Below are 115,343 nucleotides of genomic sequence, written 5' to 3' on the forward strand. Positions count from 1 at the left end.
AAACAAGATCTTGTCAATATTACAGAAGAACTCAGAACAGGGATAAGAGTCGAACAATTAGATGAAAATGGTAACGCGCAACAATCTTTCATTAAAGCTCAACCAGAAGCGACAGCACTTGATGCATTGTTAGAAATGGCAACATTGCATCATATTCCTAATCATATCAATGCAGGTCCATCAGATTGGCAAACATACAGTGTTAAGAAAGGGAGAGGTTGGTTAGTACCGATTCCAGTTGGTTATCAAGCAATTTCACCTTTGTTTGACGCGGTCAAAGTGCAACATTGTCGAACACAACAGTACCCAAGCCAGTATGTAGAGACAATTTATAGTTTAGGAAAATGGGTGTTCCCTCTTAGCTTACCGAAAGATCTTTCCCAATGTTTTTGGCGTTATAACGCCCCACAAAATAATCTTTATTTAATTTCACAAGGAGAATAATAATGAGCAAATTAGTTACCCCAAGTGTATTAGCGTTTGAACGCAATCTTGATATTTCAGATGCGATTTTTACGCAAAAAGATAGTCAAAATGACAAGGATGAGCCTATTGCATTACGAATTCGTGAAAAATCAGTTCGAGGCACTATTTCTAATCGCCTTAAAAATGCAATTACCAATGACCCAGCAAAACTCGATGCAGAAACAGAAAAAGCGAACTTACAACGTGTTGATGTAGTGACGTTAGATAATGATAAAGATACCTTAATCGCAACTTTTAGTATCAAAGTATTACCTTTCACAGGTCGTCCAAATGTATGTAATGAGCAAGATTATCAACAAAAAGTAATGGAGACAGTACAACAATATTTGAATGAGAGTGGGGTAGATGAGCTCGCTAAACGTTATGCAGCGAATATTGCTAATGCGCGTTGGTTATGGCGTAACCGTATGGGGGCGGAAACGATCAAAATTGATGTGAAGTGCGGTGAAAAATTAGTAACTTTTGATAATGCAAAACAGTTTTCTTTAAATCACTTTGATTATAGTGATAGTAAAATTGATGAAATTGCGTCAGAAATTAAACAAGGTTTATTAGGCGAAAAATTTGTGATTTTATATGTGACAGCCTATGCCAATATGGGGTATGGTCAAGAAGTCTATCCATCACAAGAATTAGTATTAGATAGTTCTAGCAATAATCGTAAAAGTAAAGTCCTATATGAAATCAACCAAAAAGCAGGTATGCACTCACAAAAAGTGGGGAATGCAATTCGTACCATTGATACGTGGTATGCCGATGAGGTCGCATTCCCAATTGCGGCTGAGCCTTATGGTGCAGTGACTACATTAGGTACAGCATTCCGTCAGCCAAAAGTAAAAAATGATTTTTATACTTTATTTGATAATTGGCTCTTAAAAGATGAAGTCCCCCCAGTGGAACAACAACATTATATTATGAGTATATTAATTCGCGGTGGTGTCTTTGGCGCTAGTGGTAAGGAATAATTATGACAACCCATTACATTGAACTGAAAGCGATTCCTCAAATGGATATGCTGCAAAGTGAAGTCGTGGGGCATTGCATGCAAACTTTGCATAAATTCTTACCGCACTTTGAGGGCAGAATAGGTATCGCATTTCCTGCTTATGGTTTAGGCAGAACACTTGGCGGTATCTTACGCGCATTTGGGAATGAAGCAGATTGCAATGCGTTATATCAGCAATTATTGCAAAGTGGACTAGAGGATTATGCTTTGATTAGTCAGGTCAAAGTAACTCCAACTAGCACTGAGCATCGTTGTTATAGTCGTGTTCATCGTAAAGGACAAAGTTGCATCCGACGCACAGAAGCATTTCTCAAAAGCATTAATAAATGGAATGAGGGTATTCGAGAGGAAATGCAGAATCGTCATCAAAGTACAGCCTTTTTTCCTCATATTCACTTAAAAAGTGCAAGCACAAGCCAACGTTTTATCTTAGCAGTGAAAGAACGAAAAATGTTAAAAGCTTGCGAGGGCCAGTTTGGTAGTTATGGTTTAAGTAAAATAGCAACAGTACCTCATTTCTAAATGAGTTTATAACCCTTTTTTCTTATTGAAATTTTTATCAAATAAGATCAAAGGGTTATAAATATTCTTGTAAAAAGGGTGATAAACCAAAATGTTCTTTAACAATTTGAAGAATAAACTTATTTTCGTTACACTAACATAGTTCACTGCCGCACAGGCAGCTTAGAAAGTTCGCTCCATCAAAACTTTTATAGAGTTCAAGTTCACTGCCGCACAGGCAGCTTAGAAAGCGAATCGCGTCCATTTTGCTAGAATTGAAGCGTTCACTGCCGCACAGGCAGCTTAGAAAATTTTGAATCTGATTTATAAAACAAGAGACAAGTTCACTGCCGCACAGGCAGCTTAGAAAGCTGGTGGAATTGCGCAAATGCTAACTAAACCGTTCACTGCCGCACAGGCAGCTTAGAAATTTTTGTTTTAGAACAAACCTCACAAAACACTGTTCACTGCCGCACAGGCAGCTTAGAAAAAAATATTATATTTGCTCAAGCACAATAAAGTGTTCACTGCCGCACAGGCAGCTTAGAAAACGATACCACCGACGCCCGCGCCGATTTTTATGTTCACTGCCGCACAGGCAGCTTAGAAAATAATAGCACCTCATAATAGATTAGATTAATAGTTCACTGCCGCACAGGCAGCTTAGAAAAGCGATCTTGGGCTTATTGGGAAAGTGGAGAGGTTCACTGCCGCACAGGCAGCTTAGAAAGGTGATGTTGCGCAATGGTTGTAAAGCGTTCGGTTCACTGCCGCACAGGCAGCTTAGAAATGCGTGAGACAGTTCTCTTAAGTGTTGAATGAGTTCACTGCCGCACAGGCAGCTTAGAAAATATAATAATTAAAGGTCAACACTTTTTTATTGTTCACTGCCGCACAGGCAGCTTAGAAAAAATGATTTAAACGAAATCTTCAGGGGGTAAAGTTCACTGCCGCACAGGCAGCTTAGAAATGAAGATAAACAGCTTGAAGTTAAGCGTAGTTGTTCACTGCCGCACAGGCAGCTTAGAAAGCAGCGATGAAGCTGCTTGTCAAATAGTCAAAGTTCACTGCCGCACAGGCAGCTTAGAAATCAGGTGGAATCATGCCGTCTGACATATCACCGTTCACTGCCGCACAGGCAGCTTAGAAAACAATCTCAAAGTTGCTTTTTGTTCACCTTGAGTTCACTGCCGCACAGGCAGCTTAGAAATTGCTGCTGTGGGCTACCCGCGGCGCTGATTGTGTTCACTGCCGCACAGGCAGCTTAGAAAGTTTTGGATGGACAAAGGGGAATTAAATAAAAGTTCACTGCCGCACAGGCAGCTTAGAAATTTTTAGTTTGTAGAACTTAAGGGCTTATCCCGTTCACTGCCGCACAGGCAGCTTAGAAATTGCACCGCGCCGATCAGCTTATTGAACTGTTGTTCACTGCCGCACAGGCAGCTTAGAAATCAAAATTTTAATTTCGCGGTTGTAAAAATTGGTTCACTGCCGCACAGGCAGCTTAGAAAGTCCAGCGCGACTAATGTGTAAAAAAACGGATGTTCACTGCCGCACAGGCAGCTTAGAAAAACTTTAACAATTAACACTAGCGGATTCAATAAGTTCACTGCCGCACAGGCAGCTTAGAAATTGTTCTGATTGTGGTTGTGCTTGTGGTGCTTGTTCACTGCCGCACAGGCAGCTTAGAAATTTAACGTTTGATAACTCTTGAATAGACCCTTGTTCACTGCCGCACAGGCAGCTTAGAAAGTGAGCAGTTAAATGCGGGGTGATAAATGACTGTTCACTGCCGCACATGCAGCTTAGAAAGTTTTTACGAGGGATCTCTGTGTAAACCTCACGTTCACTGCCGCACAGGCAGCTTAGAAATTTCTCATCTTTGACCCCCGTATAATAACTTAGTTCACTGCCGCACAGGCAGCTTAGAAATACGCCATTTTGTTGAGCATCGGGCGATATACGTTCACTGCCGCACAGGCAGCTTAGAAAATATACGCATCGCAAATTTTCCAAACCCACACGTTCACTGCCGCACAGGCAGCTTAGAAAAGCTTGCCGCGTTGGAACGCGTTAACATACGGGTTCACTGCCGCACAGGCAGCTTAGAAACAATCCGGATATATCAGTCTTGTGTATGTATCGTTCACTGCCGCACAGGCAGCTTAGAAACACGAAAGAAGCTACTGCTAGACTTGGTTTGGGTTCACTGCCGCACAGGCAGCTTAGAAACATAAAACTCAATTGTACCGTTTGCATTATCAGTTCACTGCCGCACAGGCAGTGCAGGAGTTTAACTTGTTAGTAGTGTGGTTTAACAGTAGAAATTCATTTAAAAATTATTTAAACAGTGTTTGAATATTATTCATTACTTATCAAGGGGGAAATATGCTTAAAACACCTTATATTACGTCTTCTGATTTAAAAACTATTTTGCATTCTAAACGAGCGAATATTTATTATTTGGAGCATTGCCGAGTGTTACTAAATGGTGGGCGTGTTGAGTATGTGACAAATCAAGGTAAGGAGTCGTTATATTGGAATATTCCCATTGCCAATACAAGCTGCTTGCTTTTGAGTAGTGGAACATCAATCACTCAAGCGGCAATGCGTGAATTATCGAAAGCAGGCGTAATGGTTGGATTTTGCAGTGGTGGCGGTACGCCATTATTTAATGCAACGGAAACCGAGATAGGTTGTGAGTTTTTTAGTCCACAAAGTGAATATCGTCCGGTTGAATATTTACAACAATGGTGCAGATTTTGGTTTGATGATGAAAAGCGTTTGAATGTAGCGAAATCATTACAACAGAAGAGATTATCATTGCTAAATACGATTTGGTCTAAATTTGAGTGGGTTTATTCTTGCGAAAAATTGACCGCACTTGTTGCACAATATCAGCAAGAATTTGCGAATGCATCGCATAGTCAAGCGTTATTGGCTGCAGAAGGGCGTTTAACAACAAAATTATATGCGTTAGCCAATCAGGCAACGATGAATGATCCTGATTTTAAACGTAGCGAACGTGGAAATAGTATTGATAGTGTTAATCAATTTTTGGATCACGGTAACTATTTAGCTTATGGTTTGGGGGCGACGGCTTGTTGGGTATTAGGTTTACCACACGGTTTGGCTGTACTGCATGGTAAAACACGCAGAGGAGGGTTAGTGTTTGATGCAGCTGATATTATTAAAGACAGCATTATTTTGCCACAAGCTTTTATTTCTGCTCAAAATGGAGATTCTGAAAAAGAGTTTCGCCAAGCTTGTATTCAGAATTTACTGCGTTTTGGTGCATTGGATATTATTATTGATACGTTGAAACAGCTGGCTTTACAGGGAGCATCAGATGAATATTTTGCTAGTTAGTCAATGTCAGAAAAATGCGTTAACAGAAACTCGCCGTATTTTAGATCAGTTTGCAGAGCGTTGTGGCGATCGAATATGGCAAACCGTGATCACGCAAGCAGGCTTAGAAACTTTGTATAAAATGTTACGCCAAACTGCACGCAAAAATACGGCAGTCGCGTGTTATTGGATGCACCGTAAAAATGGTAATGAATTGTTGTGGGTAGTTGGGGATAAAAGCCAATTTAACACTCAGGGGCGTGTACCCACTAATCGTACGATGCGTAATATTTTGCGTGCTGAAGATGAAGTAAATTGGAAAGATGCCTATTCTTTGCAAATTTTGACCGCACTTTCTGCGTTATTACATGATTTAGGTAAATCAAATATTGCTTTCCAAAATAAATTAGATAAGCATAAGAATGTCCCAAAAGTGGCTGACTGTTATCGTCATGAGTGGATTTCAGCACGCTTATTTGAAGCGATGATTGCTGGCTGTAAAACAGATCAAGAGTGGCTTCGTCGTTTAGCAAATTGGAGCGAATTTGAACAGAAGAACCCAAAATGGTTTGAGCAAATTATTCAAGATAAACCCAATGCAAAGACGTTTTCTGGTTTTGAACAGTTACCATCGATAGCTCGCACATTAATTTGGTTAATTACCTCACATCACCGATTACCTTTTACTGATACTTTTTCTCGATCGCTCGACTATACAAGAAATGTGCGTTTGTATTGTCAGAGAACTTTCCAAATGTTCTTTAAAGAATACCGACCACAGGAACGCTGGGTGTTTAATTCTTCAGATCATCCAACGCCTGAACTCTTTTGGAAATTTGACCATATTGCGACACAAAGCAAGGCGTGGCAAAAGCAAATGACGAGATGGGCAAATAAAGCATTAAATCATCCACCGTTATTTGCCTTGAATGAGATTGAAGATCCTTTTTTATTGTTGTTATCACGCTTATGTTTAATGACAGGAGATCACTATTATTCTGCACAAGATAAAAATGACAAATTAGGAGATGCTGCCTTTCCTTTATTGGCAAATACTTATCGCGGGTCAGGGGAAGTTAAGCAGCGATTAGATGAGCATTTGATTGGTGTGTGCCAAAGTGCGGTACGTTTTGCACGATTATTGCCAAAATTCAGCACAGAATTACCTCGCATTAAGCAGCATAAGCCATTTGCAAAACTGGCTAAAGATCGTTTTGTATGGCAAAACAAAGCGGTAAATATGGCAAAAATATTGCAAAAAAGCAGCGAAACACAAGGCTTTTTTGGGGTGAATATGGCAAGTACTGGCTGTGGTAAAACCCTTGCTAATGCCAAAATGATGTACGCATTAAGTGATGCTAAACAAGGTGCGAGATTAACAATTGCGTTAGGTTTACGAGTATTAACGTTACAAACAGGCACTGCATTGCAAGCACGTTTAGATTTATCCGAACGTGATTTGGCTGTTTTAGTGGGAGGAAGTGCGGTCAAAAAATTATATGAATTACAACAAGAAAACGCATTAGAACTGGCGGAAAATGGCAGTGAAAGTGTTGAAAATTGGTTTGATGAAATGGCAGTTTACGGTGCTTCTTTCATTGAAAGTGCGGTCGAAAATGATGAAATTTCGAGTTTCTTAACAAAAGATCCGAAAGCGAAAAAGTTATTTTATGCTCCAATAGTGACTTGTACACTTGACCATTTAGTTTCAGCTTCAGAAAGTGTTCGAGGCGGTCACCACATTGTGCCAATATTGCGTTTATTGACCTCTGATTTGATTTTGGATGAGCCTGATGATTTTTCTCAAGAAGATTTGCCTGCGCTTAGTCGTTTGGTGCATTTGGCTGGATTGTTTGGTAGTCGAGTGTTACTTTCTTCGGCAACATTGACCCCAGATTTTATTACAGGGCTGTTCAATGCTTATCAAGCTGGGCGGAAGGTTTATAATCAGCAAAAAGGCATTTCAGCAGATTTACCGATTTGTTGTGCTTGGGTTGATGAATTTCAACAAGTGCAAGCAAAGGTAGAGAATCCAGATATATTTATGCAACAACATCGTGAGTTTGTTACTAAGCGAGCTGGATGTCTTGAGAAAAGCCCTGTGCGCCGTAAAGCTGAAATTTTAACGTTACCGATTTTAAAACCCATTGAAAATCAACTGTTCAACTATGAATTGTTAGCGCAGCATTTATTACAAAGTGCGGTTAAATTGCATCAATTTCACGGAGAAACTGACTCTAAAAGTCAAAAAAAGGTCAGTATAGGTTTAATTCGGTTTTCAAACATTAAACCGATGATTCCAGTTGCACAAGCGTTGTTAGAAATGCAAGAAACAAGTGAATTTGAAGACTATTGTTTTCATTTATGTTGTTACCATTCTAAACAATTGTTGTTGTTACGTTCTAATCTCGAAGAAAAATTGGATCGTATTTTAGATCGCCATCATCCAGAACAGTTTTTCAAACAACCTGAAGTTGCATTAGCATTGAATAGACATAACGCTAAAAATCATGTATTCATCGTGCTAGGTAGCCCAGTTACTGAAGTCGGGCGTGATCACGATTATGATTGGGCGATTGTTGATCCCTCTTCTATGCGTTCTATTATTCAGCTTGCTGGGCGTGTTTGGCGACATCGAGCAGATAAAGTGCTTGAAAATCCAAATATTTATTTACTACCAACGCATTGGCGTGGACTTGGTGTTGCAAATTACAATTCAGGTAAAGTGATATATACTCACCCAGGTTTTGAAAGTGAAATGTATAAATTAACTACGCATAAATTGGAGCAATTAATTCCTTTGGAAGATTTATCACATATTCAAGCGACACCAAGAATTGTGAAGTCTGAGCAATTACAAGCTACAACAAAATTAGCAGATTTAGAGCATAAAGTGATTGGTGATTTGTTAAATAATACAAGAGCTAATCATGTAAATTTATATTGGGATAATCGTTATACCAATCGTTTATTGGCTAATTTACCGATGATGACACGCTTTCGTAAGAGTGTAAAAGAATTGGATATTGTGTGTTGGCCTAATGATGATACTGACTGGGGTTTTCGCTTTTTAAGCGCAGAAAATGCTTATAAAAATGAAGAAAGCTATTTGCCGAATATTCAATATCAGAAGTTAGAATGTGCTAAAGCGGGGATTGTGAAACCTTGGCTTATGCAGTCTTTGGCTTCTGCGTTGGATCAGCTTGCAGAAAAACTAGGCACAGAAAATATTCGTTCTGTTGCAACGACTTATGCGAGCAGTGCCTTACCGCAATATGATTCAAATAAATTAGATTGGTACTATAATGAATTTTTAGGATTTTGGTAAATTTTGACCGCACTTTACTGTTAACTGTAAGAGAACAGTATGTATAAAGTGCGGTTTTTTATTTTCTGAATTCTGCGAATGGAAGAATGTTAGTGATACAATATCGCCGTTTTTAAGCAAAGTTAGGTTTTTTATGAAAAATATTCGATATTTTACCCAGAAGTATGTGGATTGGGTGATTCGTTTAGGGCGTTTGCGTTTCTCTTTATTGGGGGTTGCTCTCCTTGCAGTATTGGCTTTATGTACACAAGCGCTGTTAAGTATCTTTATTATTGGGAAAATTAACTGGGCGGATATGATTCGTTCGATTGTGTTCGGGCTGATTTCTGCACCGTTTGTGATTTATTTTTTCACTTTATTAGTGGAGAAATTAGAGCGTTCTCGCCAAGACTTAAAAAAATTAGTTGATAACTTGCGTAATGAAGTTTCAGAGCGCGTGTTGGCAGAGAAGAAATTGTCTATTGCCCTCGATAATATTGAAAAAACGAGTCGAGATAAGACGCAGCTTATGGCTACAATTAGCCACGAATTACGCACTCCATTAAATGGGATTATTGGTTTAAGTCGTATTTTGCTTGATAGTGAATTAACGGATAAACAACGTGATTATTTAAAAACAATTCATATTAGTGCAATTTCGTTAGGTCATATTTTTAGCGATATTATCGATTTAGAAAAAATTGATGCTCGTCGTATAGAATTAAGTCCAAAAGAAGTCGAATTGCAGCATTTACTAGCAGATATTTCGAATTTTGGCACATTGATGGCTGCGGATAAGAAATTGTGTTTTCAACTTATTGAAAGCTCGCCATTACCTCAATGGTTAATGCTAGACTACGCACGAGTGAGTCAAATTTTATGGAATTTGATTGGAAACGCAGTGAAATTTACTTCTAAAGGTAGTGTTCAGTTGAATGTATCAACAAATGAAAACAATATTTATTTTATTGTTTCTGATACGGGAGTTGGTATTCCTCAAGAAGAATTACATCGAGTGTTTGAAATGTATTATCAAGTTAAATCGAGTGGACAAAAGCCATTAGGAAGTGGTATTGGACTTGCGGTATCCAAAACAATTGCTCAATTAATGGGAGGGGATTTAACTGTTGAAAGTGAGCTTGGCAAAGGAGCGAGTTTTACGTTGACTTTACCGTTAAAAGAAGTCAATAAACCAACAACACGTCAAAATCAATTACCTGAAATACTATCGATTCTCTTAGTTGAAGATATTGAAGTGAATGTGGTGGTGGCAAAATCGGTATTAGAAAAACTAGGTTATACAGTTGATGTTGCAATGACGGGAGCTGATGCCATCGCAAAATTTGAACAACATTATTATGATCTTGTGCTTTTGGATATTCAGTTGCCTGATATGCTAGGTTTTGATGTTGCTCAAAAATTACGAGAAGGCTATGAAGAGGGTATTTATGACTTTTTACCACCTTTAGTAGCGTTAACTGCAAACGTGATGCAAAGCAAACAAGAATATCAAAGTAAAGGTATGGATGATGTGCTACGTAAACCATTGGTACTTGATGAACTCACAACTTGTTTATCGGAATTTTTTGGAGATATGGTAATGCCAATGCAGGTCTCTAAACCAGTTCAGCTAGAAACACAAAAGAGTGTGTTTGATGTAAATATGTTAAGTGAATTGATTGATATGTTAGGTGTGAATTTTGTGAAAAATAATCTGCAATTATTTCAGCAAACAATGCCTGAATATATGAATGAATTATTAACAAATTATCAAGCTTATCAAAACGATCCTACACAGAAAGATAAAGTGCTTTCAGCTGCACATAAAATGAAAGGCGCTGCAGCATCAGTTGGATTAAAACGGATTCAACAAATTGCAGCGCAAGCTCAAAATCCTGAAGTAAAAAATTGGGAGTCGAATATTGGTGATTGGATCGCTCAAATTGAGCAAGTGTGGCAGCAAGATGTCGCAGAATTGTTTAATTGGTTAGACAGTCAAACACAATAAAATTCAGATAAAAATAACCGCACTTTTATGTGATTGAAAAGCAAGAGCCTGATAATTCTCAGGCTCTTTTATACTTAGTGATGATTATTTTAAAAGATCTTCATTTTTAGCGTGGACCCATTTACCTCGTTTTTTATCCATATATTGGAAATATTCGTTAGTAAATGTTCCTTGCGAGCAAGTCAGTTTATCTAGGCGTGAATTGACCTCTTTATTTTCTAAGGCTTTGATCAATGTTTTAGGACCTGTTAATGAAAATACGCCCCCATCAATACGCTTTTCTTCAATATTTTCAATAATAATATCTAGCGTTTCTTTTAAAAATGCATTGCCTTTGGCACTGGCTAAAAAGAAATTAGTATATAGACCACGACGGGTAATCACGACTTCAGTATCTTCTTCATCGATAATACTGTCTAAATTCCAGACAAGATGACCATCGATATCCATATAAATTCCTCCTTCATTATATAAGGTGAAAATACGCCAAAAGTCAGCTTGTGCAGCTCCATCAGTTAATTTGCTATATGCATTGTATGTGCGCTCATCGGCATTAGTTTTGATATATTCGTCACGAGCTTCGGTGCTTACATAGCGATATTCATAACTTGGAGATAATAAACGGTTAAATAAATAGTTACAGTAGACCGGTAAGGTCACTTTATTGCTGTAATTAGTCTGCCAAATCATACGGTTAATTTTGAGCTTTTTATTTGAGTGGCTTCTAGCAGGATCGAATTCGGGAATAGTGAAGCGTTTGCTTGGAAAGAGAGCGTGAAAAGGATAACTTAAGGTTTTGACAATATTACCTAATAAGCGAGTTGCGCCATTGGCAACAAGAATGAGATTTTTATTTGTAACTGGCTTTTGCATTGTGAAATTCCATTCCATTGTAATAAAGGATAATCAGTGCTACTTTATCATTTTATCAATGAAAGAACAAAATACTTATGCCCGATTTGACCAGATGTTTTATTAGAATTGGTGGGCGATACCGGTCTCGAACCAGTGACCCCCTCCTTGTAAGGGAGGTGCTCTCCCAACTGAGCTAATCGCCCTTCAGACTTTGCATACTTAATAGGTATAGCAAGTTACGAAGTGTTGTTTTGAGTCTAAGTGGTGGGCGATACCGGTCTCGAACCAGTGACCCCCTCCTTGTAAGGGAGGTGCTCTCCCAACTGAGCTAATCGCCCACTTGAGACTTAAAACATTGGGGGAACTTTATGAAATGGAATACTTAAAAGTGGTGGGCGATACCGGTCTCGAACCAGTGACCCCCTCCTTGTAAGGGAGGTGCTCTCCCAACTGAGCTAATCGCCCCTCATAAAATTCAATTACAACGTGGAATACTTTATTAAAAAGTGGTGGGCGATACCGGTCTCGAACCAGTGACCCCCTCCTTGTAAGGGAGGTGCTCTCCCAACTGAGCTAATCGCCCTGACGTTGTGAGGTGGCATTATAAATATTAGTTCTTTTCAGTCAACTAATTTTTTCAAAAAAATGTGTGTTTGTTTTAAAAGTAAGCATTAAATCACAAAAAACATTCGGAATTAGATGAACTCATAGTACAATACGACACAAATTTTTCGCAAAAATGAAATATGAGATAAAGGTTATATTATGAACTTAGAAGCATTATTTGATTTAGACCCGAATGTTAAAGTGCGTACTCGTTTTGCACCGAGTCCAACGGGCTATTTACACGTAGGTGGTGCAAGAACAGCATTATATTCTTGGTTATATGCAAAGCACCACAAAGGCGAATTTGTATTACGTATTGAAGATACTGATTTAGAACGTTCAACGCCAGAGGCAACAGCTGCAATTTTAGAAGGAATGGAATGGTTAAATTTAGGCTGGGAACATGGTCCTTACTTTCAAACTAAACGTTTTGAACGCTATAACCAAGTGATCGATCAAATGATCGAACAGGGTTTAGCATATCGTTGCTATTGCTCAAAAGAACGTTTAGAAGAGTTACGTCATACACAAGAACAAAATAAACAAAAGCCACGTTATGATCGTTATTGTTTACAAGATCACAATAACACACCTGATCAACCACATGTTGTCCGTTTTAAAAATCCAACTGAAGGTTCAGTTATCTTTGAAGATGCAGTGCGTGGACGTATTGAAATTAGTAATAGCGAATTAGATGATTTGATTATTCGTCGTACTGATGGTTCACCAACGTATAACTTTTGTGTGGTGGTGGACGACTGGGATATGGGGATTACACACGTTGTGCGTGGTGAAGATCATATCAATAATACTCCTCGTCAAATTAATATTTTGAAAGCATTAGGTGCGCCGATTCCAACTTATGCGCACGTTTCCATGATTAATGGTGATGATGGTCAGAAATTATCTAAGCGTCACGGCGCAGTAAGCGTAATGCAATATCGTGATGACGGTTATTTACCAGAAGCGTTATTAAACTATTTAGTTCGTTTAGGTTGGGGTCATGGTGACCAAGAAATTTTCTCTATTGAAGAAATGATTAACTTATTTGAGCTTGAAAGCGTAAGTAAGTCAGCAAGTGCGTTCAATACAGAAAAATTACTTTGGTTAAACCACCACTATATGCGTGAATTACCAGCAGAATATGTGGCTAAACATTTAGCATGGCATTATCAAAATCAAGGTATTGATACGTCAAATGGTCCAGCATTAGAAGAAATCGTGAAAATGTTGGCAGAACGTTGCAAAACATTAAAAGAAATGGCAACTGCAAGCCGTTATTTCTTTGAAGAGTTCGATAACTTTGACGAAGCAGCAGTGAAAAAACATTTCAAAGCGGTTGCAGTTGAGCCACTTGAAAAAGTGAAAGAAAAATTGACCGCACTTGAAAGCTGGGATCTACACAGTACGCATCAAGCAATTGAAGATACTGCGGCTGAGTTAGAGCTTGGTATGGGGAAAGTGGGAATGCCATTGCGTGTTGCTGTAACTGGTTCGGGCCAATCTCCATCAATGGATGTTACATTGGTAGGTATCGGCAGAGAACGCACACTTGCACGTATTCAAAAAGCGATTGATTTTATTAAAAATCAAGCTGTTTAATATTTGAACTTGTGGCGTAATATCATTAATTTGATATTGACAGCTAGCGTGGCGGAATTTATTATTACCGCCACGACATTTCTAATTTTGGGGATATAGCTCAGTTGGGAGAGCGCTTGAATGGCATTCAAGAGGTCGTCGGTTCGATCCCGATTATCTCCACCATCTTTTAAGCCTTAATTTTTGATTTAAAGCTTATTCTTTGATATTTCTGAAAATAAATTACCATTCATTTAGAAAAGCCTGTATAATGAAAAAGTTTTATTTTCTGTATTAGCGTGCGGCTATCAAAAGTAATTTTCCTCTTTTGAACACGTTTTCGGATGAAAAGTGCGGTAGAAAAAAGATTATTTTTGCTAGTCGCAATTTGGAAAGTAAAACAGCGTTTTTATTTTTAAGTTAATGAGTTTTTTGAATTTATTAGCTTGATTTATTTAATAAGGAAAACATTGTGAATCCAATTGTAAAACAATTTAAATATGGTCAGCATACCGTAACTTTAGAAACTGGTGCTATCGCACGTCAAGCAACAGCAGCAGTAATGGCGAGTATGGATGACACTACTGTTTTTGTCACAGTAGTTGCAAAAAAAGACGTGAAAGAAGGTCAAGACTTCTTCCCATTAACTGTTAATTATCAAGAGCGTACTTACGCAGCAGGTCGTATTCCCGGTGGTTTCTTCAAACGTGAAGGGCGTCCCTCTGAAGGTGAAACTTTAATCGCTCGTTTAATTGACCGTCCAATTCGTCCACTTTTCCCAGAAGGTTTCTATAACGAAATACAAATCGTTGCAACAGTGGTTTCTGTTAACCCACAAATTTGTCCTGACTTAGTGGCTATGATTGGTGCATCAGCTGCACTTTCATTATCAGGCGTGCCATTTAATGGTCCAATCGGTGCAGCACGTGTTGGTTTCATTGATAATCAATTTGTTCTTAACCCAACAATGAACGAGCAAAAACAAAGCCGTTTAGACTTAGTGGTTGCAGGTACAGATAAAGCAGTATTAATGGTTGAATCTGAAGCAGACGTATTAACTGAAGAACAAATGTTAGCTGCGGTTGTATTTGGTCATGAGCAACAACAAGTTGTGATTGAAGCAATTAAAGAATTTACAGCACAAGCTGGTAAACCACGTTGGGATTGGGTTGCTCCGGAGCCAAATACTGCATTAATTGAGAAAGTTAAAGCAATAGCTGAATCACGTTTAGGCGAAGCATATCGTATTACTGAAAAACAATCTCGCTATGAACAAATCGATGCAATCAAAGCTGATGTGATCGCACAAATCACTGCTGAAGTTGCAGAAGGCGAAGAAGTGAGTGAAGGTAAAATTATTGATATTTTCACCGCACTTGAAAGCCAAATCGTACGTGGTCGTATCTTAAATGGCGAACCTCGTATTGATGGTCGTACTGTTGATACAGTACGTGCATTAGATATTTGTACGGGCGTATTACCTCGTACTCACGGTTCTGCAATTTTTACTCGTGGTGAAACACAAGCTTTAGCTGTAGCGACTTTAGGTACTGAGCGTGACGCACAAATTATTGATGAATTAACTGGTGAGCGTTCAGATCATTTCTTATTCCATTACAATTTCCCTCCATATTCTGTTGGTGAAACTGGTATGATCGGTTCACCAAAACGCCGTGAGATTGGTCACGGTCGTTTAGCAAAACGTGGTGTAGCAGCGGTAATGCCAACATTGGCTGAGTTTCCATATGTTGTACGTGTCGTGTCTGAAATTACTGAGTCAAATGGTTCATCTTCTATGGCGTCAGTATGCGGTGCATCATTAGCATTAATGGATGCAGGTGTACCAATTAAAGCTGCTGTTGCAGGTATCGCAATGGGATTGGTGAAAGAAGATGAAAAATTCGTTGTACTTTCAGATATCTTAGGTGATGAAGACCACTTGGGTGATATGGACTTTAAAGTTGCAGGAACACGTCAAGGTGTTACCGCACTTCAAATGGATATCAAAATTGAAGGTATTACAGCAGAAATTATGCAAATAGCATTGAATCAAGCGAAAAGTGCTCGCTTACATATTTTAGGTGTAATGGAACAAGCAATTCCAGCACCTCGTGCAGATATTTCTGATTTTGCTCCACGTATTTACACAATGAAGATCGATCCTAAGAAAATCAAAGATGTGATTGGTAAAGGTGGTGCAACCATTCGTGCATTAACCGAAGAAACAGGTACTTCAATTGATATTGATGATGACGGCACAGTGAAAATTGCTGCAGTAGATGCAAACTCAGCGAAAGATGTAATGGCTCGTATTGAAGACATTACAGCTGAAGTTGAAGCAGGTGCTGTGTACAAAGGTAAAGTAACACGTTTAGCTGATTTTGGTGCCTTTGTTTCTATTGTTGGGAATAAAGAAGGTTTAGTTCATATTTCACAAATTGCAGAAGAACGTGTTGAAAAAGTGAGTGACTATCTTGCAGTTGGTCAAGAAGTGAGTGTGAAAGTGGTCGAAATTGATCGCCAAGGTCGTATCCGCTTAACAATGAAAGAGATTGCGCCAAAACAGGAGCCGGCTACTGAAGTTGCAGAAGATGTAGTAGCAGAAGAACAGGCGTAGTTTTAGAGAGAGTTACAGTACTCAATGATTGGGTACTGTAATTTTTTACTCTGACAAGCACAAGACTGTGCTTTAAGGCTATTCTGAGATGATACAACGTCGAAAGTTGTTTAATTTCATCGTATTTTTACCTTGTTTGATTTTATGTCTTGCAGGTTGCGTGAATGAGAATCACGTCTTTATGAAAGACAATAAAATTATAGTCGGTGAAACAAGTCCTAATGATCACATCGATCATGAAATGATGATTGCCCAGATTAGCGATGTTTTACTTGTCAGTAAGTTGAAAAAAGAAGAGCGTGCGATTTTACATTTTGAGCGCGGTGTACTTTACGATAGCTTAGGTTTATGGACTTTAGCACGTTTTAATTTTCAACAAGCATTGGCGCTGTATCCTAAATTGGCATCAGCGTTTAATTATTTAGGCTTATATTTATTATTGGATCAAGATTATGAAACTTCATTAGAAGCCTTTAATATGGTCTTTGAACTTGATCCGAAGTATGAATATGCCTTTCTCAATCGAGGATTGAACTTTCATTACGTTGAACGTTATGAATTAGCTCATCAGGATTTTCTTCAATTTTATCAATTAGATAAATCAGATCCTTATCGTGTTTTATGGTTATATTTCAATGAGCTAAAACGTAACCCAAAAGAGGCTAAGCAAAATTTAGCTTTGCGTGCTAACTTGCTCAATCACGAACTGTGGGGGACGTATATTGTTCAATATTATTTGGGAAATTTGTCAGTCGAAGAATTGTTAACTAAAGCACAACAATTTACGCAATCTAGCTCAGCAAAGAGTGCTGAAGTTTTGACTGAAACTTATTTTTATCTAGCAAAACAACAACTCAATTTAGGTCAAGTTGATAAAGCGGAAACGCTATTTAAACTGGCCGTCGCAAACCAAGTGTATAACTTCGTTGAGTACCGTTTTGCGTTGTTTGAACTAATGAAATTGAAGCAAGGTTCAAACCAAAAATAGCGTGATACGCTATTGGCTGTTGTGAAACGTGCAGACGAACAACATAATTACACTAGCTCACGGCTGAGTGAGCTTTTCTTTTTTACTTTAGAGTATTTTTAATGACTGAAACAACAATAACTTTCAATGATTTAGGCTTGCCTGAATTTTTACTTGATGCTGTATCTGATCTCGGTTTCGAGACCCCATCTCCAATCCAACAAACCTGTATTCCATATCTTTTAGATGGTAACGATGTGCTTGGTATGGCACAGACAGGTAGTGGTAAAACAGCAGCGTTTTCTCTTCCTTTATTAGCACAAATTGATTTAGATAAGAAATATCCACAAATGTTGGTAATGGCACCAACGCGAGAGCTTGCTATTCAAGTAGCCGATGCTTGTGAGCAATTCTGCAAATATGCGAAAAATACAAGAATAGTGACTCTTTATGGCGGTCAACGCTATGACATTCAATTACGAGCTTTAAAACAAGGCGCACAGGTGGTTGTAGGAACCCCTGGTCGTATTTTAGATCATATTCGTCGTGGCACATTAGATCTATCTAATTTGCGTTTTATGGTGTTAGATGAAGCAGATGAAATGTTACGTATGGGCTTTATTGACGATGTTGAAACGGTAATGGCTGAATTACCAGAAGAACATCAAACAGCGCTTTTCTCGGCAACAATGCCAGAGCCAATTCGCCGCATCACAAAACGTTTTATGAAAGATCCTAAAGAGATCAAAATTAAATCAACTCAAACAACTAATCCTGATATCACACAAAGCTGTTGGTATGTTCACGGTTTCCGTAAAAATGATGCATTATTACGTTTCTTAGAGGTAGAAAACTTCGATGCGGCAATTATTTTTACTCGTACCAAAACAGGTACACTTGATGTGACTGAATTGCTTGAAAAACACGGTTTCCGTGCAGCTGCATTAAACGGTGATATGACACAGCAATTACGTGAGCAAACATTAGAGCGTTTAAGAAATGGCAGCTTAGATATTCTTGTTGCAACAGATGTTGCAGCACGTGGTTTAGATGTTGAGCGTATTAGCTTAGTTGTGAACTATGATATTCCATTAGATGCAGAATCTTACGTTCACCGTATTGGGCGTACAGGTCGTGCGGGCCGTACAGGTCGTGCATTGTTATTTGTTGAACCAAGAGAGCGTCGTTTATTGCGTAATATTGAGCATTTGACCAAGAAACCAATTACTGAGGTTGAAGTACCAAACCACGAAGTGTTACAAGCTTGTCGTCGTGAGAAATTCAAAGCAAAAATTACCGTGCAACTTGAACATCACGATTTAGAACTCTATCGTAGTTTATTGGAAGATATGTTTACCGCAGATCAAGATCAAGAAGATATTGCAGCGGCAATGTTGATGCTTTTACAAGGTAAACAAAAGTTAATTCTTCCACCAGATCCAATTATTGATCGTAAAACCTCACGTGAGCGAAATGATCGTCGTGAGCGTGGTGGCCGTGAAAACCCTCGTTCCGCTGAGCGTCGTGGTTATGGCAATCCACAACCAATGGACTTATACCGTATTGAAGTGGGCCGTTTAGATGGTGTTGAAGTACGACATATCGTTGGTGCAATTGCGAATGAAGGTGATATCAATAGCCGTTATATTGGTCATATTAAGCTTTATGATGATCACTCAACCATTGAGTTACCACAAGGTATGCCAAAAGAATTATTAAATATTTTTGGAAAGGCTCGTGTGATGAACAAACAAATGCAAATGTCATTTGTAAGTGCAGTAAATGGTGGTGGAAACCGAGAACGTGATGATTTTGGTGGTGACCGTCGTGGCAGTAAACGTAAAGGTCGTGGCGAAGAGCCTCGCTTCGGTCGTGAAGATCGTAAATTCAAAGAGAAAGGTAACCGTTCATTTAATGAGCGTCCACGTAGAGAGCGTCGAGAACGTAAAAAATAGCGTGTTTAGTTTTATTCTAGACAGATAGCACTAGTTAAGTGCGGTCGATTTTTCAGAAATTTAGAAAAATTGGCCGCACTTTTTTAATTTGTGTATTTTTTATTTAGTCGTTAAAATGCCCTAAATTTGTAGTTAGGTAATATTAGAGAGGTCATTTGAAAGGATTATTTCTACGTATTATTGCAATCTTCGCCTTATTCCTATGGGCGATAGATATGGTGTTCCCTTGGCAATCTATTATGCAATCGGAAGAAAACCGATATACTGCGATTCAATCAAGAGGTAAACTCGTGGTCGGGACGATCAATAACCCGATTTCTTATTTTATTGATCATTCAGGACAAGCTGCTGGCTTAGAATATGAATTGAGTAAAGCATTTGCTGATTACCTCAATGTTGAGTTGGAGATTTTACCAATGTCGAATGGGGATGAACTATTCAAAGCGTTGGGTAATAACGAAATTGATATTGCAGCAGCTAACTTATTGTATCAACCGAAAAAGCTTGAGCAGTTTCAAGTTGGGCCAACTTACTATTCAGCCTCTTGGCAACTAGTTTATCGTAAAGGTACTGAACGCCCACGCCATTTAGGTCAGTTGAAAGGCAAGCTAGGCATTACTTCTGGTTCAGAATTGACCGCACTTTTACAGGAAGCAAAAGAAAAATATCCAGAGTTGGTTTGGTCAGTGAATGACAAGCTAACTCCTGAAGAATTACTTATCCAAATGGCAAATGGCAAAATTGATTATGTGATTGCCAATTCTATTGATGTATCTGCTGTGCAGCAGATTAAGCCAAATGTGGCGGTAGCATTTGATTTAACTGATGAGTCAACGGTGCATTGGTATTTACCAAGCAATTCATATAGCGAGCTTCAAGCTTCTTTATTGGATTTCATGAATAAGGCTATCGAAACAGGATTGGTTGCACGTATTGAAGAAAAATACTTTAATCATTTAACTCAATTTGACTATGTGGACACTCGTAGCTATCTAAAGGCAATTGATACTGTATTACCCAAGTATGCTCCGATTTTTGAAAAATATAAAGGGGATTTAGATTGGCGTTTATTAGCTGCAATTGCGTATCAAGAATCTCACTGGAACCCTGATGCGACATCGCCCACAGGCGTACGTGGTATGATGATGCTGACTAAAGCTACTGCAGAGCGAATGAAAATTGCAGATCGAACTGATCCAGAACAAAGTATTAAAGCAGGTTCTGATTATTTACATTGGCTTATTACGCAAATGCCTGATACTATCAATCATGAAGAACGTATTTGGTTTGCTTTAGCTGCTTATAATATGGGACTTGGGCATTTGCTTGATGCTCGTCGTTTGACAAAAAATTTAGGCGGTGATCCAGATAATTGGTTAGATGTGAAAAAGAACCTTCCATTATTGGCAGAAAAACGTTATTACACTAATTTGAAATATGGGTATGCACGAGGTTATGAAGCGTTCCATTATGTTGAGAATATTCGCCGCTATATGAATAGCATTGTGAATTATTACCGTATTCAACAAAATAAGCCAGAAGACTCTGAGGAAATCAATAGCGTGGAACAATCGCAAAATACTCAGAAGCAAGAGGCTGCTACATTACAATAAAAATAAAGAGGGAAGTATGGCAAGAAGGAAAACTTTTTTAAAGACAACAAAAAAATTGTATCGTTTATCACAAGGTCGAGCATTACGATTAAAACGTGTGAAACAACGTAAAGCACGTTTACTAGCAAGACACGCACTACAATTTGTAGTACAAGATATTTAATATTTATATTGAAACACAAGCAGATAAACATGGAGAAGGATGTAATTTCTTCTCCATGTTTTTTATCTGATTAGTGGAATAATCTACGTTGTTTGGGCCTTAAACGTTTAAATTGGCTTAGAGTGATAACGGCTAGTATGAGTGTATAAAGCACAAATACCACAACAATCCATTGTACCATTGAGAAACCTAAAAAGTGCCAGCTTACCTCTGTGCAAGAACCTGTAGGGTGAAACATGGCAGGAATCCATTTATCTAATGGTAAGGTTTGAGGAAACTCTGCAAAGGCAGAGCATTGTTTCCAAGGTGCGGGATAAAGTTGGATATCTAAATGCTCTAATGCCAGTAATAAACCTTTTATTGCTCCCCACAATCCAATCGCTAATGCGAATAAACGTAATAACATTGACTGTGGGTAAATCATTCCAATTAAACCTGCGAAAATAATGCCTAAAAGCGCAACGCGCTCATAAATACACATCACACAAGGTTGTAAACCCATTCCATATTGAAAGTAAAGTGCGGTTGCTTCTAGTAATATTCCTGATAGGCTTAACAGGAACCATCCGCCTCGTTGAGTTGAGAGTATTTTGAAATAAGTCAGCATTATTTTCCCTCTTTGCTTAGACCACTTTGATTAAGCCTAATTGAGTCAGTATAACAGTTAGCTCGGGTAAAAAGAATTCCACTGCAAATAAACCGACTAATGACAAAACAATTGTGTAAGGTAATGCCATAACTACCATTCTACCGTAAGATAGGCGAATTAATGGTGCCAATGAGGAGGTCAATAAGAATAAGAATGCAGCTTGTCCATTTGGTGTTGCAACTGATGGCAAGTTAGTACCTGTATTAATTGCCACTGCAAGTAATTCATATTGATTTTGTGAAATTAAACCTGCTTGTAATGCTGCTTTGGTTTCATTGATATACACTGTTGCAACAAATACATTATCTGAAATCGCAGAAAGTAAACCATTAAATACATAGAACAACATTAATTGTGTGCTTTCTGATGCTGCTAATACAAATTGGATAATTGGACCAAAAAGATGTTGATCTATAATTACAGCCACTACTGAGAAGAAAACCACTAACAATGCTGTAAATGGCAAAGATTCTTGGAACGCTTTACCAAGAGCATGTTCGCTCGTGATACCACATAACGATGTTGTCAAAATTATTACAGTTAAACCAATGATCCCCACTGCTGCTAAGTGGAAGGCTAAACCTATGATTAGCCAAATTCCGACTAATGCTTGCACTACTAATTTTAAGCGGTCTTGTTTCGTCATTTTTTGTTGGTTATTGCGATCAAATTTTGCTAATACACCCCATACTTTACGAGGAAGTTTAGCGCCATAACCGAAAATGGCGAATTTTTCTAATAATACACAAGTCAATAAGCCACAGACTAACGTTGGTAATGTAACAGGCAACATACGCAAGAAAAATTCGACAAATCCCCATTGCGCTTGTTCTGCAATAATTAAGTTTTGTGGCTCACCTACCATTGTCATTACGCCACCTAAAGCCGTACCAACACCTGCGTGCATCATTAGACTACGTAAAAAGGCACGGAATTGCTCTAACGTTTCTTTATTACTACCAATGCGCTCATCGCTTGTAATATCTGTTGAGTCAGTAAATGAGCTACCTGATGCGACTTTATGATAAACACCATAAAAACCCATCCCTACGCTAATAATTACCGCAACAACAGTTAATGCATCAAGGAAGGCGGATAAGAAGGCTGCACTTAAACAGAAAGAGAATGAGAGGATTATCTTAGAACGAATAGAAAGGAGTAGTTTTGTAAACACAAATAGCAATAATTGTTTCATGAAATAGATACCTGCCACCATAAAGATTAATAGCAGGATTACCTCGAAATTTGCCAAAATTTCAGCTTTTACATGATCCGGATGTGTCATTCCGATCGCAACAGCTTCAAGTGCTAATAAGCCACCAGGTTGTAATGGGTAACATTTTAGTGCCATTGCGAGAGTGAGAATAAATTCAGCAACTAATAACCAACCAGCTAAAAAGGGACTTACGAAAAAGAAAATAATTGGATTGATAATTAAAAATACAACAATTGCAATTTTGTACCAATCAGGGCTTGTTCCTAAAAAGTTTTTTAGGAATGCTTGAGAATAACTCATTTGTACTACCACCTTAAGTTAATATTAATTTTTAGAAAATTTTAAATATAATTATGGAATAATTGTAATATATACTGCTTTGAACGATAATACCTAATGTAACTATTTTGTTAGCTACATCACATTTTAAATTTTTAAATTAGAAGAAACGTATGAATAACGATCAACCAATCTTAAAAGCACAGAGTCCGGCTGGTTTAGCGGAAGAGTATATCGTCAGAAGTATCTGGAATAACCATTTTCCGCCAGGTTCCGATTTACCTGCTGAACGAGAATTAGCGGAAAAAATTGGTGTAACACGCACAACATTGCGTGAGGTATTGCAGCGTTTAGCTCGTGATGGCTGGTTAAATATCCAACATGGTAAGCCAACAAAAGTAAACGATATTTGGGAAACATCGGGCTTGAACATTTTAGAAGTGCTAATTCGCTTAGATAGCACCAAACTGCCAAGCTTGATTTCGAATGTGTTATCAGCAAGAACAAACATTTCTGCAATTTATATTCAAAAAGCTTTTAAATTAGAGCCTGAAAAGTCTTTAGTGCTATTTGATAATTTAGATTCATTGGAAGATACAGCAGAAGCTTATACAGAGTTTGACTATGATTTATTCCGTAAATTAGCCTTTACTTCTGATAATCCAGTTTATGGTTTAATTTTAAACAGCCTAAAAAAATTATATACTCGTGTGGGGGTGTTTTATTTCTCTAACCCAGAAGCACGTATATTAGCGAAGAACTTTTATAGCGCATTAAGAGAGCTTTGCAAAACGCAACGTTTAGATGAGGTGAAAGACTGTATCCGTCAATACGGAAAAGACAGTGGCGTTATTTGGGTGAATATGCAAGCGTTTTTACCAGAGAATTTTGTTCAGTAATATTGGCAAAATTTTCGAAAAAGTGACCGCACTTTAAACGGTCTTAAGGTCTGCACTTAAGTATTTTACAAATATATAAGTGCAGATTTTTTATTGCTCTAAATCCTAAATAAAGTGGGGTATTCACATTTGTAATTCAAGCGTACTAGGGTTTTTATAGGGAAATTTTTCGGGCTTTGTACGCTAAAGAGTTCATCGCCAATTTGAACTTGATATTGGCAATACGGCCCTAAAAAGCGTTTTTTCACAATAATACAGCTACTATTATCGTCCTGATGAATTTGGAAACTCTGTGGGCGGACAAGCCAATGAACAGTTGAGCCAACCGGGATTGGGTCACCGTCGGAAAACGTTAAGGATTGAGTAAATTGATAATCGCCAATCGGTGACGTAAAGCCGTACTCTGAAGTGGCTTTGCAAGTTAAGTAATTTACATTTCCTAAAAATTCAGCTACGAATTTATTCACTGGTATTTGATAAAGACTAGCGGCATCGCCAACTTGGACGATCTTTCCTTTATCCATAATCGCAAGTTTGTCTGCGAAGGCAAATGCCTCTTCTTTACTATGTGTCACAAAAATAGCTGGGATTTGTTGGCTAGTTAGGATCTCTTTAATCTCATCTATCATTTGATAACGCACTTGGCTATCAATATTTGAAAATGGCTCATCGAGTAAAAGTAAGCGAGGTTTACAAGCCAGTGCTCTAGCAATAGCCACACGTTGTTGCTGACCTCCAGATAATTCGTAAGGATAGCGATCTAATAACCCAGTTAAACGAACAAGTGCGGTCATTCTTTCGATAATTTTTTGTTTCTCGACGGCACTTTTTTGATGTAAGCCAAAGGCGATGTTTTCTCTGACAGTTAAATGTGGGAAAAGTGCATAGTCTTGAAAAATCACTCCAATTTGACGTTTTTCAACTGGTAGTTTGGCAAGGTTTTGGTTACCAAATAAAATTTCACCTTGCTGAATTTCCTGTAAACCTGCAATGGCTTTTAATAATGTTGTTTTGCCACAACCACTGGCTCCGAGCAGACATAAAACTTCATTGCGCTCCATCTGTAAGTCTAAATTTTGTAGGACGTTTTCGCTATTATAACCACAGCTAAGTTGAGAGATTTGTAATATATTCATAATTAACGTTCTTTTTCAGAATTAAGCACTAAAGAGCGAGTTAGCCAAATCACAGGTAATAGACCTACCAACACTAAAACGATAGCAGGTAATGCAGCTTGTTCTAATTGTTCATCCGAGGTGAATGTAAAAACGTGTGTCGCGAGGGTATCAAAGTTAAATGGTCTTAATAACAACGATGCATTCAGTTCTTTCATTGTTTCGATAAAAACCATCATTAATGCGGTAAAGATACCTTTTGATAATAATGGCATATGCACACGGCGTAACATATTTAATCCATTATGTCCTAGTGTCCGACTTGCCATATCTAATGATGGCGAGATTTTTTGGAATGAGGTTTCAATTCCACCGATTGCCATTGCTGAGAAACGTATAGTGTAAGCTGAAATTAAGGCAAACATTGAACCTGAGAAAATTAAGCCAACAGGCGATATACCAAAGGACTTCAGAATGTCATTAACTAAATGATCTGCTCCGGTATAAGGGATCAAAATTCCGATAGCTAATACAGTTCCTGGAATAGCATAGCCTTGTGCAGAAAGTTGTAATCCATATTGGGCTATATGTTGTTGAGAAACAGATTTTTGCAATGAAAGACGGTTAAAAAAGTGTAAAAATAACGCAAGTAACACACAAATCACAGCTGCAATACTTGAGCTAGAAAGACTATGATATGCGTATTTTAGAAAATTATCTGTTTGTGTCATATCAAAATAAGACACTGACCAATAAATTAATTTGAGGAACGGAATGAAGAATGCAACACTCACTAAGCCCCAACAATATATTTGTGCGAGCCATAATTTTATACCTAAAAGTGGTTTTAACGTATGTTTCTTTTCATAGCCTCGTTGGTAAGTTTTTTGTTTATAACGACTATAACGTTCTAGCCAAATCAAGCTGAAAATCATAAATAGCATCAGTAGTGAAATTTGGCTTGCTGAACCTAAATCACCATAACCTAGCCAAGTATCATAAATAGCGGTGGTTAGTGTTGGAATAGCGAAATAGTATACAGTACCAAAATCCCCTAATGTTTCCATTGCTACAAGTGATGCGCCAATTGCCATCGCAGGACGAATGAGTGGTAGAGTAACTTTTTTGAATAAATAGAAGGCGTTTGCGCCTAATGTTTTTGCACTGTGTATAAGATTTTCAGATTGTTCAAGTAAGGCGACACGAACAAGTAAGAAAATATAAGGATAAAGCACAAATGCAAGCACAAAACAAGCACCACCTAGTGAGCGAATTGTCGGAAACCAATAATCTTGTGGTGTGGTCCAGCCAAATAATTGGCGTAAGAAAGACTGAAGCGGACCCGCATAATCGAGTAAATCAGTATATAAATAGCCTACTAAATAAGCCGGCATTGCGAGGGGTAAACAAAGTACCCACTGTAAGGTTTTTTGTCCTTTAAATTGGTAAGTCGAAATAATCCAAGCCGCAGGAATAGCAAAAGCTAAGCTTAAAAAGACAGTACCTAACACAAGAAGAAGAGAATTTAAACTGTAATCGGTAAGAACTGTTTTCCAAAGGTGTTGGATATTGTGCCAATCAGCCAGCCAAGACTGATAAAAAATAGAGAGTAAAGGAAGAAGGAAGTACAGCACAATGAAAAGTGCGGTCAAATTCCAAAGCGTTTTCTTGAAGCTAAACATCTTATAATCGTAGGTTACTATAATATCTTAAGGGCGACTTGATAGCCGCCCTTAAATTTAATAATTAGAACAATAAATTAAAGATCAAATTTTACTTCGTCAATTAATTTTAATGCTTTGTCATAGTTTTCTGCTATTTTTTCTAATGCAATACTGTCAGCCTTGAAATCTCCCCAAGAAGCAACCAGTTTAGAACGTTCAACACCCGGTTTAACAGGGAATTCGTGGTTTAATTCAGCATATAAATGTTGTGCTTTGTCACCGCTTAGGTATTCAAGTAATTTCACTGCATTAGCTTTATTTGGTGCGTGTTTTGCAACAACCACACCACTAATGTTGACGTGGGTACCGTGAGCTTTTTGGTTAGGGAAGTTTAAATAAACCGCTTCTGCCCAACTACGTTGTTTTTCATCGTCTAACATTTTACCGAAGTAGTAGCTGTTACCTAATGAGTAGTCACAGATACCTTCTTTGATTGCTTTTACTTGGTCTCGGTCTCCACCTTGTGGCTTTTGCGCCAAATTAGCTTTTAAACCTGTTAAAAATTCTTTTGCTTTTTCTTCACCATCGTGTGCAATGATTGAGGCAACTAATGAAACGTTATAAGCATTTTTACCAGAACGTACACATACTTTACCTTTGTATTCTGGTTTTGCTAAATCATAGTATGAAAAATCAGCTGGTAATTTACCCACGCGATCTTTAGAGGTATAAATTACACGAGCACGAGATGTTAATGCAAACCACTCATCTTTTGAATCACGGAATTGTGCTGGAATATTTTTCTCAAGAACTTCACTATGAATTGGTTGTGCTAAACCTGATTTGACAAGTTCCATCACTCGGCTAATATCAACAGTTAATAGCACGTCTGCTGGACTTAATTCTCCTTCGCGTTTTACGCGATCGACTAAACCTTTATCAGCAAAAATCACGTTTACTTTAATGCCAGTATCTTTTTCGAAGTCTTTTAACATTGGCTCGATCAAGTATGGTTGGCGGTAAGAATAAACATTGACTTCATTTGCAGCTAGAGCTGAAGTAGAAATAACAGCGGATAAAGCTAATGCAAGTGTTGAGATTTTTTTCATAATCACATTCCTCTGATGAGCGATTTTGGGTTAAAAGTGCGGTCAATTTAACCAATAATTTGATTTAAGTCAATGAGAATTATTTTTATTTATCTTATTGATAGCGATTTTATGCCCATCCCATGTAAGATGTTTACCTTTGCAATAGTTTTAATTCCTACAGGAATAAACTTCTTTAAGCGCTGAATCTGCAGTGTTGTGTATACTTGAAATATAATGTTCTGTAGCTTGAGGGATAAAAATGGTATGACCTCGGTACAAATGGGACTTTTTAGCATCACATAGACATCATGCTCACCTTGAGACCCTTTATGCAGTATTTACCAATTGTCTTTAATACAGTATTGAATATTAATTTTTCTCGGTATTTGGGAAAGTTGAATAGGTTTGTTTAAATAATCCATTAGTTAGCTCTTTTCATAATAAAACGATACCGCTTATAATCGTTCATTATCATCTTAATATAGGTAATGCTATGGAAATGACATTAATTTCAAATTTGGGGCGCATTTTAGGTTCTCTTTTTTACAGCGCTCCCACTTCAAAGCAGAATTTACCGCTACTTTCTTTTTTCAAATTAGGGGATTGGCAAGCTGATTGCGTTTTTTTGTCACGAGAAACTACACAGCAAATTCAGGAATATTTTTCAGAATTTGAACTTGAGCAATTAGAAGAAGAATATCAACGCCTTTTTATTGGTCCTCACGCACTTGCTGTCGCCCCTTGGGGATCTGTGTATTTAGATAAAGAAGAGGTGATTTTTGGTGATTCTTTGCTTGCGATGCGTACTTTCTTACAAGAAAACGGTATTGAGTTTACATCAGATAATCATGAGCCAGAAGATCATTTTGGTCTGATGTTAATGTTATCTGCTTATTTAGCTGAACAATATCCTGATAAATTAGCCTTTTTTTGGGGGGAGCATTTCTTAACTTGGGGTTACCGTTTTTTAACTCTTTTACAGGCACAGCCAAAAAGTTTCTATGTTGGATTGGCGATTTTAACAGAGCAGTTTTTATTACATTATCATAGACAATTGTCTGTTGTTGTGGCTGAAGTTCAACTTTATCGGTAGAAGGCCTAGTTTTCTCAATAAATAGTAATAAAAAAAGCAGATATTTTTGATATCCGCTTTTTTTGTCAAAAAAATCATTATTGATGATAATGCTCTAAGAAGCGAGCTAATCGATTTAAAGCATCTTCAATTTGGTGAGCATAAGGTAATGTTACAATACGGAAATGATCGGGAGAGTGCCAATTAAAGCCACGACCGTGAACTAATAATACTTTTTCTTGACTCAATAAATCAAATACCATTTTTTCATCGTCGTAGATATTAAATTTCTTAATATCAATTTTCGGGAACATATACATTGCGCCTTGTGGTTTCACGCAACTTATCCCAGGAATTTGATTAATAAGCTCATATGCTTTATTACGCTGTTCTAACAAGCGACCACCTGGTAGAATAAACTCGTTAATGCTTTGGTAGCCACCTAATGCAGTTTGAATGGCGTGTTGCATTGGTACGTTAGCACATAAACGCATTGAAGCTAGCATATCTAAACCTTCAATATAGCCAGCTGCTGCACGTTTTGGACCATTTAAAATCATCCAACCTTGACGGAAACCTGCCACACGGTAAGCTTTTGATAAGCCGTTAAAAGTTACTGTCAATAAATCAGGTGCTAATGCTGCAATGTGGTGGTGGATTGCATCATCATATAAAATCTTGTCGTAAATTTCGTCCGCAAAAATAATCAATTCATTTTGGCGTGCTACTTCAATAATATCTAAAAGCAATTCTTTGCTATATACCGCACCCGTTGGGTTATTTGGGTTGATGATCACAATTGCTTTAGTGCGACTTGAGATTTTACTTTTAATATCACTCACATCAGGGAACCAGTTGGCTTCTTCATCACATAAGTAATGTACTGGTTTGCCACCAGCTAATGTCGCAGCTGCTGTCCAAAGCGGGTAGTCTGGCATTGGAATTAATACTTCATCTCCGTCATTTAATAAGGCTTGTAATGACATTGTAATTAATTCAGACACTCCATTACCGATGTAAACATCATTTACTGTTGCCCCATGAATACCTTTTGATTGGTAATATTGCACAATAGCTTTACGTGCTGAATATAAACCTTTTGAGTCACAATAACCTTGTGCAGTTGGTAGATTACGGATAACGTCAACTAGAATTTCATCAGGTGCTTCGAAACCAAAGGGCGCAGGGTTACCGATATTTAATTTTAAAATTTTATGCCCTTCTTCTTCAAGGCGAAGTGCTTCTTTGTGAACAGGTCCACGAATATCGTAGCAAACGTGTTCTAATTTATCTGATTTTGGAAAATGAGCCATAGGAAGACCTTATGTTTGCGTGCTAAAAATAATGATTTTGAACAAAATAACGACACTTTACGCTTATTTTTTTAAGGAGAAAAGATTTTGTAAAAATTTCTATTAAAGTGCGGTAGAATTAGCACTTATTTTTAACTTATTTTTTAGTCAAAGACAACGCTTTTTAAATATGGATAACTTGCAATTAATTAAAGCGAAACTTATTGAGCAACTTGAGGCTTATCAACCAAATGGACAAGATGATATTGCGGTATTTGAGTATCAGATGAATACGGATATTGTTTTGTTGTCTTGGTTGAAATCGCAGCAAGTTTATCCACAATTTTATTTGAATATTCGAAATAATTCAGCAAAATGGGCATGTGTTGGAAAGGTGCGATCGTTTTCTGAAGTCAGCCAAGCCCAGCAATTTGTTGAAAAATATGATTTACCTTTAGTTGGTGGTTTACAATTTTACGGAAAAACCTTGTTTATTTTGCCTCGTTTATTGTTACAACAAACACAAACTGGAATTTTCGTATCACTTTATTTGAATGCGAAACATTTTGTCGAAGAAAAAGCACAAGCATTAGCTTGTTTAGACACTTTTGAAAAATTGACCGCACTTAATGAGATTAAGCAGTCAATTAAATTGATTTCACAAAAAGCAAATCAAGCACAATGGTGTGAATGGGTAGAGCTTGGGCTTGCTAAAATTAAGCAAGGTGAATTGAGTAAAATTGTTTTGGCAAATGAAAATTGTTTTGAAACCTCAAACCTATTAAATGAAAAAGATTTTCTTGCTCAAAGTGAACGTTATAATTTGGGTTGTTATCATTTCTTATTTGCAGAAGAACCAAATAAGGCATTTATTGGTTCAAGTCCCGAGTTATTATATCGTCGTCAAGGTAATTTACTCAAAACAGAAGCTCTTGCGGGCACTGCATTTATGAGCGATGATGAAGAACAAAATCAGCAGCAGAGCGATTGGTTGTTACACGATCCAAAAAATGAATATGAAAATCGTCTTGTTGTAGATGGAATTTGTCAGAATTTAGAACCATTTGTACAGCATATTGAAGTGGAAAAAGTGGAGCTGAAAAAACTACGTAAAGTACAACATTTGCGTCGTAAAATTTCAGCAGTATTAAATCCAGATTGTGGCGATACACAATTGTTACACGCAATGCATCCAACCGCAGCAATCGCAGGTTTGCCTCAATTAGAAGCGAAACAAGCGCTACGAAAATTGGAAAATTTTGACCGCGCTTGGTATGCCGGCACGCTTGGTTTTATGAGTAAAATGCAAGCAGATTTTTGCGTGACGATTCGCTCCGCCTTTATTGAACAAATGGATAATCAAAGTAAACTTTGTGTTTTTGCTGGGGCAGGGATTGTAGAAGGCTCGATACCTTTATTAGAATGGCGAGAAATAGAACGAAAAGCGATAGGCCTTGTTTCATTGTTACAACAAAATAAATCAGAATAGGGAACAGATATGTCAGTAAGCGTATTTAATCGTTGTTGGTCAAAAGTGATTTTAGAAACCTTGCTACGTCAAGGTGTTTCGCATTTTTGTATTGCGCCAGGTTCTCGTTCGACACCTTTGACTTTAGAAGCCGTGCGTTTACAAGAAAGCGGACGTGCTGTTTGCCACACGCATTTTGATGAGCGTGGGTTAGGTTTTTTTGCACTGGGTTTAGCTAAAGTCACCAAAAAGCCAGTGACGGTAATTGTGACCTCGGGCACCGCAGCTGCGAATTTATATCCTGCGGTGATTGAAGCTCGCCAAACCGGCATTAATTTAATTTTATTAACCGCAGATCGCCCACCAGAATTGTTAGAGTGCGGTGCGAATCAAGCGATTTTACAGCAAGATATGTTTGCACATTATCCCGTGGCAAACGTGAATTTACCTCGACCAAGCCAAGATTATTCTGCAAATTGGTTAATTTCAATCTTAGATCAAGCGTGCTATCAACAAAAACGTGAAGCGGGTGTTGTGCATATCAATGTACCATTTGCCGAGCCACTTTATGATGCTAAACCAGAAGAGGTGGATTTACATCCTTGGCTTGCCAATATTCAACGTTGGTTGAGCCAATCTAAACCTTGGGTTGAGCATCAACCGCAACACACAGAAGTGGTAATGCACGCAAATTGGGATCATTGGCGTACAAAACATGGTGTGATTGTCGTTGGACGTTTACCAACAGAGCAATCAATGGGCATTATTGCTTGGGCAAATACAATGGGCTGGGTTGTGTTGACTGATATTCAATCTGGCACAGAAGCTAGCTTGCCTTATGCGGATATTTGGTTAGCAAACCAAACAGTAAAACAAAAGTTGTTACAAGCTGATATTGTGATTCAATTTGGTTCGGGCTTTATCAGCAAACGTGTTAATCAGTTTTTAGCTGAATTTAAAAATGAATATTGGATTGTGGAACAAACCCATAAATTAGTGGATCCTGTTCATCATTTACATACTCGTTTTAATGCCAAAGTGCATCATTGGTTGCGAGCGCATCCGCCACTTCGTCAAAAACCTTGGTTACTTGAACCTCTTGCTTTATCGAAGTTTTGTGCAAGTTTTATTGAGCAACAAGTCGGAGGGAACTTAAATGAAGCATCATTAGCACATCATGTTGACCGCATTTTGCCACATAATGGCATTCTGTTTTTAGGTAACAGCTTGTTTGTACGTTTAGTTGATGCATTGGCAAAATTACCAGAAGGCTATCCAATTTATACCAACCGTGGTGCAAGTGGAATTGATGGATTACTTGCAACAGCAGCCGGTATTGGTATTGGCGCCAATCAACCTGTGGTAGCAATGATTGGTGATTTATCTGCGCTCTATGACATAAATTCATTAGCATTGTTTAAGAAAGTCAGCCAACCTACAATCATTTTTGTGATTAATAATAATGGGGGGGCTATTTTCGATATGTTGCCAGTGGAGTCGGGTGTGAAAGATAAATATTATCGTATGCCCCATCATTTAGAGTTCTCACAATTAGCTTCTACGTTTGACTTGAAATATGCTCGTCCTTACACTTGGGCGGACTTAGGCTCTGTTTTAAAAGTGGCTTATTCACGCCGTGAAACAACTTTAATTGAAATTAAAGTGAGTGCGAGTGATGGTAGCAATATTTATAAACGTTTAATCGAACAGATTAGTTACGCAGTGATTGGTGATAACTAATTGCATACTTAAATTAAAATGCTCGCTTAGCGGGCATTTTTATCGGAAAAATTATGCCAATACTCGTTTTTTTACATGGTTTACTCGGCTCAAAAGATGACTGGCAAAAAGTCATTGAAAAGCTACCGCACTTTTCTTGTATCACATTAGATCTGCCTTTTCATGGCGAGGCTAGCCATTATTGTGTTGATGATTTTCAACAAACTTGTCACTATCTTGAGTCTCAAATTCAGCAAAAAGTTGGTAATCAACCTTATTATTTGGTTGGCTATTCATTGGGGGGGCGGATTGCCCTTTATTATGCACTGTGCTATCTAAAGCAAACTGCGCAGATAGAAGCTCTCATTCTTGAAGGGGCTAATTTAGGATTAGAAACAGAGCAAGAAAAACAACAGCGCTGGATGAATGATATCAGATGGGCAGCACGCTTTGCAGAAGAACCTATCAGTCAAGTTTTACAAGACTGGTATTCACAACCTGTTTTTGCTGATTTAACAGATACTCAAAAACAAAGTTTAATTAAAAAACGCTCACTTAATGATGGGAAAAAAATAGCTATAATGCTTAAAGCAACAAGTTTGGCTAAACAACCTAATTTTAGAAAAAAAATAGATGACACAGATTTTCCAATTTATTATTTCTGTGGTGAAAGAGATTATAAATTTAAAAAAATGGCATTAGATGCGAATCTAAATATTATTTCAATTAAAGATGCTGGTCATAATTCACACGTTGAAAATGCGAACCTATTTTCTGAATTAATAAATAAATTGTGTTGTGCTTAATGTTCATTAAAACACTATGTTGTAGAGAAGGAGCAAGAGGTTATAGTGTTTTCAGCTTGAATGAATTTTAGTATTAGCATTTATTTTCAAATAGGTAGAATAAGTTAAAATTATTTTAAATTTGTTCTAAATTTGTTCTAAACTTATTATTAAGTGTATTTCTATAGATGTCTATTTGTTGTATTTTTGTACACTTGCCCAATGTGTAGTTACTTTACTTTGGTATATTTCTCTCTTTTATAGTAAAATTTTATCCCTCGTTAAAATAGGGAGATTTTATGAGAAAATATACAAAATTAAATTATCTATTTTTGAGTTGTACAACAACTCTTCTTCTCGGACACTCTGCTATCACGTATGCGAATGAAGCAAATCCATTAACTCAAGAATTATTGAGATTAAAACATAAAGAACGATTTGAAAGCGTAGACAAAAATTTCGAAAAAGCGGAACAGTTTTTAGAAAATCAAAAAAAACTTGAAGAAAAAGCAACTTTACCTTTAGACAATTCTGTCGCAACAAATCAAGTAATCAAAAGTGTAACAATCGATCTTGCTGATGAAAGCGTAAAGCTTAATTTTGATCAAGTCATCAAAGCCTATCAAGGTCAACCATTATCAACAAAAGTCGTTTTTCAATTAGTTAAAGAGCTCTCGGAAGTATTATATCGTGCAGGTTATGTTACTAGTGCTATCGGTTTGAAAAACTCAAAAATTCAAAGTGGTGATCTTGAGTTTATTGTACTTTGGGGCAAAGTAAATGAAATTTTAGTAGATGGTGAATCAGCTAAAACCTTTAAAGACAAAGCAATGGTTTCAGTATTGCCAAATCTTAAAGGTAAACTATTGAGTATTTACGATGTTGACCAAATGGTTGAAACATTAAATACAACAAACAAAACTGCAAAAGTGAATGTTGTTGCCAGCGACCAAAAAAGTATTTCAAACTTAAATATTGAAAGACAGCGTTCACTTTATCCAGATTTCAGTATTGGAGTGAATAATTCTGGTACAGAAAATAATGCTAACGGCCGTAATCAAGCGACATTAAATGTGTCTTGGAGCGACTTATTAGGAACGAATGATCGTTGGAATTTTTCCACTGGTTACCGTTTTTATAAGCATAGTAGAGCAAACAAACAACAAAACTATTCTTTGTCTTACACTCAACCTTTTGCTTTTTCAACGTTAGATATCAAGCTATCTGAGTCAGCTTATGAGAAAGAACTAAGAGGTTTTGGGACTTTTTCTTCTGAAGGTAAGACTAAGACCGCAAATATTAAATTATCAAACGTATTACTAAGAGATAAAGATACTATTCTGACTGTGTATGGTGAACTTGAGTTCAAAAAACGTATCAGTTACTTCTCTGATATTTTGATTGGTAATTATCATAATAATAAATTTAACTTGGGTGTCTCTTATGTCACAAACTTTGGTTATGGCAAATTGTACACCGATCTTTCTTATACGAATGGATTGAGGTGGTTTAATGCAAATTATTCAGCTTTCGATTCAAATCGTGAAAAAACATTAAAATTATTGTCAGGAAGTGTCAACTGGAGCCGTCAAATATCTATATCTGAGCGTGTGGCAAATTACCAGTTACGCGTTGGTGCTCAATATGGTTTTGACAGTATCTATTCCGAAAACCAATTTTCAATTGGTGACGAGTACACTGTAAGAGGTTTTAAAGGAGGTGCAGCATCAGGAGATAGCGGTATTTACTTGTCACAAACTCTTACCATGCCGTTCTATCCACAAAAGGTATATCTGTCTCAAATATCTCCTTTTATTGGATTTGATATTGGTAAAGTTCATACAAAGCAAACGCATAAAACCGACACTTTAGCTGGTTTTGCGTTTGGAGTGAAAGCTCAAGTGAATGCACTGGCATTGTCATTGACTTATGCCAAACCAATCAACGGCGTTCGTGGTGTTGATATCCGTAATAAAAAATCAGTTTATTACTTCAGTGGTTCAATTTCTTTTTAATATTTTAAGTTGAAGGATTAACTTAGTATGAATAAAAATCGTTATAAACTTATTTTTAGTAAATCTAAATCTTGTCTTGTACCTGTTGCTGAATGTATTAAATCAGCGGTAGGTAATGGTTCATCGGATAATATTTCTGAAAAGGATTCGGAATCAGAGGAACCTCCCCATTTTGAGCAACATCCTTTCTCAACCGTTTCTTTATTAATCAAAACTGCATTAAATCCAGTTTCTTCGGTGATGAGGCTCACTTGGAAACAATTCTCTATTGTGTTTTTGACTGTAGCATCAGTACCTGTATTGGCGGATTCGACTAATTCACCATCTAACTTACCTTCTCCAGCTGATAAAGTTATTTTGAAAGATATCAATGGTAAAGCACTTCTGACAGCTATTGATAAAACAAATAATACGAATATCGAGTTGTCGGAAGATAATAAAAATAATACTAAAATATATCAAACTGAGAATAAGGTAATAGTCATTGATATTGCTAAACCAAATGATAAACATATTTCCGATAACCGTTTCAATAAATTTAATATCACTAATGGTGCTGTATTTAATAATAATAAGGACGTTGCGGAGAAAAAATCTCTATTAGTGGGTTATATTCCTAAAAATAAAAATTTAGAGAATGGTTCTGAAGCAAAAGTAATTTTAAATCAAGTTACTGGCTCAGAAATAAGTAAAATTGAAGGTGCTCTTGAAGTTTTAGGTGGAAAAGCAGATCTTGTTATTGCAAACCCAAATGGCCTTATCTTAAATGGTGTACAAACGATTAATTCAGACCGCTTTGTTGCGACAACGAGTAAGGAAATAAACCCTTCACAAATGCTACTAAACGTTACTAATGGTACAGTAACAATTGATGTTGATGGTTTTGCTACAGACGGGTTGCAGTATTTAGATATTATTGCAAAGAAAATTGAGCAGAAAGAAGTTATTGCCAATAAAAATAAAAAAAGTACACAGCGTGCAAATATCACATTTATTGCAGGCCAAAGTGAATATAATCTCACTAACCATACATTAGTAGAGAGTTCAAAAGGTAAAGCAAGTTCAAATGAAATTGCAATTACAGGTGCAAGCACGGGGGCTATGCACGGTCAAAATATTAAATTAGTTGTTACAGATAAAGGGGCAGGTGTAAAACACGATGGTATCATTTTGTCTGAAAGTGATGTCCGTATTGAGTTAAACGATGGTGACCTAGATTTAGGTAATGCTCAAAAAAGTACGACGGTTGAAAGTGATCGTACTGTGAGAGCGAAAAAGAAATTTGAAGTTACAAATAGTAAACGCACTACTATTGGTAGTGAAGTTGATGCGAAGCAAATTGATGTAGCTGCACAAGAAACTATTTTAAGAAAAGATGCAAAAATTACAGCTAGAGAGTCAGCTTCTATTAACTCTACAAAATCTATTACGATTGAGGAAAATGCAAAATTAGTTTCACCAAAAGTTAATGTAACAACTGAAACATTGAAAAATGATGGTCGTATTCTAGGTAGTGATGTTGTTATTGATGCGAATGATTTAGTTAACCAAAATGAAATTTATGCTGATAAGAACCTAGATATTAAGACTAAAGGTAAAGAGCATTATTCTGTTTTCTCTCATGACAATCATGCAGTTAGTTTAGTTAAAGAAGTTGCAAGCTTAAAAACAGGTTTTGTCAATAAAGGCAAAATCGAAAGTAATGGTACAGCGACATTAACATTTAAAGATAATACAAGTTATCTGACAAATGGTAATAAGTTTGTCCGAGCAAAAGATAAGCTAACTATTAATGCTGATGGCGTAGAAATTGATAAAACACAAAATATTCAGTCAACAGCCCATATTACAATCAATACTAATCATAGTTTTGTAAATAGAGGTACTTTAGCGAGTTCCAAAGGGATCAATATTACTTCAGATAAAGGCAATATTTATAATGATATGGGGCTTTTAGGATCTGGAGAAACCATTCAATTAACAGCTAAAAGTGGGAACATCATTAATCATGCTGGTTCTTTACTACACAGTGAAGGCAATATTAATTTAGATGCGAATCACTTAGTCTATAATTTAGGTGAAATTAATACGAAAAAAGATGTTGTCGTGAATGCTAGCGCACTTGTTAATGATGTTCAATTAACAGGTAAGCCTATCTATAAAAGACTGTCAAAAGATCGTCGTTATGAAATGACTACTATTGCAGATCATGGATGGCATAACAATGTTTATGAGCTAGAGCTTAATTTGCAAGAGTTAGATAGAAATGAGGTTAAACTTGATAAATTAGGGGCAATTCGTGTTGGTGGAAACTTTACGTTTAATACGAAGAAACCGGCTTCTCCTAGTGACCTAGATGGGCAAGATCTTTCAGGTAAATTAATTAATCACGGTTTAATTAATGTGAAGGGTACTTTTAAAACTGATGCTGATAAGATCATTAATGAAATGAAAGCGCAGGAAATCAATGCATTAGATGTATTTAAAAATAATGCAGATATTGCAATTTATTATCAGCCTTTAGCTCGTTTTATTTGGACATCCTTGTCAGGAAAAACACATACTAGATTTAATACATTAGAATCTTTCTTTGATTCATTATTTGGATCAAATCCAGTTGCTATAACTAGCCTTTATGCTTCTGAAAACTGGAAGGCTTATCAAATATTAAGACATGTTAAACATTCTCCAATATTCCAAAAAGCGATGGAACATGCATTTGGAAGTAATTGGCAAGCAATGTCATATCAGGCTATGTCAGCTAAATGGAAAGAGTTTAAAAAGAATCCAACTAGCTTTAAATATTATCCAAGTGAAAAAGCAAGAATTTTCGCAGGTACTTTTGATGCTAGTACAAAAAACATACAAAATGGTGAATTGTCAGAGAAAGGTAATTTCGATAGTAAGTTAACAATTGGTAAGCACTCTTTAACTGTACCTAATGCAGATTTCCGTTCTGAAGTTAATAAAGAGATTTTAGAACTTAATAAAGATGGGGTTGATCTTTCTGCATTATCAGACTTATTAGATATTCCAAACTTATTTATTGATAATAGTGTTCAGTTAGAAAAAACTACAACTGAAATTGATGCAGAGGATCAGGCTATCCTTGATAAAGAACCAGACTATCTTAATCCTAACCTTCTAAGACAAAATAAAGAGTTTCTTGATAAATTATTAATTGATCTTAACGAAGAAAAATATGTTAAAGACGATGCATACTATGATGCAAGACGTACAAACAATGAACGATTTGAGAATTTACCAAGAGACCTTCAGCGCAGGTTACATGAAGAGTTTTCTAGAAGAAAAGAAGAGCAAAACGCTAAACGTTTAGAGTTACTAAGAAAAGCTAAAGAGGAAAAAGAAGCTAAAAATCAACAACGTAATGATAATTACAAAGTTGAAGAAAAGCGTCTAGAAAATGACAAAATCATCAAGCAAAAAGAGCTTGAAGCTCAAGCTAATGAAGAGAAACTCATTAAAGAGACTGAAGCTAAACGAGAAGTTGAAATTGCTGAAAAAGAAAGAAAGCAAAAAGAAGCTGAGATTTTAGCAAAAGAACAAGAAAAAATTGAACAAGAAAAGAAAGAAGAAGAACTTAAAGCACTAGAAAGACAGCGTGAGGAATATCGCAAACTTGCAGAAGAACACTTTAAGGTAGAGGCCGAGAAATCTAAGAAAAAATTCTTGAAAACTATCGATGATAATCGTCCTAAAGTAGAGACAGATCCGCTTTATCGCACTAAATTATCTTATATTAAACAAGACGAATATGCTGGGGCTGATTATTTCTTCAATAAAGTTGCATCAGATACCGAAGGTAAAAAGAAAGTGAATGTGTTAGGTGATAACTATTTTGATCACCAATTAATTACACGCACAATTGAGAAAAAAGCTGACAATCAATTAGAGCAAAAGTATAACTTAAGTGGTGTTGAACTTGTGAAGAAACTGATGGAAAACTCAAGCTTACAAGCAAAAGAGCTCGGGTTGAAATTAGGCGCTGTATTGACTCAGGAGCAACAAGCTAATTTAACTCAGGACATTGTTTGGTATGTAAAAACCAATGTGAAAGGTAAAGAAGTTTTTGTTCCACAAGTGTATTTAGCTCAGAAAACTACCAATGATATTGAAAAACTAAGAGGTTTAGGTACAGGTACTATCCAAGCTAGAAACTTAAATATTCAAGCCGAAAATGTGAAAAATACAGGTACATTATCGGGTCAACAAGTGAATATTACCGCAAGTGAGAAAATTCAAAACAGAGGGAGTATTCTCAGTACTGAAGAAACTCGTTTAATAGGTCGTAAAGGTATTGAGAATGAATCTCGTGTATTTGCAAATGACGAATTAGGTGTAACTAACCAGCGTTCTGAAATTAAAACAGAAGGCCACTTACACCTTGAAACAGATAAAGATGCAAGCGTTGATGTTAGAGCTTCAGATATCAAAGCGAAATCTGCGTATGTGAAAACAGGTGATCTGAATCTGAAAGATGCTCACGATACTAAACACTCTTATGAAGAACACTTCCAAGGAAGTGCGATAAATGTTGATTTTGGATCTAAAAATCGAAACTCAAGTTTAGGTATTGGTACAAGCAGCAAATCAGAAAATAAGAGTGAGGCAACTTCAGTTGGTTCAAAATTATCGACCGAACAGCTACATTTGGCTATTGAGAAAGATGTAAATCAAGTTGGTAGTGTTATTGAAACCAAACGGATTGGCGGTATTGTAAAAGGTAACTACAACACTAAAGCTGGTGAGAATATTAAACACGCTGAAAGTGAAGAGTATGGTTCACAAGTTTATTTTTCTGGACACGCAAGTGGTGGCGGTACTTCAGTTCGTTATGACTATAACAGTAAAGATGGTGGTAAGGGTTCAGCTAATGCTCCAACCACACAAACTGGTTTAGGTGTAGGAATAGGTATGGCTTTTACTCATGAAAAAAATAAAGAAACTTTATTGACTCATACAAATAGTGAGTTGCAAGCTGAAAGCGGTAAATTACATGTTTTAAACACTGCGGATATCGGTGGTGTTGATATTAATACTAAATTACCAGAAAAAGTAGAACCAAAAGGCGCACAGCCAAAAGCAGTACAACCTGAAACTAATGTAAATACTAATAAGTCGACTACATCTGATCGTAAGTCAAGTGAAGCTCCAAACTTAGGTCAACTGTCCGATGCTGAAATTGAAAAATTAATGGCAGAGAAGTCGAAAGAAGACTTCAAGAAAGATGCGGAGAAACCAGCGAGTTCAGGTTTTGAATTATCAGCGAAAGACATTAAATCAACCAAGCAAAAAGACCAATATGATTCAGAGTCTCAGCGTACCTCATTTAAGGTTGGTCCAGAAGTGGAAGCACATTCAGCTGTTGCGGATATGGTAAGTAATTTAGTGAGACAGTACCGTGATGCGCAAAATGGTATCAAAACAGATGGTACAGCAGTTCTACAACATGCAAGTGACGCCCTAAATATCATTACTGGTGATTTAGCAGGTACTTCTTTGAAAGTTGCAGTTGAAAGAAATAAAGAAACCAAGACGACAAAAGAAACAGGTGATATTGTGACTAAACTTGGCGGTAATGTCACACTGTCTGCACGTGATGGTAGTATTGAACTGAAAAATATCCAAAGTGATGAAAATACAAATCTTGCTTTGAAAGCAAAAGAAAATGTCAATATTCTTGCTGGTGAAAAAACACGTGAAACAGAAGAAACTGTATCAAGACAAAAGCTTGCACATGGTGTGCATGCTGGTTGTAGCTTGATGTCAGGTGCCTGTACTGCTGGTGTAAGCACATCAATTGAAGGTAACCAGAGCTATACTTCAGAACGTGCATTAACTCACAATAATAGCGTATTAAAAGGTCAAAGTATCAAAGTTGAAGCGGGTAAAGATCTTAATTTAGTAAGCTCAAATATTGATGCGAATAATGTAGATCTGAATGTAGAAGGAAAAACAAATATCATATCAAAACAAGATACTCTTGATAAGAAGACACATGGTTTTGATTTCAACCTTTCAGCAGGTGTAGCCGTTTCAAGTGCAACGATTGCAACGCCAACAGGTACTATTGGTGGAGGTTATACAAATGAATCTGAAAGCAGTCGTAAAGTGAATAAACAAGCGGGTATTAAAGCGAATAAACTGACTGGTCAAATTCAAGATTTGAATCTTGAAGCAGGTTATATTGCAAGTAAGGATAAGAGTGACTTAAATCTTAAAGGTAATGTAACTAGTAAAGAACTTCGTGATAAACACGATAAAGATGGTGGTTCATTTGGTTTATCTGTGGGTATTAGTGAACGTGGTACAACTGCATTTAACATTCGCGGTGGTCGTGCTGAACAGAAACACTATAATGCAACACAGAAATCAACAATTTCTGGTGTAAATACCACATCGGGTCAAGTTTCAGGGCGTGTAAATAAGGACTTATCGAAAGCGACAGATGTTACACGTAATGATACTTATGCAAGTACACAATTCAGTTTTGAAGTTGCTGATATCGTTGAAGTTGGTCAAAGGGCAAAAAATAAATTAAGCACATCGAAACTGAATTATACGTCGGATGCAGGTGTACCAAAATCAAGATCTCGTACAGATGGAGATGATGGCCAATCAGGCTTTGTGAAAAATTCAATTTATGAAAGCATTGATAACTTACCGCAAACACCTAAAGCAAGAAATGCAGAAGCAGCAGAAATGGTGGATAACCCACTTTATGGTTCTGTAACACCTCGTACTAAATCTGCGGATACTGAAGGTAATGTTGCGAAAAAACACGATTATGAAGAAATCCCTGGTTCTGTATATAACAAACTAGGTGATGACAGTTCTGATATCGCACGTAATAAAGCAGGTAAAGCTGATGAGCATATTTATGAAGAAATTAATGGTACTTACAGTAAACTTGGCGATGCAGATGCAAATAAAGGTCGAGTAGCACCAAAAGCAGCATCAGATGATACTTACAGCACAGTAGGTGATGCTAATGCGAATCAAGGTACAGGTTTCAAACGTGCAGGAAATACCGATGGTATTTATAGCACAGTTGAAGCACCAAGCGCAGATGTAGCACGTAAAGGCTCAACGGTAACCACTGAATATGCTGAATTAGGTCAATCAGGCAGAAGAAATGCAAATGACCCATTACCACCGGTACCAGGTCAAGGTAAAGCTAAAACAAATGTTGATACATCAGAGCATATTTATGATGTGATTGCGGATAATTCAAGCAAAGCGAAACGCCCATTACCAGCAACACCAGACGCTCAGCAACCGAAAGCATCTGTGAATAATGGTGATGGAGAATACTCAACGATCAATGCACCGAAATCAAGAAATGTAAATGATCCGTTGCCAGAGTTACCAGGTCAAAGCAGAGCGAAAAGAAATCTTGACTCTGTAGATCATATTTATGATGAGATCAATGACAGTGCAAGTAAAGCGAAGCGTGCGTTACCAGCGACACCAAATGCGAAAGTAAAAGCAGCTGATACTAGTGACGTTGAATATACAACGATTAATACTTCATCATCTAAAGTGAAAAATGTTGATAATGATGGTATTTATTCAGAAGTAGCTGACGTGACTACCGTTCAACCAAGATCAAAATCTATTAAGGGTGAATCAGATTATGAAGCAATTCCTGATAGTGATTTAGGTGAACAGCCTCGCTCACTTTCAAAACGCTCAAGCATTGCAGAAAACAATGTTGAGTCAAAAGTGCGGTCAAATTCTGAAGAAAATTCAGCGGAATTAGGCAAAGCCAAAGTATCAGATGATCTTTATGCGAAACTTGATAAATCTGAAGCAGGTCGTGCAAAAGCAAATGCGAAAGCAGATGAAGTTGCGCAAAATGCTACTGCGAAAGTAAAAGTAGACAATGATGAAGCGCCAGAATTGCCAAAACGTCCTTCTGATTTAACTAGTGATACGCAATCAACTAATGCGAAAGCAAACCGCGTATTACCAGAAGTTCCAGAGAAACCACAAGTACGTAACCGTATTGTTGGTGATGGCGATTATGCTGAAATTACAGAAACAGCACCAAAAGCAAATCCAAAAGCTCAACGTGAGTTACCAGAGTTGCCAAATGTAGCTAAACCACGTAGTGATGGAGATCCTGATTATGCAGAAATTGGTCCAAATGCTGTAGGCAAAGCAGTTCGTCCTCAAACTGAGACTGTAGCAGAAAATGTTGTTGCTAAAATAAAACCTGAAGAATTAAACAGCAATAATAATAGTAATAAAGATACGAATGCTAAGTCTGAAGTAGTGAACTCTGATAAAGCAGAGAAATCTTTCTTCCGAAAAGTGAAAGATTTCTTCACTGGTAGCTCAAGCAAAGAAAAAGCAAAAGAGAAATCTAAAGCAACGAAAGCTCAAGCAGAAGAAACAGCAAATACGAAGCCGAACTACGATGGTTTAGAAGACAGCGTGAACTTGAAAAATCTTTTAGCTTTAGAAGGTAAACGTAACGAAGCATTTGAAACAAATGTATTGAAAAACGCAGAATTCTTAGCAGAAGCGAGAGAAGCAGCGAAGAAATACATTCCAGAAGCGACTATCAAGCAAATGGGTAACTCCCCAGAGTTTGATGACATTCTGACAGAAGGTGCACGTAAGGTCGAAAAACGTATCAATGATGCGGTGACGTTTAAACCGACGGTAGAAGAGTTCACAGAGATTCAAGGCTTAGTGAAACAATTACCGAAAGGTGCAGTGATTGAAGATGTGAATGTGAAAACACAAAGCATTACAGAAGCGTTAGCGGAGACTTCAAAAACTATCCAGCGTAATCCTAAATTAAAAGAGGAAGTGCAAGGAGCGATTGAAGACTTCTTGAAGAGCAGCCAAGGTAAAGACTTAACAGTTGAAATGATTGAGAAGTTAAACCACGGTTTACGCCCAGATGAAGGAGCAGACCGTCAGCTTTATAAGAAAGAAACGCTCACAAAAGAAAATGCGGTGTTCTCAAGCCCAGAAGCATCGAAAATCCAGTTAAGCGAAACAGTGGATTTCATTAACAAGGCGAGAAGCCAAGGTGTAGAGCCGAGTGTGTTAGCAGGATTAGTGTATCAACGCTTAATTGCTTACCATCCATTTGCGGAAGGTAATGGTCGTATGGCACGAGTTATTGTGAATAAATTATTATTAGATGCAGGTTATCCTCCGTTTACGAAGTTTAACTCTGAATTTGAGACACAAATTATTCCGCAAACAAATACAACGGCGAAGTCAGCGACAAGTAGTGAAGTGGTGAAAGAGTTCTTAACTGAGTTAGGTAAAAAACCATTACCTGAAGTTACTGAGCAACCACGCGTGAAAGCGACAATTGAAGCAGAAGGTGATTACTCTGAAATCCCTGCTGTAACTTCACCGTTAAAACCACGAAGCACATCAACTTCTGCTGAAGGCGATTATGCAACGATCCCTGCAAATGATGTAGTGGATACACCTCGTCCACGTTCAAATAGCGTGTCTGAGGAAAGTGTGGATGTTTCAGTTAAAACAAAACAAGTTGAAGATATCTACGCCACAGTAAATAAAAGCCCTGAAGCGCTTGCTAAAGCGAAAGAAAGAGGTGATGCAGCTGCAGCAAATAACCCTGTTGTGAAAGTGAAAGTAGAAGATGACGATGTACCTCCAGCATTGCCAATTCGTCCAGAATTGAAAGATGCAGCAGGTATCAATTCGAAATCAAAAGTGAAAAGTGAAGATGCTGCGAGCAGCACTGAGAAAACATCACTCTTTGGCAAAATTAAGCAGTTATTTACTGGTAGTGAGTCTTCTAAAGCAACGAAAGCTCAAGCAGAAGAAACAGCAAATACGAAGCCGAACTATGACGGTTTAGAGGACAGCGTGAACTTGAAAAATCTTTTAGCTTTAGAAGGTAAACGTAACGAAGCATTTGAAACGAATGTATTGAAAAATGCAGAATTCTTAGCAGAAGCGAGAGAAGCGGCGAAGAAATACATTCCAGAAGCGACTATCAAGCAAATGGGTAACTCCCCAGAGTTTGATGACATTCTGACAGAAGGTGCACGTAAGGTCGAAAAACGTATCAATGATGCGGTGACGTTTAAACCGACGGTAGAAGAGTTCACAGAGATTCAAGGCTTAGTGAAACAATTACCGAAAGGTGCAGTGATTGAAGATGTGAATGTGAAAACACAAAGCATTACAGAAGCGTTAGCGGAGACTTCAAAAACTATCCAGCGTAATCCTAAATTAAAAGAGGAAGTGCAAGGAGCGATTGAAGATTTCTTGAAGAGCAGCCAAGGTAAAGACTTAACAGTTGAAATGATTGAGAAGTTAAACCACGGTTTACGCCCAGATGAAGGAGCAGACCGTCAGCTTTATAAGAAAGAAACGCTCACAAAAGAAAATGCGGTGTTCTCAAGCCCAGAAGCATCGAAAATCCAGTTAAGCGAAACAGTGGACTTCATTAACAAGGCGAGAAGCCAAGGTGTAGAGCCGAGTGTGTTAGCAGGATTAGTGTATCAACGCTTAATTGCTTACCATCCATTTGCGGAAGGTAATGGTCGTATGGCACGAGTTATTGTGAATAAATTATTATTAGATGCAGGTTATCCTCCGTTTACGAAGTTTAACTCTGAATTTGAGACACAAATTATTCCGCAAACAAATACAACGGCGAAGTCAGCGACAAGTAGTGAAGTGGTGAAAGAGTTCTTAACTGAGTTAGGTAAAAAAGGTGATGCTATTCAAAAACCAGTGGCAAAACCGGCTGAACAAAACTCTGTAGAAACTAACCGCACTTTAGATCAAGTTGTTGGTGCAACAGCCTTTAGAAGAGCAAATGTAGAAACAGAGCAACCAAAAGCGGCAGTTCCTACAGCAGAGGTTAAAGCTCAAGTGAACAAACCAGTGAGTGAACGTGTTCAACAGAAAGAATTAGTTGAGAAATCTCGTGGTGTATTAAAACAAGTTCAAGATCAGTTCCAACCTTTGAAAGTGAAGCACAAAATTGATGATGTTCGCTCTTCAGTTGAACAATACGGTGGTGAAGTAACCTTCAAATATGCACAGTCAAAAGGTGAAGTGTATAAAGAGATCGTGAAACACGCTGAAACGGAACATGGTGTTTGTGAGTCTACTTGTGCACACTGGATCGCAAATAAAGTAAGTAACCAAGGTGAAGACTTCTGGAATACCCTTTATGAAGGCGGTAAAAAAGGTCACTTAAAACAAGACGCTATTGATTCAATCAAGAAATTACAAACCGAATTTATGAATAGTGGTAGTGCAACACAACAATTCAAATTAACGGATAGTTGGTTGCAAGAACAAGGTGTTGTACCTAAAGAGAAGAAAGTCGGTAGCTCAAGTCGTCGTGATGAGGTCGCTGGAACTGTATCAAAAACTGATATTTCAGCATTAACGAAAGCAATTTTAGATACTGGTAGTGATAGCTCTGGTGTGAAGAAAATCTCAATTAACCTTGAAGGTGGTTCGCACACTGTTTCAGCAGCAATTCAAGGACAAAAAGTAGTATTCTTCGATCCTAACTTCGGAGAAATGACTTTCCCAAGCCATAAACAATTTGAGTCTTGGTTAAAAGGTGCATTCTGGGAGAAAAGTGGTTACGCAGGTAAAAAAGAAGGAAAACGCTTCTTTAACGTTGTGAATTATGAATTACCAGCAAATGCAGATAAACCAAAAACAGTGACTAAACCTGTTGTTGCGAATGAGCAAGATGTTCAAAGCAAAAAACATGGATTATCTAATCCATTTAGATCGAAAGGAAAAGACAGCGCTGAAGGTCCAAAAATTGAGCACTTGGGTGGAAGCGCGGATAAAGACGCATTTTATTTCCCATTAGATAAAATTGTGACTAAAGGATCTATTTCTAAGGATATGAAGGTGAATCTTGAAAATATCAAGAAAGCATTTAATCCAAAAGATAAACATTACAATAGTCCTGAAGCGAAAAGCTTAAGAACTATGTATGAGCAAGATCCAACAATGTCCTCTACTCGATTTGTGATTGGTAATCAAGTGATTGAAAATCCATTCAAGTCACAGGATTTACAAGACTACATTCAGAAAAATCGCACAGTAGAGCCTGTTGTGAAAAAAGCAAAACAGGAAAAGCAAGCGGAAGTCGCTGCTAAAAAACCAGTAGTACCAGCGAAGCCAAAAGCACAAGCTGAAACAGTTGCAGATCAAAATGCAATTTATGCGAAAGTTAATAAGCAAGCGAAATCAGCACAGGTTGATGGTTTCTATTCTGAGTCAGAGCTGAAAACCAGAAGTGATAAAATTGTCGATCAGGTGAGTCGTGTACCAAACACTGACCCAGTTTATGCGGATTTACAATTTTCTCAAGTGAAAGGTAAAAGTGCTCATAAAGCATCAAGTGAAGTAGTGTATGACGAGGTGAAAACTCAGACTAAAGCGAAACCAAAAGCGCCGAAAAAAGCAGAAAAACCTGCAGTAGCACCAAGAGCTAATCAACAATTAGATAGTGGAATCATTCCTGATTCACAACTGAAAACCAGAAGTGACAAGATTGTAGACCATATCAGCCGGGTGCCAAACACTGAGCCAGTTTATGCGGATTTACAATTCCCTGAACAAGGTAACGCGAAAAAAGTCACTTCTTCTCAAGAAACTATCTATGAAGAAGTAGGCAAAAAAACGCAGGAAGAGCCTATTTATCAAAACGTGATTAGAAAGACACGCTAAATAAATAGTATCTGAGAAGATGATAAAGCATAGGGTTCCGTAAGTGGAACCCTATTTTTTTATATTGAAATAACAGTGGTGATAGAGAAGGATTATCTAGGGAAAATCTAAATTCATAAAAAAGCCCGTATCTTGTTAGAGATACAGGCTTTTATTTATCTATTTTAGAGAAAGCTTTTATTCATCCATATAGCCTAAGCTACGTAATGCACGCTCATCGTCAGCCCAGCCAGATTTCACTTTCACCCATAATTCTAGGTGAACTTTATTATCAAACAAACGTTCCATATCTGAACGAGCTTCAATACCAATTTGTTTGATCTTCTGCCCTTTATTGCCGATGACCATTTTTTTCTGACCTTCACGTTCAACAAGAATTAACCCGTTGATTTCGTAAGTGCCACGTTCATTTAACTTGAACTGTTCAATTTCTACTGTCACAGAATATGGCAATTCATCACCTGTGAAGCGCATAAGTTTTTCACGAATGATTTCAGACGCCATAAAACGTTGTGAGCGGTCGGTAACATATTCTTCAGGGAAGTGGTGAATACCTTCACGCAATGAATTACGCACGATTTTCTCTAATTCATTAACATTTTTACCGCTTTGCGCTGAAATTGGTACAACATGAGCAAAGCCAAATTTACTTGAAAGTTCAGTAATAAATGGCAACATTTCTTCTTTATTTTTGATGTTGTCAATTTTATTGATCGCAAGAACAACGGGTGTTTTTGCTGCACGCAATTTATTCAACACCATTTCATCATCTTCGTTCCAATGTGTACCGTCAACAACAAAAATAATTAAATCAACATCACCAATTGCACTGCTTGCTGCGCGATTCATTAAACGGTTAATCGCACGTTTTTCTTCGATGTGTAATCCTGGTGTATCCACATAAATGGCTTGATAAGCACCTTCTGTATGAATACCAACAATGCGGTGACGAGTCGTTTGTGCTTTACGAGAGGTAATTGAAATTTTTTGCCCTAAGATTTTATTCAGCAATGTTGATTTTCCTACATTAGGGCGGCCTACAATAGCAATGAAGCCACAGTAGGTTTTGGTGTTATCTGTAGTGTTTGTTTCGGTCATTTGTTTTCCAATAGTTGTAAAATTTTTTCTGCCGCTGCTTGTTCTGCTTTACGACGGCTTGCACCAATACCAATAAAAGTGCGGTCAATATTTTTTACATAACATTCAACGGTAAAAGTTTGGCAATGGGCTTCCCCTTTGATATCAACTACATTGTAGTTAGGAAGTGGTAAGCGTTTGCCTTGCAAATATTCTTGTAAACGAGTTTTAGGATCTTTTTGGTTATCGCCTGGCTTAATTTCTTCTAATAAGCTTTTATACCAATTGCAAACTATTTTGCTCGTTTTCGGTAAGTTGCTATCGAGCGATATCGCCCCAATAATCGCCTCTACGCAGTCTGCTAAAATAGATTCGCGACGAAAACCACCGCTCTTTAATTCACCTGGTCCTAGCGATAAATAATCACCAAGTTCAAATTTTCTGGCTAAAATGGCGAGAGTAGGTTCACGCACTAATGTTGCACGCATACGACTCAATTCACCTTCATTGCATTTTGGGAATTGATGGTACAAAGCTTCTGCGATGGTCAGATTTAAAATCGCATCGCCTAAAAACTCTAGGCGCTCATTATGATTTATAGAGGCACTGCGGTGTGTAAGTGCCTGTTCTAACAAAGAAACTTGGTTAAATGAATAACCAAGTTTTCGTTGTAGGCGTTCTAAATTTTTATTCATTAATAACTACTTAATTTCAGTAAATAGTCGATCAAAGCGAATTCCTGTTGGCCATTGATCTTGCTGTTTGTCTAAACTTAACCAAATATAAGTCGCTTTACCAACAATATTTTTCTCAGGTACAAATCCCCAGAAACGACTGTCTTCACTATTATTTCGGTTATCACCCATTACAAAATATTCGCCTTCAGGGACAACCCATTCAGTCACATAATTATTTTGCGAGCGATATGCTTTGTAGCGGAAACCTTCCGAAATTGGTTCTGGATACCAATGAATTTTGTGTGAAATATCGCCTGTTTCCGTGGATTCTAATGGCGAAGGTCCGTATAAATATTCACCTTTATGATCACGTCCTACTAGGAATCTAAATTCATGATTTTCTGTGGGGTCAGTATAGCTAAAGTCTTTTTGTACGCAGTTTTCTGTACACTCTTTGCCATCTTTGCCATAAATAATGCTTAATCGGCGAGTGTATTCGTTGTAGTAGATTTTATCACCTGGTGCACCGACAACACGTTTGATGTAATCTACATTTGGCTGAGTAGGTGCTTTAAAGACTACTATATCACCACGTTCAGGTTTACCAGTTTCAATAATAGTATTCTGGAATACAGGATCTTTAATGCCGTAAGCATATTTTTTCACGATGAGGAAATCACCAATACGCAATGTTGGCTCCATAGATGGTGAAGGAATCTGGAACGGCTCAAATAAAAATGAACGTAAGATCAAAACAAAAGCTAAGACAGGGAATAGAGAAGATAAAAACTCTGAACCTTCAGAAATTGGTTCGATTTGAGCTTTTTCTTCTGCAGTTAGTGTTTTGCCAGATCGTTGTTCTGTTCGTGTAATTTGCCTTGCTCGTTTTGGCAAGATAGAAAAACGGTGGTAGCACCATAATGCACCAGAAACTGCGGTTAAAATTATCAATAAAATTGAAAATGTGTTTGGTAGTGCAAAATAGTCCAGCACTTTCCACAATCCAAAACAAACTACCAATAAGATGACGAGGAATACGTTCGACATAATGTGTTCCTTATTTATCCTTACCTACGTGTAAAATCGCTAGGAAAGCCTCTTGTGGTACTTCAACGTTACCCAAAGACTTCATACGTTTTTTACCTTCCTTCTGTTTTTGTAATAGTTTTTTCTTACGGCTTACATCACCACCATAACATTTTGCTAATACGTTCTTACGTAATTGTTTTACGGTCGAACGAGCAATAATGTGGTTACCAATTGCTGCTTGAATTGCGATATCGAATTGTTGACGTGGAATTAATTCACGCATTTTTTCTACTAACTCGCGACCGCGGTAAGGAGCATTGTCCTTGTGAACAATCAACGCAAGGGCATCAACACGCTCTCCGTTAATCATAATATCAACACGCACCATATCTGCAGCTTGGAAACGTTTGAAACCATAATCTAGTGAAGCATAGCCACGAGAGGTCGATTTTAAGCGATCGAAGAAATCTAAGACTACTTCCCCCATTGGAATTTCATAAGTTAACGCTACTTGGTTACCGTGATAGACCATATTAGTTTGTACACCGCGCTTTTCCACGCAAAGAGTAATCACATTACCTAAATAGGTTTGAGGCAATAACATATTACATTCTGCAATTGGTTCACGAATTTCTGCAATATTATTTAATGGTGGAAGTTTTGAAGGGCTATCCACATAAATCACCTCACCATCGGTTTTTTCTACTTCGTAAACTACTGTTGGAGCTGTAGTAATCAAGTCAAGATCGTATTCACGTTCTAAACGCTCTTGGATGATCTCCATATGTAATAGACCCAAGAAGCCACAACGGAAACCGAAGCCAAGTGCGGTTGAGTTTTCTGGCTCATAGAATAATGATGCATCGTTAAGGCTCAATTTGCCTAATGCATCACGGAAAGCCTCATAATCATCAGAGCTGATAGGGAATAAGCCTGCATAAACCTGTGGTTTAACTTTTTTAAAGCCTGGTAATACAGAAGATGCTGGGTTGTTGTGTAATGTAAGCGTATCACCTACTGGTGCGCCTAAAATATCCTTAATAGCACAAACAACCCAACCTACTTCACCGCAGTTTAATACAGTGGTATCTACTTGTTTTGGTGTGAAAATACCAAGACGATCAACGTTGTAAGATTGTCCTGTCGACATTACTTTGATCTTATCTCCTTTGCGTAATGTACCATTTTTGATGCGTACTAAAGACACAACACCCAAGTAGTTGTCAAACCAAGAGTCAATAATTAGTGCTTGTAATGGTGCATTTGGGTCACCTTCAGGTGCTGGAATTTTATGGACGATTTCTTCTAATACATCCTCAATTCCAAGCCCCGTTTTTGCTGAACAGCGAACTGCTTCCATCGCATCAATACCGACAATATCTTCGATTTCTTCGGCAACACGCTCAGGATCTGCAGCCGGCAAGTCAATTTTGTTTAAAATAGGCACCACTTCTAGATTCATTTCGATTGCAGTATAGCAGTTAGCAAGGGTTTGAGCTTCTACACCTTGTCCTGCATCGACAACTAATAATGCTCCTTCACAAGCCGCTAATGAACGAGATACCTCATAAGAGAAGTCAACGTGTCCTGGCGTATCAATGAAGTTTAATTGATAAGTTTCGCCATCTTTTGCTATGTAGTTTAAAGTTACGCTTTGTGCTTTAATTGTGATACCGCGCTCACGCTCAAGATCCATCGAGTCAAGCACTTGTGCTTCCATCTCTCGATCAGATAAACCACCACAAGTTTGAATTAAACGGTCTGATAATGTGGATTTACCGTGGTCAATGTGTGCAATAATAGAAAAGTTACGTATATTCTTCATATTAAAAAATCAATTTATGTATAAAAATTCGATAAAGTTAAACTGGAAGATTCTACCTGAATATTATGTTATTCGCTAGTAATAGCTGAGAAGTGCGGTCAAATATTATGAAATTTTTTCTAAGGCAGGAGATTTAAGAGTAAGCTTATATAAAAAAGCGCTCCACCTAAAAGGTAAGAGCGCGATCCTTAATGGAAAGGAAATGAAAAATTATAAACTTTCAGTGAAAGTACGTGTGATTACATCACGTTGTTGTTCTGGTGTTAATGAGTTGAAACGTACAGCATAACCAGAAACACGAATTGTTAATTGTGGATATTTTTCTGGGTTGTTTACAGCATCTTCTAATGTTTCACGACGCAATACGTTCACGTTTAAGTGTTGACCACCTTCAACTTTTACAGTTGGAGCAACGTCAACTGGTAATTCACGATACTCGATTTGACCTAATTCACTTACTGCAACGATTTGATCTTCAGTGAATTCGCCTTTTGCACATAAACAACGTGCTTCACCTTTTTCGCTATCTAATAACCAGAATGAGTTGAGTAAGTTGTCATTAGCTGCTTGAGTAATTTGAATACCTTTAATCATTGTATGCCTCCTAATTTGGCGATTTGTTAATCAGTTTAAATTGTACAGAATTTTATCAAAAATTTTGATGATTTCAAATTCTTTTGACATAGACCAAGGTGTTTTTCTCAGTTAATTTTCAAAATTTGATGTAAATCAAATTTATTTGTTAAGTATATGATTTGAATTAGTTTTTATTTAACAAAATTTAAACATATATTTAACATTTGGGTGATAAAGCGCTCAATCTAGCTATCAATTTTGTGATAGGTTATTTATAATCTGCATTTCAGCTAGGGGAGAATAAAATGAAAACGTGGAAAGATGTGATTGGGATAGAAAAGGAACAACCTTATTTTAAACATATTCTAGAACAAATTCATCAAGCACGATCCTCTGGAATAGTCGTATATCCACCAGCAAGTGAAGTATTTAGTGCTTTCCAACTGACTGAATTTTATCAAGTTAAAGTAGTCATTTTAGGTCAAGATCCTTATCATGGAGCAAATCAAGCACATGGATTAGCCTTTTCTGTTAAACCAGGTATTCAACCACCGCCTTCTCTAATGAATATGTATAAAGAATTAACCCAAGATATTGAAGGTTTTCAAATACCAAATCACGGCTATTTAGTCCCTTGGGCTGAGCAAGGGGTTTTAATGCTTAACACCGTGTTAACGGTTGAACAAGGTAAAGCGCATTCACACGCTAATTTTGGTTGGGAAATTTTTACGGATAAAGTGATTGCTGCATTGAATGAGCAACGTGAGAAAATTGTATTTTTATTATGGGGCAGTCATGCACAGAAAAAAGGGCAATTTATTGATCGCAATAAACATTTTGTGTTGACAGCCCCCCACCCATCACCATTATCAGCACATCGTGGTTTTTTAGGCTGCCGCCATTTTTCAAAAGCCAATCAATACCTTGTTGAGCAAGGTTTATCACCAATCCAGTGGCAATTAGCCTCGATTTAATAGGGAAAAAGATTATGTTAGCGATTATTTCACCTGCAAAAACCTTAGATTTTGAAAGTGTGGTACCAAAATTTGAATTTTCTCAACCGCACTTAACGGATTATAGTGAACAATTAATTGAGGTTTGTCGCAAGCTTTCACCAGTAGATATTGGCTCTTTAATGTCAATTAGCGATAAGCTTGCAGGATTGAATTTTGTACGATTTGCAGAATGGCAAAAACCGCATAATGAGCAAAACTCACGCGCTGCAATTTATGCTTTTAAAGGTGATGTTTACACTGGATTAGAAGTTGAGACTTTATCTGAAGAAGATGTGCTTTTTGCACAACAGCATTTGCGTATACTTTCAGGTTTATATGGTTTGCTCAAACCATTAGATTTTATGCAACCCTATCGCCTTGAAATGGGAACAAAATTAACTAACCCAAAAGGCAAAGATCTTTATGCTTTTTGGGACAACGTGATTACTAACTCCTTGCAGCAAGCCATTGATGAACAAGATGATAATATATTAGTGAACTTAGCTTCTGACGAATATTATAAATCAGTTAAAGAAAACCAATTAAATGCGACTATTATTAAGCCTGTCTTTTTAGATAATAAAAATGGCAAATATAAAGTAATTAGCTTTTATGCGAAAAAAGCGCGAGGTTTAATGTGTCGCTATATTATTCAAAATCGTTTAACTAATGCTGAGCAGTTACAGGATTTTGATTTGGGTGGTTATTGGTTTGATGCAACAAGTTCAACTGCAACAGAATTCATATTTAAACGTGATTTGGCGGAATAATATGAAAAAAAACACTTTTATTTTTACTGTATTTTTAACTTTATTGTTGAATGCTTGTGTATCACCACCAAAATTGTCTATACCAGAAAAAATTGAATATAAAAAACACACTTATTTTCTTACTGGTCAGCAAGATCTTGGCTCTATAGCACGTTTTTTCTATTTGGAGAAAAAAGATAGTTTAGAAACTTGGAAAAGTGCGGTGGAATTATTACACGATCGCAACTATATGCAGCAGAGTTTGGATGATCGTATTGCATTACGTAAACGCGTTTATAGCAATACAGGTGTGAAACATTTTAAGTTCCAACAAAAAAATGGTGATTTATATGCCTTTGTAATTTATGAACCAACAGTTAAAAATAATGATTGGCAGGTGGATGTTGCAAAAGGCAAAAATATGCTGAATTGTGGCTTCGTGCAGTATCAGTATTCTTTGAAAGTACCGAAAACTAAAAAAATTCGTAATATGAGCAATGAAAAAGTAGTTCGTTACCTGAAAAAATATGTTGCAGAAAAAGAGCTTAAACAACTTCGCAAACTTGATTGGGCTTGGGGTTGCCAATAATGGCTGATGTATATGCCGAACAGATTAAAAAGGCCTCTAATTTTGCAGTATTCACTGCACTGATGTTAGTTAGTATAAAAAGCTTTGCTTGGTGGCAAACAGGTGCGGTAACAATGTTAGCTTCTATTGTGGATTCCACTTTAGACTTATTTGCTTCATTGATGAACTTACTGATTCTACGCTTTTCTTTAATGCCTGCCGATGATAACCATTCTTTTGGACACGGAAAAGCAGAGCCTTTGGCTTCATTAGGACAAGGTATGTTTATTTCAGGTTCAGCAATTTTCTTACTATTACAGGGTATTCAGCGTTTGGATGAGCCCCAACCCTTAGAAAATACTGAAGTGGGTTTGTTGGTCACCTTATTTGCTATTTTAGCTACTTGTATTTTGGTGTATTACCAAAGTAAAGTGATTGCTGAAACCAATAGCCCAGCAATAAAAGCAGATAGATTACATTATCAAACTGACTTGCTAATGAATATCGGTATTTTAATTTCTTTGATCTTAAGTATACACGGTTTTATTCTGGTTGATGCGATGGCCGCAGTGATTATTGCTGTTTATATTTTGGTTAGTGCAATAAAAATGTCTTTTGATGCAGTGCAATTATTATTGGATATTGCATTACCAGAAAATGAAATTGAGAAAATTGAGCAGATTATTTTGTCGGATCCGCGTATTCTCGGTTTTCACGATTTGCGAACTAGACAATCGGGTGTAGTTAAATTTATTCAACTAGATTTAGAGCTTGATGATCACCTTTCTTTTTTAGAGGCTCACAACATTACAGAACATTTGGAAGAACGTTTACGAGCTGCCTTTGATAAGGTTGATATCGTAATTCATCATGAGCCTACCAGTGTGGTTCAAGCTGAAAAATTGGAAAATACGAACTAGATCAAATCCAGTTCGATTTTTAATAAAATTTGCTAGAGCAGAGCATTTGAATAGTGTAATCTTAGCGACGTTTTTCGATTCATTTTTTATTTTAAAGTAAGGTATAAGTTATGATTAAAAAAATAGCAGTATTAACCAGTGGTGGTGATGCACCGGGAATGAATGCCGCAATTCGTGGCGTTGTGCGTACGGCCCTTTCTGAAGGTTTAGAAGTCTATGGTGTTTATGAAGGTTACTACGGCTTATATCACAATAAAATTAAACAACTTACCCGTTATAGCGTATCAGATATGATTAACCGAGGTGGTACTTTCTTAGGTTCCGCACGTTTCCCTGAATTTAAAGACCCTGCAGTACGTGCAAAATGTGCAGAAATTTTACGTTCTCATGGGATTGATGCATTAGTAGTTATCGGTGGTGATGGTTCATACATGGGCGCAAAATTATTAACTGAAGAACATGGTTTCCCTTGTGTGGGTATTCCAGGTACGATTGATAATGATGTTGCTGGTACTGATTATACTATTGGTTATCAAACTGCGCTTGAAACTGCTGTTGAAGCAATTGACCGTTTACGTGATACCTCAAGCTCACACCAACGAATTTCTATTGTGGAAATCATGGGACGCCATTGTAGTGATCTTGCTATTTCTGCGGGTATCGCAGGTGGTTGTGAATATATTGTAGCATCTGAAGTTGAGTTTAACCGTGAAGAATTAATTCAACAGATTGAGCGTAGTATTATCAAAGGCAAACGTCACGCAATTATCGCTATTACCGAATTAATTTGTGATGTGAATGAGCTTGCACGAGAAATCGAAGCACGTGTAAAACACGAAACGCGCGCAACAGTTCTAGGGCATATTCAACGTGGTGGTACTCCTTGTGCATTTGACCGTATTTTAGGTTCTCGTATGGGGGTTTATGCAGTGGATCTTTTATTACAAGGTAAAGGCGGTTATTGTGTTGGTATCCAAAACGAACAGCTTGTTCACCACGATATTATCGATGCGATCAACAATATGCGTCGTGAATTTAAAGCAGACTGGTTAGCACTTTCTAAACGTTTAGATTAATTCAGTAAACCAAAAACAAAAAGAGCGGTGGAAATTTCCACCGTTTTTTATGTCTTGAAAAAACTATTTAGTTTTTCGTTCTAACAAGCAAAGTACTTCATAATGATGTGAGTGCGGGAACATATCAAACAATTGAATTTTTTGTAATTGATAGTCGGTCAATTCCGTTAAATCTTTCCCCATTGTTTCGGCATTGCAACTGGAATACAGAATAAAGTGCGGTGCTAATTTATTTAGAAATTGTGCCAATTCTGTGCCAATACCTCGACGAGGCGGATTTACAATCACTAAATCCGGTGTTTTGCTTTGTTCAAACGCAAAATTCTTGGCATCAAGCGCTTGGAAACTCACATTTTTTAAGCTTAATTGCTGTGCAGATTGTGTTGCTGCTGCAATGGCTGAAGCTGAAATTTCAATCCCCGTTAATTCAATGTCTTTATTTGGATTTGTTTGCTGTAACACGGTTGCACAATGCAAACCAAAACCACCGACTCCACAAAATAAATCCCAAAGGTGAGTAATTGGTAAATCTTTAATCCATTGTTGAGCTGTGCGATATAAACCTTCCGCTACTTTCGGATTGGTTTGGAAAAAACCTTGTGGACGAATAAAGAGTGGAATTTGGTTAAAGGACTCTGGCAATGTTTGTTGTTCTGTGAGGAAAATCTCTTTTTCCCCTTCTAAAATGGCAGCGTGTTGCGGTTGAATGTTTAAACTCACTACTTTCAATTGTGGCAATTTTGCCATTAAACCTGCAAATTCACGTTGAATTAACGGCAATTTGGTTTCTGAACGCAAGACAAAACGCAACATTAAACCACCGTCCATTTGACTTTCGGTCAATAGAATATATTTCAATTCCCCTTTTTGCTTTGTAATGTTGTAAGGTACTAAGCCTGCACGTGCGATAAAATCTTTTAACACCGAAAAAATCTGAGCGAAATGGGTAGGATAAAGCGGGCAATCTGTTAAATCAGTGATGCTTTGTGGGTGGCTCAAAATAGGGCGCTCCACCATTCCGCTTACTGCCATTTTGGCTTTATTACGAAATGCTTGTAATTCAGAGGCGTAAGGTGCTTCCCATTGCGTTTGGCTACAATCAATATGCGCAAGCTGTTGTTTTAAATGCTGCTGTTTTTTGTCGAGCTGTGTTGCATAAGGGAAAGCTAACCATTGGCAAGACTGACAATGGCCCTGCTGATAATGTTGGCAAGGCAAGGCTAAAGGTAAATGAGTTGATGGCATAATTAACAGTTATTTTTGGCTTTGTAGTCGAGCCAATCTTGTTGAAGTGCGGTCAATTTTTTCTGATTTTCTAACCAACGTGAAGTTGCCTCAAGTTCAGACCAACGAATTGATTTACGTTTGAATAATTGGTGTAAACGTTGCTGGCGCAATTCAAAGTGCGGTTGTTTTTCTTGAAGTTTGAGATTATCTAATACTTGAATTACACCTTCACGTTCATTACAAAGGAGAAGTAAGTCACAACCCGCATCTAAAGATTGCTCACAACGCTGCACAAAATTACCCATAAAGCCAGCACCTTTCATTCCTAAATCATCAGAGAAAATTGCACCGTTGAAGCCGAGTTGTTGGCGCAAAACTGAATTTAACCAATAAGTTGAGCCACTTGCAGGTTGTAGATCGCATTGTGTATAAACTACGTGTGCAGGCATAATCGCATCAAGCTGTTTTTGCTGAATAAGTTTTTGAAATGGTAGAATATCTTGTTCAAAAATTGTTTTTTGGGAACGTTCATCATAAGGTGTTTCTAAATGAGAATCAGCGAGCACGTGTCCGTGCCCCGGAAAGTGTTTACCTGTTGCTGACATTCCTACTTCATGCATTCCATCAATAAATGAAGAAGCAAGTGTGATTGTTTTATCTATTTGTGTATGGAAGCTGCGATCACCAATGGCTTTGCATTGATGACCAAGATCTAAAACCGGCGCAAAGCTGAGGTCAATATCAAGAGCAGTCATTTCTACAGCCATTTGCCAGCCTGCTTGTTTTGCCATTTCTGTTTGCTGAATTGGGTCGTTTAACAATGTCGCAAATGCTTGCATTGCTGGCAATTGTGTAAAGCCTTCTCTAAAACGTTGAACGCGTCCACCTTCTTGATCGACAGTGATTAATAACGGCTTTTTCACACGCTGACGAATATCACGCACAAGTGCCTGCATTTGTTCTCTATTATGAAAATTGCGGGTGAATAGAATTAAGCCCGCAACAAGAGGGTGCTCTAATAATTCAACTTCTTCTTGGCTTAATTCTTTACCATCAAGATCGATCAATAATGTGGACATAAACACCTATTTTAAACGAATGTATAAGCGGTAGTTTTGGCTTTCTGCTGTTGGTTTAGTTAAAGGAATGGTATATTGTTCATTAGCTTGTAACATCAATGAATATTTTTGTTCAGAAAGGAACGAATGTTGTTGTGTTACGCCTAATTTGTCATACCAAAATAATTGATAATCAATATTGATGTTATGATCGGTTTTGTTTTTTATCCAAGCTGAATTGGTTGTTATTTCTGCTTCTATGACAGCATTAGCATCAGCTTCAATATTTAAAATTGGCTGATGGGTATGCACTAAGCTTGCTGGCTGATTTGAACCACAGCCAACAAGTAGAGTAATTGAAAATAAAAGTGCGGTAAATTTTTTCATTATTTTGCTAACATTCTGCCTAATGTTTCACCACCAACAAGATGCATATGTAAGTGGAAAACCTCTTGACCGCCGTGTTTATTACAGTTCACGATTAAACGATAGCCGTCTTCTGCAATCCCTTCTTCTTTCGCTAGTTTTGCTGCGACAGTGAATAAACGACCAAGACTGATTTCATCTTGTTCAGTGACATCATTGGCTGTTGGAATCAGTTTGTTTGGAATAATTAAGATATGTGTTTTAGCTTGTGGTGAAATATCACGAAATGCTGTGACTAGCTCATCTTGGTAAACAATATTTGCGGGAATTTCTTTACGAATAATTTTACTGAAAATTGTTTCTGCTGCCATCTTGTTTATCCTTCTAAATTTTGTAAAAACACACCGCACTTTTTAACAGAAAATGGGTAAAATGGCAATTATTTCAAGCCAGAAACCCTCTGCATATTTAGGATACATATACGCCTAAAATTGCTTAAAATATGAAATGTTAATTTAATGTTAAATATTGTTTGATTTATTGTTAAAATATTGATTTATAATAACATTATTGCGGAATTTGATCTAGCTTAAGAAAATTTTGGTTAGAGTGTTTTTTGAGCTGGAAAACGCTTTCATTTTGAATTAAAACTCCCTATAATTAACAAAAATTATAAAAAATAAAATTTTTTTAAATGCTTAATGATTTCGACTTTAATATAGTGAATCAACTCGCATTACGAAGTATTCATTTATGGGAGATTTCCAATGAAAACTGAAGATTCAACGTCAACCTGCATTGTGCCGCCAGCTGGTATGGCACAGATTGGCGAAGATGTCGGTGTTTATAAAGCCACAAAAAAACAAATCTATTCTTTCTTTTCTGCTATTCCTGCAGGCGCATTTATTGCGATTGCCTTTGTCTTTTACGCAACTACTCAAACTGGAAGCGGTGATGCACCCTGGGGGTTAACCAAATTAGTTGGCGGTATTGTTTTCTCTCTTGGTGTAATTATGGTCGTTGTCTGTGGCTCAGAACTCTTTACATCTTCAACAATGACAGCCGTTGCTCGCGCAAGCGGACGAATTACAACAACACAAATGCTACGCAACTGGGTCGTAGTGTATTTCGGTAATTTTACCGGCGCAATTTTTATTGTATTGCTCACTTGGTTTGCAGGCCAAATTATGGCGGCTCACGGGCAATGGGGTTTAACGATTTTAAAAACAGCACAACATAAAATTCATCACACGTGGACAGAAGCCTTTGCACTAGGCATTTTCTGTAACATTATGGTGTGTATCGCAGTGTGGATGACTTACGCAGGTAAAACATTATTAGATAAAGCCATCATTATGATTTTACCAATTGCAATGTTCGTTGCTTCTGGATTTGAGCATAGCGTGGCGAATATGTTTATGATCCCAATGGGAATGATGATTGCACACTTCGCTTCACCTGAGTTTTGGCAAGCAATTGCAATGGATTCAGCTCAATTTGCAGATTTAGATGTTTATCATTTTGTTGTAAAAAATTTAATTCCCGTGACGTTGGGGAACATAGTGGGTGGTGCTTGCTGTGTAGCATTAGCACAATGGTACATTAATCGCCCTCATTAAAAAATAGTTTAGGTTGCGAAGTGCGGTCAGTTTTTAAGCTGTTTTGATCACCTTTGCGTAAGTATCGAAGATTTTATTCTAATTAATAGAAGGTAATTTAATATGAGTCAATTAACTGAAGCTCAACAAAAAGCTTGGGAAGGGTTTGCAGCTGGTGAGTGGCAAACTGAAGTGAACGTTCGTGATTTTATCCAAAAAAACTACACTCCGTATGAAGGTGATGAGTCATTCTTAGCTGATGCAACTGAAGCGACGACAAAATTATGGAATGATGTAATGGAGAAAATCAAAGTTGAGAATAAAACTCACGAGCCGTATGATATCGACTGTGACACTCCATCGACAATTACTTCTCATGCTCCGGGTTATATTGATAAAAACTTAGAGAAAATCGTTGGTCTTCAAACTGATGCGCCTTTAAAACGTGCAATTATGCCGTTTGGTGGTATCAATATGGTGAAAGGTTCTTGTAAAGTTTACCGTCGCGAATTAAAACCTGAAGTTGAACAAATCTTTACTGAATATCGTAAAACACACAACCAAGGTGTATTCGATGTTTATACTCCAGATATCTTACGTTGCCGTAAATCAGGCGTAATTACTGGTCTTCCAGATGCTTACGGTCGTGGTCGTATCATCGGTGACTATCGTCGTATGGCACTTTACGGTGCAGACTTCTTAATGAAAGATAAATTCAAACAATTTACTTCATTACAAGACAAATTAGAGCGTGGCGAAGATATCCAAGCAACAATTCAATTACGTGAAGAAATCGCAGAACAGCACCGCGCTTTAGGCAAAATGAAAGAAATGGCAGCATCTTATGGTTATGACATTTCTGGTCCAGCAACTAATGCTCATGAAGCAGTTCAATGGACTTATTTTGCATACCTAGCAGCAGTTAAATCTCAAAACGGTGCGGCAATGTCATTCGGTCGTGTTTCTACATTCTTAGATATCTATATCGAGCGTGACTTAAAAGCAGGTAAAATCACAGAACAAGAAGCTCAAGAGTTAATTGACCACTTAGTAATGAAATTACGTATGGTGCGTTTCTTACGTACTCCAGAATACGATCAATTATTCTCTGGTGACCCAATGTGGGCAACTGAAACATTGGCAGGTATGGGCTTAGATGGTCGTACATTAGTAACCAAAAACAGCTTCCGTATCTTACACACCCTTTACACAATGGGTCCTTCTCCAGAACCAAACTTAACAATTCTTTGGTCTGAAAAATTACCAGAAGGTTTCAAACGCTATGCAGCTAAAGTATCTATCGATACTTCATCTGTTCAGTATGAAAACGATGACTTAATGCGTCCTGACTTCCAAAACGATGACTATGCGATTGCTTGCTGTGTATCACCAATGATCGTTGGTAAAATGATGCAATTCTTCGGTGCTCGTGCAAACTTAGCGAAAACTTTATTATACGCAATCAATGGTGGTGTGGATGAGAAATCTGGTGACCAAGTTGGACCGAAAACTGATCCAATTACAAGCGAATACTTAGATTATGAAGATGTAATGACTCGCTTAGACAGCTTTATGGATTGGTTAGCAAAACAATATGTGACTGCATTGAACATCATTCACTTTATGCACGATAAATATGCATATGAAGCAGCATTAATGGCACTTCACGATCGTGATGTATTCCGCACAATGGCTTGTGGTATCGCAGGTCTTTCTGTGGCAGCAGACTCATTATCTGCAATTAAATATGCGAAAGTGAAACCAGTTCGTGGCGACATTGAAATCAAAAACAAAGCTGGCGAAGTTGTTGGTGTCGCGAAAAACGTAGCAATCGACTTTGAAATCGAAGGTGAATATCCACAATTCGGTAACAACGATAACCGTGTAGACGAAATCGCTTGTGACTTAGTTGAACGCTTTATGAAGAAAATCCAAAAATTGGGTACTTATCGTAATGCGACACCGACACAATCTGTACTTACTATCACATCTAACGTGGTTTATGGTAAGAAAACAGGTAATACTCCAGATGGTCGTCGTTCAGGTGCACCATTCGGACCAGGTGCGAACCCAATGCACGGTCGTGACCAGAAAGGTGCGGTAGCTTCATTAACATCTGTTGCTAAATTACCATTTGCGTATGCGAAAGACGGTATTTCATACACCTTCTCAATCGTACCAAATGCATTAGGTAAAGATTACGAAGCTCAAAAACGTAACCTTGCAGGTTTAATGGACGGTTATTTCCACCACGAAGCAACAATCGAAGGTGGTCAACACTTAAACGTGAACGTAATGAACCGTGAAATGCTATTAGATGCGATGGAAAACCCAGAGAAATATCCTCAGTTAACTATCCGTGTTTCTGGTTATGCAGTACGTTTCAACTCATTAACTAAAGAGCAACAACAAGACGTAATTACTCGTACATTCACTCAAGCGATGTAATTCCTCTTTATTCTCTCAAACAAAAACCTCTGCTTAATGCAGAGGTTTTTTTATAACCACAAATTAGACCTGTTAAGAAAACAAACTGTTCATACCAGCAGAGGTCTGTCTAGCCATATACTTTCTCTTTCCTTTAAACTCCTCAAGTTTTTATTTTTACAAGGATTTTCTAATGAAGTTAAATCAGATTTCTTTTGCGTTATTGTGTGCAATTAGCACTTCCGCTTTTGCTCAGGATGTCGTAGTTTTTGGGGATAGTTTGAGTGATGTGGGTCAAAAAGATTGGAATAAAAAAGCAACTTATTTTAAAACAGACCGCACTTTAAATTTACTTTATGGTGAACATTTAGCAAACGCATTAGGTAGTAACTTAAAAGCATCTTCACAAGGTGGCACAAACTATGCATATAGTGGTGGAGTGATTGTTGGTTCAAATAATAAGAATATTTCAAAACAGCCAAATTTAGATCTTTCTACACAAGTGAAAGCCTATTTAAATAGTAATGTGAAAAAAGAAGCATTGCACGTAATATGGGCAGGTGGTAATGATTTAGCGACAGTATTGGCTGAGGCAATGACTAAAACTGAAGCTGAAAGACAAACCTATGTGATGCAAAGTATTCAGCAAATGGCACAAACAATGGCACAACAATGGGCTATGTTACAGCAAGCTGGCGTTAATACTGTTATCGCACCAACGATCCCCAATGTGACTTATACACCAGAGTTTTTTGATAAACTGGGTGAAGCTGCAGGAAAGCAAATTAATGTAATGTCTAAAAATGTTTTGGATGCTTCTTATTTTACTAATGCTTTCAAGAAAGCAGTTCAAAATATTTTAGAGCAACCGAGCCATAATACGACAGATTTTAATGAGCTTCGCTTAAATACATTGAGCGAAAGTACAAAAGGTTTTTATGATGCACTTGGTTGGTGGAAATATCCATTAATCATTGCTGGTTACAACGAAGAATTTATGCTCAAAACACTAACTGAGCAGTATCAAAATGTTCTACAGCAAGCGGCACTTGCTACAACATTACTGAATGCAAGTATCACAAGCGCCTTAAATCAAGCGGGGGGCAGTGTAGTTCGTATTGATACAGATGCCTTCTTAAAAGATATGATTGAACGTCCTACAGTATATGGTTTAACGAATACAACAGGTGTTGCTTGTAAAGAAAGTATTCCTACTACTAAAGGTTCTGATTGTATTCCTGAGGATCAAAAATCTGCAGATGGTAAGCTTTTTGCAGACAGTTTCCACCCCGGTCCAGTAGCTCACAAAGCAATGTCAGATTATATTCTAAATGTATTAAATGCACCAAAAGAAATGGGGGCATTAACAATAATGGCACAATATCAATCTGATGTTGCATTGGATTTTGCACGCACTGAAAGTAATCGTAACCGTTTAAGTAAACAAGCAGAACAAACAGTTGACACAATTGTTTCTTATCAAAAAGTACAAGGTGGTGATAATTTACACGTTGGTGTAAAAGTGCAATTTAATCCACAATGGCAGCTTTCTGCTTTAGTGAGTCATCAAGAGCAAAAGGTACAAGAAGGGCAAACGAATATTCGCGCTAAAAGTCGCGCTTTAAGTACATCGTTACGCTATGATGCAGAACAATGGTGGTTAGGTAGCTCATTACAAGTCAATAACTCGCGTTTTAAAACAAACAGAACTAATTTTATTGGTCGCTCAACGCATTTACAAACCGCAGAACCAACTTCGCAAAGTTTAAGTATGGGACTCTTTGGTGGTTATGAGCTGAAGTGGGACAAATACTCATTTGCTCTGATTGGTGATATTAGCAAAACCAAAACTGCACTTGATGCTTTTGGCACAAATGAAGCTGGTCTAATGAAAATGCAATTTGCAGAACGTCATGTACACAGTTTAAAAACAGGTACTGGCGTGAGCTTTAGCTATAAAGGTGACAGTCTCCAACCTTATTTGATGACACGCTTTGTAAAAGAGTGGAATAAAGATCTTGCATCTGTACAAACTGGTTTTAACGGCAGCCGATTTATTACCAAGTTAGCGCCAGAGGATAAATCTTGGGTTAATGTTCAAGCAGGCTTACAGTGGAAACCATTAAATACTGGTTTTTATACCAACATTGGTCTAAGCAAAGATTTAGGTTACAAGCACAATTTATCTAAGACGAATTTCCACGCGGGTGTTGGTTTAGAATTTTAAAAAATAGACCGCACTTTTCTCCATAACCCAATGTTTGATAGCTGTCAGAGATTGGGTTGTTTTTTCTCTAAGCATTGAATAATTCACAACAAATCCCTTTAATTTCGATTATAATATGCAAAAAATTTTGAAGGATTATTTATGACAACAGTGGGACGAATTCATTCTTACGAATCTTGTGGAACTGTAGATGGACCAGGGATTCGTTTTATTTTATTTATGCAAGGCTGTCTAATGCGCTGCAAATATTGCCATAACCGTGATACTTGGGATTTACATGGTGGCAGAGAAATTACAGTTGAAGAATTGATGAAAGAAGTGGTTACTTACCGTCATTTTATGAATGCATCAGGTGGTGGAGTTACAGCATCAGGTGGTGAAGCTGTATTACAGGCAGAATTCGTTCGTGATTGGTTCAAAGCGTGTAAAGATGTAGGTATTCATACTTGTTTAGATACAAACGGCTTTGTGCGTAACTATGATCACGTTATTGATGAGTTAATTGATGTTACCGATCTTGTTTTACTCGATCTCAAGCAATTGAATGATAAAATTCACCAAAATTTAATTGGTGTGCCAAACAAACGTACACTCGAGTTTGCACAATATTTAGCAAAACGCAATCAACCTGTTTGGATTCGTTATGTTGTTGTGCCTGGCTATACCGATGCAGATGAAGATATCCATTTGTTAGGTAATTTCATTAAAGATATGAAAAATATAGAGAAAGTAGAGTTGTTACCTTATCACCGTTTAGGTGCGCACAAGTGGGAAGCAATGGGAGAGAAATATGAACTTGAAAATGTTTCTCCACCAACAAAGGAGTCTTTAGAACATATTAAATCGATCCTTGAAGGATATGGACATATTGTTAAGTATTAAGATTTATAAATGTATAAAAAGGTAAATAATTTAATTATTTGCCTTTCTTATTATTCTACTGGAGCTATTTCAGCCATTCTGAGTTTCTGTTGTATTTTTTTCTGCTGGCGTCGTTTTTGAAAAAATACACTGAGTTTTTGGCTACATTCATCTTGCAGTACACCGGCTGTGATTTCAACAGTATGATTCATTTTATAATCATCAAAAAAATGGAAACGTGACCCAACCGCACCTGTTTTATAATCGGATGCACCAAATACTAGGCGCTTTATGCGACTGTGTAAAATCGCTCCAGCGCACATTGTACAAGGCTCAAGGGTAACATAGAGAGTGGTGTTGACAAGGCGGTAGTTTTGTAATGTTTTACCGCCTTGACGTAATGCGACGATTTCAGCGTGTGCGGTGGGGTCAGATTCGATAATAGATAAATTCCAACCTTCGCCAAGAACATTACCTTCTTCATCGACTAACACAGCACCCACAGGGATCTCGCCTAACTGTTCTGCTTTGTCTGCCAATTCAAGGGCATAACGCATCCATTTTTCGTCTAAATCTGACCGCACTTTTACCTCAAATATTAAACAGAGAATGGATACTTAATTGGCTCGTGGCATTGGTAGCCAGTCACTTTGAAGTCATCCATTGTGACCCAAGTTTCTAGATCTTCAAGGGTTTTAATATCTGGGTTAATTTCCAGTTGTGGCAGTGGGAATGGCTCACGTTTTAATTGCACATTTTTCATTAGCTCAAGTTGGTCTTCATAAATATGCGCGTTGATAATTTTGTGATAGGCTTTACCCGGTTTTTTCCCTGTAATTTGCGCCATTAACGCTAGGAATGTGAACACTTGAATTTGGTTAAAGTTAAGACCAAGTGGCACATCACAAGAGCGTTGGTAGCTTGTTAGATAAAGGGTATCGCCCAATAATGAGAAAGTATGAGTGTGCATACAAGGACGTAAACAACCAAGATCAAATTCACCAGGGTTTAAGAACGTTATAATTTCTCCACGATCATCAATTCCTTTATTTAAATTATTCACAACTTTTCGTAGTTGATCGATAGTTTCACCATTTGGTTTACGCCAAGCACGACCTTGTACACCGTAAACACGGCCCATATCATCAGTGCCTTTGCGATGCGGATTGTTTAACCAAGCCTCGTTGTCATTCGCATTAGCATCCCATGTTTTGGTTCCAAGCTTGCGGAAATCTGCTGCATTATCATATCCACGAATATAGCCTAAAAATTCAGCAATTGCAGCTTTCCAATAGCTTTTACGAGTAGTAATAAGGGGAAATTGGTTATTTGCAACATCATAAGTCAGATCGGCATCGATTACCGTCAAACAGCGTTTGCCAGTACGTTTATTTTCAATCCAAACACCTTCATCAACGATACGTTGGCACAGCTCTAAATATTGTTTCATAAAATTTACCTTTTTTTCAGCGCACTTTTGTATGCATAAAGCATAATACATGCACCAATAATGATCATTGGCAATGAAAGAATTTGTCCCATTGAAATTTGTTGGCCGAAATATAAACCTAATTGCGCATCAGGCTCACGGAAGAATTCAACAATAAAGCGGAAAATGCCATAAACTAGTAAGAATAAGCCTGCGGTTGCTCCTGTCGCACGAGGTTTTTTAATATACCAATTTAGGATAAAGAATAAAACAGCGCCTTCTAATATAGCTTCATATAATTGTGAAGGATGACGAGGTAAATAGCCCCCAGATGGGAATAATACTGCCCAAGGTACATCAGTTACACGTCCCCAAAGTTCGTCGTTAATAAAATTACCAATGCGTCCCATACCTAAACCAAATGGAATAAGTGGTGCAACAAAATCAGCCGTTTGCCAGAAACTTCTTTTTTGAAGTTTAGAGGTAATAATCATAGATAAAATTACACCGATTAAACCTCCATGAAAGGACATACCTCCTTCCCAAATACGGAATAAATAAGCAGGGTCTTGTAGAAAGTATTCGAATTGATAGAAAAAGACATAGCCAATACGCCCACCTAAAAATACCCCCATAAAACCGTTAAATAGTAGGTTGTCCACCTGTTCAGTTGTCCAACTGCTTCCGGTTTGACTAATCCGTTTTACAGCTAGCCAACGAGCAAACAAGAATCCAATAAGGTACATTAAGCCATACCAACGTAAACCTATAGGGCCTATTTCAAATATGACAGGGTCAAATTGCGGAAATGTTATATAGTTGTATTCCATAAAGAGCCTTTATTTTAAAAACATATTGATAGCAATAAGAATTAATAAACAAGCGAAGTAACGTTTTAATGTTGATACTGGAACTTTAGTTGTTGCAGTTGCTCCAATTTTTGAGGTAAAAAATGAAGTTAATGTAATCCCAACGACGGCAGGAAGATATACATAACCGACCGAATACTCAGGCATATTGGGCATGTTCCATCCGCTCAGCATAAAACTAAGCATTCCAGATAATCCGAGTAGCGTTCCACAAAAAGCAGAAGAGCCTATGGCTTTTTTCATTTCAATACCACGAGAATTTAGGAACGGCACGATAAAGCCGCCACCACCGATTCCTGCAGCACAAGATGCAATACCAATGAGCACTCCACCGATTACAGATGACAACGTTGTTAACGGTTTAGTGATAGTGTTTGGTTTGATTGAAAGTAGCATCTTAATTGCTAAGTAGATAACTAAACAGGAGAAAACTTTACTTGCAATAGCCTTATCTAGTTTACTGATAAAAAGACCACAGATAAAGGTGGTTATCATAACGGTAGGAACAAGGACTTTTACTGCTGACCATACAATATTACCTAGTTGGTGATGACGATGGGCTGAGGAGAAACTTGTCACGACAATAGTTGCAAAAGATGTCCCTAATGCAGTAGACATCAATAGAGGATCAGGCACTCCCACCATAGGAAGTAGATAAACTAGCATTGGTACAATGATTAGACCTCCGCCAATTCCAAATAAGCCAGCTAAAAAACCAATAATCGCACCTAATATGAGGCAGACAACTAAAAAAGTTAACATAATCAAACCCTTGATTTATGATAAGTTCGTTTTGAATATTTAGATATATAAGATGATTTTTTATTTGAATTATGAGGTTTTATTTCATTCTCAATGTGTTTTATAGATGAAATATATTCTTTATTGTGGCTATTAAAGAGAATAGTCGCAAATTCTTTCATTGCTCTACGGTAAACTTCTTTTTTAAATGAAACAACTTGTCTAACAGGGTACCAAAAGCTCACCCAGCGCCAACCATCAAATTCAGGTGATTTGCTTGATTGCATATCGATATTTTTTTCATCGGAAACCAGTTGGAGCAAGAACCAACGTTGTTTTTGACCAATACAAATGGGTTTACTATCGTAACGTAATAAGCGTTTAGGTAATTTGTAGCGCAGCCAATGCTTTGATGTGTATAAAATTTTGACATCTTTGGGTGTTAAGCCAACTTCTTCGAATAGTTCACGATACATTGCTTGTTCAGCACTTTCATTATCGTTAATTCCACCTTGAGGAAATTGCCAAGAATTTTGTCCGTACCTTTTTGCCCAGAGTACTTGTCTTTTGCTATTACAAATGACGATACCCACATTTGGACGGTAGCCATCGAAATCGATCACTAGCGTTCACCTTAAAAAATATTTATAAATTTTCACATAATCCAATAGTGTTTTGATTGTTTCACATAATCATAAATTTCTCAACTGATAATCAAGCTTTGTTATAAGGCAAAGTTGATTTTTGTTTTTCTGAAGAAATGTATTTTTAAATACTTACTGTCATTAAGCTCATTGAACATATGATGAACAGGTTGTGGATAATCTTGTTTATAACGCCGTGATAAATCAAAAATAGTAAGTAATAGGATAACAGAAAATTAAGTAACAGCAGCGATATTGTTTATATGCTCTTTTGAACTTCTATTTTTTGAGCAGACTCTCTATTGGCAAAAAATACGGGAATTTTTTCTACAAAAATAGCTCTAACGCTCATTTTTTATCAATATTGGCCATAGATTAAGATGTGTTCTCTTAGACGTAATAAGTTATTCACTGTTTCTGTGGATAAAATTGTGGTTGATTTCAGAGAAGCCATTTAATAACTAAATATTTAATCTTGTTGAACAGTATTAAATTTTAAAAAAATATTAAATATCAAAGAGATATTTGTTTTTATGCGTGTTGTGAATTGTTTTTTTATTTCTTGATTTTAATAGCGTGCTTTTTAATCAATAATTTATTTGAGGGAATTTAGGTATTTTAGCCAATCAAAATATTGACCAGGGTCGATTTTGCGTCCCGGCGATACGTCACAATGTCCAACGATACGCTGTTTCGTGATTTGAGGATAAAAATGTATCAGGCTTTTTGTAAGTTGTGTTAAAGCACGATATTGTTTTTCAGTAAAAGGCTGCTCATTGCTGCCCTCTAGTTCAATACCAATCGAAAAATCATTACATTTTTCTCTTCCTTCAAACTGAGACAATCCTGCGTGCCAAGCACGATCGTTAAAATTAACATATTGAGTGATCTCCCCTTCACGGTTAATTAAGCAATGAGCAGAGACTCGTAAGTCTTTAATTTCTTCAAAATAAGGATGTGTAGTTGGCTCGAGCTTTCCTTGGAAAAATTGATCAATGTAAGGGCCTCCGAATTGTTCAGGAGGAAGGCTAATATAGTGAATAATGAGCAGTGAAATCTCTTGTGGAACAGGGCGTTGGTCATAATGTGGTGATACGACTTTCTTAGTGTTATCTAACCAACCTTGAGTGATATTAAATAGTGGTTTTTGCATAATCAAATCTTATTTTTGCGATCCAGTTCGAGAAAAAAGTGCGGTCGATTTTTAGAAAATTTTCCTGAATGACATACTTTCCAACACTAAATATTGTCATTTATTTAGTGTTCTTCCTATCTAAGGGCTGCTTACAAGCTCTATTTATTATATAAGGATTTTCTATGAAACAACGTATTTCAATTCAAAAAGGATTTACTTTAATTGAACTTATGATTGTGATTGCTATTGTTGCTGTATTAGCGACTATTGCAATTCCATCGTACCAAAATTATACCAAAAAAGCGGCAATTTCAGAATTGCTTCAAGCAGCAGATCCTTATCGAGCAGAGGTTGAGCTGTGTATTTACAACACTGGTGCTAAGGCTAGCTGTGATGCAGGAACAAATGGTATTCAAGCCTCCCATAATACAGGTAAAAAGTATCTAAAATCGATTGATGTAGCAGATGGTGTGATCACTGTCACTGGACAAAATGCATTAGATAAAGTCTCTTATACTTTAACTCCATCAGGAGATGTTACTCAAGGTGTTTCCTGGCAAGCAAGTTGTGGTACTCATTCTGAGCTCTTTCCTGCTGGATTTTGTTCATAATGTTTTCTCAACGTAATTTTACGCTGATTGCAAAGAATGGTGAAACTTTTGAGATCACTACTGATTTATGGCAACGCAATCAGCAACAACAAGCCATATTGCTACGTTACTTTGCATTGCCGCTAAAAGAAGATGAGCGTGTTTTATGGCTTGGTGTGGATTCCTTTGCCAATGTATCTGCTTGTGAAACGTTTTCCTTTTTGATGGGAAAAATTGTTGAACCCGTGTTATTACATTCTTCGGATCTAAAAAGTTCTTTACAGCAACTATCTCCACAAAGTTTACAAGTAGAAGAAAGTACAGAGTTTGTTTATCAGCCACAATTAACGGAGATTTCTTTACAACAAGAGGAGCAAGATGAACCCGTCATTCAGGTCTTAAATGATCTGTTTGAGCAAGCATTGCAGAAAAATGCTTCTGATATTCATATTGAGCCACAAAAACAAAAATTACAGATCCGTTTTCGTATTGATGGTGTTTTACAACTACAAGCGAATCTTGCTTTAACTTTTTCTATGCGGCTGGTTTCTCGTTTAAAGCTGTTGGCTAAATTAGATATTAGCGAAATGCGTTTACCTCAAGATGGACGTTTTCAATTTAAAACGCGCTTTTCTGACATATTGGATTTTCGTTTGTCTACCTTGCCTACTTATTTTGGTGAGAAAGCAGTGTTGCGTTTACAGCAAAATACGCCAATAGATTTTAGTTTTGCTGATTTAGGAATGAATGCGGAGCAGCAAATTCGTTTTCAAAATGCACTAAATCAACCACAGGGATTAATTTTAGTGACAGGTCCTACAGGGAGTGGGAAAAGTATTTCACTTTATACTGCACTTCAATGGTTAAATTCACAAGAAAAACATATTATGACCGCAGAGGATCCTATAGAAATTGAAGTTGAAGGAATTATCCAAACACAAATCAACCCACAAATTGGGCTCGATTTTAGCCGTTTATTACGAACTTTCTTACGTCAAGATCCGGACATTATTATGCTTGGTGAAATTCGAGATGAAGAAAGTGCTGCAATGGCATTGCGTGCTGCACAAACTGGACATTTGGTGCTTTCGACATTACATACAAATGATGCGCAAAGTTCGATTGCCCGCTTAAAACAATTAGGAATTCAGCAATATGAAATTGAAAATAGCTTGTTACTGGTAATTGCACAGCGGTTAGTTCGGAAATTATGTAAGAAATGTGATCAAGATAATCTGGGAAGTTGTGATTGTTATCAAGGCTATGCTGGGCGTATAGGTGTTTATCAATTGCTTTATCCTAAAATAAAAGGGCACTTCCAAACAGATTTTGCCACATTACGTAGTAGTGCTTTAGAAAAAGTTGAGCAAGGGCTGACGGATGAAATGGAAGTCAATCGTGTATTAGGAAGTGAATAATGGCAGAGTTAAAGATGTATCGTTGGAAAGCCAAAAATCGTTTACAACAAAAACAGAAAGGAATGTTAGTGGCTGAAAATGAAATTATGGCGCAGCAAATGCTGTTTGAGCGGGGCTTTGTTCAGATCAAATTACAACAAAACTGGCAGTTTTCAACGCATCCTAAACAAGCTGAACTTTGTGATTTATTTACACTGCTAGCCACTTTACTACAGTCCACATTACCACTGAAAGAGGCGCTACAAGCTTTGCTACAAAACACAACTAATATTCAACTCAATCAATGGCTTAGAAACTTATTAATGCAATTGGAAAGCGGTGTTGCTTTTTCTGTGGCCTTGGCTTCACTCGGATCTTATATGAATTATCAAGAATTACAGTTGATTAAAGTAGGAGAAATGACTGGTCGTTTGGCGCAAGTTTGTCAACAAATCGCACAATATCGGCAACAATCTTTGGTTTTGCAACGTAAAGTACAAAAAATTATGCTGTATCCAAGTATTATTGTTGGGATTTCTCTTTTGCTCACATTGATGCTTTTACTGTTTATCGTGCCAGAATTTGCTGTAATGTATCAAAATCAAAAACTGCCTGTTTTTACTGAACTGTTATTTAATTTATCTGGATGGCTAAGTGATAATGGTTTTTTATTAATTATTCTGACCGTATTAATTAGCTTTGGCACAACGTATTACTGTCGGCACTCTAAGCAACTTCAACAACAAAAAGAGCGTTTCATTTCTGTATTTCCTTTACTTAAAGACATTCGCCAGAAGCATCGTTTAATTCGTTTTTGTACCAATTTGCATTTAATGCTTGCTTCAGGGATACCATTGCACAAAGCTTTACAGTCTTTTTTACCTCAACAACATTTCGGAGTGAGAAGTGGATTACAAGATGATCCTATATTAAGCAATGAAGTGCGGTGGATTTTACAAGAAATTTCTCAAGGGTATGCTTTTTCAGAGGCTGCTAGTTCCTCATTGTTCCCTTATGATGCGCAACAAATGCTACAAATTGGTGAGAAAAGTGGGCAATTTGTTGTGATGTTACAAAATATTGCAGAGGTATATCAGAAGAAACTAGAACATCAATTAGATTTGCTATCTCAACTGTTAGAGCCATTTTTAATGTTAATTATCGGCGGATTAATTGGGCTAATTATGCTCGGAATGTATTTACCGATTTTTAATATGGGAGCTATTGTGCAATGAATTTACTTGTTTTTATTTTCACAGGTGGTTTGACTGGCTATTGGGTTTATTTTCAATTTCAACATTTTGCAATTCGGGTAACAAGTGAGCTTTATCAGGCTTATCACAGCTTCTTATCATCAAATCTGAGTATTGAAGAGTTGCAAACAACAAGCGTTTCATCATCATTAAAAGCTATTAAATGCGGTGGATCTTTGACTTTTTTTGCCGGTTTTATTAGCTGGTTCTTGCTTTGCTATGGGCTATTTGAAAATGTTTGGCAAGGTGGTTATGTTGCAGTTTATTTGAGCATTTTATTTTGTATCGCAGTGCTTGATTGTCATTATCAATTAATCGCACCACAATTTTGTCAAAGCTTGTTTGTGTTAAGCATATTCGGGGCTTGGTTCGATGTAACAGGGTGGACTTTAGAAGAGGTTTTATTAAGTGCTTTTATTGGCTTTGGCGCCTTTTACTTGATTTATCAGATAGGAAAATGTGCGTATAAGAAAGAAGTGCTAGGAAGAGGGGATTATTGGCTTATGTTAGGATTAGGGAGTGCTATTCATTGGCAATATTTCCCGATTTTGGTTTTATTCGCTTGTTTGGCTGGGTTATTTTATGCTTATGGGTTGAAAAGAAAAGGACTACAGGTTAAAGAGTTACCCTTTGGTACATTTCTCTGTGTAAGTGGTGCAATATTATTGTTATTACATTAATGAATGTTAGTGCTATTTCTTAAAATCTTGCTTAATCAACAGATGAAAAGTATGATTTGCCAAAGTTTATTGCAAGACAAAGGTTAAAAAATAATGACATATATTGTAGGGCTAACAGGGGGAATAGGCAGTGGGAAAAGTACCATTGCTGATTTATTTGCAGAGCTCGGTGTGCCGATTATTGATGCAGATATTGTTGCAAGGCAAGTAGTAGCAAAAGGATCACCTCTATTAAGTGATATTGTTCAGCATTTTGGCGAAAAAGTATTACTTGAAAATGGAGAATTAAATCGTGCTTATCTGAGGGAGCGTATTTTTCAGAATGAGGCGGAGAAAAGCTGGCTCAATAATTTATTACATCCAGCGATCCGAGAGGAAATGTTACGCCAATTATACTCACAAACAAGTGATTATGTTATTTGGGTTGTGCCGTTGTTAATTGAAAATAATTTGACCACGCTTTGCCAACGGATTTTAGTGGTGGATATTGAACCGCAAACACAAATTTTACGTGCAAGTCGTCGCGATCAAAATAAAGTGGCAATGATCGAAAATATTATGAAGTCGCAAGTGGATCGTCAAACGCGATTAAGCTTTGCGAATGATATTATTGATAACAATGGCGATCTGGCAGAAACCTTGCCTTTATTGAAACAAAAAGTGCTAGAATTGCATCATCTATATACTGAATTAGCGAGAAAATAATGGCTGAAGATAAGTTTGAAGTGCCTTGCCCAATTTGTAAAAAAGCAGTGATTTGGTCAAATGAAAGCCCATATCGTCCTTTTTGTAGTAAACGTTGCCAATTGATTGATCTTGGTGAGTGGGCAAGTGAAGAAAAAGCAATTCCTTGTGAAACGGCAGATTTTGCAATGAGCGAAGAAAATGAAGACTGGAGAAGGCATTAATGGAGATTCAACATAAACAAAATGATCAAAATGGTGAGTTTTTTGTATTAGATGAACAGGGTAAGAAAATTGCAGAATTAACTTATTTCTTTGTTGATGAAAATACGATTAATGCGAACCATACTTATGTTTCAGAAGTATTACGTGGTCAAGGTATCGCAGATAAATTGTACCTTGCGTTATCAAATTTAATTCGAGAGAAACAACTTAAATTAATCCCTAGTTGTAGCTATATTGCAAGAAAATGGGAGCGAGAACAACGCAAATAAAATTTTACAAAAGGTGCGGTTGAGATTTAAAAATAATCTTGTTAAAATCGACCGCACTTTTTTATGAAGTAAGTTCGGATGAAGGTAGCTGGAGAGTAGGGAATTGACCCTACGCCGACGAGGTAAAATCTTTCAGGCGCTGATAGATCAGCGAGGACTGTTACTGGACGAACCCTTGGAGAGCGCCATGGTATCAAATACAGCATGGCCGCCGAAGGCGCAAAAAGAGCGGTATATTTTTATCGTTTTTTGAAACGCTCAGGCAAAAGGACAGGGGCAAGAAGAAATACGGTTTGATGTTTTTACACGCATTTTTGATGCGTGCTTTTCTATTTTTAGTCTTCCGCAAAATGCTTTTGCCTCCTTGTAATTCGTTATTTTTTACGAGGATTTCTTACATGTCATTAGAATCAATTTTATCTTCTATTAATAGTCTAGTTTGGGGACCACCCTTATTACTTTTACTTTCTGGAACTGGGCTTTATTTAACGTTTCGTTTAGGCTTTATCCAGTTTGTCCATTTGCCTCGTGCATTATCTTATTTATTCCGCAGAGAGAAAGGCGCTGGAAAGAAAGGGGATGTCTCTTCTTTTGCTGCACTTTGTACCGCGCTCGCAGCAACTATTGGTACGGGAAACATTGTTGGGGTAGCCACAGCAGTACAAGCAGGTGGGCCTGGGGCCGTTTTCTGGATGTGGATCGTTGCTTTATTAGGTATGGCAACCAAATATGCAGAATGTTTACTTGCGGTGAAATATCGTGTACGTGATCGCCAAGGTTTTATGGCTGGTGGACCAATGTATTATATTGAGCGTGGTTTAGGTATTAAATGGCTTGCTAAATTATTTGCAATTTTTGGTATTTTAGTTGCATTCTTTGGCATTGGAACTTTCCCACAAGTGAATGCGATTACACACGCAATGGAAAATACATTTAACGTACCAATTCCATTTACTGCATCAATTATTACAGCCTTAGTGTCGTTAATTATTCTAGGTGGTGTAAGACGTATTGCGATTGTTTCTTCTTATATCGTGCCATTTATGGCGTTGTTGTATGTCGTTACCTCACTAATCATTTTGTTATTAAATTGGCAAGCAGTACCGCAAGCGATTGGTTTGATTGTGTATAGTGCGTTTAATCCAACAGCAGCATTAGGCGGTGCGTTAGGCTACACAGTGATGAAAGCCATTCAATCGGGCGTTGCACGTGGTATCTTCTCCAATGAATCTGGTTTAGGTAGTGCGCCAATTGCAGCAGCTGCGGCACAAACTAAAGAGCCAGTGCGCCAAGGCTTAATTTCAATGACCGGGACTTTTCTCGATACCATCATTGTTTGTTCGATGACAGGTATTGTGCTTGTGATTACGGGTGCGTGGCAATCGCCAAGTATGGAAGGGGCGGCATTGACGAACTATGCTTTTTCACAAGGTTTAGGTAGCAACTTAGGGGCAACAATTGTCACAATCGGCTTATTATTCTTCGCATTTACGACAATTTTAGGCTGGTGTTATTACGGTGAGCGTTGCTTTGTCTATTTAGCAGGAACACGTGGAATTAAAATTTATCGCTTTATTTTCATTGTGTTAGTTGGTTGTGGTGCATTTATCCAATTAGATCTGATTTGGTTGTTAGCGGATATCGTGAACGGTTTAATGGCATTTCCAAATCTTGTTGCTTTGATTGGGTTACGCCATGTCGTTGTTGCCGAAACAAAAGATTATTTTGCACGTTTGAAGTTGAATAAAGTCGATGCGGACGAAATGCAATAGTCTATAGGATTGAAATATAAACAAAAATAATTAGAGGGGTGTTTAATACATCCCTCTAATCATATCAACTATTTACGAATAATCTAGCATAAAATTAGAAATATTCTATTCAGATCATACTTTTTAACTTTTCCAAAAAAATTAATTGAAAAAGACTTGAAAACTCGGTTCAGGACCGTTATGTTGTCATTAAGGTTTTTTCATTAAAAGGGATAAGATCCCCTTCAACTAAGAGGTAAATGCTATGACTCTAAACATTACAAGCAAACAAATGGAAATCACCCCAGCAATCCGTGCTCACGTCGAAGATAGACTTGCTAAATTAGGAAAATGGCAAACTCAATTAATTAATCCTCATTTTATTTTAAATAAAATTCCAAAAGGCTTTTCTGTTGAAGCATCAATTGGTACACCACTTGGTGATTTATTTGCTAAAGCAGAATCAGAAGATATGTATAAAGCAATAAATGATGTGGAAGAAAAATTAGAACGTCAGCTTAATAAGTTACAACATAAAGGTGAAGCTAGACGTGCTGATGAACGTTTAAAAGACTCATTTTAGAATTTCTTTTTAGTAAACTACACCCTTCGTGGTGTAGTTTTTTTTGTAATAATTATTAGGAGCATAAAGAATGAAAAAAACTATACAACTTTCATTAGGGATAATACTTGCTATTTCAGCATTTAGTGTGAGTGCTACAACAAAAGAAGCTTATACGCATAAAGGCACTAATGCTCGTGAAATGTTGGCAGAACAACCGATTCACTGGATTTCGATTGATGATATTAAAAAAAGTTTAGAGGGAATGGAGCCGATTCGAGTAAGTTTCGATATTGATGATACTGCTTTATTTTCAACCCCTTGCTTTTTTTATGGACAACAAAAGTATTCACCTGGTAGCAATGCCTATTTAAAAAATCAAGATTTTTGGAATGAGGTAAATGCGGGATGCGATAAATACTCGATGCCAAAACAAATTGCGATTGACCTTGTAAAAATGCATGAAGAGCGTGGCGACCAAGTATTTTTTATTACAGGCCGCACTGCGGGTAATGTAGATGGTGTAACTGATGTAATCAAAAAATATTTAAATGTGAAAAATATGCTTCCTGTTGAATTTATGGGGGGAAGAGAGCGTGCGACTAAATACAACAAAACACCAGCATTAATTCATCATAATATTAGTATTCACTATGGTGACAGTGATGATGATATTCTTGCGGCAAAAGAAGCAGGAATTCGAGGAATTCGTTTTATTCGCGCGGCTAACTCAAGTTATCAACCATTGCCACAAGCAGGTGGGTATGGTGAAGAAGTGCTAATTAATTCAGCATACTAAAGAAAAAACAAAGTATAAAATACCAAGTGAGAACTTGGTATTTTTTATCCTCTAGGATGGTATCTTTCGTGCAAATGTTTTAAGCGTTCTTTCGCTACATGAGTATAAATTTGAGTGGTGGATAGATCGCTATGTCCTAACAACATTTGTACGACGCGTAAGTCCGCCCCATGATTGATTAAATGTGTCGCAAATGCGTGACGGAGCACGTGAGGTGATAAGCTGTTCAAATCAATCTCAGAAATCAGCGCATAATGTTTAATTCGATGCCAAAAAGTTTGTCTAGTCATTTGTACCGCTCTTTTACTTGGGAACAACACATCACTGCTTTGGCCATTAAGTAAAGTAGTTCGCCCATAAAGCACAAATTGACGAATCCAATAAGTAGCCTCTTCACCAATTGGTACAATACGCTCTTTGTTCCCCTTCCCGATAACTCGTACAATACCTTGATTTATATTGATATTTTCTACAGTTAAAGACACCAGCTCTGTGACACGTAATCCTGTCGCATATAACAATTCCATCATCGCTTTATCACGTAGCTCAAGAGGTACATCGACATCTGGTGCATTGAGTAAATCCGTCACTTGCTGTTCGGTTAAATATTTTGGCAAACGGCTTGGCAATTTAGGTGAACTTAATACCGCACTTGGGTCATCTGTACGGTATTTTTCACGATATAAATATTGAAAGAGCTTGCGAATAGCACTCAGTAAGCGAGCCGTGCTGGTGGCTTTATAACCTTGGGTGAGCCGTTCACCTAAAAAGGTTTGTAAATCGATGGCATCTAAGGTGATTAGCGTTAAAGGTTGTTCTTCAGATTGTTTTTCTAGCCATTGCAAAAGTGCTGTTAAATCAAGACGATAAGATTGCACTGTATTTTGTGATAGTTTCCTTTCTATCCATACATCATTTAAAAACAATTCAATTAACGCAGTATCTTTCATTTATTCGCACCGTTTTAATAAAAAAGCCTCGACTTTGCGTGGAATGAACACTAACGCAAGTGCTGCAAATCCAGCCATTGCAACGAATGTCATTGAGGCTGAAATTGGGTATAACACGCCTGAAAGCGCAGTTAATAATGCCACAGAGGCGCAACCTGAAATACCGTTATAAAGTCCTTGTAATTTTGCAATATGGCTGATTGGCTGGGTCGTAAAATAACGAATCACAGCATAGTGGCTAACTGCATAGGTTAAACTGTGTAAGGTTTGAATTAAGGCTAATGACCACACTTCGGTTGCAACACTTAATGATGCCCAACGAACCACTGTTGCGATAGCAGAGAGATAAAAGAGCGAACTGACTTTCCAAGTGCGAAAGAGCTTCGTTGAAAAGAAAAATAACAACATTTCAGCGATGACACTCAATCCCCATAACAAGCTGGTTGTTTGTACCGAAATGCCTAAGCTCGTCCAATATAGTACACTGTAAGCATAATAAGTGGCGTGTGATCCTTGAATAAGTGAAACGGCGATCAATAAGCGTAAAGTCGTTTTATTTTGGAGCAAGCTTTTAAAAGTCACCTTATTTTCTACCGCACTTTGTTGATCAACAGGTGCTGGCCTTGGTGTTGACATCTGCAATAAGGCATAGAACGCTAAAAGTGCGGTCAAAATCCACACAATATTGTGTTCACCGACATAGCTAATCACATAACCGAATACAACCACACCAACAACAAACGCAAACGATCCAATCAGACGTGCTTTGCCGTAATCTAACTGAATTTGTTGTTGCCATATGCTTGCTAATGTATCACTAAGCGGTATTCCACCCGAGTTAATCATTGCAAATAAGCCAATAGCTATAAATAGCAACCAGAAGTTTTCGGCAACAAAACTCATCACTAATAAAATCGCAAAGCTAGACCACGCAAGATAACGCAAAGCGTAAACTAATTGCGATGCCCTTTTAACTAAACTTGAGAAAAAGATCCCACCAATAAAACGGAATACATAAGAACTGGCGATCACTAACCCAATTAATTCTTCCCCATAAGCTTGTGATTTTAGCCAAACAGGAAAGAAGGGAACAAATACGCCATAAGCACAAAAATACCCGAAAAAACTTAAAGCAAGCCAGTTAAATGCTGAAATTTTCATTAAAACAATTTTTCCATTTGTTGAGAACGTTCGACACAAGCTTGCATTGCTTGTTGCACGATGTCTTGTAGATGCTGCTGATTAAAGACCGATAATGCGGCAGCAGTAGTACCACCTTTTGATGTGACATTTTCACGTAGTGTTGCAATCGGAATATCTGGATTCTCAGATACCATTTTTGCAGCACCAAGCGCTGATTGTTGCACTAATAAGCGTGCTGTGTTTTCATCTAAATTCATATTCAACAACGTTTGTTGCATTGCTTCCATGAATAGGAAAAAATACGCAGGACTACTGCCAGAACCGGCGGTAATTGAGTGCATATCACTTTCTTGATCAACCCAGCAAGTTTTGCCTACTGCGGATAATAAGTCTTCGGTGAATTGTTTAAATTCAGAAATTAAATCTGCTTCAGCAAATAAGCCAGACATTCCTTCAGAGACTAACGCTGGTGTATTTGGCATTACGCGAACAATTTGTTTTGCACTTGGTAAGAGCGCATGTAATCTTGTAATAGAAATGCCAGCGGCAATGGAGATCACTAATTTTTTGCTAAAATCGACCGCACTTAATGCTTGGCAAGCTTCCGCTAGCACTTGAGGCTTAACCGCAAGTAATAAAACTTCAGCATTTTCTACTGCACTTTTTTGATTAAGGCGAGTATCAACGATTTGCACACCTTTTTGTGCAAATAATTTAAGCTTTTCTGCATTGGGATCGCATACGGTGATTTTATCAGCTTGGTAGTGCTGTTTTAATAAACCAAACACAATGGCTTGTGCCATATTCCCACCACCGATAAAGCAAATTGATTTCGCTTGCATATTTTTCTCTCGAACTACGTTACAATATCAGAATTATTATGTCGCGAATGTGACATACAAGTTGTCTATTCTACCTCAAAAAAGAAGGAACAAACTATGTTTTGGTTTAAAAACGTAATGATTTATCGCCTAACAAAGGACTTGGATTGGTCATCGGATAAATTACAAACAGAATTAGAACAATGTGAATACCATCCTTGTAATCAATCTGATATGGGTAAGTTTGGCTGGACAAATCCATTGCGTGGTAGCGAAATGTTACATTTTTCAGTAGGAAAACAGGTTTTATTAGTTGCACACAAAGAAGAAAAAATTTTACCAGCTCACGTGATTAAATCTGAATTAGATCAACGTATTGAGCAAATCGAACTGAAAGAAAATCGCAAATTAAAGAAAGTGGAGAAACAAGCATTAAAAGATGATGTAGTTTCCGTGTTATTGCCTCGAGCATTTAGTAAGAATCAACAAACCGCTCTGTGGATTGATGCTGAAAATAATTTAATTTATGTAGATGCTGCATCTGCTAAACGTGCGGAAGATGCGCTGGCATTATTGCGTAAATCATTAGGTTCATTACCCGTGGTGCCATTGAGTTTTGCAAATGAACCGAGCGTGATTATGACAGATTGGATTACTAAAGACAGCACACCACAATGGTTAATTCCATTAGAAGAGGCTGAATTAACGGGCAGTAACGAAAGCGGTATTATCCGTTGCAAACAGCAAAATTTAGAGTCAGAAGAAATTCAAAACTTACTTAATGCGGGTAAGTTTGTAACTAAGTTGTCATTGGAATGGGAAGATAATTTATCTTTTATTTTGAATGAAGATTGTACTTTAAAACGCTTGAAATTTGCCGATCAAATTCGTGAAAAAAATGACGATATTTTAAAAGAAGATTATGCACAGCGTTTTGATGCTGACTTTGTTTTAATGACTGGCGTATTAAGTAAGCTCACAGCGAACTTACTTGATGACTTCGGTGGTGAAAAAGTGCGGTTATAAATTTTAATGTTTTATTAATCTGATAAAAACGCCTGATGTTTCAGCGACACTATATGATTTTTAGCGATAAGTTAGAATTAAAGTGTACTTGAATCGGGCGTTTATTTCTTTTATAAAGGAAATGGTTGTTATGACGATATAGGAGGATATGTTTATGACAACAGTAGCAAATGCAATTACATTTTTAAAACAGCAGAGATGGGTTGATTTAAGCCATTCTGTTACTTCTGATATTCCTTATTTTCCTGCCTTTAAACCTCTTGAAGTGAAAAGCTTATTTACGGTTGAAAAAGATAGTTTCTTCACGCAGGAATATACCTTAGTAAGCCAATATGGTACACATATTGATGCGCCTATTCATTTTGTGGATAACACTCGCTATTTAGATGAGATTCCAATCAAAGATTTTGTATTGCCTTTAGTGGTGCTCCATAAAGAAGATGCAGTGAAGCAAAATAATGATTACACCGTATCTGTTGAGGATATCTTGGCTTTTGAAGCCGAACATGGAAAAATTCCTGAGGGCAGTTTTGTGGCATTCGCAAGTGGTTGGTCAGAAAGATGGCATGATCATCAAGCTTTTTATAATAAAGATCATACCGGGCAAGCTCATACGCCCGGTTGGTCGCTTGAGGCATTAAAATTTCTACACGAACAGCGTAATGTTGCGGCAATTGGCCATGAAACGTTAGATACAGACAGTGCTTTAGATGTGTTGAAAAATAAAGATTTGGTAGGTGAGCGTTACTGGTTATCTTTGAATAAGTTTCAAGTGGAGGTACTGAATAACTTAGCTACTTTACCAGCAACTGGTGCTGCCATTTTTATCGGTGTTCCGAAAATTAAAGGTGCTCCGGGCTTTAATGCACGTGTTTTTGCGGTAGTTGATGCTAGATAATATAGAGTTAAATACATATAAAAAGCCTGCTATTTGATAGAATAGCAGGCTTTTTTATAAAAGATGTTATTTTTTATAAATGTAAGAACCATCAGTTTGGCGTATAAATCTTGTGCCGTTTTCTAAACGCATTTCAGTTACACGGCCTTGGCTATTCACTGAAACTTGTACTTTATCACCCGGTTTGAAGTTACTTAATGCATTGCCTGCGCCTTTTGCTTTAGTCATTGCGTTTACATCAGCAATGTTCAAGTTATGATTACGAAACACTTGCATTAAACTTACACCTTGTGGGACGGTTAACGTTTTACCTTTTACACTTTTCGCAGGCGCAGCTTCTACTACTGGCGCAGATTTTTTATCTACTTTCGTTGGTTTTGGCTCAACAACTTTAGCTTTTTCTTTAGTTTTTGGCTGCTCTAATGCTTTAGGTGTTTCGATGACTTTAGCTTTTTCAATCAGTTGTGGTTTCTCAACAGGCTTGTTTGCTTCCAATACTTGAGGTTTTTCATTAATTGTTGCTTGTTCAGCAGATATTTGAGTATTATTCAACACTGGTGGAGGTGTTGTCGCAGTTGAAGCTTGGGCTTCTGGCGCCTGTCTTGGTACCGTACTGTCATTGTTTTCTGTTGTTACCACTGTATTTGTATTGTTTGGCGAATTGTTTAAGTTATCCAATACAGGTGGTTCATTGTTTTGTGACTTATCTAGTGGTTGGAATTGAATTGGTACTGCATTTGCATTTTGTTGCTCAAAAGATTGCACGGTATCAGTGCTTGGTTTTAGCCAGAAGAATAAAAGGAGCAATAAAATCAATGCAAATAGCACTACAACAATACGACGATGACGTTGTGGTAGTACTTGTAAGAATGGCCAAGTTTCAGGGTTTTTCCAACTCTTTTGTACCGCTCTTACCGTTGCTGACGCTGCTGCTATTTGTGAGGACGATTGTTCTTGAGATGGAATCTCTGGTTCTACATTTTGAGCAGGATTTTCTGCTTGTGGCATTTCTGTTGTGTGCATTTCAGCAGTTTCAGTTTGTGTATTTACTATTTCAGTCACTGTTGGGGTTTCAGTATGCACTGTTGTTTCATTATGTATAGTTGTTGGCGTCACAAAGATATCACTACTTTCAGTATGTACAACAGGTTGGCTTTCTACTGTTGGATTCTGTGATGTTGTTTGGTTTGTTGCTGTTACAGGGATAGAGCTAAATGTAGGTTCTTTTCTCATAGTAAATTGAGGCACATGTTGCTCTTTTTTTGCAAATAGTCCTTTTGCTTTATCAAAAAGAGAGGGTTCAGGTTTGATCACTTTTTTCGGAGTGATCGGTTCAATTTGACTAAATTCTAAGTCGAGTTCGTTTTGTGCAGGGTTATGTTCTGCTTCATTTTTTGTTTTTTCTGGATCCACGAGAGTACCTCAATTATAAATAGCTAACTTATATACACAAAAGTGCGGTCAAAATTTTGATTATTTTAAAGGATATTTGCTGATTTTCCTATGCTGTATAAAGAGTTTTATTTGGCTCTTTGGCAATTTCTCGTGCGAGTTTTGGCACTAAATAGCCTGATGTGATGCTTTGCAATATTTTGTAAATATTTAGCGCTTTTTCATCTTCAATGTAAAAATGGCTTGCACCTTCCACTTTATCAAGTAAATGCAAGTAGTAGGGTAAAATATTAATACTAAATAATTTATCACTTAATTGCTTTAAAATTTGTGCATCATCATTAATGTTTTTTAATAATACGGATTGATTTAATAAGACAACACCCGCCTGTTTTAGTTTAAATATGGCTGCCGATAAGGTTGTATCAATTTCATTTGGATGATTAATATGCGTCACTAATACCGTTTGAAAACGGCTTTCAGATAGTATTTTACATAGTTCTGGTGTAATGCGTTGTGGAATAACCACAGGCAGGCGAGTATGAATGCGTAAGCGCTGTAAGTGCGGTATGTTTTCAAGATTTTTTATCAACCAGTTTAATTCGTGATCTTTTGCCATTAGTGGATCGCCACCTGAAAAAATCACTTCTTCAATTTCGGGACGGATGGCAATGTAGTCCAATGCCTTTTGCCAGTTTACTTTGTTACCTTTGTTATCCGCATAAGGAAAATGACGGCGGAAACAATAACGGCAATTGACGGCACACCCACCTTTTACCATTAATAGCAATCGATTATGGTATTTATGTAACACGCTTGGCACAACAGCTTCTTGTTCTTCTAAAGGATCTGTTGTAAAGCCTTCTACTTGAATAAATTCATCAGCTGAAGACATTACTTGCAAAAAAAGAGGATCTTTAGGATTGCCTTTTTCCATTCTTTGAACGAAAGGTAATGGTACCCGTAGAGGAAATAGACGACGCGCAACGATATCTTTTTCGAATGCTTCAGCAGGAAGGTTTAGGGTATTAAGTAGTAGTTTAGGATCAGAAATTGCATTTGCGAGCAGATCTGTCCAACTTTGTTCTTCTCTAATGACTATGTTTTGAGTTAAAATACGCACTTTTGACAACAATCTTTTATAACTTGAGGATAATATGGCTACATATACTACCAGTGATTTCAAACCAGGTCTAAAATTTATGCAAGATGGCGAGCCTTGCGTAATCGTTGAAAATGAATTTGTTAAACCAGGTAAAGGTCAGGCATTCACTCGTACACGTATTCGTAAATTAATTTCTGGTAAAGTATTAGATGTTAACTTCAAATCTGGTACTTCGGTTGAAGCAGCTGATGTAATGGATTTAAACTTAACTTACTCTTACAAAGATGATGCATTCTGGTATTTTATGCACCCAGAAACATTTGAGCAATATTCAGCAGATGCGAAAGCAATTGGTGATGCAGAAAAATGGCTATTAGACCAAGCAGATTGTATCGTTACTTTATGGAATGGTGCTCCAATCAGTGTAACACCTCCGAACTTTGTTGAGTTAGAAATCATTGATACAGATCCGGGCTTAAAAGGTGATACTGCGGGTACTGGAGGTAAACCAGCAACATTAAGTACTGGTGCAGTTGTGAAAGTACCTTTATTCGTACAAATTGGTGAAGTGATTAAAGTTGATACTCGTTCAGGCGAGTACGTTTCACGTGTAAAATAATGTATTTTAGTTAAGTAATATGCCATTGAACGGCATAAAGTGTGAGTAACCCTGTGCTTTTGTTATAAATTGAAACGTACGGGGTTATTTTTTGTCTTCAGGAAAATAGCGATTAGCTCTTTATTTATCTACTGGAAATGCATTTTTTATTAGAGTAGTAAAAAATATTGCTATGCTAGAACCCGCTAAACACACAAGGTATAATTTTAGTGACTCAAGTCCAATAAAAACGAACAAAGTTGCTGTTGTTCTACACTAAGTCTGAAACTAATCGCAAGGATTAAGCCCACCATTGCATGTTAATTATTCTCTTAAAACAGAGAGTAAGCACATTAGCTTTTTCTATGAGTGTGAATATCTTTAAAAAAGAGGGAGGCTTACACCTGATACTTTGTTTTATCCCCAATATCAAAATGTAACGGCATTCTCCATTTCTGAATTGCGAGTATAATAAATAATATTCCAACAACCACTGACATCACTTGTGTCGCAATAGAATTATTCAACAGTGCAATACACCAAAATAAGGCGACAAAGAGCGGTTGAAAATTTAAAAGAAAAATACGGAAACAGAAATATTCTTTGTAACATAAACCGCCTAAAGTCATTAATGCCCCTCCCAGTGCTAAGGTTTCATAACCTAACATTTGACAAATTAACGCTACCCAAGTTGCCATCTGTAAAATAAGTCGGAATGTTTTCAGATAAATATGTAAGCAAGAGGCACAAAGCGCAGCAGCAATTAAAATACCCAAATGTGCAGTGTTAGGATAATAGGGAAAAATCAGTGTCATTACACCAGCTACAACAAAACCACTGCGATATAAAATAACAGTGAGATAGTCCCAAATGTCCATTGGTGATTGAATGTGTGGATCTGCCATAATTATTCCTTACCTGTTAAAAATCGGATTTGTTGCTGTTCATTTACTTCAAGAATAGACGCCGTTTCGCCCCAATCACCCAACACAATGCGAGTAAAGTGCGGTGCTATTTGATGAATATTTTGGCGGTGTGTATGCCCATGGATCATTTTTTTCACCCCAAATTGTGCAAAGATTTGCAATACAAATTCAGGGTTTACATCCATAATCTCATAGGATTTTTGTTTTTTATCTGCTTGGCTTTTGGCTCGAATTTTCTCGGCAATTTTTAACCGCACTTTGAGCGGTAAGCATAAAAATAGCCCTTGGCGCCATTTTTGATGTACTTTTTTACGATAGCGTTGATATGCTATATCATCAGTACATAAAGTATCACCGTGGCATAGTAGTACGTTCTCACCATATAAATCAACCAGTTGATATGTAGGTAGCAGATTTATTCCACAAGCCTGTGCAAATCGCTTTCCAATGAGGAAATCACGATTCCCGTGTTGAAAATAGCACGGGATGCCTTTATCGCTGACTTGCTTAATTTGTTGTTGAACAAGTTCGATTAAAGGAGATTGTTCATCATCACCAATCCAAAAATCAAATAAATCGCCTAAGATGTAAAGTGCTTCGGCTTGTGGTGCGAGATTCTGCATAAAATCGCAAAAAAGTTCAGTTAAGTACGGTCGATTTTCGCTGAGATGTAAATCAGCAATAAAATAGGTCTTTTTCATTATGAGCATCAAAGAATTTTTTGTGTAGATTAGCATATTTTTTACGGTGATTTGTACACATATTCTGGCAATTTCGCTATACTTAGCCAAATTTTTAAAGGAATGACGTTATGTTGAAATTACTTCGTATTATTGTTGTTGTTATTTGCTGTATTTTAATTTGTGTATTTGGCACTTTATATTCGTTTATCCGTTTTAGAAATCCAAGCAATGTGGGCGTTGTGGCTCGTTGGTTTGGGCGTTTATATCCATTATTTGGCTTAAAAGTCGAGCATCGCTTCCCTGAAAATGCCGATAATATTGGAAGCTGTATTTATATCGGTAATCACCAAAATAACTATGATATGGTGACAATTTCTTATATGGTGAAACCACGTACGGTTAGTGTAGGCAAAAAAAACCTAATTTGGATACCGTTTTTTGGCATTGTGTATTGGGTGACTGGTAATATTTTAATTGATCGTGAAAACCGTACTAAAGCACATGGAACAATGAATGAGGTAGCTCGTCGCATAAAAGAAGATAATCTTTCTGTTTGGATGTTCCCAGAAGGCACACGCAGTCGTGGTCGTGGTTTATTACCATTCAAAACAGGCGCATTTTATGCCGCTGTCGCTGCGGGTGTGCCAGTGGTTCCAGTGGTTTGTTCAACAACGCAAGGCAAAATTGATTTAAATCGTTGGGATAACGGTAAAGTGATTTGTGAAATGCTAGATCCAATTGATACTTCTATGTATAGCAAAGATAACGTACGTGAACTTGCAGCGCATTGTCACGAAATTATGGCTAAACGAATCGCTGAACTGGATGCAGAAATTGCACAAAAGAGCTAATTGATTATGTTGAACCTCTCCCGTCGTCAGTTATTTAAAAGAAGCCTTCTTGCGAGTGCATTAAGTGCAATGCCGAGTAAGCTTCTTGCAGGGACACACCAATCATTATATATTCCACCATTAATGGAAACTCGTCGGGGCAAACCTGTGTTTTTGACGATGGAAGCTGTTCAACATCAATTAGATGAGGGAAAGTTTGTTGAGGTTTGGGGATTTAATGGTCATTATTTAGGGCCAACAATTAAAATCAAGAAAGGGGATTTTGCGAAACTTAACTATAAAAATAACCTTCCTCAACCTATTGCAATGAATATTCAGGGCTTACAAGCCAGTGGTGAGTTATTAGGTGGTGTAGGGCGTTATTTACAGCCAAAGGAAACTTGGGCACCTATTCTACCAATCACTCAAAGCGCCTCAACTTGTTGGTATCATTCAGTTTCTTTAGCGAATTCAGCCTATCAAACCTACCGTGGATTAGTCGGTATGTGGATTGTGGAAGATGATGAAAGTCGAAAGTTGGCATTGCCACAAAAATATGGCGTAAATGATATTCCATTGATTTTGCAAGATATGCGACTGAATAGTAATGGTTTACAATTATTTCAGCAGAATCAAAATGCACTATTAGGTAATCGTTTATTTGTGAACGGGCAAGAGGCGCCTTATTTAAAAGTGCCACGTGGTTGGGTACGTTTACGCATCGTGAATGCTTCACTTTCTCGAGCTTATGAATTGCGTTTTGATGATGATCGAACTTTCCAACTAATCGCACAAGATCAAGGCTTTTTACCGCAAGGTAAAGAGCTGAAATCTGTTTTCATCACACCAAGTGAGCGAATTGAAATTTTAGTGGATCTCAATGGTGGTGATAATGTGAGTTTAATTGCGGGTGAAAAACGAAATTTTTTACATAAAGTCACCGCACTTTTTGCTGATGAAAACGAGCTGATTGAAAATACGGTGTTAGAACTTCGTCCAGAAGGTTTGGCTTCAGTATTTAGTAAACAAGAAATACGTCAATTTAGTACAGATGCAGTGCAGAGCTTGTCGAATAAAGTGGCACAAGAACAACATTTCCATTTCGATACTAGCACAGGGATGGTGAATAACAAACACTTTGATCCCAAACGTGTTTTGAATGCAAAATTAGGTACCACTGAACGTTGGATTCTAACCTCATCCTCCCCCATGGGGTTCCGTATTCAAGGGGCTAAATTCATTATTGAAAGCATTAATGATGAGCCAATTGATCAGGCTGCCATTTCTTGGAAAGATAGCGTTTGGATTCCGGGAAAAGTACAAATTCTCGTGAAATTTGAAAATACTTCATCAAATAATCATCCGTTTATTTTTGGTTCATCAAATTTAATGTTAGCAGACAAAGGCTGTATCCGATTATTAGTAGTACAGTAAAACGATATAAAATAAAAAAGCGCGTATTAATTAGTACGCGCTTTTTTATTGGTATTGATTTATGCTTTTTTGGATAACTCTGGTGGTGCTTCATTTAAGAATAAGCGCAACACTAATAGTGCATAAGTCATACTTGGGAAAGCAAACATCATCGCATAAGCCAAGACCGCTAAACTTTGTTCCCACAGAGGAATGCTTTCTTGTAAGGGACCAGTAGATATATAAAAAGTTAGTACGACTAAGGTGTAAAGAAAGCTAATAATACCCGAAAAAAATGCAATTTGAGTCAGATTGCGTTGATGATATTGATAGCGAATGCAAACAAGTGAGAATAAAAAAGCAGGAACAGTTGCCAGTAAGAAAACGTCTTTTAACCCTTCTAAATTAAAGGCATCAAAAAAGGGCAAAAATAACGAAAAAATACATTGTGTTAATAATGGAAAAATAATGAGTGTTTTTTTATTTACCATGGGTTTTATTCTCACAGTGATATGATTAAATGGCATTTCTCGGTTAGCCAAGAAATGCCATCATTTTTATTAACGTTTTGATTTCTTAATAAATTTCATTAAACGTTTACGTTTACGTAATTGATTTGGTGTCAATTTGTTACGTTTGCCCGCAAATGGGTTGCTTCCTTCTTGGAATAATAAACGAATTGGTGAACCAATAATTTTCAGACTACGACGATAATAATTAGATAAATAACGTTTATACGAGTCTGGTAATTTATCCATTTGGTTACCGTGCACCACAATAATTGGTGGGTTATAGCCACCTGGGTGTGCGTATTTCAACTTAATACGACGACCGCTCATCATTGGTGGTTGATGTTCGTCCGTTGCCATTTGTAAAATACGGGTCAACATTGAAGTAGTCATTTTTTGTGTTGCACAAGCGTAAGCTTCTTTAATTGAATCAAATAAGTTACCTACGCCACTGCCGTGTAAAGCAGAAATAAAGTGCACACGTGCAAAATCAATGAAATCTAAACGGCGATCAAGTTCTGATTTCACTTGATCTTTGATATCTTGGTTTAGACCATCCCATTTGTTTACGACGATAACTAACGAACGACCCGCATTTAGAATAAAGCCCAGTAACGAAAGATCTTGATCTGAAACGCCTTCACGGGCATCAATGGTTAATAACACTACATTCGCATCTTGGATTGCTTGTAATGTTTTGATGACTGAGAATTTTTCTACTGCTAAATGCACTTTACCACGCTTACGCACACCTGCGGTGTCAATAATCGTATAATGCTGTCCATCTCGTTCCATTGGAATGTAGATGCTGTCGCGTGTCGTACCCGGTAAATCATATACGACAACACGATCTTCACCTAGAATGCGGTTAGTTAGAGTAGATTTACCTACATTTGGGCGTCCAACGATAGCAATCTTAATATTTTTATCTTGTTCTTTTTCCGTTTCTTCGGCAAGGGCATCATCTAAAAGTGCGGTATCTTCTTCGTTAGAAAAGTCAAAATCTTGATCCCATTCGTCTTGTTCATCATCTTGAGAAACTTCTGAATTTTCTACCGCACTTTGCTTCTCCAATGCTGTATTCATTCTTTCTGCAATTGGGGCAAGCACTTGTTCCATTAATGCTGAAACGCCACGACCTTGTGATGCAGCAATTTGTGCGATTTCACCTAAACCAAGTTGGTAAAATTCTGCACAGTGAGAGTCAGCATCGATACCATCGGTTTTATTTGCAACAAGTACAGTAATTTTGTTTTGACGTTGACGTAAATAGTTTGCGATACCAATATCTGCAGAGGTTAAACCTGCACGAGCATCGACTAAAAACAGCACTACATCTGCTTCTTCAATGGCAAGCAACGATTGCTCGGCCATTTTTTCTTCCACGCCTTCTTCTGTGCCATCAATACCTCCAGTATCGATAACGATAAAATCATAACCAGCGATATTGGCTTGACCATATTTACGGTCACGAGTTAAGCCTGGAAAATCCGCTACCAACGCATCACGAGTGCGAGTCAAACGGTTAAATAATGTCGATTTCCCTACATTTGGGCGACCAACAAGGGCAACTACAGGAGTTGTCATAAAAACCTCTTCTTCAATATTTCTGCCTATGGGTTCATAGCACAGTCAAAATTGCATTATTATAGCGGATTTTGTGCTAGATGAGAAATGGACAAGTCGGGGCAGATGGGATTATAGGGAAATAATCTTAGAATGCTTGAGAATAAAGCGATCAAATAATAAAAAGTGCGATTTTTTAACCGCACTTTTATCCAGAAAGGAATGTATTTAAGTGGTTGATTTACGTGTAAACCCAATATAAATACAGAAAATAAATCCCACAAGCAGTGCATAAGGCGTGTAATTTGAAATGCCCGCGCCAGAGGCTGCTAGTGTGAGATTGTGCGCGGCAGCTGCACCAAGCAACATTCCGATGATAAAGAATGTCGCATCATTATTTCCTTCCCCTACGTGAACTAATTGTTTGCCCGGACAGCCACCACCTAAAGAGAAACATAATCCACATAATGCCATGCCCAAGAAATTCCATAAGTATTGGTTATGTGCGATAGGTTGTTTTTCAAAACCTAAATTGAATTGACCTAATAATGCATTGGTGATCATTGAGAACAGGACAATTGCAATGACGCCATTTAATAACGAGTTATCTCGAAACAAAATAAAGTTACGGAATGCGCCGATAGAGCAGAAGCGAGAGCGTTGCATTAATACGCCAATGAGTCCACCCGCAGCAAGTGATAACCAAATATTTGCATGTTGTGAAGCAGGGCCTTTTTCTGAGAAGAAAATGGGTAAACCTTCACCGAAACTAAATCGGGTCATCAAGAAAACGAGCAAAATTACACTCACGGCAATTCCGATAAAGCTTGAGTATTTATTTTGTTCAACTACTTTTCCTAAGGAAAAATCACGCTTTGCAAAAAAGATTCCACCTAATACACCAACGAATAAACCAGCAATACCGGCAATGCTTGTTAAATCACCACCACCTAAGCGGAGATATGCACGCCAAGGGCAACCTAAAAAGGTTAATGCACCAAGCATAGAAAAAAAGCCGAGAATCATGCGAATGAAAGGGCTTGAGCCACCACGAGGACGAAACTCTTTGCTAAATAATGCACTGATTAAAGCACCTAAAATCAACCCAATGATTTCTGGGCGAATATATTGTAGTGGAGTAGCTTGATGTAGGCCAACAGCACCAGCGGTGTCACGTAAGAAACAGGCTGCGCAAAAGCCCATATTACCAGGATTGCCATTATAGGTTAGAAGTGGAGCAACGATACCAAGTGCAGCACCTGCAACCACAGGCCAAGAAATAATTTTCATAATTAGACCTTTGTGATATCTGAAGTTGAATTAAATTGTGAGTGTTTTTAATCAATTAAAAACGAATAGATTGTATGAAATGCAAACAAAATATGCAAAGTGAATTTGTGATTATTTTGCGCTCGAACAAAGAATTGTAAGAAAAGGGAACATATTGATTTTGAAAAACAAAAAAGCCACTTTAAAAAGTGGCTTTCTTTAAGAATTCATTGGCGGAACGGACGGGACTCGAACCCGCGACCCCCTGCGTGACAGGCAGGTATTCTAACCAGCTGAACTACCGCTCCGTAGTAGAATAAAATTGGCGGAATGGACGGGACTCGAACCCGCGACCCCCTGCGTGACAGGCAGGTATTCTAACCAGCTGAACTACCACTCCGCACAGGTGAGGGGTATATTAATGACGAAGTATGTATTCGTCAACTCTTTTTTTTATATTTTAAATTGCTTGCTTAATCCGTAAACGATCATCAATGAATGTTTTCTTCACTCAAGCGTTTTTCCCATAAACAGTTTCCTTTGCTTTTTTTATTCAGCAATTTAATGTATTCAATATGGGCTTGTAGCTCGTCTTCGGTCGGCATTAATTTTTTCAAATCTTGTGAAAAAACGACCGCACTTTGCACTTCTTCTTGTGTTGTTGCAACGATAATTTCTGGCTCACTTTCATCAAATAGACTAGTTTGCCCCCCTGTCATCGTCAGGTAAACATCAGCCAGAATTTCCGCATCCAGTAATGCTCCGTGAAGAGTGCGTTTACTGTTATCAATTCCTAAACGATCACAAAGTGCATCTAAGCTATTACGTTTACCCGGATACATTTGACGAGCCATTTGTAGAGTATCAGTAATCAAGCAAATTTCACTGGTATTGAGGCCAATATTTAATTTGCTAAATTCATAATCCATAAAGCCAATATCGAACGAAGCGTTATGGATCAGCAATTCAGCACCTTGAATATATTCAATAAATTGCTGTGCAATTTCATTAAACGTTGGTTTGTCTGCTAACATTTCATCAGTGATACCATGAACTTTAATCGCATCAGGATCAACGGGGCGATCAGGTTTGATATAAATATGAAAATTATTGCCAGTTAAACGGCGGTTTATCATTTCCACCGCACCAATTTCGATGATGCAATGGCCTTCATAATGCGCACCAAATTGGTTCATACCCGTAGTTTCGGTATCCAGCACAATTTGACGTGTAGGTTGAATAGGGGGTGTCATTTTCTTTCTATATCTTTCGGTTAATTTCGGTTATGATCTTTGCTTAATTCGGAATTGTAACAAAGATTATGCAAAAACAAATTGAAATTTTTACAGATGGTTCTTGTTTAGGCAACCCCGGGCCGGGTGGGATTGGGATATTATTGCGTTATAAACAACATGAAAAACAGATTTCAAAAGGTTATATACAAACCACTAATAACCGTATGGAATTACGTGCAGTGGTTGAAGCCCTAAACGCCCTGAAAGAGCCTTGCACAGTGACTTTGCATAGCGACAGCCAATATATGAAAAATGGCATCACAAAGTGGATTTTTAATTGGAAAAAGAATAATTGGAAAGCCAGCACAGGCAAGCCGGTTAAAAATCAAGATTTGTGGATAGCCCTTGATCAAGCGATTCAACGCCACAACATTAATTGGCAATGGGTAAAAGGGCATTCTGGCCACGTTGAAAATGAAATTTGCGATGAACTTGCTAAAGCCGGCGCAGAAAAACCGACGTTGGAAGATGTGGGTTATCAGCCTGAATAAAACTTTTTAAAAATTGACCGCACTTTTACGCTTTTAGCTTCCCAATATCAGCCAAAATCTAAAACAAACTCTGCTGCCCGATTAAAAACTCGGGCTTCGCTTTTACCTCAAATCCATATTCTGTCAAATACCCTTTCAAACGCTCAATATTGTAGAACGAATGGCTTTTCGTCGTATTTTGAAAATAGAGGTGCAGACGATCAAATTCGCTTTTATGTTGATTGAGTAGTGTTGCTAAATTTTGCAATTCAACATCGTTGTAACGGTAATCGTGTCGCTCTTGTGCGGATTGTGCTTGCCACCAATTAGGATTGCGCCCGTGTAAGCGTAAATAAGCAGTGCGTTAATTGGCATAAAATTGAAAAGCAGGTAAACCGATATTTTGCGGATAATCCACATTGCACCAAATCAGATTTGCTTTTCTACCATATCTTGCAACGCTTTTGACCCTATCGGTGCATGAAAAGTACTGTTGATTTCAATGGCATCATAGTGCTGGCTGTAAATCGTCAAAAACTCTGTTTTATCTGTGCCAAAGAGATAAAGCGTACCGACTAAATCCGTATCGCTATAACCGCCAGTGCTAATGTAAATACGGAGATTGTATATTACTTTTTGTTGTTGAAAATCCCAAATGGAATTAGTTTAGAAGGAAAGAGTAAAAGATAATGGTCTGTTGTATCCACGTTTATAACAGACTATTATCTTTATTATCCCTCATCAACTGCACGAAGAGAAATATTCCACTTGCCCGCAATTTCTCGAATGCGTTCATATTCCTCAAAAGAGAAAATCATAAATAAGCAGCTGTCATTGCCATTCCAATAGTTACAAAGAGTGTAATTTTGTGAGGCAAGTGCTTGTTGAACGTAAGGGTAGAGTGCATCATTATAGGTTTCTTCAGGGCATTCAAGTTTAATTTTATTGGTCAACATACTATTGACCGCATATTCCAACTCTTCCGCATCAAATTTCCAATCGGTCAATTTAGAAAGGGCTTGTTGTTCGAGAATATCCGCCAAACTTAAGCTAGGATAATTTTTCCCATCTACAACAAATGCATTTTCATCCCAATCAAAATACTCATCATAATGTTCGTGCTCAGGGTCTGCTGGCAAAATCCCTTTTTCTTGCCAATATAAATACCCATCAGCCCACTCACCTTGTGCTTCAAAAAGGGCTGCAATGTCATCGATATATTGTTCGATAAACTCATCATCTACGAGTGATAAGTGTAAAAGCTCGGAAAGATCTTGTTTTAATTCGGTGTTCATTTTGTATTTTAATATTGAGTTTAAATTAAAATTTATTATTGAGATATTATTGTAGTTTAAATTATAAACTGATTGTGTGAGTTATTGAATGATATTGTTTAAAGTAAATGAACTACTATCGTGCGCCCTACAAATATTAATATTGTTGCTTGAATAATTTTATGGCTCTTGGGATAAGTCTCTTTTTAAGTAAAAATAAGTGAGATGCCAGTTTGAGGTATCATATAAGATATGATGTAGAATTTATATACATAAATCTATTATCGTATAGAATGTATTCTCTAAAAAAACATCAAGCTCTAAGGAAAAAAATGAAAAGAAACCTCATCACAACAGCAATTTTATTTACTTTACCAACGTTAACATTTGCTCAAGGGAAGCAAACAACGGATGAATTGCAACCAATTCATGTTTATTCAGCCTATGCAGTGCCTGTCAGTCAAGATAAAACAGCTTCATCAGTGACAGTCTTAACGGAGAAAGAATTTAATGCACGTAATTCCACTTATGTAAGTGATGTTCTGAAAACGGTACCTAGCATAGCTTTAGGTATCAGCGGTGGGCGTGGAACTTTAACTAGCCTGTTTCTACGTGGGGCAAATTCAAATCAAACAGCAGTAATTATTGATGGCGTAAAAATGAAGCCTGCTTCTAATTTGGGCTTTGATTTCGGTGGCTTAAGCTTGAGTAATATTGAACGTATTGAAATTTTACGCGGTGAACAATCTGCGCTTTGGGGCAGTGATGCAATGGGTGGTGTTATTTATATCACCACTAAAAGTGGTCTTTATAAAGAGAAACCTTTTAATTTAGACTTTGATATAGGAGCAGGATCTCACAATACTTATTCGGGTTCAGCTACGCTGTCTGGCTACAATAATCATTTTTACTATTCGTTACATGGGGATATTCATCGTACTCATGGTATTTCAGCATTAAGTGCTAATAAATTTTATTATACTTCAACTTCTGGTGTTGCATTTTCAACCGGAGGTGCGATTGAAAAAGACAAATTCCAACGTGATAACACATCTCTTCGTTTGGGTTATGATGACAATAATAAAGGTATTGAGATTTTAACTTCTTATTCATCCCAAACCGCACATTATGATGAAACTTATGGTCGTATAGAATCGTTCTATGATGATAGAACTCGTACTCGCGAGGCGATCACTAAACTCAGTGGGTATTTAGGTAATGATCAAGCGTTGTTTAAGCATCGTTTGTCAGTGACTAGGTTAAAAACAGACAGTGATACTTTTACTACAAAAGTAATTTATGACCCAAATACTTATGCCCAAATAGGTAATGAACCAACTAAAAATGCTTATGATAGCAAGGTGTTGAATACTCATTATCAGTTAGATATTAATTTTGACCGTGATGGTTCAGTTACACAATCTATTAGCATATTAGGTGAATATCAACGCTCAAATTATGATGCAACAAATTATGTTGCTGAGAAAAAACTGACTGAAAAGAGTATTGCTAGTGAGTATCGTTTATTTAGTGATGCAGACCATAGCTTATCATTCAGTGGGCGTTTTACAGATAATTCACACTATCAAAATGCTTTTACTGGGCGAGTTGCAGGGGCTTATCGTTTATCTTCAAATTTACGAGCCCATGGCAGTTTGGGAACTGCAATCCAAAATCCTACAATGATTGACTATTATGGCTATTATGGAAATTACAAAGGTAATCCAGCCTTAAAACCAGCTAAAAGTTTAGGTGGTGAATTGGGGTTGTTGATTGAAACAACAAATAAAGAACATAGCTTAGATGTCACTTATTTTGCTCGTAATGTGAAAGATTTTATTAGCAGCAACTCGACATATACAAGCTCAATTAACCTAAATGGCACAACTAAAGTAAAAGGGTTTGAATTAGTTTATAAAGGAAAATTAACGGAAGATTTGACCGCTTATGCTAATTATACTTTTACTCGAGCGAAAGACAGTAAAGGTATTGAATTGGCGCGTCGTTCAAAACATTTAGCAAATGCAGGGTTAAGTTATCAAATCACTTCTGCATGGGGATATGATATTAGTCTTTCTTATGTTGGTAAACGTATTGATACTTATCCACATCGTACTAAAATGCCTTCATACACATTACTTAATTTAGGCATGAATTACCAATTTACTAAGAACTTAAACTTCTATGTGCATCTTAATAATGTTTTTGATAAAAAATATGAAAATATATTAGGTTATGGTCAAGATGGGCGTAATTTCTTTATGGGAGTAAAAGGCTCTTTTTAGTCATCGAACTAGCATAAGTTTATTCAAATTAATTTGATGAAATGGGTGGATTGAAGTCCACCCAAATAGAAATGTTAAAAAAATTACAATTTTTTACCGCACTTTTTATATTTATTCCCTTTGCTTTTGCTGAAAAAGCAGAGCGGTTTGTATCACTGAATCTCTGTAGTGATCGATTACTCATTGAATTAGCACGCCCCGAACAAATTGCAGCTCAGTCATCTTACTCTAGAAATGTATTGATGATGTTAGATAAAGTCAATCATGACAAGCCAATAATAGAACCAACGCTGACATCTCTGTTACCCTATTTGACCACAACGGTGTTGATTAACCCGACTTTTTATCCACAATTAACTGAAAAACTGAAACAGCTTGGTGTAAAAGTTTTTCCAGTAGTTGATCCACAAACACCTGAGCAGCTGTTTGATTTAATGTTGCGATTAGGACAACTCACTGGAAATAGTTCGCATTCTGAGCAGTTGGTTGAGCAGCTCAAATTGCAGAGTTTTCACTCAATACTATCGCTTACAGGAACATTAATTTTATCTGATACAGGTGTAATTGATAGCAATCAGCAACCTTATCGTACATTACTTGAATTGTCAGCACTCAACCCAATGCAAACAACGATAACCCCTCAAAATTTTTCATTAGAAAAGTTAATATTAAGCCAACCAAATCAGCTTATAGTACTCAGCGATCAAGATAGTTATAACGAGCAGGCAGAGTTACTTAAACACCCAATTTTGCAAAAAATCTTCCAAAATCGACCGCTTGTCACAATTCCACTTAAATATAGCTACTGTTTTGATCATGGACTATGGCTAGGAGCAGAACAAATTTATCAGCAACTGAATAAAATAAACGACAAAAAATGATACAACCCAAAACCCTAAACCTTATTTTATTGCTAACATTGCTCGCCTTAATTGCGTTTGCCTGTGGCTATCAGCTTAGTCAATTTACTGCACTTGCCAATGCTGAAGGGGTATTGACTGATATGCGTTCTCTGGTGTTGTCAGATATTCGCCTACCACGTATTTTATTAGCGGTGCTCACAGGTGCAAGTCTTGCCCTCGCAGGCAATGTGATGCAAGGGATTTTCCAAAATCCGCTAGCAAGCCCAGGATTATTAGGCAGTGCCAACGGAGCAACCACTGCGAGCGTATTTATTCTCTACTACTTCTCAGCTCCTTTTACGGTTCTACTATTTGGCGGTGTTTTAGGCGCATTATTGAGCTTTTTTATCGTTTATTTTATCGCTAGAAATTACGGCACAACCATGATGATTTTAAGTGGTGTAGCTGTCAATATGTTATTGGGTTCGGCGATTGCCTTACTACTGTCCAACGCCCAAAGCCCTTGGGCATTGGCAGAACTTTACCGCTGGCTACAAGGCTCATTAATCTGGGCAAAATTAGATACCTTATTGATTTCCTTACCCATTGTGTTACTCGGCATCGCTTGCATTTACAGCCAACGCCGTTATGTTGACTTACTCACTTTCGGCGAAGAAACCGCCAGCACAATGGGCATAAACCTAAAGCGTAGCTTTTTTATCACCACATTCGGTGTAGCCTTGTTGGTGGGGGCAACCATTCCCCAAACGGGCACTATCGGATTTATCGGCTTAATTGCACCGCACTTTGCTCGTATCTTACTTAAAAAACGCCCTTCACAACTTTATTTAACCAGTAGCCTTATCGGTGCGTTATTACTGTTAATCGCCGATCTCGGCATTTTATATCTGCCATTTTTCTCGCATATCTACATCGGCACGCTCACCGCCATTATTGGCGCACCAGTGTTGATTTGGATTTTGCTCACGCAACAGAGGAGGCTTTATGATTAAAGTCGAAAATCTGAGCTTACCCTATGCTTTAAAGAATGTGAATTGCCACATTCCACAAGGCAAACTTGTCGGCATTATGGGGGCAAATGGGGCAGGGAAATCCACATTATTGAAAGCTATTGCGGGGATTTTACCCTTATCTGCGAAGCAAACAAGAGGTCAAATTTGGCTAAATTCTTGCAAATTAAGCGCAATGTCCGCCTCACAAAAAAGCCAGCTGATCGCCTATCTCGCTCAAAATACCGCCATTTATTGGGATTTATCTGTCTATGATGTCATTGCTCTTGGCTTATCGTCCCCACTGAAAAAAAGTGATGAACAGCAAAAAGTGCGGTCAATTTCACAAAAGTTTTCTGTTGAACATCTGCTCGACAAACCTTTCCAACAGCTTTCAGGGGGTGAGAAAACAAGGGTACAGCTCGCTCGTTGTTGTATCAAAAACAGCCCCATTTTACTGGCTGATGAACCCATTGCTTCGCTCGATCCTTATTATCAAATCGACATTATGCAACAGCTCAAAGCTCTCACTCCTGAACAAACGTGCGTAGTGGTTATCCATCATTTATCTCTAGCTTATCGTTTTTGTGATGAAGTGATCTTACTTAAAAATGGCGAAATTATCGCCAGTGGCGAAACACAAGCGGTGCTCAATCCACAAAATCTTGCAAAAGGGTTTGGGATTAGGGCAGAAGTGGATAGGGAAAGAAAAGAAATTTTAGGTATAGATAAATTAAAAATTGAGTGCTAAAACAAACTCTGTTGCCCGATTAAAAACTCAGGTCTAGCTTTGATTGAAAACCCGTATTCGGATAAATAGCCTTTTAAGCTCTCGATATTGTAGAAAGAATGGCTTTTGGTGGTGTTTTGAAAATAGAGATAGAGCTGGTCGAATTCATCTCTGCGTTGATAAAGTAACTTGGCTAAATGTTGTAATTCGCTTTCACTATAACGGTAGTCGTGGCGTTCTGCCGCTGATTGCGCTTTCCACCAATTTGGATTACGACCATGTAGACGTAAATAAGCAGTGCGTTGATTGGCGTAAAATTGAGAAGTGGGCAAGCCGATATTCTGTGGATAATCTACATTACACCAAATCAAATTTTGTTTACCTTGAAAATAATCCAGTACAGATTGGATATGCCAACTGGCATGGCGAAATTCAATGACTAAGGGATAGCCTTCAAACCAAGACACCAATTCCGCAAGATAATAACGATTGGCTTGAGTGCGTTCAAAACTCGAGGGAAACTGAATAAACAAATTTGCTAAGCAATTTTGTTCTATCAACGGCTGTAACGCATTTAAAAAGGCTTCCGCTTGTTGTTTAAGTGCGGTGCGTTTATGGCTAAAATCCTGATGCAATTTCACCGAAAATCTCAACCGCTCTTTTGCCTTTTCCACCATACCCTGCAACGCCTTCGCCCCAATTGGTGCGTGAAACGTGCTATTTATTTCAATGGCATCATAGTGCTGGCTATAAATCGTCAAAAAATCCGATTTATCTGTACCAAATGGATAAAGGGTACCGATTAAATCTGTATCACTATAACCACCTGTGCCGAGGTAGATGTGGGGTGTTTGCATTTGATTTTGTTACAAAGTGAGAAATGGAGTAAGTTTAGAAGGAAATTAGAAAAAGGCAAGCGGTCAGATTCTTGGTAAAATTTGCAAAATCTTATGGGGAGGTGATTGATTGTGAGTAACCTATTTAATAATGATGGAGCATGCTCGTCTATGACTAGAGCCGTAGCATATACCAAATGTTTTGCCACTTGTCGAAGACGAGCGAAATCTAGAGAAGTCTTATGAAATTTACTAGTTAATTTTTTTCCCTGTATAGCTATTTACTCGCCTTTTTATTTTTTTAAATTCATATTCAGTGTCTTCATTTAATACGGCTTTTAATAACCACCCCACATCTTTGGCTGATTGTTCATAAGCTTCGTCATTGTTTTTACTATTTTTTATATTTTTTTCCCAGATACATTCTAATGGAGTATTTGTCCAATCTGCATTATCTTTACCAAATAAATCTCGTACGGAAAATTCATCTCCATGATTATGACAATTTAACCATGCGTATACAGACCCTTTAATAAATGCTTTAGCTAATTCTTTTTGTTTTGTATCTAATCCTCTAACATCATAAATTGTTTCTTCATTTATAAACATTTGTTACTCCTTAGCTTTAGAAATTTTCCACGCCTCATTTCTATTCTATTAGAAGAATATACGCGTAGCACGAAATTTTATATAAATATTTATACAGCATTTATACCTTTCAACAATTTTTCTCCATCAATAATTTGTGACAATGTTTGTGCAAAAGGAAATGGACGCCCTAAAATAGATTTTACTTGTTTAGCTCTAATTGGTTTTTTAGTTAAATCAATAAAATTATCTAGCTTTTGGAAAAAGGTTTTTCCTTCAATACCATAATGATGTCTTATTTCTACTATGCCAGTTGCTCTACCAAATGCGACTATACCTTCTCCAGATTCATATAAGAAAACATAATCACCTTTTTTGATACGATTAATCTTTTCCTTATAACCGTCTTCAAAAGCCGCTGCAACTTGATTATTTAGCATAAAATGATGATCATCAACATCATTTACTTTATTTGTGTTAAGTAAAAAATATTTCACTTCTAAAGAAGTATCTAATTCTGCTTCTGTTTGCTTATCATCTGATCTTTTTTTCTCCCATTCTTTAATAATATATTCTTGAATTAAATCATTAATAATATCTTGTCTGGTTGTTTCCCAAGCATCTGATAGTTCTTGTAAAATAAGATCATCTTTTCTTGACAGGCGTAAACTCAAAGTAATTTTATCTTGGTTACGTTGGTTATAGGATTCTGTACGGCTATCGATAAAACTCATGAATATCTCCTCTGAATTTCTTAAATTGATTAATTGAAATAAATAATATGTCAATTTTAATATAGTATTTATTTTATGCAAGCATTATAATAATTTTTTTTTGAAATAATAATTATTCTTAGAATATCTAGGGTGATGAAACTCATCAAGTATAACCACTTGTGTTTATTTAGATGGGCAGAGTTTGTATTGGTTGTATTATAGTTTAGTTATAATACAGAAAATACATGATAGATACCGCTCATTTATACAAGCGGTATTGATGAGGCTAGTTTAAAACAATTGATAATTGAGCGAGTTTATCAATTTTATGATAACTATTTTTTAAAGATTTTATTTAGATTAATCTAGTTCTTTTTTTATTGCACAAGCAATTTCAAAAGCAAGATTCACTGGTACCGCATTACCAATCATCTTATAAGCATCATTAGTATTTTGGTAAATAAATTTAAAATCATCAGGAAAACCTTGTACTCTAGCTACTTCACGAATAGTCATTCTACGGTATAGGTTCTCTTTTCCTACCACAAATCGATAATCATTTATACCATACTTTTCCATTTTGGGAGCTTGTGGGTGAAGTTGGCATTGTCGCCCAGAAGCCTGCACTGTAAATCCTTGTTCATTCCAAGACTTAACTCGATTTCGACTCATAAAGATTGGAGAAAAGCTCCCTGTAAAATATTCATTATTATTCACCGCTTGTGGATTACTTTTATTTTGAGCAAGTGCGGGAACTGCTGTTTCTTGTAGATCCCAGATAATATCTTTTAGAGTAATTTTATCTTCGTCATTTACAGTTGAACCAATAGGAAATTGGAAACTAATACTTAAATCTTTCCTAAAACCAATATAAAAAACACGTTTACGCTCTTGTGCCACTCCGTAATCTTTAGCATTAACCATAGTTAGAGTTACATCATAGCCGCAATCTTCAAACATTTTTAAAATATTTTGAACCGCTTCGCTATGACGGTTAGCAAGCATACCACTAACATTTTCTGCCAAAAAGAATTTAGGTTGTTTACTTTTTAAAATACGAATGTAATCAAAAAACAACTGCCCTCGAGCATCATTAATGCCTCGTAAAGATCCTGCTTCAGACCAAGATTGGCAAGGTGGTCCACCTATAATGCCATCAATCTCATTTGGAAAATCATCTTCCTTTATGCTTCGAATATCACCTTCGATCAGTTTAGTCTTTGGGTGATTAGCTTTAAAGGTAGCCCAAATAGTTTTGTCATACTCATTTGCAACAGGAATTTCAAATCCAGCTTTCTCAAAGCCTAGATCTAAACCACCACAGCCGCTAAATAAACTAATAACTTTCATTGTTTCCTTATAAATAGTAAGTAATTAACTTTGCCTGTTTTAATTTTGCAGGATTATTTGGATTCTTAATCTCTACATCTGTAATTTTTAAATGTTCATCATTTATAGCTAATAACTCATCTCGATTTTTAAACTTATTCCATTTATTTTCATTAATTAATGCCATAAAGTTAAATGAATGATCTAAATTTCTTTTATAAAGATATTGAAATACACTCCATGGATTTTCAATTCCCCACATTCCTCTTACTCTCATATAAGTTATTCCAAGGGGATCAACTTTATTCACTCTGCCTAGTTCTTTTGTTTCAGAAAATTCAACACCATGAATATTTTCTATACCTTGCTTTATTGTGGATTTAATACGTAAATAGCATTCTTCATCAGCACAATAATCTTCTCCATAAACCATAGCTAAATGTTGAATACTATTTTTATTTACTATTCCAACAACATAAATAATATCCTTTTCTTGCCAATCTTCTGCCTCTCGGCATGCCTTAGAAATCATTGGACTATTAGAGAATAGTTTTGCTTTAGGGTAACTGCTATTTAATGCTAAAGCTGAATTATTATTTTCAATCTTCTTAACCTCTATTGCATCTCCTTGTTTTAACATTACATCTGGTGGATTGCTGTTATTTCCCAAATAAGAGAAAACTTCAGAATGTTTTTTAATTCTTTCACTTTCACTTGAATCAAAACTCCCAGCAAAAAGATCTTTAACATATTCTTCCAATGCATCTCCTGCTTGATTAGCCCGATTACTACTTTGGTAATGACTGACCACATTGGTAATTGGATTATTGACTAAATTAATAATTGCGTTAATTATGTTCATTATTTTCTCCTATTTTACTTCATCGCCACACTCAGCCATTTCAACATCATCTTCTCATCCCAACCTTTCCGTTTCGCATAATCCACCGCTTGATCTTCGTCTATGCGTCCTAAAGTGAAGTAGTTACTCGCTGGGTGGGAGAAGTACCAGCCGCAGACGGAGGCAGCGGGCCACATGGCGTAGCTTTCGGTGAGTTTCATGCCAATGCGTTGTTCCACTTCCAATAAATCCCAAATGATCTGTTTTTCGGTGTGTTCTGGGCAGCTTGGGTAGCCGGGGGCGGGGCGGATGCCGATGTATTCTTCACGAATTAAACGCTCGTTATCCATAGTTTCATCTGAATAGCCCCAAACTTTAGTGCGAAGCTCAAAGTGAAGGTATTCCGCCATGGCTTCGGCTAAACGGTCGCCGACAGCTTGCAGTAAGATGGCGTTGTAGTCGTCCCCTGCAGCTTTGTAGCCTTCCACTAAGTCGTGTTCTTCAATCCCTGCACAAACGGCGAACATACCGAACCAGTCTTGCTGTCCGCTCTCTTTATCGGCGATAAAGTCGCTCAAGCAAAGGTTGTATGGGCTTTTGCTGTTTTTGCCACGCTCGGTTTGTTGGCGTAGGTTATAGACTTTGCCCACAGGCGAAGTGCGGCCGGAATTTGCAAAAATTTCAATATCATCGCCCGCTCGACAAGCAGGGAAAATCCCCATTACGCCACTTGGGTTGAGTTTGCCATTTTGCTCTAATTCGTCTAACACTTTTTGGGCATCATTCCACACTCGGCGAGCTTCTTCGCCCCCTTCAGGATAATCGAAAGCATCAGGATAGCCGCCCATTAAGCCCCATAACATAAAGAATGGCGACCAGTCGATAAATTTGCGTAAGGTGGCAATCGGCACGTTTTTATATTCGATAATGCCCGTTTGTTTTGGCTGTGGCACTTGATAATCCGCCCATTCGCCCGCAAAGGCATCAAAACGATTGGCTCTTGCCTCTTCAATCGGTAACTGTTTGCGTGGGGCTTTTTTGTTGGCAAAGGCGTGCTGAATTTGCTCATATTCCTTTTTCATTCGTTCCCACAATTCCGCTTTGGTTTCTGGGTTCATTAGTGCAGCACAAACCGTTACCGCACGAGAAGCGTTGGTGGTATAAACCACTTCGTGCTTATATTTTGGATAGAGCTTAATCGCTGTATGCTCTTTTGACGTGGTCGCTCCGCCAATCATCACTGGCAGATTTAAGCCTAAACGGGTCATTTCGCCTAAGAAATATTCCATTTCATCTAAAGATGGGGTAATCAAACCACTCAACGCAATCACATCGGCTTTTTCACGAATAGCGGTGTCGATAATTTTATCCGCAGGCACCATCACTCCTAAGTCAATCACTTCAAAGTTGTTACATTGCATCACCACGCTGACAATATTTTTACCAATGTCGTGCACATCGCCTTTCACTGTGGCAATCACCACTTTGCCCGCAGACGAGCCTTTTTGCTTGGTGGCGTTGATAAATGGCTCTAAGTAAGCCACTGATTGCTTCATCACTCGAGCAGATTTCACCACTTGCGGTAGGAACATTTTGCCATCGCCAAATAGCTCGCCCACCACGTCCATACCGTCCATTAACGGCCCTTCGATTACTTCCAATGGCGAGCTAAATTTCAAGCGAGCTTCTTCAGTGTCTTCAATAATATGGTTGGTGATCCCTTTGACTAAAGCATATTTCAAGCGTTCTTCTACACTCCAAGTTCGCCACTCGGCGACACTGTTATCTTCCTGACGAGCGGTCGAATTTCGGTATTTTTCTGCAAGTTCGATAAGCTGTTCTGTGGCATCTGGATGACGGTTTAGCACCGCATCTTCAATGATGTTACGCATTTCAGGATCAAGATCATCATAAATCGCTAACTGCCCAGCATTGACGATCCCCATATCCATACCTTGCTTAATGGCGTGATAAAGGAAAACGGCGTGAATGGCTTCACGCATCACATTATTGCCTCGGAATGAGAAAGAGACGTTAGACACACCGCCCGAAATTTTGGCGTGCGGTAGGCTTTGTTTAATTCGCCCTACAGCATTGATGAAATCTACACCGTAGTTATTGTGCTCTTCAATTCCTGTGCCGATAGCGAAAATGTTAGGGTCAAAAATAATATCTTCAGGCGGGAAGCCCACTTGATCCACTAAAATGCGGTAGGCTCTGGTACAGATTTCTACTTTACGATCTTCTGTATCCGCTTGCCCCACTTCATCAAACGCCATCACCACCACAGCCGCACCATAACGGCGAACCAGCTTGGCTTGTTGAATAAATTTCTCTTCCCCTTCTTTCAAGGAAATCGAGTTCACGATTGCTTTGCCTTGTACCGCTTGTAAGCCTGCTTCAATCACTTCCCATTTGGACGAGTCGATCATCACCGGCACTTTTGCCGCATCAGGTTCGGTTGCCATAATGTTTAGGAAACGCACCATACATTTTTCCGAATCGAGCAAGGCTTCGTCCATATTCACATCGATCACCTGTGCCCCGTTTTCCACCTGCTGAATGGCAATTTCAATGGCTTCGGCAAATTTTTCTTCTTTGATTAATTTCTTAAATTTAGCCGAACCCGTTACGTTATTGCGTTCGCCCACATTGACGAAAAGGCTATCTTCATCAACGGTTAATGGCTCAAGCCCAGATAAACGCATAGCGGTTTTGATTTCAGGGAGCTGGCGTGGCTTGATGCCTTCCATCGCTTCGCTAAAGGCTTTGATATGTTCAGGCGTTGTCCCACAGCAACCGCCGACAATGTTCACAAAGCCTTGCTCTGCCCATTCTTTTAAATGAGCCGCCATTTCTTCCGCACCTAAATCATAGCCACCAAAGGCATTTGGCAAGCCTGCGTTAGGGTGAACTGACACATAGGTCTCGCTGATTTTCGACATGGCTTCTACATATTGACGCAACTCTTTCGGGCCTAAAGCACAGTTCAAGCCAAAAGTGAGTGGTTTAACATGGCGTAGAGAATTGTAAAAAGCTTCGGTGGTTTGTCCTGAAAGGGTTCGTCCAGAAGCATCGGTGATTGTGCCTGAAATCATAATTGGCAAAATCACGCCCAATTCTTCAAACACTTGGTCAATGGCAAAGGCGGCGGCTTTAGCATTTAAGGTATCGAAAATGGTTTCGATCATAATCAGATCCGAACCACCTTCAATCAAACCTCGAGTCGCTTCCGCATAGGCATCTACCAATTCCATAAAGGTGACGTTACGGAAACCGGGGTCGTTTACATTGGGTGAAATTGAAGCAGTGCGGTTGGTTGGGCCTAAAATCCCCGCCACAAAGCGAGGCTTTTCTGGGGTGCTGTATTTATCTGCCGCCAAACGAGCCAATTTCGCCCCTGCAAAATTGAGCTCATAAGCTACCGCTTGTAATTCATAGTCTGCTTGTGCAATGGTGGTTGAACTGAAAGTATTGGTTTCAATAATATCTGCACCCGCCGCCAAATATTTCTCGTGAATAGCTTTAATCAGCAAGGGCTGGGTTAGGGTTAATAAATCGTTATTACCACGCAAATCAACGGGGCTATTTTTAAAACGCTCACCACGAAAATCTGCTTCGGTGAGTTTATATTTTTGGATCATCGTCCCCATCGCACCGTCGAGAATTAAAATACGTTGTGCGAGCAGATCTGTGAGTTGTTGTGTTTGATTTTTCAAAAGTATAGTGTCCATTTTTTGAGAGTTTTATCAATGAAATGAATAATAAAAAGCCACTATAACGCTGTCAAATTTTATCTTTTGTTTTATATCAGAATGAGATGAAACCAAAATAAGGTTATTTGTGGTATTCGCGAGCACCAAAAATAGCGGTACCAATTCGCACCATTGTCGAACCACACTTAATTGCGCTAGCCATATCATCGGTCATGCCCATCGAAAGCGTGTCAATTTGAGCCTCTGGTAGTGCTTGTTGTAACGCTATAAATAAGCTGTTCATTGCATTAAAGGCCTGTTCTTGTTGTTGAAGATCATCTGTTGGTGCTGGAATTGCCATTAAACCTCGTAAGCGTAAGTGCGGTAAGTTTTGGATGTGTGTTGCTAACGCCAGCATGTCATTTGGTGTAATACCTGATTTGCTGTTTTCATCGCTAATATTAATTTGAATTAAAACATTTAATGGTGCTTTGTAATAAGGACGTTGTTCATTTAGCCGATCAGCAATTTTTATACGATCGAGTGTTTGCATCCAGTCAAAGTGTTCTGCGACTAAACGTGTTTTATTCGATTGTAATGGACCAATAAAATGCCATTCCAACTCGATATTTTGCTGTTGAAAATAAGCAATTTTATCAATACCTTCTTGTACGTAATTCTCTCCAAATGTGGTTTGACCCGCTTGATAGGCTTGATAGATATCTTCGACAGTTTTTGTTTTCGAAACAGCTAATAATTTGACCGCACTTTGTTGGCGTTGTGCTTGTGCAGTGTAGTATTGAATTCTTTGCTGAATTTGAGTTACGTTTTGTTTGATTGTCATAGAGAGATCCTATCTCAAGAAAGGGGCGTTTTGTTGAATTTATAAAAAGGATATATTACTAGAATTTAAGTGTTTTTTAAAATTTATCCTATTTTTTCATTTTCTGTTTGACAAGGTTAGTAAATTTCGGTATTTCTTACACATTGTTTTTATTTTCTCGCCAAATACAAGTAAATGAGTAATTCTAATTTTTCAACTCAAATTATTATGACCAAGACCACCATTATTATGACTAATGGTGCGGGTTAGTGCGTAGAAAAAAATAGCCAATTCTACAAAACCCGTACTGAATATAAACAGTACGGGTTTTTTTATGAGATTTTTATAATATTAAATTACACAACATCGGGAGATTATCATGAGAGTACTTAAGTTTGGAGGCACTTCCTTAGCCAATCCTGAGCGTTTTTCGCAAGCAGCACAACTTATCGAAAAAGCTCATTTTGAGGAACAAGCTGCAGGGGTGCTATCTGCACCAGCAAAAATTACTAACCATCTTGTTGCCCTTTCTGAAAAAGCCAGTTTAAATCAACCTACTGATTCTCATTTCAATGAAGCATTAGAAATTTTCTATAATATTATTAATGGTTTATATGAAGAAAATAATAATTTTGATCTTGAAGGGACAAAAGCATTAATTGATGCAGAATTTGCACAAATCAAAGATGTGTTAGAAGAAATTCGTCAACAAGGTTTTGTGTCCGATGCAGTGAAAGCAACGATTGATTGTCGTGGTGAAAAATTATCCATTGCTATGATGAAAGCATGGTTTGAAGCCCGTGGTTATGCTGTTACAGTAATTGATCCTGTTGAAAAATTGTTAGCAAAAGGTAACTATTTAGAGTCATCAGTAGATATTGAAGAGTCAACTAAACGTGTTGATGCAAAATCTATCCCAACTACGAATGTGGTGTTAATGGCAGGTTTTACTGCAGGAAATGAGCAGGGGGAACTTGTTTTATTAGGCCGTAATGGTTCAGATTATTCTGCAGCTTGTTTAGCAGCTTGTTTAGGTGCTAGCGCTTGTGAAATTTGGACTGATGTGGATGGTGTGTTTACTTGTGACCCACGTTTAGTCCCTGATGCACGTTTATTACCTAGCCTTTCTTACCGTGAGGCAATGGAGCTTTCTTATTTTGGTGCAAAAGTGATTCATCCTCGTACGATAGGTCCATTAGTTCAGAAAAATATTCCTTGTTTAATTAAAAATACAGCTAATCCTTCTGCTCCTGGTTCCATCATTGATGGTAATGTTCAATCTGAACAGTTACAAGTGAAAGGGATTACTAATCTTGATAATGTGGCTATGTTTAATGTATCAGGTCCTGGTATGCAAGGTATGGTGGGAATGGCAGCACGGGTCTTCTCAGCAATGTCAAAAGCAGGTATTTCAGTAATTTTAATTACCCAATCTTCTTCTGAATATAGTATTAGTTTCTGTGTGCCTGCAAAATCCGTTGATACAGCAAAACAAGTATTAGAAAATGAATTTGAACAAGAGTTAAAAGCAGATTATCTTGAACCGATTGATGTAATTAAAGACTTATCGGTCATTTCTGTTGTAGGTGATGGAATGAAACAAGCGAAAGGGATTGCCGCGCGTTTCTTCTCTGCACTTGCACAAGCAAATATTAGCATTGTAGCAATTGCACAAGGCTCATCAGAACGTTCAATTTCAGCCGTTGTGCCGCTGAATAAAGCAATTGAAGCCGTAAAATCAACGCATCAAGCCTTATTTAATAATAAAAAAGTAGTTGATATGTTCTTAGTTGGCGTCGGTGGTGTTGGTGGAGAGTTAATTGAACAAATCAAAAACCAAAAAGACTATCTTGCTAAAAAAGATATTGAAATTCGTGTTTGTGCTATTGCTAACTCAAATAAGATGTTACTCAAAGCTGATGGTTTGAATTTAGATAACTGGCAGCTAAATTTAGAAAATGCGACCCAACCTTCAGATTTTGATGTGTTACTTTCTTTTATTAAGTTACACCACGTCGTTAATCCAGTGTTTGTAGATTGTACTTCAGCGGAATCTGTTTCTGGTTTGTATGTACGTGCACTAAAAGAAGGTTTTCATGTTGTAACACCAAATAAAAAAGCGAATACTCGTGATTTAGCGTACTACAATACATTGCGTGAAAATGCTCGTGCAAATCAACGTAAA

Annotated in this window: 90 protein-coding genes, 7 tRNA genes, 1 pseudogene, 1 CRISPR repeat array and 1 riboswitch (2 of these 100 running past the window's edge); of the genes and pseudogenes, 50 read left to right on the plus strand and 48 right to left on the minus strand. The window is 37.5% G+C overall.

Going from position 1 to position 115,343, the window contains the following annotated elements; all coding sequences use genetic code 11:
• From csy2 to CKV78_RS01490, 6 genes are all read left to right on the plus strand, one after another.
• Nucleotides 1-444: the 3' end of a type I-F CRISPR-associated protein Csy2 gene (gene csy2 / locus CKV78_RS01465; protein WP_005764760.1), read on the plus strand. Its footprint begins 540 nt before the window's first position; the window shows 444 of its 984 coding nt (coding positions 541-984); the start codon falls outside the window, past its left edge; the stop codon is at nucleotides 442-444.
• A 2-nt stretch (nucleotides 445-446) separates the two neighbouring features.
• Nucleotides 447-1,451: a type I-F CRISPR-associated protein Csy3 gene (csy3, locus tag CKV78_RS01470; RefSeq protein ID WP_005764758.1), complete on the plus strand. Its 1,005-nt coding sequence runs from the start codon at nucleotides 447-449 to the stop codon at nucleotides 1,449-1,451.
• Nucleotides 1,452-1,453: 2 nt separating this feature from the next.
• Nucleotides 1,454-2,014, plus strand: a complete 561-nt coding sequence (cas6f, locus tag CKV78_RS01475) for a type I-F CRISPR-associated endoribonuclease Cas6/Csy4 (protein ID WP_005764757.1) — start codon at nucleotides 1,454-1,456, stop codon at nucleotides 2,012-2,014.
• Nucleotides 2,015-2,155: 141 nt separating this feature from the next.
• Nucleotides 2,156-4,285: direct repeats of the CRISPR family, unit length 28 nt; unit sequence GTTCACTGCCGCACAGGCAGCTTAGAAA.
• 96 nt (nucleotides 4,286-4,381) lie between these two features.
• On the plus strand, nucleotides 4,382-5,362 hold the full coding sequence (cas1f, locus tag CKV78_RS01480) for a type I-F CRISPR-associated endonuclease Cas1f (protein WP_005764750.1): 981 nt from the start codon (nucleotides 4,382-4,384) through the stop codon (nucleotides 5,360-5,362).
• Nucleotides 5,343-8,669 (plus strand): type I-F CRISPR-associated helicase Cas3f, encoded by a 3,327-nt coding sequence (gene cas3f / locus CKV78_RS01485; protein ID WP_005764748.1) that lies wholly within the window; start codon nucleotides 5,343-5,345, stop codon nucleotides 8,667-8,669. Before cas1f ends, cas3f begins: the two co-directional genes overlap by 20 nt.
• A gap of 133 nt (nucleotides 8,670-8,802) precedes the next feature.
• Nucleotides 8,803-10,656: an ATP-binding protein gene (locus CKV78_RS01490; protein ID WP_005764746.1), complete on the plus strand. Its 1,854-nt coding sequence runs from the start codon at nucleotides 8,803-8,805 to the stop codon at nucleotides 10,654-10,656.
• 84 nt (nucleotides 10,657-10,740) lie between these two features.
• Here CKV78_RS01490 and CKV78_RS01495 read toward each other — a convergent pair whose 3' ends face one another.
• The 5 genes from CKV78_RS01495 to CKV78_RS01515 all read right to left on the minus strand — a co-directional run bounded on the left by CKV78_RS01495 (nucleotide 10,741) and on the right by CKV78_RS01515 (nucleotide 12,094).
• Nucleotides 10,741-11,529 carry a glycosyltransferase family 32 protein gene (locus CKV78_RS01495; protein ID WP_032855636.1) on the minus strand — a complete coding sequence of 263 codons (789 nt, stop codon included), beginning with the start codon at nucleotides 11,527-11,529 and terminating at the stop codon, nucleotides 10,741-10,743.
• A 109-nt stretch (nucleotides 11,530-11,638) separates the two neighbouring features.
• Nucleotides 11,639-11,714, minus strand: a tRNA-Val gene (locus CKV78_RS01500).
• 59 nt (nucleotides 11,715-11,773) lie between these two features.
• Nucleotides 11,774-11,849 (minus strand) — tRNA-Val (locus tag CKV78_RS01505).
• 51 nt (nucleotides 11,850-11,900) lie between these two features.
• Nucleotides 11,901-11,976 (minus strand) — tRNA-Val (locus CKV78_RS01510).
• Nucleotides 11,977-12,018: 42 nt separating this feature from the next.
• Nucleotides 12,019-12,094 (minus strand) — tRNA-Val (locus CKV78_RS01515).
• Nucleotides 12,095-12,276: 182 nt separating this feature from the next.
• Between CKV78_RS01515 and gltX the strand changes: the two genes are divergently transcribed.
• From gltX to CKV78_RS10520, 7 genes are all read left to right on the plus strand, one after another.
• Nucleotides 12,277-13,719 carry a glutamate--tRNA ligase gene (gltX, locus tag CKV78_RS01520; protein WP_005764743.1) on the plus strand — a complete coding sequence of 481 codons (1,443 nt, stop codon included), beginning with the start codon at nucleotides 12,277-12,279 and terminating at the stop codon, nucleotides 13,717-13,719.
• An 89-nt stretch (nucleotides 13,720-13,808) separates the two neighbouring features.
• A tRNA-Ala gene (locus CKV78_RS01525) sits at nucleotides 13,809-13,884 on the plus strand.
• 286 nt (nucleotides 13,885-14,170) lie between these two features.
• Nucleotides 14,171-16,315 (plus strand): polyribonucleotide nucleotidyltransferase, encoded by a 2,145-nt coding sequence (gene pnp, locus CKV78_RS01530; RefSeq protein WP_095075276.1) that lies wholly within the window; start codon nucleotides 14,171-14,173, stop codon nucleotides 16,313-16,315.
• An 88-nt stretch (nucleotides 16,316-16,403) separates the two neighbouring features.
• Nucleotides 16,404-17,303 carry a lipoprotein NlpI gene (gene nlpI, locus CKV78_RS01535; protein ID WP_081442241.1) on the plus strand — a complete coding sequence of 300 codons (900 nt, stop codon included), beginning with the start codon at nucleotides 16,404-16,406 and terminating at the stop codon, nucleotides 17,301-17,303.
• 101 nt (nucleotides 17,304-17,404) lie between these two features.
• Nucleotides 17,405-19,237 carry a DEAD/DEAH box helicase gene (locus CKV78_RS01540; protein ID WP_005764736.1) on the plus strand — a complete coding sequence of 611 codons (1,833 nt, stop codon included), beginning with the start codon at nucleotides 17,405-17,407 and terminating at the stop codon, nucleotides 19,235-19,237.
• A gap of 155 nt (nucleotides 19,238-19,392) precedes the next feature.
• The gene (gene mltF / locus CKV78_RS01545; RefSeq protein ID WP_005764734.1) at nucleotides 19,393-20,850 is read left to right on the plus strand and encodes a membrane-bound lytic murein transglycosylase MltF; all 1,458 of its coding nucleotides are present in this window, start codon (nucleotides 19,393-19,395) and stop codon (nucleotides 20,848-20,850) included.
• A gap of 16 nt (nucleotides 20,851-20,866) precedes the next feature.
• Nucleotides 20,867-21,013 carry a hypothetical protein gene (locus CKV78_RS10520; RefSeq protein ID WP_167373136.1) on the plus strand — a complete coding sequence of 49 codons (147 nt, stop codon included), beginning with the start codon at nucleotides 20,867-20,869 and terminating at the stop codon, nucleotides 21,011-21,013.
• A gap of 70 nt (nucleotides 21,014-21,083) precedes the next feature.
• Here CKV78_RS10520 and dsbB read toward each other — a convergent pair whose 3' ends face one another.
• Together dsbB and nhaB are read right to left on the minus strand one after the other, a co-directional pair.
• A complete protein-coding gene (gene dsbB / locus CKV78_RS01550) occupies nucleotides 21,084-21,620 on the minus strand; it encodes a disulfide bond formation protein DsbB (protein WP_005764732.1) in 537 nt (178 codons plus the stop codon).
• 16 nt (nucleotides 21,621-21,636) lie between these two features.
• Nucleotides 21,637-23,178, minus strand: a complete 1,542-nt coding sequence (gene nhaB, locus CKV78_RS01555; protein ID WP_032855635.1) for a Na(+)/H(+) antiporter NhaB — start codon at nucleotides 23,176-23,178, stop codon at nucleotides 21,637-21,639.
• A gap of 152 nt (nucleotides 23,179-23,330) precedes the next feature.
• Between nhaB and fadR the strand changes: the two genes are divergently transcribed.
• The gene (gene fadR, locus CKV78_RS01560; RefSeq protein WP_005764728.1) at nucleotides 23,331-24,056 is read left to right on the plus strand and encodes a fatty acid metabolism transcriptional regulator FadR; all 726 of its coding nucleotides are present in this window, start codon (nucleotides 23,331-23,333) and stop codon (nucleotides 24,054-24,056) included.
• Nucleotides 24,057-24,154: 98 nt separating this feature from the next.
• Here fadR and CKV78_RS01565 read toward each other — a convergent pair whose 3' ends face one another.
• The 3 genes from CKV78_RS01565 to CKV78_RS01575 all read right to left on the minus strand — a co-directional run bounded on the left by CKV78_RS01565 (nucleotide 24,155) and on the right by CKV78_RS01575 (nucleotide 27,944).
• Complete coding sequence (locus tag CKV78_RS01565) at nucleotides 24,155-25,192, minus strand: ABC transporter ATP-binding protein (protein ID WP_005764726.1); 1,038 nt, start codon at nucleotides 25,190-25,192, stop codon at nucleotides 24,155-24,157.
• 2 nt (nucleotides 25,193-25,194) lie between these two features.
• On the minus strand, nucleotides 25,195-26,853 hold the full coding sequence (locus tag CKV78_RS01570; RefSeq protein WP_005764724.1) for an ABC transporter permease: 1,659 nt from the start codon (nucleotides 26,851-26,853) through the stop codon (nucleotides 25,195-25,197).
• A 77-nt stretch (nucleotides 26,854-26,930) separates the two neighbouring features.
• Nucleotides 26,931-27,944: a Fe(3+) ABC transporter substrate-binding protein gene (locus CKV78_RS01575; protein ID WP_005764722.1), complete on the minus strand. Its 1,014-nt coding sequence runs from the start codon at nucleotides 27,942-27,944 to the stop codon at nucleotides 26,931-26,933.
• A 475-nt stretch (nucleotides 27,945-28,419) separates the two neighbouring features.
• Between CKV78_RS01575 and dmsD the strand changes: the two genes are divergently transcribed.
• Nucleotides 28,420-29,019: a Tat proofreading chaperone DmsD gene (gene dmsD / locus CKV78_RS01580; RefSeq protein WP_005764720.1), complete on the plus strand. Its 600-nt coding sequence runs from the start codon at nucleotides 28,420-28,422 to the stop codon at nucleotides 29,017-29,019.
• Nucleotides 29,020-29,096: 77 nt separating this feature from the next.
• On the opposite strand, the gene CKV78_RS01585 is transcribed toward dmsD, so the two are convergent.
• Nucleotides 29,097-30,311: a pyridoxal phosphate-dependent aminotransferase gene (locus CKV78_RS01585; protein ID WP_005764719.1), complete on the minus strand. Its 1,215-nt coding sequence runs from the start codon at nucleotides 30,309-30,311 to the stop codon at nucleotides 29,097-29,099.
• A 169-nt stretch (nucleotides 30,312-30,480) separates the two neighbouring features.
• Between CKV78_RS01585 and CKV78_RS01590 the strand changes: the two genes are divergently transcribed.
• The 5 genes from CKV78_RS01590 (at nucleotide 30,481) to CKV78_RS01610 (ending at nucleotide 49,012) form a co-directional block, all read left to right on the plus strand.
• Nucleotides 30,481-31,779: an isochorismate synthase gene (locus CKV78_RS01590; protein WP_005764717.1), complete on the plus strand. Its 1,299-nt coding sequence runs from the start codon at nucleotides 30,481-30,483 to the stop codon at nucleotides 31,777-31,779.
• A 9-nt stretch (nucleotides 31,780-31,788) separates the two neighbouring features.
• Nucleotides 31,789-33,498 (plus strand): 2-succinyl-5-enolpyruvyl-6-hydroxy-3-cyclohexene-1-carboxylic-acid synthase, encoded by a 1,710-nt coding sequence (gene menD / locus CKV78_RS01595; RefSeq protein ID WP_005764715.1) that lies wholly within the window; start codon nucleotides 31,789-31,791, stop codon nucleotides 33,496-33,498.
• Between the two features lie 53 nt (nucleotides 33,499-33,551).
• Entirely contained in the window at nucleotides 33,552-34,283 is a 732-nt protein-coding gene (gene menH / locus CKV78_RS01600) for a 2-succinyl-6-hydroxy-2,4-cyclohexadiene-1-carboxylate synthase (RefSeq protein WP_005764713.1), read from the plus strand.
• 278 nt (nucleotides 34,284-34,561) lie between these two features.
• A complete protein-coding gene (locus CKV78_RS01605) occupies nucleotides 34,562-36,277 on the plus strand; it encodes a ShlB/FhaC/HecB family hemolysin secretion/activation protein (RefSeq protein ID WP_005764711.1) in 1,716 nt (571 codons plus the stop codon).
• Nucleotides 36,278-36,304: 27 nt separating this feature from the next.
• Nucleotides 36,305-49,012 carry a YopT-type cysteine protease domain-containing protein gene (locus CKV78_RS01610; RefSeq protein WP_095075277.1) on the plus strand — a complete coding sequence of 4,236 codons (12,708 nt, stop codon included), beginning with the start codon at nucleotides 36,305-36,307 and terminating at the stop codon, nucleotides 49,010-49,012.
• Between the two features lie 177 nt (nucleotides 49,013-49,189).
• On the opposite strand, the gene era is transcribed toward CKV78_RS01610, so the two are convergent.
• The 5 genes from era to grcA all read right to left on the minus strand — a co-directional run bounded on the left by era (nucleotide 49,190) and on the right by grcA (nucleotide 54,214).
• Entirely contained in the window at nucleotides 49,190-50,110 is a 921-nt protein-coding gene (gene era, locus CKV78_RS01615; RefSeq protein WP_005764705.1) for a GTPase Era, read from the minus strand.
• Nucleotides 50,107-50,784 (minus strand): ribonuclease III, encoded by a 678-nt coding sequence (gene rnc / locus CKV78_RS01620; RefSeq protein WP_005764704.1) that lies wholly within the window; start codon nucleotides 50,782-50,784, stop codon nucleotides 50,107-50,109. The genes era and rnc overlap by 4 nt, the downstream gene beginning before the upstream one ends.
• 6 nt (nucleotides 50,785-50,790) lie before the next feature.
• The gene (lepB, locus tag CKV78_RS01625) at nucleotides 50,791-51,813 is read right to left on the minus strand and encodes a signal peptidase I (protein WP_005764702.1); all 1,023 of its coding nucleotides are present in this window, start codon (nucleotides 51,811-51,813) and stop codon (nucleotides 50,791-50,793) included.
• 10 nt (nucleotides 51,814-51,823) lie between these two features.
• The gene (gene lepA / locus CKV78_RS01630; RefSeq protein ID WP_005764700.1) at nucleotides 51,824-53,620 is read right to left on the minus strand and encodes a translation elongation factor 4; all 1,797 of its coding nucleotides are present in this window, start codon (nucleotides 53,618-53,620) and stop codon (nucleotides 51,824-51,826) included.
• Nucleotides 53,621-53,830: 210 nt separating this feature from the next.
• Nucleotides 53,831-54,214, minus strand: a complete 384-nt coding sequence (gene grcA / locus CKV78_RS01635; protein ID WP_005764698.1) for an autonomous glycyl radical cofactor GrcA — start codon at nucleotides 54,212-54,214, stop codon at nucleotides 53,831-53,833.
• A 287-nt stretch (nucleotides 54,215-54,501) separates the two neighbouring features.
• Here grcA and ung point away from each other — a divergent pair, with 287 nt between their 5' ends.
• The 5 genes from ung (at nucleotide 54,502) to pfkA (ending at nucleotide 58,504) form a co-directional block, all read left to right on the plus strand.
• Nucleotides 54,502-55,170 carry a uracil-DNA glycosylase gene (gene ung / locus CKV78_RS01640; protein ID WP_005764695.1) on the plus strand — a complete coding sequence of 223 codons (669 nt, stop codon included), beginning with the start codon at nucleotides 54,502-54,504 and terminating at the stop codon, nucleotides 55,168-55,170.
• A 14-nt stretch (nucleotides 55,171-55,184) separates the two neighbouring features.
• Nucleotides 55,185-55,961, plus strand: a complete 777-nt coding sequence (yaaA, locus tag CKV78_RS01645) for a peroxide stress protein YaaA (protein WP_032855634.1) — start codon at nucleotides 55,185-55,187, stop codon at nucleotides 55,959-55,961.
• 1 nt (nucleotide 55,962) lies between these two features.
• Nucleotides 55,963-56,529: a hypothetical protein gene (locus tag CKV78_RS01650; protein ID WP_005764691.1), complete on the plus strand. Its 567-nt coding sequence runs from the start codon at nucleotides 55,963-55,965 to the stop codon at nucleotides 56,527-56,529.
• On the plus strand, nucleotides 56,529-57,428 hold the full coding sequence (locus CKV78_RS01655; protein WP_005764688.1) for a cation diffusion facilitator family transporter: 900 nt from the start codon (nucleotides 56,529-56,531) through the stop codon (nucleotides 57,426-57,428). The genes CKV78_RS01650 and CKV78_RS01655 overlap by 1 nt, the downstream gene beginning before the upstream one ends.
• Nucleotides 57,429-57,538: 110 nt before the next feature.
• Nucleotides 57,539-58,504 carry a 6-phosphofructokinase gene (gene pfkA / locus CKV78_RS01660; protein ID WP_005764686.1) on the plus strand — a complete coding sequence of 322 codons (966 nt, stop codon included), beginning with the start codon at nucleotides 57,539-57,541 and terminating at the stop codon, nucleotides 58,502-58,504.
• 63 nt (nucleotides 58,505-58,567) lie between these two features.
• On the opposite strand, the gene rlmC is transcribed toward pfkA, so the two are convergent.
• Genes rlmC through hinT form a run of 4 tightly spaced genes read right to left on the minus strand, consistent with a single transcriptional unit; the run spans nucleotide 58,568 to nucleotide 61,526 of the window.
• Nucleotides 58,568-59,749, minus strand: coding sequence for a 23S rRNA (uracil(747)-C(5))-methyltransferase RlmC (gene rlmC, locus CKV78_RS01665; protein WP_032855633.1), 1,182 nt, complete (start codon nucleotides 59,747-59,749; stop codon nucleotides 58,568-58,570).
• A 2-nt stretch (nucleotides 59,750-59,751) separates the two neighbouring features.
• A complete protein-coding gene (gene nagZ / locus CKV78_RS01670; protein WP_032855632.1) occupies nucleotides 59,752-60,810 on the minus strand; it encodes a beta-N-acetylhexosaminidase in 1,059 nt (352 codons plus the stop codon).
• Nucleotides 60,811-60,816: 6 nt separating this feature from the next.
• A complete protein-coding gene (locus CKV78_RS01675) occupies nucleotides 60,817-61,176 on the minus strand; it encodes a YcfL family protein (RefSeq protein WP_005764681.1) in 360 nt (119 codons plus the stop codon).
• A complete protein-coding gene (gene hinT / locus CKV78_RS01680) occupies nucleotides 61,176-61,526 on the minus strand; it encodes a purine nucleoside phosphoramidase (RefSeq protein ID WP_005764679.1) in 351 nt (116 codons plus the stop codon). Before hinT ends, CKV78_RS01675 begins: the two co-directional genes overlap by 1 nt.
• A 396-nt stretch (nucleotides 61,527-61,922) precedes the next feature.
• Here hinT and focA point away from each other — a divergent pair, with 396 nt between their 5' ends.
• From focA to pflA, 4 genes are all read left to right on the plus strand, one after another.
• Nucleotides 61,923-62,774, plus strand: a complete 852-nt coding sequence (focA, locus tag CKV78_RS01685) for a formate transporter FocA (RefSeq protein WP_005764677.1) — start codon at nucleotides 61,923-61,925, stop codon at nucleotides 62,772-62,774.
• A gap of 102 nt (nucleotides 62,775-62,876) precedes the next feature.
• Nucleotides 62,877-65,201, plus strand: a complete 2,325-nt coding sequence (gene pflB / locus CKV78_RS01690) for a formate C-acetyltransferase (RefSeq protein WP_005764674.1) — start codon at nucleotides 62,877-62,879, stop codon at nucleotides 65,199-65,201.
• Nucleotides 65,202-65,373: 172 nt separating this feature from the next.
• Entirely contained in the window at nucleotides 65,374-67,407 is a 2,034-nt protein-coding gene (locus tag CKV78_RS01695; RefSeq protein WP_005764673.1) for an autotransporter domain-containing protein, read from the plus strand.
• A 141-nt stretch (nucleotides 67,408-67,548) separates the two neighbouring features.
• Nucleotides 67,549-68,289 carry a pyruvate formate lyase 1-activating protein gene (gene pflA / locus CKV78_RS01700; protein WP_005764672.1) on the plus strand — a complete coding sequence of 247 codons (741 nt, stop codon included), beginning with the start codon at nucleotides 67,549-67,551 and terminating at the stop codon, nucleotides 68,287-68,289.
• 50 nt (nucleotides 68,290-68,339) lie between these two features.
• Here pflA and tadA read toward each other — a convergent pair whose 3' ends face one another.
• From tadA to ampD, 6 genes are all read right to left on the minus strand, one after another.
• Entirely contained in the window at nucleotides 68,340-68,867 is a 528-nt protein-coding gene (tadA, locus tag CKV78_RS01705) for a tRNA adenosine(34) deaminase TadA (protein ID WP_032855631.1), read from the minus strand.
• A complete protein-coding gene (locus tag CKV78_RS01710) occupies nucleotides 68,867-69,718 on the minus strand; it encodes a thymidylate synthase (RefSeq protein WP_005764670.1) in 852 nt (283 codons plus the stop codon). The genes tadA and CKV78_RS01710 overlap by 1 nt, the downstream gene beginning before the upstream one ends.
• Nucleotides 69,719-69,723: 5 nt before the next feature.
• On the minus strand, nucleotides 69,724-70,527 hold the full coding sequence (lgt, locus tag CKV78_RS01715; RefSeq protein WP_005764669.1) for a prolipoprotein diacylglyceryl transferase: 804 nt from the start codon (nucleotides 70,525-70,527) through the stop codon (nucleotides 69,724-69,726).
• Between the two features lie 9 nt (nucleotides 70,528-70,536).
• On the minus strand, nucleotides 70,537-71,328 hold the full coding sequence (locus tag CKV78_RS01720; protein WP_005764668.1) for a sulfite exporter TauE/SafE family protein: 792 nt from the start codon (nucleotides 71,326-71,328) through the stop codon (nucleotides 70,537-70,539).
• Between the two features lie 2 nt (nucleotides 71,329-71,330).
• Nucleotides 71,331-71,930 carry an RNA pyrophosphohydrolase gene (gene rppH / locus CKV78_RS01725; RefSeq protein ID WP_005764667.1) on the minus strand — a complete coding sequence of 200 codons (600 nt, stop codon included), beginning with the start codon at nucleotides 71,928-71,930 and terminating at the stop codon, nucleotides 71,331-71,333.
• A gap of 616 nt (nucleotides 71,931-72,546) precedes the next feature.
• On the minus strand, nucleotides 72,547-73,104 hold the full coding sequence (ampD, locus tag CKV78_RS01730; protein WP_005764666.1) for a 1,6-anhydro-N-acetylmuramyl-L-alanine amidase AmpD: 558 nt from the start codon (nucleotides 73,102-73,104) through the stop codon (nucleotides 72,547-72,549).
• A 164-nt stretch (nucleotides 73,105-73,268) separates the two neighbouring features.
• Between ampD and ppdD the strand changes: the two genes are divergently transcribed.
• The 10 genes from ppdD to aphA all read left to right on the plus strand — a co-directional run bounded on the left by ppdD (nucleotide 73,269) and on the right by aphA (nucleotide 81,295).
• On the plus strand, nucleotides 73,269-73,697 hold the full coding sequence (gene ppdD / locus CKV78_RS01735; protein ID WP_005764664.1) for a prepilin peptidase-dependent pilin: 429 nt from the start codon (nucleotides 73,269-73,271) through the stop codon (nucleotides 73,695-73,697).
• Nucleotides 73,697-75,094 carry a GspE/PulE family protein gene (locus tag CKV78_RS01740; protein WP_005764663.1) on the plus strand — a complete coding sequence of 466 codons (1,398 nt, stop codon included), beginning with the start codon at nucleotides 73,697-73,699 and terminating at the stop codon, nucleotides 75,092-75,094. The genes ppdD and CKV78_RS01740 overlap by 1 nt, the downstream gene beginning before the upstream one ends.
• Nucleotides 75,094-76,308, plus strand: coding sequence for a type II secretion system F family protein (locus CKV78_RS01745; protein ID WP_005764662.1), 1,215 nt, complete (start codon nucleotides 75,094-75,096; stop codon nucleotides 76,306-76,308). Before CKV78_RS01740 ends, CKV78_RS01745 begins: the two co-directional genes overlap by 1 nt.
• On the plus strand, nucleotides 76,305-77,006 hold the full coding sequence (locus CKV78_RS01750; protein WP_005764661.1) for a prepilin peptidase: 702 nt from the start codon (nucleotides 76,305-76,307) through the stop codon (nucleotides 77,004-77,006). Before CKV78_RS01745 ends, CKV78_RS01750 begins: the two co-directional genes overlap by 4 nt.
• A 93-nt stretch (nucleotides 77,007-77,099) precedes the next feature.
• A complete protein-coding gene (coaE, locus tag CKV78_RS01755; RefSeq protein WP_005764660.1) occupies nucleotides 77,100-77,711 on the plus strand; it encodes a dephospho-CoA kinase in 612 nt (203 codons plus the stop codon).
• Nucleotides 77,711-77,914, plus strand: a complete 204-nt coding sequence (yacG, locus tag CKV78_RS01760) for a DNA gyrase inhibitor YacG (RefSeq protein WP_005764659.1) — start codon at nucleotides 77,711-77,713, stop codon at nucleotides 77,912-77,914. Before coaE ends, yacG begins: the two co-directional genes overlap by 1 nt.
• On the plus strand, nucleotides 77,914-78,183 hold the full coding sequence (locus CKV78_RS01765; RefSeq protein WP_005764658.1) for a GNAT family N-acetyltransferase: 270 nt from the start codon (nucleotides 77,914-77,916) through the stop codon (nucleotides 78,181-78,183). Before yacG ends, CKV78_RS01765 begins: the two co-directional genes overlap by 1 nt.
• Nucleotides 78,184-78,348: 165 nt before the next feature.
• Nucleotides 78,349-78,467: riboswitch (glycine riboswitch) on the plus strand.
• A gap of 114 nt (nucleotides 78,468-78,581) precedes the next feature.
• Nucleotides 78,582-79,955 carry an alanine/glycine:cation symporter family protein gene (locus CKV78_RS01770; protein ID WP_005764657.1) on the plus strand — a complete coding sequence of 458 codons (1,374 nt, stop codon included), beginning with the start codon at nucleotides 78,582-78,584 and terminating at the stop codon, nucleotides 79,953-79,955.
• A 244-nt stretch (nucleotides 79,956-80,199) separates the two neighbouring features.
• A complete protein-coding gene (raiA, locus tag CKV78_RS01775; RefSeq protein WP_005764656.1) occupies nucleotides 80,200-80,517 on the plus strand; it encodes a ribosome-associated translation inhibitor RaiA in 318 nt (105 codons plus the stop codon).
• 70 nt (nucleotides 80,518-80,587) lie between these two features.
• Nucleotides 80,588-81,295 (plus strand): acid phosphatase AphA, encoded by a 708-nt coding sequence (gene aphA, locus CKV78_RS01780; protein WP_005764655.1) that lies wholly within the window; start codon nucleotides 80,588-80,590, stop codon nucleotides 81,293-81,295.
• Between the two features lie 44 nt (nucleotides 81,296-81,339).
• Here aphA and xerD read toward each other — a convergent pair whose 3' ends face one another.
• The 3 genes from xerD to proC are packed head-to-tail and all read right to left on the minus strand — an operon-like array spanning nucleotide 81,340 to nucleotide 84,230.
• Nucleotides 81,340-82,245, minus strand: a complete 906-nt coding sequence (gene xerD, locus CKV78_RS01785) for a site-specific tyrosine recombinase XerD (protein WP_005764654.1) — start codon at nucleotides 82,243-82,245, stop codon at nucleotides 81,340-81,342.
• A complete protein-coding gene (locus tag CKV78_RS01790; RefSeq protein WP_005764653.1) occupies nucleotides 82,246-83,406 on the minus strand; it encodes a 3-phenylpropionate MFS transporter in 1,161 nt (386 codons plus the stop codon). It lies immediately after the preceding gene.
• Nucleotides 83,406-84,230: a pyrroline-5-carboxylate reductase gene (proC, locus tag CKV78_RS01795; RefSeq protein WP_005764652.1), complete on the minus strand. Its 825-nt coding sequence runs from the start codon at nucleotides 84,228-84,230 to the stop codon at nucleotides 83,406-83,408. The genes CKV78_RS01790 and proC overlap by 1 nt, the downstream gene beginning before the upstream one ends.
• A 96-nt stretch (nucleotides 84,231-84,326) precedes the next feature.
• On the opposite strand from proC, the gene rdgC reads away from it, so the two are divergent.
• Together rdgC and CKV78_RS01805 are read left to right on the plus strand one after the other, a co-directional pair.
• Complete coding sequence (rdgC, locus tag CKV78_RS01800) at nucleotides 84,327-85,235, plus strand: recombination-associated protein RdgC (protein WP_005764651.1); 909 nt, start codon at nucleotides 84,327-84,329, stop codon at nucleotides 85,233-85,235.
• Between the two features lie 154 nt (nucleotides 85,236-85,389).
• Nucleotides 85,390-86,133 carry a cyclase family protein gene (locus tag CKV78_RS01805; protein WP_032855630.1) on the plus strand — a complete coding sequence of 248 codons (744 nt, stop codon included), beginning with the start codon at nucleotides 85,390-85,392 and terminating at the stop codon, nucleotides 86,131-86,133.
• A gap of 66 nt (nucleotides 86,134-86,199) precedes the next feature.
• Here CKV78_RS01805 and oapA read toward each other — a convergent pair whose 3' ends face one another.
• Both oapA and epmB read right to left on the minus strand, forming a co-directional pair.
• Nucleotides 86,200-87,546 (minus strand): opacity-associated protein OapA, encoded by a 1,347-nt coding sequence (gene oapA, locus CKV78_RS01810; protein WP_005764649.1) that lies wholly within the window; start codon nucleotides 87,544-87,546, stop codon nucleotides 86,200-86,202.
• Nucleotides 87,547-87,634: 88 nt separating this feature from the next.
• Complete coding sequence (gene epmB, locus CKV78_RS01815; RefSeq protein WP_005764648.1) at nucleotides 87,635-88,648, minus strand: EF-P beta-lysylation protein EpmB; 1,014 nt, start codon at nucleotides 88,646-88,648, stop codon at nucleotides 87,635-87,637.
• Nucleotides 88,649-88,682: 34 nt separating this feature from the next.
• Between epmB and efp the strand changes: the two genes are divergently transcribed.
• Complete coding sequence (gene efp / locus CKV78_RS01820) at nucleotides 88,683-89,249, plus strand: elongation factor P (RefSeq protein WP_005719907.1); 567 nt, start codon at nucleotides 88,683-88,685, stop codon at nucleotides 89,247-89,249.
• Between the two features lie 377 nt (nucleotides 89,250-89,626).
• On the opposite strand, the gene CKV78_RS01825 is transcribed toward efp, so the two are convergent.
• Both CKV78_RS01825 and lpxH read right to left on the minus strand, forming a co-directional pair.
• Complete coding sequence (locus CKV78_RS01825) at nucleotides 89,627-90,133, minus strand: DUF2301 domain-containing membrane protein (RefSeq protein WP_005764647.1); 507 nt, start codon at nucleotides 90,131-90,133, stop codon at nucleotides 89,627-89,629.
• 2 nt (nucleotides 90,134-90,135) lie between these two features.
• Nucleotides 90,136-90,855, minus strand: coding sequence for a UDP-2,3-diacylglucosamine diphosphatase (gene lpxH, locus CKV78_RS01830; protein WP_032855629.1), 720 nt, complete (start codon nucleotides 90,853-90,855; stop codon nucleotides 90,136-90,138).
• Nucleotides 90,856-90,965: 110 nt separating this feature from the next.
• On the opposite strand from lpxH, the gene CKV78_RS01835 reads away from it, so the two are divergent.
• Both CKV78_RS01835 and CKV78_RS01840 read left to right on the plus strand, forming a co-directional pair.
• A complete protein-coding gene (locus CKV78_RS01835) occupies nucleotides 90,966-91,688 on the plus strand; it encodes a 1-acylglycerol-3-phosphate O-acyltransferase (protein ID WP_032855627.1) in 723 nt (240 codons plus the stop codon).
• 6 nt (nucleotides 91,689-91,694) lie between these two features.
• A complete protein-coding gene (locus tag CKV78_RS01840) occupies nucleotides 91,695-93,101 on the plus strand; it encodes a multicopper oxidase domain-containing protein (RefSeq protein ID WP_005764641.1) in 1,407 nt (468 codons plus the stop codon).
• A gap of 59 nt (nucleotides 93,102-93,160) precedes the next feature.
• Here the strand turns inward: CKV78_RS01840 and CKV78_RS01845 are convergent, their stop codons facing one another.
• The 6 genes from CKV78_RS01845 to dnaQ form a co-directional block, all read right to left on the minus strand.
• Entirely contained in the window at nucleotides 93,161-93,571 is a 411-nt protein-coding gene (locus CKV78_RS01845; protein ID WP_032855626.1) for a hypothetical protein, read from the minus strand.
• A gap of 69 nt (nucleotides 93,572-93,640) precedes the next feature.
• Nucleotides 93,641-95,176, minus strand: a complete 1,536-nt coding sequence (gene der / locus CKV78_RS01850; RefSeq protein WP_005764636.1) for a ribosome biogenesis GTPase Der — start codon at nucleotides 95,174-95,176, stop codon at nucleotides 93,641-93,643.
• Between the two features lie 207 nt (nucleotides 95,177-95,383).
• Nucleotides 95,384-96,445: a YedE family putative selenium transporter gene (gene yedE, locus CKV78_RS01855; RefSeq protein ID WP_005764634.1), complete on the minus strand. Its 1,062-nt coding sequence runs from the start codon at nucleotides 96,443-96,445 to the stop codon at nucleotides 95,384-95,386.
• 210 nt (nucleotides 96,446-96,655) lie between these two features.
• Nucleotides 96,656-96,732, minus strand: a tRNA-Asp gene (locus tag CKV78_RS01860).
• A 15-nt stretch (nucleotides 96,733-96,747) separates the two neighbouring features.
• Nucleotides 96,748-96,824, minus strand: a tRNA-Asp gene (locus tag CKV78_RS01865).
• A gap of 91 nt (nucleotides 96,825-96,915) precedes the next feature.
• Nucleotides 96,916-97,677, minus strand: coding sequence for a DNA polymerase III subunit epsilon (gene dnaQ, locus CKV78_RS01870; RefSeq protein WP_005764631.1), 762 nt, complete (start codon nucleotides 97,675-97,677; stop codon nucleotides 96,916-96,918).
• Between the two features lie 68 nt (nucleotides 97,678-97,745).
• Here dnaQ and rnhA point away from each other — a divergent pair, with 68 nt between their 5' ends.
• Nucleotides 97,746-98,210 carry a ribonuclease HI gene (rnhA, locus tag CKV78_RS01875; protein WP_005764629.1) on the plus strand — a complete coding sequence of 155 codons (465 nt, stop codon included), beginning with the start codon at nucleotides 97,746-97,748 and terminating at the stop codon, nucleotides 98,208-98,210.
• Between the two features lie 58 nt (nucleotides 98,211-98,268).
• Here rnhA and CKV78_RS01880 read toward each other — a convergent pair.
• Together CKV78_RS01880 and CKV78_RS01885 are read right to left on the minus strand one after the other, a co-directional pair.
• A pseudogene (locus CKV78_RS01880) lies at nucleotides 98,269-98,819 on the minus strand (DUF72 domain-containing protein).
• A gap of 101 nt (nucleotides 98,820-98,920) precedes the next feature.
• Complete coding sequence (locus tag CKV78_RS01885) at nucleotides 98,921-99,484, minus strand: DUF6630 family protein (protein WP_005764625.1); 564 nt, start codon at nucleotides 99,482-99,484, stop codon at nucleotides 98,921-98,923.
• A 311-nt stretch (nucleotides 99,485-99,795) separates the two neighbouring features.
• On the opposite strand from CKV78_RS01885, the gene CKV78_RS01890 reads away from it, so the two are divergent.
• The 4 genes from CKV78_RS01890 to CKV78_RS01905 all read left to right on the plus strand — a co-directional run bounded on the left by CKV78_RS01890 (nucleotide 99,796) and on the right by CKV78_RS01905 (nucleotide 104,351).
• On the plus strand, nucleotides 99,796-101,748 hold the full coding sequence (locus CKV78_RS01890) for a TonB-dependent receptor plug domain-containing protein (RefSeq protein ID WP_032855625.1): 1,953 nt from the start codon (nucleotides 99,796-99,798) through the stop codon (nucleotides 101,746-101,748).
• Between the two features lie 71 nt (nucleotides 101,749-101,819).
• Nucleotides 101,820-102,629, plus strand: a complete 810-nt coding sequence (locus CKV78_RS01895) for a substrate-binding domain-containing protein (RefSeq protein WP_032855624.1) — start codon at nucleotides 101,820-101,822, stop codon at nucleotides 102,627-102,629.
• A complete protein-coding gene (locus tag CKV78_RS01900) occupies nucleotides 102,626-103,603 on the plus strand; it encodes a FecCD family ABC transporter permease (RefSeq protein WP_005764619.1) in 978 nt (325 codons plus the stop codon). Before CKV78_RS01895 ends, CKV78_RS01900 begins: the two co-directional genes overlap by 4 nt.
• Nucleotides 103,596-104,351: an ABC transporter ATP-binding protein gene (locus CKV78_RS01905; protein ID WP_005764617.1), complete on the plus strand. Its 756-nt coding sequence runs from the start codon at nucleotides 103,596-103,598 to the stop codon at nucleotides 104,349-104,351. Before CKV78_RS01900 ends, CKV78_RS01905 begins: the two co-directional genes overlap by 8 nt.
• Here the strand turns inward: CKV78_RS01905 and CKV78_RS01910 are convergent.
• The 7 genes from CKV78_RS01910 to CKV78_RS01940 form a co-directional block, all read right to left on the minus strand.
• Nucleotides 104,348-105,187 (minus strand): DUF72 domain-containing protein, encoded by an 840-nt coding sequence (locus CKV78_RS01910; protein ID WP_005764615.1) that lies wholly within the window; start codon nucleotides 105,185-105,187, stop codon nucleotides 104,348-104,350. The two genes, CKV78_RS01905 and CKV78_RS01910, sit on opposite strands and share 4 nt — an antisense overlap.
• A gap of 231 nt (nucleotides 105,188-105,418) precedes the next feature.
• Nucleotides 105,419-105,775, minus strand: coding sequence for a hypothetical protein (locus CKV78_RS01915; RefSeq protein ID WP_005764612.1), 357 nt, complete (start codon nucleotides 105,773-105,775; stop codon nucleotides 105,419-105,421).
• Between the two features lie 89 nt (nucleotides 105,776-105,864).
• Complete coding sequence (locus tag CKV78_RS01920) at nucleotides 105,865-106,488, minus strand: EVE domain-containing protein (RefSeq protein ID WP_005764610.1); 624 nt, start codon at nucleotides 106,486-106,488, stop codon at nucleotides 105,865-105,867.
• A gap of 342 nt (nucleotides 106,489-106,830) precedes the next feature.
• Complete coding sequence (locus tag CKV78_RS01925; RefSeq protein ID WP_005764608.1) at nucleotides 106,831-107,820, minus strand: DNA cytosine methyltransferase; 990 nt, start codon at nucleotides 107,818-107,820, stop codon at nucleotides 106,831-106,833.
• A gap of 7 nt (nucleotides 107,821-107,827) precedes the next feature.
• Nucleotides 107,828-108,661 (minus strand): NgoPII family restriction endonuclease, encoded by an 834-nt coding sequence (locus CKV78_RS01930; RefSeq protein WP_005764606.1) that lies wholly within the window; start codon nucleotides 108,659-108,661, stop codon nucleotides 107,828-107,830.
• A 14-nt stretch (nucleotides 108,662-108,675) separates the two neighbouring features.
• Nucleotides 108,676-112,374: a methionine synthase gene (gene metH / locus CKV78_RS01935; RefSeq protein ID WP_005764604.1), complete on the minus strand. Its 3,699-nt coding sequence runs from the start codon at nucleotides 112,372-112,374 to the stop codon at nucleotides 108,676-108,678.
• 103 nt (nucleotides 112,375-112,477) lie between these two features.
• A complete protein-coding gene (locus CKV78_RS01940; protein ID WP_005764601.1) occupies nucleotides 112,478-113,179 on the minus strand; it encodes a YggS family pyridoxal phosphate-dependent enzyme in 702 nt (233 codons plus the stop codon).
• 358 nt (nucleotides 113,180-113,537) lie between these two features.
• On the opposite strand from CKV78_RS01940, the gene thrA reads away from it, so the two are divergent.
• A protein-coding gene (gene thrA, locus CKV78_RS01945; protein ID WP_005764599.1) for a bifunctional aspartate kinase/homoserine dehydrogenase I crosses the window boundary here: on the plus strand, nucleotides 113,538-115,343 show its 5' portion. It continues 642 nt past the right edge of the window; 1,806 of the gene's 2,448 nt are visible here — the first part of the coding sequence; the start codon lies at nucleotides 113,538-113,540; its stop codon lies beyond the right edge, outside the window.

Origin of the sequence: Pasteurella dagmatis (assembly GCF_900186835.1) — a bacterium.
Lineage (GTDB): Bacteria > Pseudomonadota > Gammaproteobacteria > Enterobacterales > Pasteurellaceae > Pasteurella > Pasteurella dagmatis.

Coding starts and splice junctions, on each gene's coding strand:
- csy3 (WP_005764758.1), top strand. CDS start 447: ATGAGCAAATTAGTTACCCCAAGTGTATTAGCGTTTGAACGCAATCTT.
- cas6f (WP_005764757.1), top strand. CDS start 1,454: ATGACAACCCATTACATTGAACTGAAAGCGATTCCTCAAATGGATATG.
- cas1f (WP_005764750.1), top strand. CDS start 4,382: ATGCTTAAAACACCTTATATTACGTCTTCTGATTTAAAAACTATTTTG.
- cas3f (WP_005764748.1), top strand. CDS start 5,343: ATGAATATTTTGCTAGTTAGTCAATGTCAGAAAAATGCGTTAACAGAA.
- CKV78_RS01490 (WP_005764746.1), top strand. CDS start 8,803: ATGAAAAATATTCGATATTTTACCCAGAAGTATGTGGATTGGGTGATT.
- CKV78_RS01495 (WP_032855636.1), bottom strand. CDS start 11,529: ATGCAAAAGCCAGTTACAAATAAAAATCTCATTCTTGTTGCCAATGGC.
- gltX (WP_005764743.1), top strand. CDS start 12,277: ATGAACTTAGAAGCATTATTTGATTTAGACCCGAATGTTAAAGTGCGT.
- nlpI (WP_081442241.1), top strand. CDS start 16,404: ATGATACAACGTCGAAAGTTGTTTAATTTCATCGTATTTTTACCTTGT.
- CKV78_RS01540 (WP_005764736.1), top strand. CDS start 17,405: ATGACTGAAACAACAATAACTTTCAATGATTTAGGCTTGCCTGAATTT.
- CKV78_RS10520 (WP_167373136.1), top strand. CDS start 20,867: ATGGCAAGAAGGAAAACTTTTTTAAAGACAACAAAAAAATTGTATCGT.
- dsbB (WP_005764732.1), bottom strand. CDS start 21,620: ATGCTGACTTATTTCAAAATACTCTCAACTCAACGAGGCGGATGGTTC.
- nhaB (WP_032855635.1), bottom strand. CDS start 23,178: ATGAGTTATTCTCAAGCATTCCTAAAAAACTTTTTAGGAACAAGCCCT.
- fadR (WP_005764728.1), top strand. CDS start 23,331: ATGAATAACGATCAACCAATCTTAAAAGCACAGAGTCCGGCTGGTTTA.
- CKV78_RS01565 (WP_005764726.1), bottom strand. CDS start 25,192: ATGAATATATTACAAATCTCTCAACTTAGCTGTGGTTATAATAGCGAA.
- CKV78_RS01570 (WP_005764724.1), bottom strand. CDS start 26,853: ATGTTTAGCTTCAAGAAAACGCTTTGGAATTTGACCGCACTTTTCATT.
- CKV78_RS01575 (WP_005764722.1), bottom strand. CDS start 27,944: ATGAAAAAAATCTCAACACTTGCATTAGCTTTATCCGCTGTTATTTCT.
- dmsD (WP_005764720.1), top strand. CDS start 28,420: ATGGAAATGACATTAATTTCAAATTTGGGGCGCATTTTAGGTTCTCTT.
- CKV78_RS01585 (WP_005764719.1), bottom strand. CDS start 30,311: ATGGCTCATTTTCCAAAATCAGATAAATTAGAACACGTTTGCTACGAT.
- CKV78_RS01590 (WP_005764717.1), top strand. CDS start 30,481: ATGGATAACTTGCAATTAATTAAAGCGAAACTTATTGAGCAACTTGAG.
- menD (WP_005764715.1), top strand. CDS start 31,789: ATGTCAGTAAGCGTATTTAATCGTTGTTGGTCAAAAGTGATTTTAGAA.
- menH (WP_005764713.1), top strand. CDS start 33,552: ATGCCAATACTCGTTTTTTTACATGGTTTACTCGGCTCAAAAGATGAC.
- CKV78_RS01605 (WP_005764711.1), top strand. CDS start 34,562: ATGAGAAAATATACAAAATTAAATTATCTATTTTTGAGTTGTACAACA.
- CKV78_RS01610 (WP_095075277.1), top strand. CDS start 36,305: ATGAATAAAAATCGTTATAAACTTATTTTTAGTAAATCTAAATCTTGT.
- era (WP_005764705.1), bottom strand. CDS start 50,110: ATGACCGAAACAAACACTACAGATAACACCAAAACCTACTGTGGCTTC.
- rnc (WP_005764704.1), bottom strand. CDS start 50,784: ATGAATAAAAATTTAGAACGCCTACAACGAAAACTTGGTTATTCATTT.
- lepB (WP_005764702.1), bottom strand. CDS start 51,813: ATGTCGAACGTATTCCTCGTCATCTTATTGGTAGTTTGTTTTGGATTG.
- lepA (WP_005764700.1), bottom strand. CDS start 53,620: ATGAAGAATATACGTAACTTTTCTATTATTGCACACATTGACCACGGT.
- grcA (WP_005764698.1), bottom strand. CDS start 54,214: ATGATTAAAGGTATTCAAATTACTCAAGCAGCTAATGACAACTTACTC.
- ung (WP_005764695.1), top strand. CDS start 54,502: ATGAAAACGTGGAAAGATGTGATTGGGATAGAAAAGGAACAACCTTAT.
- yaaA (WP_032855634.1), top strand. CDS start 55,185: ATGTTAGCGATTATTTCACCTGCAAAAACCTTAGATTTTGAAAGTGTG.
- CKV78_RS01650 (WP_005764691.1), top strand. CDS start 55,963: ATGAAAAAAAACACTTTTATTTTTACTGTATTTTTAACTTTATTGTTG.
- CKV78_RS01655 (WP_005764688.1), top strand. CDS start 56,529: ATGGCTGATGTATATGCCGAACAGATTAAAAAGGCCTCTAATTTTGCA.
- pfkA (WP_005764686.1), top strand. CDS start 57,539: ATGATTAAAAAAATAGCAGTATTAACCAGTGGTGGTGATGCACCGGGA.
- rlmC (WP_032855633.1), bottom strand. CDS start 59,749: ATGCCATCAACTCATTTACCTTTAGCCTTGCCTTGCCAACATTATCAG.
- nagZ (WP_032855632.1), bottom strand. CDS start 60,810: ATGTCCACATTATTGATCGATCTTGATGGTAAAGAATTAAGCCAAGAA.
- CKV78_RS01675 (WP_005764681.1), bottom strand. CDS start 61,176: ATGAAAAAATTTACCGCACTTTTATTTTCAATTACTCTACTTGTTGGC.
- hinT (WP_005764679.1), bottom strand. CDS start 61,526: ATGGCAGCAGAAACAATTTTCAGTAAAATTATTCGTAAAGAAATTCCC.
- focA (WP_005764677.1), top strand. CDS start 61,923: ATGAAAACTGAAGATTCAACGTCAACCTGCATTGTGCCGCCAGCTGGT.
- pflB (WP_005764674.1), top strand. CDS start 62,877: ATGAGTCAATTAACTGAAGCTCAACAAAAAGCTTGGGAAGGGTTTGCA.
- CKV78_RS01695 (WP_005764673.1), top strand. CDS start 65,374: ATGAAGTTAAATCAGATTTCTTTTGCGTTATTGTGTGCAATTAGCACT.
- pflA (WP_005764672.1), top strand. CDS start 67,549: ATGACAACAGTGGGACGAATTCATTCTTACGAATCTTGTGGAACTGTA.
- CKV78_RS01710 (WP_005764670.1), bottom strand. CDS start 69,718: ATGAAACAATATTTAGAGCTGTGCCAACGTATCGTTGATGAAGGTGTT.
- lgt (WP_005764669.1), bottom strand. CDS start 70,527: ATGGAATACAACTATATAACATTTCCGCAATTTGACCCTGTCATATTT.
- CKV78_RS01720 (WP_005764668.1), bottom strand. CDS start 71,328: ATGTTAACTTTTTTAGTTGTCTGCCTCATATTAGGTGCGATTATTGGT.
- ampD (WP_005764666.1), bottom strand. CDS start 73,104: ATGCAAAAACCACTATTTAATATCACTCAAGGTTGGTTAGATAACACT.
- ppdD (WP_005764664.1), top strand. CDS start 73,269: ATGAAACAACGTATTTCAATTCAAAAAGGATTTACTTTAATTGAACTT.
- CKV78_RS01740 (WP_005764663.1), top strand. CDS start 73,697: ATGTTTTCTCAACGTAATTTTACGCTGATTGCAAAGAATGGTGAAACT.
- CKV78_RS01745 (WP_005764662.1), top strand. CDS start 75,094: ATGGCAGAGTTAAAGATGTATCGTTGGAAAGCCAAAAATCGTTTACAA.
- CKV78_RS01750 (WP_005764661.1), top strand. CDS start 76,305: ATGAATTTACTTGTTTTTATTTTCACAGGTGGTTTGACTGGCTATTGG.
- coaE (WP_005764660.1), top strand. CDS start 77,100: ATGACATATATTGTAGGGCTAACAGGGGGAATAGGCAGTGGGAAAAGT.
- yacG (WP_005764659.1), top strand. CDS start 77,711: ATGGCTGAAGATAAGTTTGAAGTGCCTTGCCCAATTTGTAAAAAAGCA.
- CKV78_RS01765 (WP_005764658.1), top strand. CDS start 77,914: ATGGAGATTCAACATAAACAAAATGATCAAAATGGTGAGTTTTTTGTA.
- CKV78_RS01770 (WP_005764657.1), top strand. CDS start 78,582: ATGTCATTAGAATCAATTTTATCTTCTATTAATAGTCTAGTTTGGGGA.
- raiA (WP_005764656.1), top strand. CDS start 80,200: ATGACTCTAAACATTACAAGCAAACAAATGGAAATCACCCCAGCAATC.
- aphA (WP_005764655.1), top strand. CDS start 80,588: ATGAAAAAAACTATACAACTTTCATTAGGGATAATACTTGCTATTTCA.
- xerD (WP_005764654.1), bottom strand. CDS start 82,245: ATGAAAGATACTGCGTTAATTGAATTGTTTTTAAATGATGTATGGATA.
- CKV78_RS01790 (WP_005764653.1), bottom strand. CDS start 83,406: ATGAAAATTTCAGCATTTAACTGGCTTGCTTTAAGTTTTTTCGGGTAT.
- proC (WP_005764652.1), bottom strand. CDS start 84,230: ATGCAAGCGAAATCAATTTGCTTTATCGGTGGTGGGAATATGGCACAA.
- rdgC (WP_005764651.1), top strand. CDS start 84,327: ATGTTTTGGTTTAAAAACGTAATGATTTATCGCCTAACAAAGGACTTG.
- CKV78_RS01805 (WP_032855630.1), top strand. CDS start 85,390: ATGACAACAGTAGCAAATGCAATTACATTTTTAAAACAGCAGAGATGG.
- efp (WP_005719907.1), top strand. CDS start 88,683: ATGGCTACATATACTACCAGTGATTTCAAACCAGGTCTAAAATTTATG.
- CKV78_RS01825 (WP_005764647.1), bottom strand. CDS start 90,133: ATGGCAGATCCACACATTCAATCACCAATGGACATTTGGGACTATCTC.
- lpxH (WP_032855629.1), bottom strand. CDS start 90,855: ATGAAAAAGACCTATTTTATTGCTGATTTACATCTCAGCGAAAATCGA.
- CKV78_RS01835 (WP_032855627.1), top strand. CDS start 90,966: ATGTTGAAATTACTTCGTATTATTGTTGTTGTTATTTGCTGTATTTTA.
- CKV78_RS01840 (WP_005764641.1), top strand. CDS start 91,695: ATGTTGAACCTCTCCCGTCGTCAGTTATTTAAAAGAAGCCTTCTTGCG.
- CKV78_RS01845 (WP_032855626.1), bottom strand. CDS start 93,571: ATGGTAAATAAAAAAACACTCATTATTTTTCCATTATTAACACAATGT.
- der (WP_005764636.1), bottom strand. CDS start 95,176: ATGACAACTCCTGTAGTTGCCCTTGTTGGTCGCCCAAATGTAGGGAAA.
- yedE (WP_005764634.1), bottom strand. CDS start 96,445: ATGAAAATTATTTCTTGGCCTGTGGTTGCAGGTGCTGCACTTGGTATC.
- dnaQ (WP_005764631.1), bottom strand. CDS start 97,677: ATGACACCCCCTATTCAACCTACACGTCAAATTGTGCTGGATACCGAA.
- rnhA (WP_005764629.1), top strand. CDS start 97,746: ATGCAAAAACAAATTGAAATTTTTACAGATGGTTCTTGTTTAGGCAAC.
- CKV78_RS01885 (WP_005764625.1), bottom strand. CDS start 99,484: ATGAACACCGAATTAAAACAAGATCTTTCCGAGCTTTTACACTTATCA.
- CKV78_RS01890 (WP_032855625.1), top strand. CDS start 99,796: ATGAAAAGAAACCTCATCACAACAGCAATTTTATTTACTTTACCAACG.
- CKV78_RS01895 (WP_032855624.1), top strand. CDS start 101,820: ATGTTAAAAAAATTACAATTTTTTACCGCACTTTTTATATTTATTCCC.
- CKV78_RS01900 (WP_005764619.1), top strand. CDS start 102,626: ATGATACAACCCAAAACCCTAAACCTTATTTTATTGCTAACATTGCTC.
- CKV78_RS01905 (WP_005764617.1), top strand. CDS start 103,596: ATGATTAAAGTCGAAAATCTGAGCTTACCCTATGCTTTAAAGAATGTG.
- CKV78_RS01910 (WP_005764615.1), bottom strand. CDS start 105,187: ATGCAAACACCCCACATCTACCTCGGCACAGGTGGTTATAGTGATACA.
- CKV78_RS01915 (WP_005764612.1), bottom strand. CDS start 105,775: ATGTTTATAAATGAAGAAACAATTTATGATGTTAGAGGATTAGATACA.
- CKV78_RS01920 (WP_005764610.1), bottom strand. CDS start 106,488: ATGAGTTTTATCGATAGCCGTACAGAATCCTATAACCAACGTAACCAA.
- CKV78_RS01925 (WP_005764608.1), bottom strand. CDS start 107,820: ATGAAAGTTATTAGTTTATTTAGCGGCTGTGGTGGTTTAGATCTAGGC.
- CKV78_RS01930 (WP_005764606.1), bottom strand. CDS start 108,661: ATGAACATAATTAACGCAATTATTAATTTAGTCAATAATCCAATTACC.
- metH (WP_005764604.1), bottom strand. CDS start 112,374: ATGGACACTATACTTTTGAAAAATCAAACACAACAACTCACAGATCTG.
- CKV78_RS01940 (WP_005764601.1), bottom strand. CDS start 113,179: ATGACAATCAAACAAAACGTAACTCAAATTCAGCAAAGAATTCAATAC.